The 111,876-nt window shown below is 74.9% G+C and carries 115 protein-coding genes, 2 pseudogenes and 1 riboswitch (2 of these 118 cut by a window edge); of the genes and pseudogenes, 54 read left to right on the plus strand and 63 right to left on the minus strand.

Features of this window, described 5'->3' with window-relative positions:
- From I4I82_RS11525 to I4I82_RS11560, 8 genes are all read right to left on the minus strand, one after another.
- Positions 1-492: the 5' portion of a branched-chain amino acid ABC transporter permease gene (locus tag I4I82_RS11525; protein WP_226369996.1), read on the minus strand. The gene continues 714 nt to the left of window position 1, outside the view; the window shows 492 of its 1,206 coding nt (coding positions 1-492); its start codon is at positions 490-492; its stop codon lies beyond the left edge, outside the window.
- Entirely contained in the window at positions 485-1,363 is an 879-nt protein-coding gene (locus tag I4I82_RS11530; RefSeq protein WP_218595693.1) for a branched-chain amino acid ABC transporter permease, read from the minus strand. The genes I4I82_RS11525 and I4I82_RS11530 overlap by 8 nt, the downstream gene beginning before the upstream one ends.
- Positions 1,363-2,151, minus strand: a complete 789-nt coding sequence (locus I4I82_RS11535) for an ABC transporter ATP-binding protein (protein WP_218592495.1) — start codon at positions 2,149-2,151, stop codon at positions 1,363-1,365. The genes I4I82_RS11530 and I4I82_RS11535 overlap by 1 nt, the downstream gene beginning before the upstream one ends.
- Complete coding sequence (locus tag I4I82_RS11540; protein ID WP_218592496.1) at positions 2,148-2,957, minus strand: ABC transporter ATP-binding protein; 810 nt, start codon at positions 2,955-2,957, stop codon at positions 2,148-2,150. The genes I4I82_RS11535 and I4I82_RS11540 overlap by 4 nt, the downstream gene beginning before the upstream one ends.
- A 181-nt stretch (positions 2,958-3,138) precedes the next feature.
- Complete coding sequence (locus I4I82_RS11545; RefSeq protein WP_218592497.1) at positions 3,139-3,762, minus strand: response regulator; 624 nt, start codon at positions 3,760-3,762, stop codon at positions 3,139-3,141.
- Positions 3,763-3,832: 70 nt separating this feature from the next.
- Positions 3,833-5,005 carry a GAF domain-containing sensor histidine kinase gene (locus I4I82_RS11550; RefSeq protein ID WP_218592498.1) on the minus strand — a complete coding sequence of 391 codons (1,173 nt, stop codon included), beginning with the start codon at positions 5,003-5,005 and terminating at the stop codon, positions 3,833-3,835.
- A gap of 72 nt (positions 5,006-5,077) precedes the next feature.
- The gene (locus I4I82_RS11555; protein ID WP_218592499.1) at positions 5,078-5,305 is read right to left on the minus strand and encodes a hypothetical protein; all 228 of its coding nucleotides are present in this window, start codon (positions 5,303-5,305) and stop codon (positions 5,078-5,080) included.
- 145 nt (positions 5,306-5,450) lie between these two features.
- On the minus strand, positions 5,451-7,112 hold the full coding sequence (locus tag I4I82_RS11560) for a DNA repair helicase XPB (RefSeq protein WP_218592500.1): 1,662 nt from the start codon (positions 7,110-7,112) through the stop codon (positions 5,451-5,453).
- Between the two features lie 434 nt (positions 7,113-7,546).
- Between I4I82_RS11560 and I4I82_RS11565 the strand changes: the two genes are divergently transcribed.
- The 4 genes from I4I82_RS11565 to I4I82_RS11580 are packed head-to-tail and all read left to right on the plus strand — an operon-like array spanning position 7,547 to position 13,241.
- Entirely contained in the window at positions 7,547-11,584 is a 4,038-nt protein-coding gene (locus I4I82_RS11565) for a nitrate- and nitrite sensing domain-containing protein (protein ID WP_218592501.1), read from the plus strand.
- Positions 11,581-12,003: a roadblock/LC7 domain-containing protein gene (locus I4I82_RS11570; protein ID WP_172157164.1), complete on the plus strand. Its 423-nt coding sequence runs from the start codon at positions 11,581-11,583 to the stop codon at positions 12,001-12,003. Before I4I82_RS11565 ends, I4I82_RS11570 begins: the two co-directional genes overlap by 4 nt.
- A 55-nt stretch (positions 12,004-12,058) precedes the next feature.
- On the plus strand, positions 12,059-12,664 hold the full coding sequence (locus I4I82_RS11575; RefSeq protein WP_218595694.1) for a DUF742 domain-containing protein: 606 nt from the start codon (positions 12,059-12,061) through the stop codon (positions 12,662-12,664).
- A complete protein-coding gene (locus I4I82_RS11580; protein WP_218594250.1) occupies positions 12,645-13,241 on the plus strand; it encodes a GTP-binding protein in 597 nt (198 codons plus the stop codon). Before I4I82_RS11575 ends, I4I82_RS11580 begins: the two co-directional genes overlap by 20 nt.
- Before the next feature lie 7 nt (positions 13,242-13,248).
- Here the strand turns inward: I4I82_RS11580 and I4I82_RS11585 are convergent, their stop codons facing one another.
- The gene (locus I4I82_RS11585; RefSeq protein WP_218594251.1) at positions 13,249-15,462 is read right to left on the minus strand and encodes a helicase-associated domain-containing protein; all 2,214 of its coding nucleotides are present in this window, start codon (positions 15,460-15,462) and stop codon (positions 13,249-13,251) included.
- Between the two features lie 63 nt (positions 15,463-15,525).
- Between I4I82_RS11585 and I4I82_RS11590 the strand changes: the two genes are divergently transcribed.
- Together I4I82_RS11590 and I4I82_RS11595 are read left to right on the plus strand one after the other, a co-directional pair.
- A complete protein-coding gene (locus I4I82_RS11590) occupies positions 15,526-15,705 on the plus strand; it encodes a hypothetical protein (RefSeq protein ID WP_172157156.1) in 180 nt (59 codons plus the stop codon).
- Entirely contained in the window at positions 15,702-16,301 is a 600-nt protein-coding gene (locus tag I4I82_RS11595; RefSeq protein WP_226378528.1) for a nucleotidyltransferase family protein, read from the plus strand. Before I4I82_RS11590 ends, I4I82_RS11595 begins: the two co-directional genes overlap by 4 nt.
- Positions 16,302-16,310: 9 nt before the next feature.
- On the opposite strand, the gene I4I82_RS11600 is transcribed toward I4I82_RS11595, so the two are convergent.
- A complete protein-coding gene (locus I4I82_RS11600) occupies positions 16,311-16,916 on the minus strand; it encodes a LysM peptidoglycan-binding domain-containing protein (RefSeq protein ID WP_218594253.1) in 606 nt (201 codons plus the stop codon).
- 390 nt (positions 16,917-17,306) lie between these two features.
- Between I4I82_RS11600 and moaC the strand changes: the two genes are divergently transcribed.
- Both moaC and I4I82_RS34615 read left to right on the plus strand, forming a co-directional pair.
- Positions 17,307-17,786, plus strand: a complete 480-nt coding sequence (gene moaC / locus I4I82_RS11605; protein ID WP_226369997.1) for a cyclic pyranopterin monophosphate synthase MoaC — start codon at positions 17,307-17,309, stop codon at positions 17,784-17,786.
- A pseudogene (locus tag I4I82_RS34615) lies at positions 17,783-18,684 on the plus strand (molybdenum cofactor biosynthesis protein MoaE). Before moaC ends, I4I82_RS34615 begins: the two are co-directional and overlap by 4 nt.
- A 15-nt stretch (positions 18,685-18,699) precedes the next feature.
- On the opposite strand, the gene I4I82_RS11620 reads toward I4I82_RS34615, so the two are convergent.
- Positions 18,700-19,197, minus strand: coding sequence for a LysM peptidoglycan-binding domain-containing protein (locus I4I82_RS11620; protein ID WP_308112779.1), 498 nt, complete (start codon positions 19,195-19,197; stop codon positions 18,700-18,702).
- A 568-nt stretch (positions 19,198-19,765) separates the two neighbouring features.
- Here I4I82_RS11620 and I4I82_RS11625 point away from each other — a divergent pair.
- From I4I82_RS11625 to I4I82_RS11655, 7 genes are all read left to right on the plus strand, one after another.
- A complete protein-coding gene (locus I4I82_RS11625) occupies positions 19,766-20,662 on the plus strand; it encodes an AAA family ATPase (protein ID WP_218593651.1) in 897 nt (298 codons plus the stop codon).
- Positions 20,662-21,819, plus strand: a complete 1,158-nt coding sequence (locus I4I82_RS11630; RefSeq protein ID WP_226369999.1) for a vWA domain-containing protein — start codon at positions 20,662-20,664, stop codon at positions 21,817-21,819. The genes I4I82_RS11625 and I4I82_RS11630 overlap by 1 nt, the downstream gene beginning before the upstream one ends.
- The gene (locus I4I82_RS11635) at positions 21,812-22,927 is read left to right on the plus strand and encodes an XdhC family protein (RefSeq protein WP_218593650.1); all 1,116 of its coding nucleotides are present in this window, start codon (positions 21,812-21,814) and stop codon (positions 22,925-22,927) included. The genes I4I82_RS11630 and I4I82_RS11635 overlap by 8 nt, the downstream gene beginning before the upstream one ends.
- A 193-nt stretch (positions 22,928-23,120) precedes the next feature.
- Positions 23,121-24,356, plus strand: a complete 1,236-nt coding sequence (locus tag I4I82_RS11640) for an iron-containing alcohol dehydrogenase (protein ID WP_218595695.1) — start codon at positions 23,121-23,123, stop codon at positions 24,354-24,356.
- A 3-nt stretch (positions 24,357-24,359) separates the two neighbouring features.
- Positions 24,360-25,718, plus strand: a complete 1,359-nt coding sequence (locus I4I82_RS11645) for a MadS family sensor histidine kinase (protein ID WP_226370000.1) — start codon at positions 24,360-24,362, stop codon at positions 25,716-25,718.
- Positions 25,715-26,395: a MadR family response regulator transcription factor gene (locus tag I4I82_RS11650; protein WP_372451511.1), complete on the plus strand. Its 681-nt coding sequence runs from the start codon at positions 25,715-25,717 to the stop codon at positions 26,393-26,395. Before I4I82_RS11645 ends, I4I82_RS11650 begins: the two co-directional genes overlap by 4 nt.
- Before the next feature lie 19 nt (positions 26,396-26,414).
- A complete protein-coding gene (locus I4I82_RS11655; RefSeq protein WP_218593740.1) occupies positions 26,415-27,044 on the plus strand; it encodes a hypothetical protein in 630 nt (209 codons plus the stop codon).
- On the opposite strand, the gene I4I82_RS11660 is transcribed toward I4I82_RS11655, so the two are convergent.
- A complete protein-coding gene (locus I4I82_RS11660) occupies positions 27,037-27,882 on the minus strand; it encodes a GerMN domain-containing protein (RefSeq protein ID WP_218593741.1) in 846 nt (281 codons plus the stop codon). The genes I4I82_RS11655 and I4I82_RS11660 overlap by 8 nt on opposite strands.
- 117 nt (positions 27,883-27,999) lie before the next feature.
- On the opposite strand from I4I82_RS11660, the gene I4I82_RS11665 reads away from it, so the two are divergent.
- Genes I4I82_RS11665 through I4I82_RS11680 form a run of 4 tightly spaced genes read left to right on the plus strand, consistent with a single transcriptional unit; the run spans position 28,000 to position 31,359 of the window.
- Positions 28,000-28,533 (plus strand): gamma carbonic anhydrase family protein, encoded by a 534-nt coding sequence (locus tag I4I82_RS11665; RefSeq protein WP_218593742.1) that lies wholly within the window; start codon positions 28,000-28,002, stop codon positions 28,531-28,533.
- A complete protein-coding gene (locus tag I4I82_RS11670) occupies positions 28,533-29,024 on the plus strand; it encodes a MarR family winged helix-turn-helix transcriptional regulator (RefSeq protein ID WP_218593743.1) in 492 nt (163 codons plus the stop codon). The genes I4I82_RS11665 and I4I82_RS11670 overlap by 1 nt, the downstream gene beginning before the upstream one ends.
- 36 nt (positions 29,025-29,060) lie before the next feature.
- Complete coding sequence (locus I4I82_RS11675; protein ID WP_218593744.1) at positions 29,061-29,540, plus strand: MarR family winged helix-turn-helix transcriptional regulator; 480 nt, start codon at positions 29,061-29,063, stop codon at positions 29,538-29,540.
- Positions 29,541-29,562: 22 nt separating this feature from the next.
- Entirely contained in the window at positions 29,563-31,359 is a 1,797-nt protein-coding gene (locus I4I82_RS11680; RefSeq protein ID WP_218593745.1) for an MFS transporter, read from the plus strand.
- 216 nt (positions 31,360-31,575) lie between these two features.
- Here I4I82_RS11680 and I4I82_RS11685 read toward each other — a convergent pair whose 3' ends face one another.
- From I4I82_RS11685 to thiO, 3 genes are all read right to left on the minus strand, one after another.
- Positions 31,576-32,337 carry a thiazole synthase gene (locus I4I82_RS11685; RefSeq protein WP_275948774.1) on the minus strand — a complete coding sequence of 254 codons (762 nt, stop codon included), beginning with the start codon at positions 32,335-32,337 and terminating at the stop codon, positions 31,576-31,578.
- A gap of 2 nt (positions 32,338-32,339) precedes the next feature.
- Positions 32,340-32,540 carry a sulfur carrier protein ThiS gene (gene thiS, locus I4I82_RS11690; RefSeq protein WP_172157118.1) on the minus strand — a complete coding sequence of 67 codons (201 nt, stop codon included), beginning with the start codon at positions 32,538-32,540 and terminating at the stop codon, positions 32,340-32,342.
- Entirely contained in the window at positions 32,537-33,640 is a 1,104-nt protein-coding gene (gene thiO / locus I4I82_RS11695) for a glycine oxidase ThiO (RefSeq protein WP_218594404.1), read from the minus strand. The genes thiS and thiO overlap by 4 nt, the downstream gene beginning before the upstream one ends.
- Positions 33,633-33,738: riboswitch (TPP riboswitch) on the minus strand. It overlaps the preceding gene by 8 nt.
- A 22-nt stretch (positions 33,739-33,760) precedes the next feature.
- Here thiO and thiE point away from each other — a divergent pair.
- Positions 33,761-34,405: a thiamine phosphate synthase gene (thiE, locus tag I4I82_RS11700; RefSeq protein WP_218594403.1), complete on the plus strand. Its 645-nt coding sequence runs from the start codon at positions 33,761-33,763 to the stop codon at positions 34,403-34,405.
- A gap of 22 nt (positions 34,406-34,427) precedes the next feature.
- Here thiE and I4I82_RS11705 read toward each other — a convergent pair whose 3' ends face one another.
- On the minus strand, positions 34,428-35,153 hold the full coding sequence (locus tag I4I82_RS11705; RefSeq protein ID WP_218594402.1) for a hypothetical protein: 726 nt from the start codon (positions 35,151-35,153) through the stop codon (positions 34,428-34,430).
- A 96-nt stretch (positions 35,154-35,249) separates the two neighbouring features.
- Positions 35,250-35,900, minus strand: coding sequence for a DUF3159 domain-containing protein (locus tag I4I82_RS11710; RefSeq protein ID WP_218595697.1), 651 nt, complete (start codon positions 35,898-35,900; stop codon positions 35,250-35,252).
- Between the two features lie 126 nt (positions 35,901-36,026).
- Here I4I82_RS11710 and I4I82_RS11715 point away from each other — a divergent pair, with 126 nt between their 5' ends.
- Positions 36,027-36,800 (plus strand): SGNH/GDSL hydrolase family protein, encoded by a 774-nt coding sequence (locus I4I82_RS11715; RefSeq protein WP_218595698.1) that lies wholly within the window; start codon positions 36,027-36,029, stop codon positions 36,798-36,800.
- Between the two features lie 9 nt (positions 36,801-36,809).
- Here I4I82_RS11715 and thpD read toward each other — a convergent pair whose 3' ends face one another.
- The 6 genes from thpD to I4I82_RS11745 form a co-directional block, all read right to left on the minus strand.
- Positions 36,810-37,727 (minus strand): ectoine hydroxylase, encoded by a 918-nt coding sequence (gene thpD / locus I4I82_RS11720; protein WP_218595699.1) that lies wholly within the window; start codon positions 37,725-37,727, stop codon positions 36,810-36,812.
- A 2-nt stretch (positions 37,728-37,729) separates the two neighbouring features.
- Positions 37,730-38,137, minus strand: a complete 408-nt coding sequence (locus tag I4I82_RS11725) for an ectoine synthase (protein WP_172157104.1) — start codon at positions 38,135-38,137, stop codon at positions 37,730-37,732.
- On the minus strand, positions 38,134-39,399 hold the full coding sequence (gene ectB / locus I4I82_RS11730) for a diaminobutyrate--2-oxoglutarate transaminase (RefSeq protein ID WP_218595700.1): 1,266 nt from the start codon (positions 39,397-39,399) through the stop codon (positions 38,134-38,136). Before ectB ends, I4I82_RS11725 begins: the two co-directional genes overlap by 4 nt.
- Positions 39,400-39,407: 8 nt before the next feature.
- Complete coding sequence (gene ectA / locus I4I82_RS11735; RefSeq protein WP_218591843.1) at positions 39,408-39,944, minus strand: diaminobutyrate acetyltransferase; 537 nt, start codon at positions 39,942-39,944, stop codon at positions 39,408-39,410.
- A 229-nt stretch (positions 39,945-40,173) separates the two neighbouring features.
- Entirely contained in the window at positions 40,174-41,349 is a 1,176-nt protein-coding gene (locus I4I82_RS11740; protein ID WP_226370001.1) for an MFS transporter, read from the minus strand.
- 18 nt (positions 41,350-41,367) lie between these two features.
- Positions 41,368-42,183: an SDR family NAD(P)-dependent oxidoreductase gene (locus tag I4I82_RS11745; protein ID WP_218591844.1), complete on the minus strand. Its 816-nt coding sequence runs from the start codon at positions 42,181-42,183 to the stop codon at positions 41,368-41,370.
- Positions 42,184-42,276: 93 nt separating this feature from the next.
- Between I4I82_RS11745 and I4I82_RS11750 the strand changes: the two genes are divergently transcribed.
- The 4 genes from I4I82_RS11750 (at position 42,277) to I4I82_RS11765 (ending at position 46,299) form a co-directional block, all read left to right on the plus strand.
- Entirely contained in the window at positions 42,277-44,313 is a 2,037-nt protein-coding gene (locus tag I4I82_RS11750) for an NAD(+) synthase (protein WP_218591845.1), read from the plus strand.
- A 171-nt stretch (positions 44,314-44,484) separates the two neighbouring features.
- On the plus strand, positions 44,485-44,730 hold the full coding sequence (locus I4I82_RS11755; protein WP_218591846.1) for a hypothetical protein: 246 nt from the start codon (positions 44,485-44,487) through the stop codon (positions 44,728-44,730).
- 124 nt (positions 44,731-44,854) lie between these two features.
- Positions 44,855-45,970: a WD40/YVTN/BNR-like repeat-containing protein gene (locus I4I82_RS11760; RefSeq protein ID WP_218591847.1), complete on the plus strand. Its 1,116-nt coding sequence runs from the start codon at positions 44,855-44,857 to the stop codon at positions 45,968-45,970.
- 11 nt (positions 45,971-45,981) lie between these two features.
- Positions 45,982-46,299 carry a MoaD/ThiS family protein gene (locus tag I4I82_RS11765; protein ID WP_218591848.1) on the plus strand — a complete coding sequence of 106 codons (318 nt, stop codon included), beginning with the start codon at positions 45,982-45,984 and terminating at the stop codon, positions 46,297-46,299.
- Between the two features lie 96 nt (positions 46,300-46,395).
- On the opposite strand, the gene I4I82_RS11770 is transcribed toward I4I82_RS11765, so the two are convergent.
- The 5 genes from I4I82_RS11770 to I4I82_RS11790 form a co-directional block, all read right to left on the minus strand.
- Positions 46,396-48,192 (minus strand): flavin-containing monooxygenase, encoded by a 1,797-nt coding sequence (locus I4I82_RS11770; RefSeq protein ID WP_218591849.1) that lies wholly within the window; start codon positions 48,190-48,192, stop codon positions 46,396-46,398.
- A gap of 54 nt (positions 48,193-48,246) precedes the next feature.
- Positions 48,247-49,542: a GAF domain-containing protein gene (locus I4I82_RS11775; RefSeq protein WP_226370002.1), complete on the minus strand. Its 1,296-nt coding sequence runs from the start codon at positions 49,540-49,542 to the stop codon at positions 48,247-48,249.
- 80 nt (positions 49,543-49,622) lie between these two features.
- A complete protein-coding gene (locus I4I82_RS11780) occupies positions 49,623-50,414 on the minus strand; it encodes a class I SAM-dependent methyltransferase (RefSeq protein ID WP_218591850.1) in 792 nt (263 codons plus the stop codon).
- Entirely contained in the window at positions 50,404-52,149 is a 1,746-nt protein-coding gene (locus tag I4I82_RS11785; protein WP_218591851.1) for a choline/carnitine O-acyltransferase, read from the minus strand. Before I4I82_RS11785 ends, I4I82_RS11780 begins: the two co-directional genes overlap by 11 nt.
- A 21-nt stretch (positions 52,150-52,170) precedes the next feature.
- Entirely contained in the window at positions 52,171-52,977 is an 807-nt protein-coding gene (locus tag I4I82_RS11790; RefSeq protein WP_218591852.1) for a HalD/BesD family halogenase, read from the minus strand.
- 191 nt (positions 52,978-53,168) lie between these two features.
- Here I4I82_RS11790 and I4I82_RS34415 point away from each other — a divergent pair, with 191 nt between their 5' ends.
- The gene (locus I4I82_RS34415; RefSeq protein WP_267460652.1) at positions 53,169-53,297 is read left to right on the plus strand and encodes a hypothetical protein; all 129 of its coding nucleotides are present in this window, start codon (positions 53,169-53,171) and stop codon (positions 53,295-53,297) included.
- Between the two features lie 21 nt (positions 53,298-53,318).
- On the opposite strand, the gene I4I82_RS11795 is transcribed toward I4I82_RS34415, so the two are convergent.
- Together I4I82_RS11795 and I4I82_RS34915 are read right to left on the minus strand one after the other, a co-directional pair.
- Positions 53,319-53,777 (minus strand): GAF domain-containing protein, encoded by a 459-nt coding sequence (locus I4I82_RS11795; RefSeq protein WP_218595701.1) that lies wholly within the window; start codon positions 53,775-53,777, stop codon positions 53,319-53,321.
- A gap of 73 nt (positions 53,778-53,850) precedes the next feature.
- Positions 53,851-54,006: pseudogene (locus I4I82_RS34915) on the minus strand (helix-turn-helix domain-containing protein); the annotation flags it as partial.
- Between the two features lie 145 nt (positions 54,007-54,151).
- Here I4I82_RS34915 and I4I82_RS11805 point away from each other — a divergent pair.
- Genes I4I82_RS11805 through I4I82_RS11815 form a run of 3 tightly spaced genes read left to right on the plus strand, consistent with a single transcriptional unit; the run spans position 54,152 to position 56,675 of the window.
- Positions 54,152-54,967: an SDR family oxidoreductase gene (locus tag I4I82_RS11805; RefSeq protein WP_218591160.1), complete on the plus strand. Its 816-nt coding sequence runs from the start codon at positions 54,152-54,154 to the stop codon at positions 54,965-54,967.
- Between the two features lie 47 nt (positions 54,968-55,014).
- The gene (locus I4I82_RS11810; protein WP_218591161.1) at positions 55,015-55,851 is read left to right on the plus strand and encodes a mycofactocin-coupled SDR family oxidoreductase; all 837 of its coding nucleotides are present in this window, start codon (positions 55,015-55,017) and stop codon (positions 55,849-55,851) included.
- A gap of 11 nt (positions 55,852-55,862) precedes the next feature.
- Entirely contained in the window at positions 55,863-56,675 is an 813-nt protein-coding gene (locus I4I82_RS11815) for a mycofactocin-coupled SDR family oxidoreductase (RefSeq protein WP_275948775.1), read from the plus strand.
- 18 nt (positions 56,676-56,693) lie between these two features.
- On the opposite strand, the gene I4I82_RS11820 is transcribed toward I4I82_RS11815, so the two are convergent.
- Both I4I82_RS11820 and I4I82_RS11825 read right to left on the minus strand, forming a co-directional pair.
- A complete protein-coding gene (locus tag I4I82_RS11820) occupies positions 56,694-56,924 on the minus strand; it encodes a hypothetical protein (protein WP_218591162.1) in 231 nt (76 codons plus the stop codon).
- A 4-nt stretch (positions 56,925-56,928) separates the two neighbouring features.
- Positions 56,929-57,738, minus strand: a complete 810-nt coding sequence (locus I4I82_RS11825; protein ID WP_218591163.1) for an alpha/beta hydrolase — start codon at positions 57,736-57,738, stop codon at positions 56,929-56,931.
- Positions 57,739-57,878: 140 nt separating this feature from the next.
- Between I4I82_RS11825 and I4I82_RS11830 the strand changes: the two genes are divergently transcribed.
- From I4I82_RS11830 to I4I82_RS11855, 6 genes are all read left to right on the plus strand, one after another.
- Positions 57,879-59,087: a PucR family transcriptional regulator gene (locus I4I82_RS11830; protein WP_218591164.1), complete on the plus strand. Its 1,209-nt coding sequence runs from the start codon at positions 57,879-57,881 to the stop codon at positions 59,085-59,087.
- A gap of 55 nt (positions 59,088-59,142) precedes the next feature.
- Positions 59,143-60,075 carry a Rieske (2Fe-2S) protein gene (locus tag I4I82_RS11835; RefSeq protein ID WP_225920577.1) on the plus strand — a complete coding sequence of 311 codons (933 nt, stop codon included), beginning with the start codon at positions 59,143-59,145 and terminating at the stop codon, positions 60,073-60,075.
- An 8-nt stretch (positions 60,076-60,083) separates the two neighbouring features.
- Positions 60,084-60,440: a Rieske (2Fe-2S) protein gene (locus I4I82_RS11840; protein WP_172157074.1), complete on the plus strand. Its 357-nt coding sequence runs from the start codon at positions 60,084-60,086 to the stop codon at positions 60,438-60,440.
- A 13-nt stretch (positions 60,441-60,453) separates the two neighbouring features.
- On the plus strand, positions 60,454-61,236 hold the full coding sequence (locus tag I4I82_RS11845; protein WP_218591165.1) for a class I SAM-dependent methyltransferase: 783 nt from the start codon (positions 60,454-60,456) through the stop codon (positions 61,234-61,236).
- A 19-nt stretch (positions 61,237-61,255) separates the two neighbouring features.
- Positions 61,256-61,723 carry an NUDIX domain-containing protein gene (locus I4I82_RS11850; RefSeq protein ID WP_218591166.1) on the plus strand — a complete coding sequence of 156 codons (468 nt, stop codon included), beginning with the start codon at positions 61,256-61,258 and terminating at the stop codon, positions 61,721-61,723.
- A gap of 65 nt (positions 61,724-61,788) precedes the next feature.
- Positions 61,789-61,932 carry a hypothetical protein gene (locus I4I82_RS11855; protein ID WP_218591167.1) on the plus strand — a complete coding sequence of 48 codons (144 nt, stop codon included), beginning with the start codon at positions 61,789-61,791 and terminating at the stop codon, positions 61,930-61,932.
- 7 nt (positions 61,933-61,939) lie between these two features.
- On the opposite strand, the gene I4I82_RS11860 is transcribed toward I4I82_RS11855, so the two are convergent.
- Entirely contained in the window at positions 61,940-62,155 is a 216-nt protein-coding gene (locus I4I82_RS11860; protein WP_218591168.1) for a hypothetical protein, read from the minus strand.
- Between the two features lie 136 nt (positions 62,156-62,291).
- Between I4I82_RS11860 and I4I82_RS11865 the strand changes: the two genes are divergently transcribed.
- Positions 62,292-63,275, plus strand: a complete 984-nt coding sequence (locus tag I4I82_RS11865; protein WP_218591169.1) for an AIR synthase related protein — start codon at positions 62,292-62,294, stop codon at positions 63,273-63,275.
- A 275-nt stretch (positions 63,276-63,550) separates the two neighbouring features.
- Here the strand turns inward: I4I82_RS11865 and I4I82_RS11870 are convergent, their stop codons facing one another.
- Entirely contained in the window at positions 63,551-64,744 is a 1,194-nt protein-coding gene (locus I4I82_RS11870; protein WP_218591170.1) for an MSMEG_0568 family radical SAM protein, read from the minus strand.
- 54 nt (positions 64,745-64,798) lie between these two features.
- Between I4I82_RS11870 and I4I82_RS11875 the strand changes: the two genes are divergently transcribed.
- The 4 genes from I4I82_RS11875 to I4I82_RS11890 are packed head-to-tail and all read left to right on the plus strand — an operon-like array spanning position 64,799 to position 67,913.
- Entirely contained in the window at positions 64,799-66,205 is a 1,407-nt protein-coding gene (locus I4I82_RS11875) for a YlbE family protein (protein WP_218591171.1), read from the plus strand.
- 48 nt (positions 66,206-66,253) lie between these two features.
- Positions 66,254-66,922, plus strand: coding sequence for a nitrile hydratase subunit beta (nthB, locus tag I4I82_RS11880; RefSeq protein WP_218591172.1), 669 nt, complete (start codon positions 66,254-66,256; stop codon positions 66,920-66,922).
- Positions 66,919-67,521, plus strand: coding sequence for a nitrile hydratase subunit alpha (gene nthA, locus I4I82_RS11885; protein ID WP_218591173.1), 603 nt, complete (start codon positions 66,919-66,921; stop codon positions 67,519-67,521). The genes nthB and nthA overlap by 4 nt, the downstream gene beginning before the upstream one ends.
- Positions 67,518-67,913, plus strand: a complete 396-nt coding sequence (locus tag I4I82_RS11890) for a nitrile hydratase accessory protein (RefSeq protein ID WP_218591174.1) — start codon at positions 67,518-67,520, stop codon at positions 67,911-67,913. Before nthA ends, I4I82_RS11890 begins: the two co-directional genes overlap by 4 nt.
- A gap of 7 nt (positions 67,914-67,920) precedes the next feature.
- On the opposite strand, the gene I4I82_RS11895 is transcribed toward I4I82_RS11890, so the two are convergent.
- Genes I4I82_RS11895 through I4I82_RS11905 form a run of 3 tightly spaced genes read right to left on the minus strand, consistent with a single transcriptional unit; the run spans position 67,921 to position 71,614 of the window.
- Entirely contained in the window at positions 67,921-69,060 is a 1,140-nt protein-coding gene (locus tag I4I82_RS11895) for an MSMEG_0565 family glycosyltransferase (protein ID WP_218591175.1), read from the minus strand.
- 20 nt (positions 69,061-69,080) lie between these two features.
- Positions 69,081-70,619 (minus strand): AllF/FdrA family protein, encoded by a 1,539-nt coding sequence (locus I4I82_RS11900; protein WP_225920579.1) that lies wholly within the window; start codon positions 70,617-70,619, stop codon positions 69,081-69,083.
- Positions 70,616-71,614, minus strand: a complete 999-nt coding sequence (locus tag I4I82_RS11905; protein ID WP_218591176.1) for a carbamate kinase — start codon at positions 71,612-71,614, stop codon at positions 70,616-70,618. The genes I4I82_RS11900 and I4I82_RS11905 overlap by 4 nt, the downstream gene beginning before the upstream one ends.
- 117 nt (positions 71,615-71,731) lie before the next feature.
- Between I4I82_RS11905 and I4I82_RS11910 the strand changes: the two genes are divergently transcribed.
- Complete coding sequence (locus I4I82_RS11910) at positions 71,732-74,902, plus strand: ATP-binding protein (protein ID WP_218595702.1); 3,171 nt, start codon at positions 71,732-71,734, stop codon at positions 74,900-74,902.
- Positions 74,903-74,908: 6 nt separating this feature from the next.
- Here the strand turns inward: I4I82_RS11910 and I4I82_RS11915 are convergent, their stop codons facing one another.
- From I4I82_RS11915 to I4I82_RS11935, 5 genes are all read right to left on the minus strand, one after another.
- On the minus strand, positions 74,909-75,394 hold the full coding sequence (locus tag I4I82_RS11915) for an MSMEG_0567/Sll0786 family nitrogen starvation N-acetyltransferase (protein WP_218590631.1): 486 nt from the start codon (positions 75,392-75,394) through the stop codon (positions 74,909-74,911).
- Entirely contained in the window at positions 75,391-76,008 is a 618-nt protein-coding gene (locus tag I4I82_RS11920) for a hypothetical protein (protein WP_218590632.1), read from the minus strand. The genes I4I82_RS11915 and I4I82_RS11920 overlap by 4 nt, the downstream gene beginning before the upstream one ends.
- 88 nt (positions 76,009-76,096) lie before the next feature.
- Positions 76,097-76,582: an MSMEG_0572/Sll0783 family nitrogen starvation response protein gene (locus tag I4I82_RS11925; protein ID WP_218590633.1), complete on the minus strand. Its 486-nt coding sequence runs from the start codon at positions 76,580-76,582 to the stop codon at positions 76,097-76,099.
- Positions 76,583-76,625: 43 nt separating this feature from the next.
- Complete coding sequence (locus I4I82_RS11930) at positions 76,626-76,886, minus strand: hypothetical protein (RefSeq protein WP_218590634.1); 261 nt, start codon at positions 76,884-76,886, stop codon at positions 76,626-76,628.
- 2 nt (positions 76,887-76,888) lie between these two features.
- The gene (locus I4I82_RS11935) at positions 76,889-78,244 is read right to left on the minus strand and encodes an FAD-dependent oxidoreductase (RefSeq protein WP_218590635.1); all 1,356 of its coding nucleotides are present in this window, start codon (positions 78,242-78,244) and stop codon (positions 76,889-76,891) included.
- Positions 78,245-78,362: 118 nt separating this feature from the next.
- Here I4I82_RS11935 and I4I82_RS11940 point away from each other — a divergent pair, with 118 nt between their 5' ends.
- Positions 78,363-78,941, plus strand: a complete 579-nt coding sequence (locus tag I4I82_RS11940) for a helix-turn-helix domain-containing protein (protein WP_218590636.1) — start codon at positions 78,363-78,365, stop codon at positions 78,939-78,941.
- Positions 78,942-78,961: 20 nt separating this feature from the next.
- Here I4I82_RS11940 and argH read toward each other — a convergent pair whose 3' ends face one another.
- The 6 genes from argH to I4I82_RS11970 are packed head-to-tail and all read right to left on the minus strand — an operon-like array spanning position 78,962 to position 84,866.
- On the minus strand, positions 78,962-80,482 hold the full coding sequence (argH, locus tag I4I82_RS11945) for an argininosuccinate lyase (RefSeq protein ID WP_218590637.1): 1,521 nt from the start codon (positions 80,480-80,482) through the stop codon (positions 78,962-78,964).
- Positions 80,479-81,441: a 1-aminocyclopropane-1-carboxylate deaminase/D-cysteine desulfhydrase gene (locus tag I4I82_RS11950; RefSeq protein WP_218590638.1), complete on the minus strand. Its 963-nt coding sequence runs from the start codon at positions 81,439-81,441 to the stop codon at positions 80,479-80,481. The genes argH and I4I82_RS11950 overlap by 4 nt, the downstream gene beginning before the upstream one ends.
- Entirely contained in the window at positions 81,438-82,775 is a 1,338-nt protein-coding gene (locus I4I82_RS11955) for a class-II fumarase/aspartase family protein (protein ID WP_218590639.1), read from the minus strand. The genes I4I82_RS11950 and I4I82_RS11955 overlap by 4 nt, the downstream gene beginning before the upstream one ends.
- Entirely contained in the window at positions 82,760-83,686 is a 927-nt protein-coding gene (locus tag I4I82_RS11960; protein ID WP_218590640.1) for an XcbA family protein, read from the minus strand. The genes I4I82_RS11955 and I4I82_RS11960 overlap by 16 nt, the downstream gene beginning before the upstream one ends.
- Complete coding sequence (locus tag I4I82_RS11965; protein ID WP_218590641.1) at positions 83,683-84,468, minus strand: phosphosulfolactate synthase; 786 nt, start codon at positions 84,466-84,468, stop codon at positions 83,683-83,685. The genes I4I82_RS11960 and I4I82_RS11965 overlap by 4 nt, the downstream gene beginning before the upstream one ends.
- Positions 84,469-84,521: 53 nt before the next feature.
- Positions 84,522-84,866, minus strand: coding sequence for a hypothetical protein (locus tag I4I82_RS11970; RefSeq protein ID WP_218590642.1), 345 nt, complete (start codon positions 84,864-84,866; stop codon positions 84,522-84,524).
- A 77-nt stretch (positions 84,867-84,943) separates the two neighbouring features.
- On the opposite strand from I4I82_RS11970, the gene I4I82_RS11975 reads away from it, so the two are divergent.
- On the plus strand, positions 84,944-85,342 hold the full coding sequence (locus I4I82_RS11975) for an OsmC family protein (protein ID WP_218590643.1): 399 nt from the start codon (positions 84,944-84,946) through the stop codon (positions 85,340-85,342).
- On the opposite strand, the gene larC is transcribed toward I4I82_RS11975, so the two are convergent.
- The 3 genes from larC to larE are packed head-to-tail and all read right to left on the minus strand — an operon-like array spanning position 85,335 to position 88,023.
- On the minus strand, positions 85,335-86,486 hold the full coding sequence (larC, locus tag I4I82_RS11980) for a nickel pincer cofactor biosynthesis protein LarC (protein WP_226370003.1): 1,152 nt from the start codon (positions 86,484-86,486) through the stop codon (positions 85,335-85,337). The two genes, I4I82_RS11975 and larC, sit on opposite strands and share 8 nt — an antisense overlap.
- Positions 86,483-87,181: a nickel pincer cofactor biosynthesis protein LarB gene (larB, locus tag I4I82_RS11985; protein WP_218590644.1), complete on the minus strand. Its 699-nt coding sequence runs from the start codon at positions 87,179-87,181 to the stop codon at positions 86,483-86,485. Before larB ends, larC begins: the two co-directional genes overlap by 4 nt.
- Positions 87,178-88,023: an ATP-dependent sacrificial sulfur transferase LarE gene (gene larE / locus I4I82_RS11990; protein WP_218590645.1), complete on the minus strand. Its 846-nt coding sequence runs from the start codon at positions 88,021-88,023 to the stop codon at positions 87,178-87,180. The genes larB and larE overlap by 4 nt, the downstream gene beginning before the upstream one ends.
- A 240-nt stretch (positions 88,024-88,263) precedes the next feature.
- Here larE and I4I82_RS11995 point away from each other — a divergent pair, with 240 nt between their 5' ends.
- Positions 88,264-88,428, plus strand: a complete 165-nt coding sequence (locus I4I82_RS11995) for a hypothetical protein (RefSeq protein WP_218590646.1) — start codon at positions 88,264-88,266, stop codon at positions 88,426-88,428.
- 86 nt (positions 88,429-88,514) lie between these two features.
- Positions 88,515-90,359 carry a GAF domain-containing SpoIIE family protein phosphatase gene (locus tag I4I82_RS12000; RefSeq protein ID WP_218590647.1) on the plus strand — a complete coding sequence of 615 codons (1,845 nt, stop codon included), beginning with the start codon at positions 88,515-88,517 and terminating at the stop codon, positions 90,357-90,359.
- Positions 90,360-90,455: 96 nt separating this feature from the next.
- On the opposite strand, the gene I4I82_RS12005 is transcribed toward I4I82_RS12000, so the two are convergent.
- A complete protein-coding gene (locus I4I82_RS12005; RefSeq protein ID WP_218590648.1) occupies positions 90,456-91,346 on the minus strand; it encodes an SMP-30/gluconolactonase/LRE family protein in 891 nt (296 codons plus the stop codon).
- A 105-nt stretch (positions 91,347-91,451) separates the two neighbouring features.
- Between I4I82_RS12005 and I4I82_RS12010 the strand changes: the two genes are divergently transcribed.
- Positions 91,452-91,883, plus strand: coding sequence for a DUF6194 family protein (locus I4I82_RS12010; RefSeq protein WP_218590649.1), 432 nt, complete (start codon positions 91,452-91,454; stop codon positions 91,881-91,883).
- A 94-nt stretch (positions 91,884-91,977) separates the two neighbouring features.
- Here the strand turns inward: I4I82_RS12010 and I4I82_RS12015 are convergent, their stop codons facing one another.
- Complete coding sequence (locus I4I82_RS12015; RefSeq protein WP_218590650.1) at positions 91,978-92,340, minus strand: hypothetical protein; 363 nt, start codon at positions 92,338-92,340, stop codon at positions 91,978-91,980.
- 151 nt (positions 92,341-92,491) lie between these two features.
- Positions 92,492-93,394, minus strand: coding sequence for an alpha/beta hydrolase (locus I4I82_RS12025; RefSeq protein WP_218590651.1), 903 nt, complete (start codon positions 93,392-93,394; stop codon positions 92,492-92,494).
- Positions 93,395-93,476: 82 nt separating this feature from the next.
- On the opposite strand from I4I82_RS12025, the gene I4I82_RS12030 reads away from it, so the two are divergent.
- The 3 genes from I4I82_RS12030 to I4I82_RS12040 all read left to right on the plus strand — a co-directional run bounded on the left by I4I82_RS12030 (position 93,477) and on the right by I4I82_RS12040 (position 97,991).
- A complete protein-coding gene (locus I4I82_RS12030) occupies positions 93,477-94,433 on the plus strand; it encodes an AraC-like ligand-binding domain-containing protein (protein WP_218590652.1) in 957 nt (318 codons plus the stop codon).
- A gap of 58 nt (positions 94,434-94,491) precedes the next feature.
- Positions 94,492-95,727, plus strand: coding sequence for an acyl-CoA dehydrogenase family protein (locus I4I82_RS12035; protein WP_218595703.1), 1,236 nt, complete (start codon positions 94,492-94,494; stop codon positions 95,725-95,727).
- Between the two features lie 599 nt (positions 95,728-96,326).
- Positions 96,327-97,991, plus strand: a complete 1,665-nt coding sequence (locus I4I82_RS12040) for a CocE/NonD family hydrolase (protein WP_218592048.1) — start codon at positions 96,327-96,329, stop codon at positions 97,989-97,991.
- A 4-nt stretch (positions 97,992-97,995) separates the two neighbouring features.
- Here I4I82_RS12040 and I4I82_RS12045 read toward each other — a convergent pair whose 3' ends face one another.
- From I4I82_RS12045 to I4I82_RS12055, 3 genes are all read right to left on the minus strand, one after another.
- Complete coding sequence (locus I4I82_RS12045) at positions 97,996-99,609, minus strand: AMP-binding protein (RefSeq protein ID WP_218592047.1); 1,614 nt, start codon at positions 99,607-99,609, stop codon at positions 97,996-97,998.
- Between the two features lie 62 nt (positions 99,610-99,671).
- Entirely contained in the window at positions 99,672-100,325 is a 654-nt protein-coding gene (locus I4I82_RS12050) for a YbhB/YbcL family Raf kinase inhibitor-like protein (RefSeq protein WP_218592046.1), read from the minus strand.
- A 70-nt stretch (positions 100,326-100,395) separates the two neighbouring features.
- Positions 100,396-100,989: a TetR/AcrR family transcriptional regulator gene (locus I4I82_RS12055; RefSeq protein ID WP_218592045.1), complete on the minus strand. Its 594-nt coding sequence runs from the start codon at positions 100,987-100,989 to the stop codon at positions 100,396-100,398.
- 82 nt (positions 100,990-101,071) lie between these two features.
- Here I4I82_RS12055 and I4I82_RS12060 point away from each other — a divergent pair, with 82 nt between their 5' ends.
- Positions 101,072-102,775 carry a flavin-containing monooxygenase gene (locus tag I4I82_RS12060; RefSeq protein WP_218592044.1) on the plus strand — a complete coding sequence of 568 codons (1,704 nt, stop codon included), beginning with the start codon at positions 101,072-101,074 and terminating at the stop codon, positions 102,773-102,775.
- Positions 102,776-102,790: 15 nt separating this feature from the next.
- Here I4I82_RS12060 and I4I82_RS12065 read toward each other — a convergent pair whose 3' ends face one another.
- Positions 102,791-103,606: an alpha/beta fold hydrolase gene (locus I4I82_RS12065; RefSeq protein WP_218592042.1), complete on the minus strand. Its 816-nt coding sequence runs from the start codon at positions 103,604-103,606 to the stop codon at positions 102,791-102,793.
- Between the two features lie 28 nt (positions 103,607-103,634).
- Complete coding sequence (locus I4I82_RS12070; protein WP_218592041.1) at positions 103,635-105,137, minus strand: flavin-containing monooxygenase; 1,503 nt, start codon at positions 105,135-105,137, stop codon at positions 103,635-103,637.
- A gap of 145 nt (positions 105,138-105,282) precedes the next feature.
- Between I4I82_RS12070 and I4I82_RS34620 the strand changes: the two genes are divergently transcribed.
- Positions 105,283-107,031 (plus strand): sigma-54-dependent Fis family transcriptional regulator, encoded by a 1,749-nt coding sequence (locus I4I82_RS34620; RefSeq protein ID WP_218592040.1) that lies wholly within the window; start codon positions 105,283-105,285, stop codon positions 107,029-107,031.
- 18 nt (positions 107,032-107,049) lie between these two features.
- Here I4I82_RS34620 and I4I82_RS12090 read toward each other — a convergent pair whose 3' ends face one another.
- From I4I82_RS12090 to I4I82_RS12105, 4 genes are read right to left on the minus strand one after another with little or no spacing between them, the layout of a single operon-like run.
- Entirely contained in the window at positions 107,050-107,865 is an 816-nt protein-coding gene (locus tag I4I82_RS12090) for an isocitrate lyase/PEP mutase family protein (RefSeq protein WP_226370004.1), read from the minus strand.
- Entirely contained in the window at positions 107,862-108,317 is a 456-nt protein-coding gene (locus I4I82_RS12095; protein ID WP_218595704.1) for a GreA/GreB family elongation factor, read from the minus strand. The genes I4I82_RS12090 and I4I82_RS12095 overlap by 4 nt, the downstream gene beginning before the upstream one ends.
- 13 nt (positions 108,318-108,330) lie before the next feature.
- The gene (locus I4I82_RS12100) at positions 108,331-108,648 is read right to left on the minus strand and encodes a DUF3040 domain-containing protein (protein WP_218595705.1); all 318 of its coding nucleotides are present in this window, start codon (positions 108,646-108,648) and stop codon (positions 108,331-108,333) included.
- Positions 108,629-108,922, minus strand: a complete 294-nt coding sequence (locus I4I82_RS12105) for a cation:proton antiporter regulatory subunit (RefSeq protein ID WP_218589701.1) — start codon at positions 108,920-108,922, stop codon at positions 108,629-108,631. Before I4I82_RS12105 ends, I4I82_RS12100 begins: the two co-directional genes overlap by 20 nt.
- Positions 108,923-109,157: 235 nt before the next feature.
- Between I4I82_RS12105 and I4I82_RS12110 the strand changes: the two genes are divergently transcribed.
- The 3 genes from I4I82_RS12110 to I4I82_RS12120 all read left to right on the plus strand — a co-directional run.
- A complete protein-coding gene (locus I4I82_RS12110) occupies positions 109,158-110,378 on the plus strand; it encodes a PucR family transcriptional regulator (RefSeq protein WP_218589702.1) in 1,221 nt (406 codons plus the stop codon).
- A gap of 201 nt (positions 110,379-110,579) precedes the next feature.
- Positions 110,580-110,981, plus strand: coding sequence for a MarR family winged helix-turn-helix transcriptional regulator (locus I4I82_RS12115; RefSeq protein WP_218589728.1), 402 nt, complete (start codon positions 110,580-110,582; stop codon positions 110,979-110,981).
- Between the two features lie 91 nt (positions 110,982-111,072).
- On the plus strand, positions 111,073-111,876 hold the 5' portion of the coding sequence (locus I4I82_RS12120) for an FAD-dependent monooxygenase (RefSeq protein WP_218589703.1). The gene runs 465 nt beyond the window's last position; the window shows 804 of its 1,269 coding nt (coding positions 1-804); its start codon is at positions 111,073-111,075; its stop codon lies beyond the right edge, outside the window.

Consider the following 111,876-nt stretch of genomic DNA (forward strand, 5'->3'; position numbering starts at 1 on the left):
GTCGAGCGACTGGCCGAGCCACAGCCCGAGGAACACCAGCGACAGCGACGCGACGCCGAGGTAGATGCCGCGCAGCCGCCCGGCCACCGGCGCGAACGCCAGGCCGAACAGCCCGCACAGCAGCACGGCCCCGATGACGCCGAGCAGCGGCGGCAGCCCGAGCCCGACGAGGTCCTCGGACTCCTCCGGGTCGCCCGACAGCACCGCGTAGCCGACGGCGCCGACCAGCAGGAAGAACGGGTGCGCCAGCGAGAGCTGCCCCGCCTGCCCGACGAGCAGCGTCAGCCCGATGCCGCCGACGACGCCGATGAGGATGTACTGCGCGAGCTTGAGGTAGGCCACCCCGGAGTTGCCGACGATCACCGGCAGCAGCAGGAGCGCGACGATCAGGACGGCCGTGGCCGCGATCTTGAGCCAGTTGCGGCCGGGGCGGGCCGCCGGGGCGGGCGGCGCCTGCGCCGGGGCGGCGGGCGGGGTCATCGTCTCAGACACGACTGAGCTCCTTCGTGCCGAAGAGTCCGGACGGTCTCAGCACCAGCACGACCAGCATCACGAGGAACACCGCGCTCTTGGAGAACTCGAACGAGATGTACTGCGCCGACAGCGCCTCGGTGAGCCCGACGACCAGCCCTCCGACGACGGCGCCCTCGGTGGAGTCGAGGCCGCCGAGGATCGCGGCGGGGAAGGCGATGAGCGCGATCGCGTGCGTGCCGCGCCCGAGCCCGGCCCCGGAGAAGTCCTGGGTGGCCATGAACAGCACCGCGACGCCGGCGAGCGCGCCCGCGACCAGCCACGCGGTGGCCGTGACGCGGGAGCTGTTGATGCCCATCAGCGCCGCGGCCTCGCGGTTCTCGGCCTGGGCGCGCATCGCGACGCCCCAGTTCGAGTAGCGGAAGGCGAGCAGGAACGCCGTGATCAGCACCGCGCCGACGACCAGCGCGATCGCCTGCGTGCGGAACACCGTGAGGCCGGCGATCTGCAGCGGCTGCGAGTCATAGGGGTCGCCGATGAACGGGATGTCGGCCCCGACCCGGCGGACGACCTCCTCGGTGATGATCACGTCGATGCCGATGGTCAGCAGCGCCAGGCTGTTGTGGTCGGCGCTGCGGGCGTTGCGCAGCAGCACCCGCTCGATCACCAGCGCCGACAGCGCGGCCGCCGCGATGCCGATGACGGCCGCCAGCGTCCAGCCGAGCGCGTCCTTGAGCTCGTAGACGAGGTAGCCACCGATCAGCACGAGCGAGCCGTGCGCGAAGTTCACCACCTCGGTGGCCTTGTAGATGATCACGAAGCCGAGCGCGAGGAGCGCGTAGACCGCACCCTTGCCCAGCCCGTTGACCAGCAGTTGCAGGAAGGTGCTCATCACTCGGCCTCCGTGCCCAGGTATGCGCCGATGACGTCGGGGTCGGCCTGCACCTCGGCGGGGAGCCCGTCGGCGATCCGCTTCCCGAAGTCCAGGACCGTGACGCGGTCGGCGATGCCCATGACCAGCCCCATGTCGTGCTCGACGAGCAGGACGGAGATGCCCAGCGCGTCGCGCAGGTCGCGGATGGTGACCGCCATCTCGGCGGTCTCGCTGGCGTTCAGGCCCGCCGCGGGCTCGTCGAGCAGCAGCAGGGTGGGTTCGACGGCGAGCGCGCGGGCGATGTCGGCCCGCTTGGCCACGCCGTAGGGCAGCGACGCGACGGGGGTGTCGAGCCGGTCGGCCACCCCGAGGAAGTCGCAGATCTCCTCGGCACGCGCGGTGTGGCGGCGCTCGGAGCGCCGGGCCAGCCCGAGCCCGCCGGAGAAGAAGCCGCCGCTGGTGAGGACGTGCCGCCCGAGCATCACGTTGTCGCGGACCGTGGAGCCCGGCGAGAGCGCGATGTTCTGGAACGAGCGGCCGACGCCCAGCGCGGCGAGCTTGTGCGGCGCGAGCGAGGTGAGCACGTCGTCGCCCAGGCGGACCCGGCCCTCGGTGGGCTTGTAGAGCCCGCTGATGACGTTGAAGCAGCTCGACTTGCCGGCGCCGTTCGGCCCGATCAGGGCGTGCACGGTGCCGGGCTCGACGGTGAAGCTGACGTGGTCGAGCGCCGTGATGCCGCCGAACCGCAGCGTCACGTCCTCGATGGCCAGCGGGCGGACGTCGGTGCGCAGCTCGGTACTGGTCATCCCGTCCACCTCGACAGCGTCCGCGAGCGACGGTGGGCCAGCGCCTCGGCCGCCTCGGTCTCGGCCTGCTCCTGCGACTCCGCGTGCCCGCCCAGGTAGAGGCGCTGCACGTCGTCGCTCGCGGCGAGCTCCGCGGCCGGGCCGGACAGGGCCACGCGGCCCACCTCCAGCACGACGGCGTGGTCGGCGACCTTGAGCGCCATCGTCGCGTTCTGCTCGACGAGCACGACGGCGGTGCCCTGGTCGTGGATCTCGCGGACGACCTTGGCGATCCGGCCGACCATCTGGGGCGCGAGCCCCAGCGACGGCTCGTCGAGCAGCAGCAGCTTCGGGTCCGACATCAGGGCCCGCCCGATGGCGAGCATCTGCTGCTCGCCGCCCGACAGGAGCCCGGCGCGCTGCCCGGCCCGCTCGCCGAGCACCGGGAACAGGCGCTGGATGCGCTCCCGCGCCGACGTCCTGGCCTGCGCCGAGCGCGCACCGAGGCCGCCCGCGCGCAGGTTCTCCTCCACGGTCATGCGGGCGAAGACCTGGCGGCCCTCGGGCACCGCGACGACGCCGGCGCGCACGATCAGCGCCGGGTCGAGCTTGTCGATGCGCTTGCCGTCGAACACGATCTCGCCCGCGGACACCGACCCGCGGTGCAGCGGCAGCGTGCCGGACACCGCGCGCAGCAGCGTCGACTTGCCCGCACCGTTGCCGCCGAGCACCGCGAGCACGCCGTCGGCCTGCACCTCCAGATCGACGTCGGACAGTGCCTGCACCGAGCGCCCGTAGCGGACGGACAGTCCGCGCGCGCTCAGCACGGTGGTTCTCGAAGCACGTTGTGGCCCCCTCGTTCGCCGTCCCCGGTCGGAGCGGCGGGCACATCGTGTGGGTCGTCACACCGGTCAGGCACCCCCACGTGGAGAGGGGCCTCGACAAAGATGACCGTCCGTTATCTCCGGAGAGTCACATTCCGCTGACGGGGGGACGCGTCGGCGCCGGTCAGAGGAGCCCGGCCTCGCTCGCCTTACCGATCGCCTCGACGCGGTTGCGCGCGCCGAGCTTGTGCAGGGCCGACTGCAGGTAGGTCTTGACGGTGTTGCGCGCCAGTCCGGTGGTCTCGGCGATCTCGGGGTTCGTGCGGCCCTGCGCGGCCAGGCGCAGCACCTCGTACTCGCGGCGGGTCAGGCCGCTGCGGGCCAGCGCGGCGCCGCGGCCCTCGGTCCCCGGCGACATGCGGGGGTCCGAGACGCGCTCCCCGCGCAGCACCCGGCGCAGCGCCGCGACGAGGTCGGTGGCGGCGGCGTCCTTGAGCAGCGCGCCGTGCGCGCCCGCGTCGAGGGCGGCCTGTACCCCGTGGTGGTCGCCGTGCGCGGTGAACACGACGACCTTGGCCAGCGGGCACGCCGCGCGCAGGCCGGCGACGACCTCGGGGGCGAGCATGTCGGGCAGCCGCAGGTCGAGCAGGACCAGGTCGGGACGCAGCCCCGGTGCCCGCTCCAGCGCCGTGCGCCCGCTCTCCGCCGCCCCGACCACCACCAGCGACGGCTCTGCCCGCAGCAGCAGGGCGACGCCGTCGCGGACCACCGGGTGGTCGTCGACCACCATCACGCGCGAGGGACTCATCGCACGGCCTCGCCGCGCTCGGCCGAGGCTTCGCCCCGGCGCGGTGCCGGTGGTTCGCTCGCACACTCGCTCACCGGTGCACCGGCAGCAGCACCCGCAGCGTCGTGCCGCCGTCCTCGTCGTGCACGAGGCTGACGCGCCCGCCCAGGCGCGCGGCGCGCTCGGCCAGCATCCGCAGACCCAGTCCGGCCCCGTCGCCGGGCTCGGCCGCGCCGCTCTCGGGCGCCCCGTCGTCGGCGACGGCCACCTGCACCCCGCCGTCGACCATCCCGAGGCTGACGACGACGGTCGCCGCCCCGGAGTGCTTCTCGGTGTTGAGCAGGCCCTCGCGCACCGCGCCGATCAGCAGCGCCGTGCGCTCCTCGTCGAGCGGGGCGACCTCGCCGAGCTGCACGAGCCGCGCGGGCACGCCGGTGCGGGCCTCGAAACTGCGGCAGTGCTCGGCGAGCTCGATCGGCAGCGCGCGCTCGGGGCTCGACTCCGACAGCGCCAGCAGCGACTCCCGCAGCGCCAGCGACGCCGCCGACACGTCCGACTCCAGCCGCCCCAGCCGCGTGCTGAGCAGCGGGTTGTCGGGCAGGGTCGTGCGCAGGTCGCGGACCTGGGCGCCGATGGAGAACAGCATCGCGCCGACGGAGTCGTGCAGCGACGCCTGCATCCGCTGGCGCTCGGCGGCGACGGCGGTGGTGCGCCCCGCCTCGGCGCGGTCGGCGAGGCGCAGCGCGCGGGCGGCATCGCGGGCGACGGCCTGCACGGCGCCGACGGCGTCGTCGCCGAACTCGCCGGCCCCGCGCAGCGCGGCGTAGGCGACGGCGACCGTGTCGACCCGGCCGTCGCGCTCGGTCAGCACCGGCACCGCGAGCATGGCCGACATCGCCTCGCGCCGGACCATGCCGTCGAACTGGTGGGTGATGCTCGACGCCGTCACGTAGTCGCTGACCCGCACCGGCTCCCCGAACGCGAGCACCCGCCCGCCGATGCCCTGCCCGATCGGCACGGCGAGGTCCTGCAGCGAGTCGGTGCGGTTGCCGGCGATCCAGCGGATCACCGCGCGGCTGGGGCCGTCGAGGTCGGCGACGAAGCCGGCGTCGGCACCCGCGGCGTCACGGATCAGGCGGGCCGTGCCCTGCAGGGCGAGCACGCGGTCGAGCACGGAGAGGAGGCCGTCGCGCTCGGCGAGGAGCGCGTTGAGCGCGTGCTCCTGCTCGCGGGCCCGCTCCGCGTCACGGTCGCTGGAGGGCATGGGCGGACGATCGCACACCGGACGGCACCGGCGACACACCCGGATGCCGACCTGCCGCGGGGCCGGGGACCATCACCAGCTGCCCCGCACCTCGCGGTCGCCGCCCGCGGGCCGCGGGTCCGCCAGCGGGCCGGGCTCGGACTCCGGCGCGCGGCGCGGCGACGGGATCGTCGCGACCGGTCGCTGCGGGGGACGGGGTACCTGGCGGTCCCGGAAGCGGATGACGCGGCAGATGGTGACCGCCGCGCCCACGGCCGCGGCGCACCACACCCCGAGCACCAGCGCGATCCATGTGATCACCGGAACGTTCACCCCTCGCCACATCCTGTGCACAGAGTGTGGCTCGCGGGACGGCCGTGCGCACGCCCGGGCACCCGGACGTGCGAACCCGTTCGTGCAGCCGCCACACCTCACAGCGACCGGAGGGCGGTACCGCCAGTGTGCGCTAGCCCACGTCCGGCAGCGCCGGGCCCAGCAGGTCGTCGGCGTCGACGATCCGGTAGGCGTAACCCTGCTCGGCGAGGAACCGTTGGCGGTGCGCGGCGTAGTCGGTGTCGAGGGTGTCGCGGGAGACCACCGAGTAGAAGTGGGCCTGACGCCCGTCGGCCTTGGGCCGGAGCAGCCGGCCCAGGCGCTGGGCCTCCTCCTGCCGGGAACCGAACGTGCCCGACACCTGGATCGCGACGCTGGCCTCGGGCAGGTCGATGGAGAAGTTCGCGACCTTGCTGACGACCAGCACCGGCAGCGAGCCCTCGCGGAACTGCTGGAAGAGCGACTCGCGCTCCTTGTTCCTCGTGGAGCCCTGGATGACCGGCGCGTCGAGGGCCTCCCCCAGCTCGTCGAGCTGATCGAGGTACGCGCCGATGACCAGCGTCGGCTCACCGGGGTGCTGAGCGATGATCGACTTCACCACCGCCAGCTTGGTGTGGGCCGTGGACGCCATCCGGTAGCGCTCCTCGGCCTCCGCGACGGCGTAGGACATGCGCTCGGCGTCGGTGAGCGTCACGCGGACCTCGACGCAGTCGGCCGGGGCGATCCAGCCCTGCTGCTCGATGTCGCGCCACGGCGCGTCGTAGCGCTTGGGCCCGATCAGGGAGAACACGTCGCCCTCGCGGCCGTCCTCGCGGACGAGCGTGGCGGTGAGGCCGAGCCGGCGGCGGGACTGCAGGTCGGCCGTCATCCGGAAGACCGGCGCGGGCAGCAGGTGCACCTCGTCGTAGATGACCAGGCCCCAGTCGCGGGAGTCGAACAGCTCGAGGTGGCGGTACTCGCCCTTCGTCTTGCGCGTGACGACCTGGTAGGTCGCGATCGTGACGGGCCGGATCTCCTTGCGCTCCCCGGAGTACTCGCCGATCTCCTCCTCGGTGAGCGAGGTGCGCGCGATCAGCTCGCGCTTCCACTGCCGCCCGGCGACGGTGTTGGTGACCAGGATCAGCGTCGTGGCCTGCGCCTGCGCCATCGCCGCCGCACCGACGAGCGTCTTGCCCGCCCCGCACGGCAGCACGACGACGCCGGACCCGCCCGCCCAGAAGCCCTCGACGGCCTGGCGCTGGTAGTCGCGCAGCGTCCAGCCGTCCTCGGCCAGGGAGATGGGGTGCGCCTCGCCGTCGACGTAGCCCGCGAGGTCCTCCGCGGGCCAGCCGATCTTGAGCAAGGCCTGCTTGAGGTGCCCGCGCTCGGACGGGTGGACGATGACCGTGTCGTCGTCGACGCGCGTCCCGAGCAGCGGGGTGATCTTCTTCTGCCGGAGGACCTCCTCCAGCACCGCCCGGTCGAGCGCGACGAGCACCAGCCCGTGGGCGGGGTGGTTGGTCAGCTGCAGGCGCCCGTAGCGGCCCATCGTGTCGACGACGTCGACGAGCAGCGGCTGCGGCACCGCGTAGCGGGAGTAGCGGACGAGCGCGTCGACGACCTGTTCCGCGTCGTGCCCGGCCGCGCGGGCGTTCCACAGCGCGAGCGGGGTGACCCGGTAGGTGTGCACGTGCTCGGGCGCACGCTCCAGCTCGGCGAACGGCGCGATCGCGACGCGAGCGGCCGCGGCGTCGGCGTGGTCGATCTCGAGCAGGAGCGTCTTGTCGGACTGGACGATGAGTGGTCCATCGGTCACGGTGGGTGCGCCTCCGGGCGAACGGGGATGTGATCGGCGTCTCGGTGAACGGCGCCCGCTGGTCGTCCGGCGGCCCCCGCGACGAGGGGGGCTGCGCCGGCCTTGGGCTATGCTCGATGCGCACCATCTGCGAGAACGCACGAGTCCCACGACGATCATACCCGGCCCGAGCGGCTGGCGCCCTTCCCCAGCGGGGCGTGTCGCCGCGACATCGGTCGCACGGAACGACGCGGACGCCGACCGAGCCGTCGGCCCCGCCCACGACAGAAGGCGCGCATGCCCGACCCGAAGCCAGAACCGCTGCTCCCCGGACCCGACAGGCGGCCACCCACCGCCGCTGGAGAGCGTTTCGGCTCCCTCGGTCTCGCGGCCGGGCACCCCGGCGTGTCAAGGTTCGTCGGATCGTCGCCGGCAATCCTCAGGGGGACGTTGACGTGACCACCACCGAGCTCGGGGCCTCGTGGTCCGAGCGGCTCAACCCGCGCAACTGGTCGCTGGCGTGGAAGCTCATCGCCATCGGCCTGGTGCCGGCGCTGCTCGCGCTCGCGCTGGGTGTCCTGCGCATCGCCGACCAGGCCGGGGACGCCGCCGCACTGGGCACGAGCAACCGCCTGCTCGACGTCCGCGGGCAGGTGGCCGAGGCCTCGGACGCGCTGCGCCAGGAGCGCGACGAGGCCACCCTCTTCGTCGCCGCCGGCCGCACCGAGGACCGCGGGGTCCTCGACATCGGCATCGGCCAGACCGACGCCGACGTGCAGGAGGCCGTCGACGCCGTCGCGGGCACCGAGGGCTTCGACAACACCACGAGCACCGCCTTCGGCGAGACGCAGAACGCGCTGGGGCAGCTCTCCGCGCTGCGCGGGGACGTCGCCACCGGCACGACCCCCGCCGCCGCGGTGCAGCAGTCCTACACCGACGTCATCTCCCGCGTCGACGGCCTCGAGCGCGCCCTGCTGCGCCAGCTCCGCACCCCCGACGTCGCCGGTCTCGCCGACGCGCTGACGGCCACCACCAGCGCGAGCGAGCAGCTCGCCGTGCAGCACACCGCGCTCGGCGCGGCGATCCGCGCGGGCCAGCTCCTGCCGGAGGACGCGGCCACCGCCGCCGCCGCCGACAGCCGCCTCACCTCGGCCTACACCTCCTACGCGGTGGCGCTCACCCCCGAGCAGCTCGCCCGCTTCGGCACGCTCGACAGCGGCACCGCCGAGCTGCAGGCGGTCAAGGGCGAGATCCTGGCGACCGAGGAGAACCGGCCCGTCGTGGTCGACCCGGCCCGCTGGGACGCCGCCTACGCCACCGCGCTCACCGCGGTGCAGACCCCGGCCACCGTGATCCGCGACGACATGGTCGCGCAGAGCACCGCGGCCGAGGAGCGCGCCAGCAACCTGGCCGGCATCAACTCCGTGATCCTCATGCTCGGCCTGCTGCTGGGCATCACGATCGCGATCCTCGTCGCGCGGGCGCTGGTGCGGTCGCTGCGGGTGCTGCGCACGGCGGCGCTCGACGTCGCCGAGCGGCGGCTGCCGCAGGCCGTCGAGAGCATGCGCGCGGGCGACGCGCCCGACGTCACGGTCGATCCGGTCCCGCTCGACACCCGCGACGAGGTGGGCCAGGTGGCCCGCGCGTTCGACGCGGTGCACGGGCAGGCGATCCGCCTCGCGGCCGACCAGGCCGCGCTGCAGACCAACGTCAGCTCGATGTTCGTCAACCTCTCCCGCCGCAGCCAGGCCCTCGTCGAGCGCCAGCTGCAGCTCATCGAGCAGCTGGAGAGCAACGAGCAGGACCCCGACCAGCTGTCGAACCTGTTCCAGCTCGACCACCTCGCCACTCGCATGCGGCGCAACTCCGAGAACCTGCTGGTCCTCGCGGGCACCGACCTCGCCAAGCGCAACATCGCGCCGGTGCCGATGGTCGACGTCCTGCGGGCCGCGGTGTCGGAGATCGAGCAGTACCAGCGCATCGTCGTGCAGGCCCCGCCCACCACGTCGATCGTCGGCCGCGCGGCGAGCGACCTCGTCCACCTGCTGGCCGAGCTGCTCGACAACGCCACCAACTTCTCCCCGCCCGACTCGCAGGTGGTCATGAGCACCACCCGCACCGCCGAGGGCGACATCCTCGTCGAGATCGCCGACCGAGGCGTCGGCATGATCGACTACGAGCTGGCCGACGCCAACCAGCGCCTCGGCGGCCCGTCGTCGGTCGACGTCTCGGCCTCGCGCCGCATGGGCCTGTTCGTGGTCGGCCGCCTGGGCGCCCGCCACGGCGTCCAGGTACAGCTGTCCACGTCGTCCGCGGGCGGAGCCGGTACCGGCCTCACCGCCTCGGTCACCGTGCCCGCGCACCTCGTCCCGACCGCGGAGCGCGAGCTCGCCCGCCCCGTGCCCGCCATCGCGCAGGGCGGCGGGGGCAGCACCGCGTTCGACGTGCCGCCGCAGCGCGCCGCCAACGGCAGCGGGCGCACCGGCTCGCTGTCCGCGCTCGTCACGGGCTCCGACGGCCCGGCCACACCGGCCACCGCCTTCGATCCCGGCCCCGGTGGGTACCCGCAGGTGAACGGCGCCAGCGCGCCGCCGGTCCTGCCCACCCGCCGTCCCGGCTCGTCGCTGGGCCCCGAGGGCCCGCCCTCGCCCGGTGAGCAGGCCCGCCAGGACCAGCTCGCCGCGGCCGAGCGGAGCGCCGCCGAGCGCGTGTCGCTCGACAAGGACGGCGGCGCGGGTCCCCCGCCCACCGGTCCCGACTCCGACGACCGCGGTCCCGTCGACGGTGATGCCGCCGACCTCGACCGCACCGACGCGGAAGCGGCCGACGGCGACCACGACGACACCGAGACCACGGCCTACCCGGTCGTCCCGCCGCGGAGCGAGCAGCCCGCCGCGCCCGAGCGCGCCCGCCACGCCTTCGCCGGTGACACCGACGACGAGCCCGAGGACGACGCCGCCCCCGAGGACGCCGCCCCCGCGCACGCGCTGATCGAGCCGGCCGACGAGGACCGCGCCGAGACCGCCGCGGACGAGACCGCCGGGGACGCCTCGGCGGACGACGCCGCGGACGACGACGACAGCGACCACTCCACCCGTGGCCCCGGCCTCGGTGCCGCGGCGCTCGGCGCCGCCGCTCTCGGAGCGGCCGCCCTCGGTGCCGCGGCCGCCACCCGTGGCAGCGACGACGGGCAGACCCCGGCGAGCGGCTCCATGCCGCGCAACCCGTGGCCCCAGGGCGACCCGCCGCACCTCCCGGCGCCCTCCACCAACGGCAACGGCGTCGCGCCCACCGGCAACGGTGCCGCCCCCGCGGCCCCGCCCGCGCTGCCGCAGCGGCGTCCGTCGCCCGTACGGCCCGCCGCCGCGGCGCCGCCGCCGGCCGGCTCGGAGACCGACACCTCCGTGTTCGCCACCCGCGGCGACGAACAGGCCGGGGCCACCGCACCCGAGCAGGGCGTGTTCGGGCAGAGCGCGTCCGAGCAGGGCGTGTTCGGGCAGAGCGCGTCCGAGCAGGGCGCTCCCGAGCAGGTCGCGCCGAGCACGGCGCCGATCCCGGCGGTCGCGCAGGCGCCCGCCGAGGCCGCCGCGCCCGCCACCGGCCCGGACGAGCTGTTCGCGCCGAGCGTCCCGGCCGATCGCGCCGACGCGCCGCCGGCCCCGGCCGTCGAGCCGCCGGCGCCCGCGCCCGCCGCCCCCGCGGCGTCGGGGCGGCCCGAGGGCAGCGGGTTCGAGCTCGGCGAGACGACCCCGATCTTCGAGGAGATCGCGTCCGCCTGGTTCCGCTCGAACCGGCCGCTGCCGGTCGACTGGGAGGCGGAGGCCCGTTCCGCGGGTTCCGCGGCCGACAGCCGTCCGCGTCCGGCGTCGGCCCTGCCGCCCGCCGCGCCGCAGCGGCCCCACCCGCTCGCCCGGCCCGCCGGCGGGCCGCTGGCGGGCCCGCCGTCGCTCCCGCCGGCCGCGCCGCAGCAGGCACCCCGGCAGCCGATGACGCAGCAGCCGATGACGCAGCAGCCGATGACGGCCGCACCGCAGGCTCCGGTGCCCCAGGCCCCGCAGCCGCAGGTCGCCGCGTCGCCGACGGTCCCGCCGGCGACGCCGCCGCGGCCCGCACCTGTGGCGCCGCCCGCCCCGGTCGAGCCGGCTCCGCCGACGGCGTCGGCGGCCGAGTCGAGCGGCTTCTCCAGCGCCGCCGACGAGGGCTGGCGCGCGGCGAACAACGTGGCCCCGGCCACCGATCGACCGGACGAGGTCACCGCGGCGGGGCTGCCCAAGCGGCGCCCCCGTGCGCGGCTCGTGCCGGGCAGTGCAGGATCCGCGGTGCTGGCCCCGCCCGTCTCGCCCGCGCGCAGCGCGGAGAGCGTGCGCGGCCGGCTCGCCAGCTACCAGCAGGGTGTCCGTCAGGGGCGCGAGAGCAGGTTCCGCGCAGACGGGGACAACGGTGCGACCGAGTCCGCCAACGCGGGCGGCAACCACGACGAGGAGAGACCGTGACAGCGTCACAGACCCAGCCCAGCCGGTTCGGATGGCTGGTCACCAACTTCGCGGAGCGGGTCCCCGGGGTCGCGCACGCCATCGTCGTGTCCGCCGACGGTCTCCTGCTGACCAGCTCCGACCGGCTCCCCCGCGATCGCGCCGACCAGCTCGCCGCCGTGGCGTCCGGGCTGATCAGCCTGACGCAGGGCGCCGCCCGCTGCTTCGACGCCGGTGGCGTCGTGCAGACGGTGGTCGAGATGGACCGCGGCATCGTCCTGCTGATGTCGATCAGCGACGGGTCGTGCCTGGCCGTGCTGGCGTCACCGAGCTGTGACATCGGCCTGATCGGATACGAGATGACCCTGCTGGTCGACCGCGTCGGCCAGCTCCTGACCCCCGAGCTGCGCGCCGAGCTGCAGGGCTCCTTCCCGGGCTGAGCCCGCAGCACCGCAACGTCCCCACGATCGGTAGGAGAAGGCAGGTGGTGATCCGATGACCTCCGGTCCCGACGACGAGCGCCGGCAACCCTCGGAGCCGACTTTCGCCGACGTGATGAACGGTTTCAGCTTCGACAGCGCGCGTCCGTCGCGCCGTCGGCGCTGGGGTCGCAAGCGCGACGACGAGGCCGAGCAGGCCCCCGCCGCCGCCCCTGCCCCCGTCATCCCCGCGCGACCGGCGACACCGCCGGTCGCGCCCGGCCCGTTGACCGGGCCGATCGACATGCGGGTCCCCGAGGTCGAGCAGTTCGGCACCGGGAGCACGGCGTCGGCCGTCCGGCCCTACGCCTGGACCCGCGGACGCACGAAGTCCGGCTTCGACCTGGCCATCGAGACGCTCGTCTCGACCAGCCAGCGCGGCCGCGACCAGATGGGCCTGCTGCAGGTCGAACACCGCGCCGTCGCCGAGCTCTGCGAGGCCACGCGCTCGGTCGCCGAGGTGGCCGCGCTCCTCTCCCTGCCCCTGGGCGTCGCCCGGGTGCTGCTGGGGGACATGGCGGGCCTCGGCGTCGTCACCGTGCACCAGACCGCGAGCAGCGCCGGCAACGCGCCGGACCTCGCCCTGATGGAAAGGGTTCTGAGTGGACTCCGTCGGCTCTAGGCCACAGGCGATCGCCACCTCGGCGACGATCTCGGCCAAGATCGTGGTGGCCGGGGGGTTCGGCGTCGGGAAGACCACGTTCGTCGGCTCGGTCTCCGAGATCGTCCCGCTGACCACCGAGGCGGTGATGACCGAGGCGAGTGCCGGTCACGACGACCTCACCGCCACCCCGAACAAGACCACCACCACGGTGGCGATGGACTTCGGGCGCGTCTCGCTGGACTCGGAGCTGATCCTCTACCTGTTCGGCACGCCCGGGCAGCACCGCTTCTGGTTCATGTGGGACGACCTGGTGCGCGGCGCGATCGGCGCGGTCGTCCTCGTCGACACCCGCCGTCTCGCCGACTCGTTCGCCGCCATCGACTTCTTCGAGGACCGCGGGCTGCCCTACGTCGTCGGCCTGAACTGCTTCGACGGGCTGCAGCAGCACCGCGTCGAGGACGTCCGGGAGGCGATGTCGATCGACCCCGCGATCCCGATCGTCACGTGCGACGCGCGCAACCGCGAGTCCACGAAGGGCGCCCTGATCGCGCTGGTCGAGCACGCCATGGCGGCGCGGATGGCCGCGCGCCGCTGACGTCCGCTCACTCCTCCACGAGCGCGATGGAGGTGATGCGGTGCAGCGGCACGCGGTGCAGTCCGCCGTCGGCGCGGTCGCGGCCCTCGACGACCCCGCCGCCCACCGACAGCGGCTCCAGCACGCGCTCCCCTGCCACGCCGTGCCCGTCGACGAAGCCGAGCCAGACCGTCAGCCGCTCGTCGGCCGCGCGGCGCAGCGTGTCGAGCGTGCTGCCGCGGCCGTTGGCGGTGCCGCGCCGCACACCGGTGAGGGCGTCGCCGGCGCGCATCCGCGCCACCAGCCTCGCCAGCTGCTCCGGGTCGGGCTGGGGCGGCATGCGGCGCTCGGCCGAGCGGCGGGCCGGGGGGATCCGGCGGCCGCGTTCGGCCAGGTCGAGCACGACTCCCCCGGTGTCCTCGGCGGCGGGGCTGAAGCCCGCCGAGCGCAGCGCGTCGAGCAGCTCCACGAGCGGTAGCGGGCTGACGGCGACGGTCGGCGCGATCCGGCGCAGCTCCAGCACCACCGCGTCGGGGTGGGCCATCACCTCGGAGATCAGCACCTCGTCGTCGGAGCGCAGGAACGAGGCCGCCGCGCCGCCGCGCAGCCGGCCGTGGCGGCGCGCGACGTCGTCGACGAGGTAGGTCAGGCCCTGCGGCACCGGCGTGGCCGAGCGGCGCTGCAGGAGCTCGTGCAGGTCGGTGGCGCTGCGGCCCGCGTCCAGCGCCCGGCGCACGGTGGCCTCGGTGAAGCGGTAGACGGTGGCGCCGCCCGCCGACTCGACCTCGGCCATCAGGTCGAGCTCGCGGGCGAGCTCGGGCACGAGCGGGCCGGGGGCGACAGCGGTGAGGTCGGCCTGCAGCAGCACGTGGTCGATCGGCTCGGGCAGCGCCGTGCGCAGGGCGTCGACGATGCCGTCGGGGTCGGTCAGCAGGGCGCGGCCCGGGCGGGACAGCGCGTCGAGCGCGACGACGCCGAGGACGGTGCCCTCGGTGACCGTCCAGCCGACGACCTCGTCGCGCAGCCGCCCGCCGCGGCGCGGGGCGCGCCAGGCCAGCAGGTCGGCCAGCGCGGCGGGTGAGCCGGGCGCGGTGCCCGGGGGCAGCTCGGCGAGGCCGGCCAGTACGCGGCGGCGGTCGCGCGGGGCGAGCGGGCGGCGGGCGCCGTCGGACAGGGCGTTGATCGGGCGGCCGGCGTCGTCCTTGCGCCCGACGAGCCCGGGCAGGCGGGGCAGCGCGAGCCAGGTGCGGGCCAGCAGCGACCACCGCACCTCCGGGCCCCCGGCCAGCCACACGTCGGTGCCGGTGGTCGGCGTCCACTCGGGCGACGCCCCGTCGCTCGCGGCCGCGAGGTCGGCGGCCACCACGACCTCCACGAGCAGCGCGGCCGTGGCCTCGTCGACGTCCATCTCCTTGGCCGCGCGGCGCAGGTCCCGCACGCCGAGGCCCCCCGAGCGCAGGACGGGCGGCGGGGTCCGGCCCCAGAGGGCGAGCAGGGCCTCGACCTGGCGCAGCACGCCCAGCGCCGCACCGGCGGCGGTGCCGTCGACGACGTCGGCGCCGCGGTCGCGCGGGGCGATGTCGGGCGGCTCGACGGCGACGGTGCCGAGCGGGTGGTCGCCGCGCAGGGCGAGCCCGACCTGGCGGGGCAGCTCGACGGTCTCGGGGTCGATGCGCAGCAGGAGCCCGCGCGCGAGCAGCCGTCCGACCGGGGAGTCGCCCGCGCCGCGGCTGCGGCCCACCGGCGGTCCGGCGGCGAGGGTCTCCAGCACCCGGCGCTCCTCCTCGTCGACGCCCGCGAGCAGCTCCGGCAGCGCCGACGACCCGGCCGGCCCCGACGACCGCCGCCCCAGCCCGCCGGGGTGGCGGGGCACGACGTCGCGGACGGCGGCGACGACCGAGATCTCGGCGTCGGGCCCCCAGGCGACCGCGCGGGCGCGCAGGGCCTCGAGCGCGCCGGTCAGTGCCTCGGCGGGGACGTCCGGGCCCAGGAGGCGGGCGATCCCGTCGCGGGACACCGGGGCGGTGTCGGCGTCGGCCACGGCGAGGGCCTCGAGGACGGCGAGGGCCACGGTGTCGAGCTCGTCGCACGTGCGGTGGACCGAGGCCCGGACGGCGGCGCGGGTGGCGAGGACGGTGGTGTCCGCGGGCGGCGGCACGCCGAGGTCCGGGCGCAGCGCCACGAGCCGGGCGAGCGTGTCGTCGTCCTGGGTGCGCAACCAGTCGACCAGCGGCGTGGGCACCGGTCCACGGTAGTCGGTGTCATGGGCGATACTGGTGGTCGGACACCGACACCGGGAGGAACCGTGGCGAAGGCCGCCCCTGCAGGACGCATCGACCCCTCCTGGCCGGACCTGCCCGAAGGGGAGCACCCGGTCAGCGAGCTCGCGAGCCCCGTGCAGGGCTCCCTCTCGCCCTTCGGCGACGTCGAGTTCCCGCTCGACGAGGTCAACTACGTGCACCCCGTCACGGAGATCAACCGCTGACCGAGAGGGAGGTCACCGGCCTGCTGCTCGCGGGCGGCGCCGGACGCCGGATGGGCCGGCCGAAGGCGCTCGTGGAGATCGACGGCGAGCCGCTCGTCCGCCGTGCGCTGCGCGTGCTGGCCGACGGCGGTTGCGCACCGCTCGTCGTCGTCCTGGGCGCAGCGGCCGACGACGTGCGCTCCGTGCTGCCCGCCGGCGTGCGCGCCGTCGAGGCGCCCGACTGGGAGTCGGGCATGGGGGCGTCCCTGCGCGCCGGCCTCTCCGCGCTCGGCGACGCCGGCCCCGACGCCGCTCTCGTGCACCTGGTCGACCTGCCGGGCGTCACGGCCGAGGCGGTGGCGCGCCTGGTGGCGGGCGACCCCGGCCCGGCCGCGCTGCGGCGGGCGGCCTACGACGGCCGCCTCGCCCACCCGGTCCTGCTCGGTCGCAGCCACTGGCCCGCGGTGGTCGACTCGGCCACCGGCGACGCCGGCGCCCGCGCCTACCTGCGCGACAACCCCGACGTCGAGCCGGTGGAGTGCGGCGACGTCGCCGTACCCGACGACGTCGACACCCCCGAGGCCCTCGCCCGCTTCACCGCCCGGTCGGGCGCGTAGCCGACACGGTCAGAGGGTGAGGCGCTGCCCCACGCCGATCAGGTCCGGGTTCGCCGACAGCGCCGGGTTCTTGGCCACGAGGGCCTGCCAGCCGCCGGAGACGCCCTGGGCGCGGGCGATGCTGCCGAGGGTGTCGCCGCGTCGCACGACGTAGGAGCCGTCGGTGGCGGCGGGGGCGCTGAGGCGCACCCGCTCCTGCGTCGCCGGGGCCGAGCGCTGCGTCGACGACTCGCCGCGCACGCCGGTCTGGCGCGAGCAGCTGGGCCAGGCGTTCCAGCCCTGCGACGCGAGCACCCGCTCCGCGACGACGATCTGCTCCTCGCGGCTGGCCTGGTGGGCGACCGGGGCGAACTCGGCGCCGCCGAAGCCGCGCCAGGTGGTCGGGGAGAACTGCAGGCCGCCGTGGTAGCCGTTGCCGGTGTTGATGTCCCACCGGCCGCCGCTCTCGCACTGCGCCAGCCGGTCCCACGCGGTGTCCGACGCGGCGCTCGCGGCGGGGGCCGCGAGGACGAGCGGGACGCCGGCGACGGCGCCGGCGAGCGCGGTGCGGGCGATCGCCCGCCCGGCACCGTCGAACCTCGCGGGGGCACGGTGACGGCCGCGGTATCGAGCCATGGGGTCTCTCCTGCGCGGCACCCGGACGCGGCCTACGGGGAGCGGGCCGGTCCGTCCTGTCCCACGCGGGGTCTCGTGAGGCGGTGGGGTCTCCGGGTCGCCGGACAGGGGAGCGCTGCGACACCGGGGGCGTTTCCGGATCGGGGGTCCGGGGCGGCCGTCGGGCACGCTACGTGCGGCTGGGGCGGACTCCAAGACGGCGTGTCCGCGGGGCTCGCCGTGAGCCGGCGGCCGTTCGGCCCAATGGAGTGACGTCGGCGCAGGTCACCTCGACCGTGAGTCACGACGTCCGTCACCCAAAAGGGTTGCGTCGACGTGATGCACGTCACTCCGGCGCGGCCTCCGGCGGCGCCGACACGTACGGAGGGCCCGCGCCGTAGGGTCTACGGCGTGGAACTGACGCACGTGGACGCAGCAGGCGCGGCCCGGATGGTCGACGTCACCGACAAGCAGCCGAGCGCCCGCACCGCGGTCGCGACCGGGGTGCTGCGGACGACCGCCGAGGTGGTCGACCTCCTCCGCCGCGACGGGCTGCCCAAGGGCGACGCGCTGGCCACCGCGCGCATCGCGGGGATCATGGGCGCCAAGCGCACGCCGGACCTCGTGCCGCTGTGCCACCCGATCGCCCTGAGCGGCGTGGTCGTCGACCTCGCCCCCGACGGGGCCGAGATCGGCATCCGCGCGACGGTCCGCACCACCGACCGCACGGGCGTCGAGATGGAGGCGCTCACCGCCGTCGCGGTGGCCGGGCTCGCGCTCCACGACATGATCAAGGCCGTCGACCCCGCCGCCGTGCTCGACCACGTGCGGGTCGAGCGCAAGGACGGCGGCAAGACCGGCACCTGGGAGCGCCCCGAGGACCGGTCGTGAGCACCCGCACCGCCCGGGTCGTCACCGCGTCCAACCGCGCCGCCGCCGGCGTGTACGCCGACCGCGGCGGGCCGCTCATCGTCGAGTGGCTGCGCGGACGCGGCTACGAGACGCCCGACCCGGCCGTGGTGCCCGACGGCGCCCCCGTCGGCGACGCGCTGCGCGCCGCCGTGGCCGAGGGTGCCGATGTCGTGATCACGACCGGCGGCACCGGCATCTCCCCCACCGACGCGACCCCGGAGGTGACGCGCGCGGTGCTCGACTTCGAGGTGCCGGGGCTCGCCGACGCGATCCGCTCGGCGGGTGCACCCACCGTGCCGACCGCGGTGCTCTCGCGCGGGCTCGCGGGTGTCGCGGGCCGCACGCTCGTCGTCAACCTCCCCGGATCGACAGGGGGGGTCCGCGACGGACTGGGCGTGCTCGAGAACGTGCTCGACCACGCCGTCGACCAGTTGAGAGGAGGCGACCACGCATGACGGTCGTCCTACGTGCCGCCGTGGGCGAAGAGCCCCTCGACGTGGCGGAGCACGCCGCACTCGTGGACCACGCCGCCGCGGGCGCCGTGGTGACCTTCGCCGGGGTCGTGCGCGACCACGACGGCGGCCGTGCGGTGAGCGGGCTGGAGTACAGCGCCCACCCCACGGCCGCGTCGGTGGTCGAGCAGGTGGCCGCCGACGTGGCGGCCCGGTCCACCGGCGTCCGCGCCATCGCGGTGAGCCACCGGGTGGGCCGCCTGGAGATCGGCGAGGTCGCGCTCGCGTGCGCGGTCGCCGCCGATCACCGGAGGGAGGCCTTCGAGACCTGTGCCGAGCTCGTCGAGGAGGTGAAGCGCCTGCTGCCGGTCTGGAAGCACCAGGCGTTCACCGACGGCTCCGACGAGTGGGTCAACTCGACCTGAGCGGCCGAGCGGACCTCAGACGTCCAGCGACTGCCCGACGCGGAGCACGTTCGGGTTGCTGAGGACGTCGCTGTTGGCGCTGTACAGCGCCTGCCACGAGGTGCCGTGCGCCGAGGCGATCTTCGACAGCGTGTCGCCGGCGCGGACGGTGTAGTTCCCGCCCCCGCCCGAGGACGACGGAGCGGCCGCGGCGGCGGGCGCGGAGGCGCGCACGCGGTTGGGCTCGGCCGAGCCGTTGAGTCCGAGCTTGCGCGAGCAGGCGGGCCAGGCGCCCCAGCCCTGCGTGGCGAGCGTGCGCTCCGCGACGGCGATCTGCTCCGAGCGGCTCGCGTTGTGCGGCATGCCCGAGCCACCGAAGGCGCGCCAGGTGGTGGGGTTGAACTGCAGGCCACCGTAGTAGCCGTTGCCCGTGTTGATGCTCCAGTTGCCGCCGCTCTCGCACTGCGCGAGGCGGTCCCAGTCGGAGTCGGGGGCGGCGTTGGCGGTTCCGGCGAGGGCGACGGGGGTGCCCACGACAACTGCGCCGGCAACTGCCAGCCGCAGGAGACTTCGGCCCTTGCTGAATGCAGGTCGGGAAGTCATTTTCAATGCTCTCCAATTCGCGCCGTATCGGAGGACGTGATCGCCGTGCGGTAGGGAGTGACCCGCCGGCGCGTCCTTGCCGGGTCGCGACCACCGTCGTGCAGTGGCCGGGTCCGGCGTCCTCATCCCTGTCCCGTGTTCATCTCGACGGACCGGAGCCGCGGGACAGGGTGTGGCGCGACGGTTCCGGATGCATTTCCGATCGACCTTGCGGACGACCGAGCAGCGACGCTACGAGCCGGAACGGCGAAAAGGGCAATCAGGGCGTCAGTGACGCTCGTCACGGTAACGTCTGCATTACGAGAGCGATACGTGGATATCACCAGGTCATGGGCATGACATCACGGCTCGATCACGGCCGAACCATTACCTCCAAACCGGAAGTATTACCGAATCCGTCACACCGGTTCGTCGACCGTCCGTGAGGGCTCGTGCACGGGCTGCGAACGGCACCCCGCCCCTAGTGGCCTGCGCTTCCGCGGTCCGTCATGCTGGTGCCGTGACCGACCGCCCCGCCGACCCCGCGGACTCCCCCGCCGCGCTGGCCGCCGCTCTGCGTTCCACCGGCTACCTCGCCGACGACGGACTGGCCACCGCCACGTTCCTCGCGATGCGGATGAATCGTCCGCTGTTCTGCGAGGGCGAACCCGGTACGGGAAAGACCGCACTCGCCCAGGCCCTCGCCCAGGTGCTGGGCGCGAAACTGATCCGGCTCCAGTGCCACGACGGGATCGACGCGTCCCAGGCGCTCTACGACTGGGACTTCCCGCGCCAGCTCCTGCACCTGCGCGCGCTCGAGGCCACCGCGGGAAGCGGGACCCTCGACACCGACGCCGTCGAGGCCTCCCTCTACGACCCGCGCTTCCTGCTCGCCCGCCCGATCCTCGAGGCGCTGCAGACCGCGCCGAGCGTCCTGCTCATCGACGAGATCGACCGCGCAGACGACGAGTTCGAGGCGTTCCTGCTCGAGGTGCTCACCGAGCACGCCGTGACGATCCCGGAGATCGGCGAGATCCGGGCCACCACGCCGCCGCTGGTCGTGCTCACCTCCAACCGCACCCGGGAGGTGCACGACGCGCTCAAGCGCCGCTGCCTCTACCTCTGGCTCGACCATCCCGACCTGCAGCGCGAGATCGAGATCCTGCACTCGCGGCTGCCCGGGATCCCCGAGCGGCTCGCCGCCCAGGTGGCCGGGGCCGTGCGCGCGCTGCGCCAGGCCGACCTGCTCAAGCCGCCCGGCGTCGCGGAGACCATCGACTGGGCGCGCGCGCTGCAGCTCGTCGGCGCGAGCCACCTCGACGTCGACAGCGCGGCGGCCACGCTCGGCGCCGTCCTCAAGTACCGGGAGGACGCCGACCGCGTCCGCAAGCAGCTCGACAGCCTGCTCGCGTCCTAGTGACGACGTCGCTCATCGGCCCGTCCGGGCCGGACCCCGCCGACGCCGACCCGATCGAGGGACTGGTCGGGTTCACCGTCGTGCTGCGCAGCGCGGGGCTCGCCGTCACCACCGACCGGGTCGCCGCGTTCCTCACCGCACTCGACGCGCTCGACGTCACCAGCCGCACCCAGACCTACTGGGCCGGCCGGCTGACGCTGTGCTCCGACCCCGACGACCTCCCGCGCTACGACCGCGCGTTCGAGGACTGGTTCACCCCGCCGCGCGGCGGCGGCCGCACCCGCATCGTCGACGAGCGCCAGCCGCCCCCGCCCAAGCTCGCCGCGCTCACCCCGTCCACCCAGGAGGGCGGGGACGACGAGGAGGGCGACCAGCCCACCCAGGTCTTCGCACGGGCGAGCGGCAACGAGGTGCTGCGCAACCGCGACCTCGGCGAGCTGACGCCGGCCGAGCGCGAGCACCTGCGCCGGCTGCTCGCGCTGCTGCGCCCCGACATGCCGACCCGGCGCTCGCGCCGGATGCGCCCCTCGCGCCACGGCCCGACCGACCCGGGCCGGACGCTGCGCGCCGCGCTGCGCGACCAGGGCGAGATGCGCGACCTGCGCCGCCGCGACCACTCCCGCCGCCCGCGCCGGGTGGTGCTGCTCGTCGACGTGTCCGGCTCGATGGAGCCCTACGCCGACGCGCTGCTGCGCTTCGCCCACGTCGTCGTGCGCCGCTCGCCGGGCACCGTCGAGGCCTTCACGCTCGGCACGCGCCTCACCCGGGTCACGCGCGAGCTCCGCATGCGCGACGCCGACCGCGCGCTCGCCGCCGCGGGCCGCGCCATCCCCGACTGGTCCGGCGGCACCCGCCTGGGCGAGGTCATGCGCGCGTTCGTCGACCGCTGGGGGCAGCGCGGTGCGGCCCGCCGGGCCGTCGTCGTCGTGTTCTCCGACGGCTGGGAACGGGGGGAGACCGACGTGCTCGGCGTCCAGATGTCGCGGCTGCACCGGCTCGCCCACAAGCTCGTCTGGGTCAACCCGCACGCCGGCAAGGACGGCTACGCCCCCGTGCAGGGTGGAATAGTCGCGGCCCTGCCCTACTTGGACGAACTGCTGGCCGGGCACAGCCTGGCCACTCTGGAAGAGCTTCTCGAGGTGGTGCGCGATGCGTGACGTGCTGTCCAAGCTGGACGAGTGGTGGGCGAAGGGCGAGACGGCCGCACTGGCGACCGTCGTCGGCACCTACAGCTCCGCACCCCGGCAACCGGGTGCCTCGATGCTGATCGGGCCCGGCGGGGAGGCCGTGGGCAGCGTGTCCGGCGGCTGCGTCGAGGGCGCGGTGTACGAGCTGGGCCAGGAGGTCCTCGCCGAGGGCCGCCCGCTGTTCCAGCGCTACGGCGTGTCCGACGAGGACGCCTTCACCGTGGGCCTGACCTGCGGCGGCATCATCGACATCTTCGTCGAGAAGGTGAACCCGGAGACCTACGCCGAGCTCGGCCGGATCGCCGAGGCGATCCGCGACGAGTCCCCCGTGGCCGTCGCCACCGTCATCTCCGGACCCGCCGAACGGCTGGGCAGGCGGCTCATCGTGTGGCCCGACCACACCGAGGGCGGCACCGGCTCCAGCCGGCTCGACGACGCCATCCGTGACGACGCCCGCGGCCTGCTCGACGCCGGGCGCAACGGCCAGGTCACCTACGGCGTCGACGGGCAGCGCCGCGGCGAGGGCCTCACGGTGTTCGTCGAGTCCTTCGCCCCGCCGCCCCGCATGATCGTGTTCGGCGCCATCGACTTCGCTGCGGCCGTCGCCCGGATCGGCGGCTTCCTCGGCTTCCGCGTCACCGTCTGCGACGCGCGGCCGGTGTTCGCCACGGCGTCCCGGTTCCCCGGGGCCAACGAGGTCGTCGTGGAGTGGCCGCACCGCTACCTCAAGGCCGAGGCCGACGCCGGGCGCATCGACAAGCGCACCGTGCTCTGCGTGCTCACCCACGACCCCAAGTTCGACGTGCCGCTCCTCGAGGTCGCGCTGCGGCTGCCCGAGGTGGCCTACATCGGCGCGATGGGCTCGCGGCGCACGCACGAGGACCGCCTGGAGCGGCTGCGCGAGCGCGGCATCACCGAGGACGAGATCGCGCGGATGTCGTCGCCGATCGGGCTCGACCTCGGGGCCCGCACGCCCGAGGAGACGGCCGTGTCGATCGCGGCCGAGATGATCGCCCAGCACTGGGGCGGCGCCGGCGTGCGCCTGGCCGAGCGCGACGGCCCCATCCACGTCAGCTGACCGCACCGGCCCCTGACCCTCCCCGGAGGGTCGGGGGCCGTTCCGGTGCAGCGGCGCCCCGACCACGGTCTCGGCCGCCGCTCGCCGTCACCCACCGTTCGGGCCCGCCCACGGGGGGCGCACCTCTTGTAGCCTCGACGTGCTGCGCCGCCCGTCACCGGTGGCGCGCACCGAGGAACGGCAAGGGGGCAGGGTGGTCCTCGTCGGAGAAGCGCGCCGGGTCGGCGACTCGGTGCTGCTCGCGCGGCGCAGCCCGGAGCGCGGTCCGTCGAACGGACCGCTGCGGCTGTCGAAGTTCCACGCGCCGGAGATCGTGTTCGGCGAGGGGTCGCTGCCCGAGGCCGCGCACGCCGCGGCGCGGCTCGGCGCGCTGCGCCCGTTCGTCGTCACCGACCCGGGGGTGCTCGAGGCCGGCTGGCCCGCCGAGCTGCTCGCACAGCTGCGCGACGCGGGGCTGGCCCCGCTGGTGTGGCACGACCTCACACCCAACCCCAAGGACCACGAGATCGAGGACGGCTACCGCCGCTACGTCGAGGGCGGCTGCGACGTGGTGCTCGGCATCGGCGGCGGCTCGGTCATCGACGCCGCGAAGGGCGTGGCCCTGCTCGCCGCGAACGGCGGCCGGATCCTCGACTACGAGGGCATCGACCGCATCGCCCACCCGATCCCGCCGCTGATCATGATGCCGACGACGTCGGGCACCGGTGCCGACGTCTCGCAGTTCTGCATCGTCACCGACACCGAGCGGCACACCAAGATCACGATCATGGGCCGCGCGCTCGTCCCGGACGTGTCGGTCGTCGACCCGCGGCTGCTGGTCACCATGCCCGAGTGGCTCAACGCCGCCACCGGCCTCGACGCGCTCACCCACGGCATCGAGGCGTTCGTGTCGCTGGCGCACGGCCCGCTCACCGACCACCACGCGCTGCAGGCGATCGCGCTGGTCAACGGCAACCTGCCCGAGACCATGCTGCGCCCCGACGACCCCGAGGCGCGCTCGCTGATGGCACAGGCCGCCCTGGAGGCCGGGCTGGCGTTCACCAACGCGATCCTCGGCGCCACGCACGCGATGAGCCACCAGGTCGGCGGGATGCTCGACCTGCCGCACGGCGTCGTCAACGGGGTGCTGCTGCCGCACGTCATCCGCTTCAACGGCGCCGCCGAGCCCGAGCGCTTCGTGCCGATCGCGCAGGCCATGGGGCTGGAGGTGCGCGGGGCGCCTGCGGCGGAGGCCGTGCACATGGTCGCGGAGGCCGTGCGCGCGCTGGGCGACGAGGTCGGCGTGCCGAAGGGCCTGGCCGCGATCGGCGTGCTCGACACCGACATCCCCCGCCTGGCCCAGCTCACGCTCGGCGACGCCTGCCTCACCACGAACCCGCGCGGGGCGTCGGTCGAGGACATCGAGGCGCTGTTCCGGGCGGCGATGTAGCCCGTGACCAACGCGCAGTGGCCACCCCGGCGGACGACCACCCGGCCCGCCCGCCCGGACCTCGAGGCGCTCACCGGCCTGCGCTCGGGCAAGCCGCACTACTACCCCGAGTACCGGGTGGCCGCCGAGCGCATGCGCCGCGTCATCCACGCGCTGGAGCGGATCTCGGCCGCGCTGGTGCGCACGATGGAGGGCTCCGAGGCGCTCGTGCGGGCCGTCGTCGAGGCGGCGGCCAACCACCTGTCCGCGGAGTGGGTCGCGTTCGCCCTCGTCGACGGCGAGCTGCCCGACGCCCGCCCCCGCCACCTCGTGCGCGGCCCGGACGGCGCCGAGTGGCCCGACCTCGACACCGTGCCCGACCGCGTCCGCGAGCACGTCCACCACGTCCACCGCGCGCAGGCCGACTCCGGCGAGCACTCGCCGGAGGTCACGCGCCGGCACCTGCACGTGCCGGTGCGCCTGGACGGGCGGGTCGTCGGCGGGTTCGTCGCGTGGACGCCGGTGGAGCGCGAGATCGACGGCACCGACCAGTCGGTGCTGCGCATCCTGGCCGGTCAGACGGCCGCGGCACTGCAGAACTGCGCACTGCTCGACCACTCCGCCCGGCTCTACGACCACGCCACCCGCCAGGCCGACGACCTCAAGGTCCGCAACGACCAGCTCGTCGCCACCCAGGCGGAGCTGGGCGCGGCCCGCCAGCGCGAGGTGCTCGACGTCGAACGCCACCGCATCGCCCGCGAGCTGCACGACAGCGTCACGCAGTACGCGCTGTCGGCCGGCATGCACATCGAGCTCGTGCGCTCGGAGATCGAGGACGACCGGCTGCGCGCCCAGCTCGACACGGCGAAGGACCTCACCCGCCGGGCCGTCGAGCAGCTGCGCTCGGCGATCTACGCGCTCAACGAGCGCGACGGCTGCGCCGACGAGGACCTGCCCTCGATGCTGCGGCGGCTGTCCGGGGTGCACATGCCCGACGAGCTGCGCGTCGAGGTGCGGATCGGCGGCAAGCCGGTGGCACTGCCCGCCGACTGCGAGCAGTCGCTGTTCCGGATCGCCGGCGAGGCCCTGTTCAACACCGCCGTGCACGCCGACGCGAGCCGTGCGGTCGTCCGCCTCGCCTACACCTGCTCCCACATCCGCCTCACCGTGTCCGACGACGGCACGGGCAGCCCCGACTGCGTGCGGCGCAGCCTGCGCGCCAGCGTCGCCACGCCGTCCGGGGAGCACCGCGGCCTGGTCAACATGCAGACCCGTGCCAAGGAGCTGGGCGGCTCGCTGACGTTCCGGCGCGCCCGGCTGGGTGGCCTGCAGGTCCAGGTCGACGTCCCGGTGCCCTGCGCACCCGAGAGGAACGACCCGTGAACGCCGCCACCCGCACCCAGCACCCCACGCAGGCGCGCCCGATGCCGACGCGGATCGTGCTCGTCGACGACCACTCGATCATGCGCCAGGGCCTGCGGGCCGTGCTGGAGCGCGAGGACGACCTGCGCGTCGTCGGCGAGGCGGGCACCCCGAACGACGCCATCGCCGCCGTCGCCGCCTCGCGCCCGCACGTCGTGCTGCTCGACCTCAAGCTCACCGCGGGCCCGCAGACCGACGGCCTCGACGTCTGCCGCCGGCTCTGCGCCGCGCACCCCGGCCTCGGCGTCCTGGTGCTCACGACGTTCTCCGAGGACCGGCTCGTCGTGGAGTCGGTGCAGGCGGGGGCGCGCGGCTACGTCGTCAAGGACGTCGACACCACCGAGCTCGTGCGCGCGATCCGCGCCGTCTCGCGCGGGGAGAGCGCCTTCGACGCCCGCAGCGCGTCGGCGATGGTCCGGTCGCTGTCGGGCGGGGTGCCCGACCGGGAGCGGCTCACCGAGCGCGAGCTCGACGTCCTGCGCCTGCTCGCCCGGGGCCTGTCCAACCGCGCGATCGGCGCACAGCTGTTCATCTCCGAGACCACGGTGAAGTTCCACGTCGGCAACCTCATGCGCAAGCTGATGGTGTCGCGGCGCGCCGAGGCGGTCTACGCGGCCACCAAGCTCGGACTCCTCTAGCTCGATACCCTGCGCCGTCATGCGCCCCTACGCCGAACGACCCGCCCGCGCGCTGGGGCAGGTCCTCGCCGACCTGCTGGTGATCGGCTGGGTGGTGCTGGTGGTGGTCGTGGCCCGCACGGCGAAGGCGCTGGTCGACGGCCTGCAGGGCCCCGCACAGACCCTCGCCGAGGCCGGCGACTCGATCCGCGGCGCGTTCGCGGCGGCCGCCGACACCGCGGGCCGCGTGCCCTTCGTCGGCGAGGACCTGGCCCGCGCGCTGGGCACGGGCACCGGCGCCGGGCAGACGCTGGGCGACGCCGGCCGCGAGCAGGTGCAGGCGGTGGCCACCGCGTCCACCGGCATCGCCGTGGGGATCGTCGTCCTCGCGGCCGTGCCGGTCGTGCTGCTCTGGCTGGTGCTCCGGGTGCGCTGGATGCTCGCCGCGCGCTCGGCGCTGGCGGTGCGCGACGTCGACGTCGACCTGCTCGCCCTGCGGGCGCTCACCCGGCTGCCGGTGCGGCGGCTGCTGGCCGTGTCGCCGGACCCGGCCGCGGCGTGGCGGCGCGAGGACCCGGCGGTCGTGCGCGACCTCGCCGCGCTGGAGCTCGCCGCGCTCGGCCTGCATCCGGCGGAGCGGGCGCCGGCCGGGAGATCGTCGTTCAGGTGACCGTGACGGCCTTGTCGTCGCGGAGCGGCGGGCGGCCCTCGCCGCCGGACGGGTCGTCCTCGGTGATCCGCACGACGTAGTCCCCGGGCGGCAGGTCGACGGAGAACGAGAACGCGGCGAACACCTGGCCCTCCGCGGTGCCGGTGACCCCCGACGCGACCACGGCGCCGTCGCGCAGCACCTCCCACGGCAGCGTCGCCTCGAACACCGCGGCCTCGCCGGTGACCACCAGCGGGCCCGCGACCGTCGCACCGTGGCCGGGGGCGTCGATCTGCACCAGCGAGCGGGTGGCGTAGAGGTCGGCGCGGGGCACCGGACCGGCCGTGTCCACGGCACCGAACAGCTCCTCGACGGGCTCGCCGTCGAGGAGGATCCGCACCGGGTCGGTCGTCTGCAGCGCCGCCTGCACGGTGTAGACGAGCTGCTGCACGGTCAGCTCCGCACCCGCGGTGCCCACCTGGGCGCCGGGCGTCACGCCGGTGAGGTCGACGGTGATCACGCCGCCCGCGACGTCCACGGGCGAGCGCAATCCGGTACCGGCGGGCCAGAACGTGCGGTAGTCGGGATCGTCCGCCCCGGCGAACATCTCGCGGACCGCGTCGCTCGCCGGGTCGTCGGTGGCGACGCGGTGGAACTCGCGGTGCAGGCGCGGGCCGGAGTCGGTCTCGGCCACGAAGTAGACGGGCAGGGCCCGCTCGGCCGGCGCCGCCGTCGACGTCGGAGCTGTCGTCGTCGGAGCCGTCGTCGCCGGAACCGGCGCGTCGGACGGCGCCACCACCGCCGGACCGGCGCACCCGGCGACCAGCAAGACTCCCAGCACCACTGCGATCCGGCGCACGCGCCACCTCCCCGTCGAGGTCCGATGGAGGAAGACGCACCGGACGCACCCCAGGTTGCCCGCTGCGGCCGGGATCCCCCATCCGGACCACCCGACCGGGTACGGCACGCTGCGGCCATGCCGCTGTTCTCGTTCGAGGGCCTCGCCCCCACCGTGCACCCCGAGGCGTTCGTCGCGCCGACCGCCACGCTCGTCGGAGACGTGCGCGTCGAGGCCGGGGCCTCGATCTGGTACGGCGCGGTGCTGCGCGCCGACTTCGGGCCGATCATCATCCGGGCGGGCGCGAACGTGCAGGACGGCAGCGTGCTGCACGGCGGCGACGACCCGATCACCGAGGTCGGCGCGGGCGCGACGATCGGGCACCTGTGCGTCGTCCACGGCTGCGTGATCGGCGAGGAGGCCCTGATCGGCAACGGCGCCACCATCCAGGACGGCGCCCATATCGGGGCGCGCTGCCTGGTCGGCGCGGGCGCGACCGTGCCGCCCAACACCGTCGTGCCGGACGGGCGGCTCGTGCTCGGCCAGGTCGCGCGGGAGAAGGGCGAGCTCACGGAGTCGGCCCGCTGGTGGGTCGAGGGCAACCCGCAGATCTACCGGGACCTGGCGCAGCGCCACCGCGCCGGGGTCCGGCCGGTGGACGAGGGGGCGTAGTGGCCGGGGCCGGGACCGGCGGCGCCTCTCCCGATGACGCCGCGCACGACGAGGCCGTCCAGCGGCTCGAGCGGGAGATCAGCCTGCTGCTGCGCCGCTCCCGCAGCGTCCTGCGCACGCTGGCGACGCGGCTGCACCCCGACGTCGACGCCGCGAGCTACGCGGTGCTGCTGGCGATCGCGCGGTCGTCGCCGCTGCGGCTCGTCGACCTCGCCGAGGAGTTCGGCCTCGACAAGTCGACGATGAGCCGCCAGATCTCCTCGCTCCTCGCGCTCGGCCTCCTGCGGCGCCGGCCCGATCCCGAGGACGGGCGCGCGTTCCTGCTGGAGCTGAGCGACGGGGGGCGGGAGCGTCTGGAGGAGGTCTCGCGGGCGCGGCACGAGGAGTTCCGCTCGCGGCTGGCCTCCTGGTCGGCGGACGACGTCGGCACGCTCGCCGACGGGCTCACGCGCCTGGCGACGAGCCTCGCTCCCCCGGAGGCCCGGCTTTAGGTTGCATGCCGCAACCATCTTCCCTATAGTTGTCGTATGCACACGATCTCGTCCGCACCCGTCACCGGCGACGACGCCGTGGACGAGCTGGCCGACGCCGTCACGCACCTCGTGCGCAAGTGGCGCACGGCGGGCCGCCGCGTCCCGAACGCGGCGCACTCCACGCTGGCCCTGCTCCAGCTCGCCGGGCTCCTCGACGAGGGCGAGCACCGCATCGGCGAGATCGCCGAGCTCCGCGGCGTCGACCAGTCGGTGGTGAGCCGCCAGGTCGGCGAGCTCCAGGCGCGCGGGCTGGCCTGCCGCCGCCCCGACCCGTCCGACCGCCGCGCCGGGCTCGTCTCGCTCACCCCCGACGGGCACGCGCTCGTCGGGCGCACGCGCACGCTCAGGCGCGACCTGGTCCGCAGCGCGCTGGAGCGCAGCGACGCAGGCGACGTGCACACCGTGGCCCGGCTCGTCGCCGCGCTCGCCGAGGAGATCGAGGCGCGCGCGGACCAGCTCACCGGCCTCAGCTGACCCGAACGAAGAAGGAACCGTCATGACCACGACCGCCCCCGCCCGGGCTGTCCCGGCAGCGCCGCCCGAACCCGTGCGCAGCCGGCGCGAGGTGCTCACCGCACTGAGCGGACTGCTGCTCGCGATGTTCGTCGCGATCCTGTCCAGCACGATCGTGTCCAACGCGCTGCCGACGATCGTCGCCGACCTGCACGGCGACCAGACCGGCTACACGTGGATCGTCACCGCCACCCTGCTGACGACCACCGCGTCCACCCCGATCTGGGGCAAGCTCGCCGACCTGTTCAGCAAGAAGCTGCTGGTCCAGGTCGCGATCGTGGTGTTCGTCCTCGCCTCGATCGGCGCCGGGTTCGCCGGCTCGATGGGCGAGCTGATCGCCTGGCGCGCCGCGCAGGGCATCGGTGCGGGCGGGCTGCAGGCGCTGGCGCAGGTCGTCATCGCCGCGCTGATCCCGCCGCGCGAGCGCGGCCGCTACTCCGGCTACCTCGGCGCCGTGCTGGCCGCCGCGACCGTCTCCGGCCCGCTGGTCGGCGGCCTGCTCGTGAGCACCCCGGCCCTGGGCTGGCGCTGGACCTTCTTCATCGGCGTCCCGATCGGCCTCGCCGCGCTCGTCGTGCTGCAGCGCACGCTGCACGTGCCGACGATCAAGCGCGAGGTGCGCCTGGACTACCTCGGTGCCGCGCTCATCTCCGGTGGCGTCTCGGTGCTGCTGATCTGGATGTCGCTGGCCGGCTCGCAGTTCGCGTGGAGCTCGCCGACGTCCCTGGGGCTCGCCGCGCTGGGCGCGGGCGCCCTCGTCGCCGCCGTGTTCGTGGAGTTCCGGGCGCCGGAGCCGGTCGTGCCGATGTCGCTGTTCCGCGAGCGGACCGTCGTGCTGTCGGTGGTCGCGAGCCTCGTCGTCGGCGTGGTGATGTTCGGCAGCACGGTCTACCTCGGCCAGTACTTCCAGATCGCCCGCTCCTACGATCCGACCACCGCGGGCCTGCTGACGCTGCCGCTGGTCGGCGGGCTGCTCGTGGCCTCCACCGGCTCGGGCCAGCTGATCAGCCGCTTCGGCCGCTGGAAGCGCTACCTGGTGCTCGGCGCCGTGCTGATGACCACCGGCCTGGGCCTGCTCTCCACGATCGACCACACCACCCCCGTCGTCCGGATCGGCGTGTTCCTCGCCGTCCTGGGCCTGGGGATCGGCATGAGCATGCAGAACCTGGTGCTGGCCGTGCAGAACACCGTCGACGTCCACGACGTCGGCGCGGCGAGCTCGCTCGTCGCGTTCCTACGGTCGCTGGGCGGTACGGTCGGCGTCACGGTCCTCGGGGTCGTCCTCGACGCCCGGGTCACCGCGCTCAGCGGCTCGTCGTCGGGGCTCGGGGGGCTGGGCACCGACAGCGCGGCCGAGGCCGAGGCGGTGCGCGCCGCCTACGGCGACGGGCTGGCGCTGGTGTTCGGGATCGCCGCGGTCGCCTCGCTGGTGACGCTGGTGGCCGTCCTGCTGATCCGGGAGGTGCCGCTGCGGACGACCGTCGCGAAGGCGCCGGCGGCCGAGCCCGCGCCCGCTGCCGCGCCCACTGCCGCGCCCGCCGTCGAGACCGCTGGGGCGCCCGCCCCGGCCGGCCGGCACGCCGCCGACCCGGCCGACGCGGCCCGCGACCGCCTCCTCGCGGTGCTGGTGCCCGAGCCGCAGGAGGCGCTGCGGGCGCTGCACGACGTGGAGCGGGCGAGCCGCGACCTGGCGGTCACCCGGGAGCGCCTGGACGCCTCCCTGGCGAAGCTGCGGGAGATCGGGCTGGACGAGCGCCAGCTGGCGAGGGTGCGGCGGTAGGGCCCGCGCCTGCCGACCCGCTCCGGAGTTGCAGGAAAGCCACTTTCCCGCCATCAGATTGCAGGAAAGTGGCTTTCCTGCAAGCCGCCCCCGCCCCCGCGCCCCGCGCCCCGTGACAGTGGAGTGGCTTTACTGGCGCCCAGTGGCAGTGAAGTGGCTTTACTGGCACTGGCACTGGCGGGACGGGGCGGGGGCGGGCGCGCGGGGGCGGGGGGGTCAGGCGTCGGGGTCGGGGCTGGAGGCCTGCGCCCAGTACCGCCGCGGGATCCGGCCCGCACCGTGCGCGGCCCGGCCCGCCTCCACCCCGAGCCGCATGGCCAGGGCCATGCGCTCCGGGTCGGCGGCCCGGGTGACGGCGGTGGCCAGCAGGACGGCGTCGCAGCCCAGCTCCATCGCCTGCGCCGCCTCCGACGCCGTGCCGATCCCGGCGTCGAGGACGACCGGCACCCCCGCGGCCTCGACGATCATCGCGATGTTGTGCGGGTTGCGGATGCCCAGGCCGGTGCCGATCGGCGAGCCCAGCGGCATCACCGCGGCGCACCCGGCCTGCTCGAGCTTGCGGGCGAGCACCGGGTCGTCGTTGGTGTAGGGCAGCACGGTGAACCCGTCGTCGACGAGCTGCTCGGCGGCGTCGAGCAGCTCGATCGGGTCGGGCAGCAGGGTCCGGTCGTCGGCCACGACCTCGAGCTTCACCAGGTCGGTCTCCATCGCCTCCCGCGCGAGCTGCGCGGTGAGCACGGCCTCGGCGGCGGTGCGGCAGCCCGCGGTGTTGGGCAGGACCTCGATGCCCAGGCGGCGCAGGAGGTCGAGCACCCCGGTGCCGGTGGCGGCGTCGACGCGGCGCATCGCCACGGTCGTCAGCGCGGTGCCGGACGCGACGAGCGCCCGCTCCAGCACCTCGAGGTTGGCCGCGCCCCCGGTGCCCATGATGAGGCGCGAGGAGATCTTGCGACCCCCGATGACCAGCGTGTCGTCCATCGTCATCCTCCTTGCACGGCGGTGAGCACCTCGACGCGGGCGCCGTCGGTGAGCGGGGTCGCGGCCCAGTCTGCGCGGCGCACGACGGACCCGTCGACGGCCACGGCCACGCCGGTGCGCGGCAGCCCGAGGGCCTCCAGTGCGTCGAGCACCGTCGCACCGGACGCCAGCTCCGCGTCCTCCCCGTTGAGCACGACCGTCATCGGGACACCTCCTGGAAGCGTCGGGGGTCGGCGTCGGCCGGGCCCGGCTCCCCGCGGAGCAGGCCGAGCACGGCGTCGGCGGTGAGCGGGGCGAGCAGCATGCCGTTGCGGCCGTGGCCGGTGGCGGCGAGCAGCCCCTCGGGCCCGAGCGCGCCGATCAGCGGGCGGTTGTCGGGGGTGCCGGGGCGCAGCCCGGCCGCGGTCTCCACCAGCGCGTACTCGGCGACGCCGGGCAGCACGCGCTCGGCGTCGCGCAGCAGGTCGCGGACGCCGCCCGCGGTGACGGCGGTGTCGAAGCCGGTCTCGGTCTGGGTCGCACCGATGACGAGGCCGCCGCCGTCGCGCGGCACGGCGTAGACCGGACGCCCGTCGACCAGCGCGCGGACGGTGCGCCGCGGCGGCGGGAACGCGCCCGGGCGGTGCGCGAGCCGCAGGATCTCGCCCTTCACCGGGCGCACGAGGCCCTCCAGCGCCGGGTGCAGGGTGCCGGAGTGCGCACCCGCCGCCACGACGACGACGGGCGCGGCGAGCACCGTGCCGTCGGCCAGGCGCACCCCGGTGACGCGCTCCCCGTCGTCGGCCACAGCCGCGGCGGCCGCCTCCACCGTCCGCACCCCGGCCCACGCGGCCGCCGAGCGCAACGCGGCGAGCAGCGCGCGGTTGTCGACGGCGAGGTCCTCCGGCACGGACAGCCCGCCCCGCACGTCGGGCCCGATCGCGGGCTCGAGCCGACGCAGCTCGCGCCCGGAGAGGCGCTCGACGTCGCGGCCCAGACCGCCCAGGTGCGCGGCGAGGGCGTCGAGCTCGGCGCGGTCGCCCGCGCCCGTGGCGGCCACGACGGTGCCCTCCGTGCGCAGCCCGCACGGCCCCAGGTCGGCGGCGAAGGCCGGCCAGCGCGCCAGCGACGCGACGCCGAGGTCGAGCAGCCGCTCCTCGCCGGGCCACGCCTCGGTGACGGGGGCGAGCATCCCGCCCGCCACCCACGACGCCCCGGACCCGGGCGCCGGGTCCACGAGGGTCACCGGCCACCCCGCGGCCGCCGCCCGCCAGGCGCAGGACAGGCCGATCACGCCCGCGCCGATCACGATCACTTCCTGCATGCTCCCCGCTCCCTGCGCCGGCATGACCCGGATCAGGTTCGACGGTCGGGACTCCGTGGTCCCCTCTCAGCCCCACCGGGGCTCCCGTGCGTCACCTGCCCCCAGCCTACGCTCACGTCCGTGCCCGGACTCGATGGTGACGCCCTGCGCGCGCGGCTCGACGACGCCCGCCTCTACCTCTGCACGCCCGTCCGCCCCGACCTCGCGGAGTTCGCCGACGAGGCGCTGGCCGGCGGCGTCGACGTCGTGCAGCTGCGCGACAAGGGGATGGAGGCGCGCGACGAGCTGGCCGCGCTGGAGGTGCTCGCGGAGGTCTGCGCGCGGCACGGCGCGCTGCTCGCGGTGAACGACCGCGCCGACGTCGCCCTGGCCGCGGGCGCCGACGTCCTGCACCTCGGCCAGGACGACCTGCCGGTGGCCTGGGCGCGGCGGATCGTCGGCGACGACGTCGTGGTCGGGCGCTCCTCGCACAGCGCCGACGAGACGCTGGCGGCCGCCGACGAGCCCGGCGTCGACTACTTCTGCGTCGGCCCCTGCTGGCCGACGCCGACCAAGCCCGGCCGTCCGGCGCCGGGCCTGGGCCTGGTGCGCACCGTGGCCGACCGGGCGCCGGCCCGCCCGTGGTTCGCCATCGGCGGCATCGACCAGGAGCGCCTCACCGAGGTGCTCGACACGGGTGCGCGGCGCATCGTGGTGGTGCGCGCGATCACCGAGGCCGAGGACCCGCGGGCCGCGGCGGCGGCGCTGGCCGCCCGGCTGCGCTAGCCGACGGCCGACGGCCCGACACCTAGCGGCCCGACGGCCGCGCCGATCCCGTGGGCGCCGGCGTGGTCGTGGGGGCGGCCGTCGTGGGCTCGGAGTCGCCGCCGTCGCCCGAGTCGTCGACGACCGGCGGGGCGCCGTCGGAACGGTCCTCGTCGCCCTGCTCGTCGGTCGCGTCCGGGGTCGGGGCGGGCTCGTCGGTGCTGTCCTCGGCCGGCTCCTCGGTCGTCGTCGCGTCGCCGGTGGTGTCCGTCGCGTCCTGCGCCGGCTGCGGCGCGATCACGCGACCGACCGAGGTGCCCGACTCGTTCGACGTCAGCGAGGAGCCGTTGACCCACTCCAGGCCCGTGACCGCGGCCAGGCCCAGGACGAACACCACGATCGCGGCGACGACGGCCCGGCGCCACGGGGGGCGCCGCGCGGGCGTCGGCGACACCGGGGCGATGATCACCGTCTCGGCGTCGGGCGCGCCGCGCTGCGCGGGGATGCGCCCGGGCTTGATCCGGGCCACGACCGTGTCGCGGGTGCGGTCGAGCGAGCGCTGGTAGAGCACCGACGCGATCGTGCTCGCGACCGATCCGAGCGCCGCGCCCAGCACGGTGCCCGCCGCCCCGAGGTAGGAGCCGAGCACCGCGGCGGTGGCCGCGGCCCCCGCTCCGGCGAGGACCTTGTTGACCGTCAGGTCGGGCGCCTTCTTCTCGGCCGTGATCTCGACGGTGGACGTGTCGGGCGGGCTGGCGGGACGGGACATGGCTCGGCGGGCGCTCCTGGTCTGCGTGGGGTGTCACCCGTTCCAGCGAACGGCGGCGCTGGATCGTTTCCGACGATCACGGTCGAGTGGTGACGCTCACGCGGACCCGGCGGGGTGCCGGATCCCGCCGTGCCCCTCGGGCAGCGCCGAGCGCACCAGGGGCCACGACAGCGCGATGCAGACGGCCACGAGCGGCCAGGTCAGCACGGTCTGCGCGATGCCCAGCGCCACGACGGCGTCGGCGTGGTAGAGCGGCAGGAACACCGCCAGCCGCACGACGTACTGGGCCACCCACACCCAGCTCGCGCGCTGGTAGCCGCGCAGCAGGTCGGGGTCGCGGCGCCAGCGGGTGCGCTGCCCCAGCGCCGTGCCGACGACGAGCCCGAGCAGCGGCCATCGCACGACGATCGACACCGCCCACGCCAGTGCGCTCACCGCGTTGCTGAGGATCCGGACCAGGAAGAAGTCGGCAGCGCGGCCCGTGGACAGCGCCACCACCGCCGCCAGCGCGACGCCGAGCAGCCCGAACAGCACCGCCCGCGGCGGGGTCCCCGCGCGCAGCCGCCCCGCCGCGAGCACCGCGGCCGCGAGCACCGCGGTGCCCCCGCCCCACGCCACCGGCCCGGCCCAGCCGAGCGCACCGGCGAGCCCCCAGCCGGCCACGAACGCGGCGACGGGCACGGTCGCGTCGACGGCGCCGCCGCGACCGCCGAGGACGTCGGTGAGCGACGGTTCGGGAGGGGTCACGTACTAAGGGTGCCCTATCGACACGAAGTGATCACCGGTACTGGCGCGACGGCGCGCCGATGGGTGATCCTGGGATGACCTCCACCCGTCGGCGGGGTGGAGCGGACGTGAACGGAGGCGGTCGTCGTGCAGCACACCTGGAACAGCTTCGTGGCGATCGGCGACAGCTTCACCGAGGGCCTCGACGACTGGCGCCCCGACGGCTCCCCGCGGGGCTGGGCCGACCGCGTCGCCGAGCAGATCGCCGCCGGGCGCCCCGGCTTCCGCTACGCCAACCTCGCGGTGCGCGGCAAGCTCCTCGACCAGATCGTCGAGGACCAGATCCCGGTGGCCGAGCGGCTGCGCCCGGAGCTCGTGTCGTTCTGCGCCGGTGGCAACGACCTCATCCGCTTCGGCTGCGACGTCGACGACCTCGCCCGCCGCTTCGACGAGGCGCTCGGCCGCATCGCCGCCACGGGGGCCGAGGTCTTCATCTTCACCGGCTTCGACCTGGGCCGGATGCACCCGCTCATCCGCCGGCTGCGCGGCCGCGTGGCCACGTTCAACGAGTCGATGCGCGCCGCGGCGGAGCGCCACGGCAGTCACGTCGTCGACCTCTGGGGCATGGCCCCGCTCGCCGACCCCCGCGCCTGGGGCCCCGACCGGCTGCACCTGCGCCCCGACGCCCACCGCCGTGTGGCGCTGCGGGTGCTGGAGACGCTCGGCGAGCCGGTCAGCGAGGACTGGCGCGCCCCGGTGCCCGACGGCGACCCGATGCCGTGGCGCGCCCGGCAGGCCGACGACCTGCGCTGGATGCGCGAGTTCGTCATGCCGTTCGTGCGCAAGCGGGTGCAGGGCCGGCGCACCGGCGACGGATTCCTGCCGAAGCGGCCGGACCTGCTCCCGTTCGACCGGGTCTAGCCGACCCGGTCACGCGTCTCGGCGCACCGGCACGATCTGCCGCGCGGCGACGTGCGCCGGCCGCGGGCCCGGCGCGGAGAAGGGCTCCTCGAGCCCGTTGTCCACGCTGTTGAACACCACGAAGATGTTCGAGCGCGGGTAGGGCGTGATGTTGCTGCCCGAGCCGTGCATGCAGTTGGAGTCGAACAGCGTGGCCGAGCCCGCGGCGCCGGTGAGCATCGCGATGCCGTGACGGTCGGCGAGCGCGGTGAGGCTCTCCGGGTCGGGGGTGCCGATCTCCTGCTCGCGCAGCGACTCCTTGTAGTGGTCGGCCGGGGTCTCCCCCACGCACGCCACGAACTCCTTGTGCGAGCCCGGCATGATCATCAGGCAGCCGTTGTGCGCGTAGTTCTCGGTGAGCGCGATCGAGATGCTCACCGCGCGCGGCGAGGGCATCCCGTCCTCGGCGTGCCAGGTCTCGAAGTCGGAGTGCCAGTAGAAGCCGGCACCGCCGAACCCGGGCTTGTAGTTGATCCGGCTCTGGTGCACGTAGACCTCGGAGCCGAGGATCTGGCGGGCCCGCCCGGCCACGCGCTCGTCGGCGATCAGCGCCGCGACCGGTTCGCTCAGCGCGTGCACCTCGAACACCGACCGCACCTGCTGCGAGGTCTTCTCGACGATCGTGCGCTCGTCGGCCCGCACCGCCGGGTCGGTGGCGAGCCGGTCCAGCTCGGCCGCGTACTCCCCCACCTCGTCGGGGGTCAGGAGCTGCGGCACCGTGACGAAGCCGTCGCGCTCGTGCGCCGCGAGCTCGTCCGCGGTGAGCATCCCCGGGTCCGTGCTCCACACCGCGGGCTCCGCCCGGTCGATGATGACCGGGCGGTCCGCCACCCGGGTGGGGTAGCGGTCGCCGATGCGCGCCGTCCGTCGTCGGGTCGTCACTGCCATGCCTACGAAGCCTCCTTCTCCTCCTCCGCCGTGATCAGCGGGTACACGCCGTTCTCGTCGTGGACCTCACGGCCCGTGACCGGCGGGTTGAACACGCACACCGTGCGCATCTGCGTGCGGGGACGCAGCTGGTGGCGCTCGTTGCCGTTCAGGACGTAGATCGACCCGGGCGCGAGCGCGTAGGTGGTGTCGTTGTCCTTGTCGTACAGCTCGCCCTCACCCTCGGTGATGAAGACGGCCTCGATGTGGTTCGCGTACCAGAAGTCGTTGACGGTGCCGGCCTGCAGCACCGTCTCGTGCACCGAGAACCCGACACCGTCGCCACCCAGGACGATGCGCTTGCTGCGCCAGTTCTCGGTCTTGACGTCGCGCTCGGTGTCGGTGATCTCGTCGAGCGTGCGGACGATCATCGTGCGGACACTCCTTCGGTGACGGCGGCGACGGACTCCCCGACGATCGCCAGGCCCTCCTCGAGCTCGTCATCGGTGATCGTCAGGGCCGGCAGGATCTTCATCACCTCGTCCGACGGACCCGAGGTCTCCATCAGCAGACCCCGCTCGAACGCCGCAGCACACGCCTTCGCCGCCAGCTCGGGCTGGGAGAACTGCAGACCCCGCGCCAGACCGCGCCCCTTGGGCGTGAGCTCCACGGCCTGCGACCGCGACGCGATCTCGGTGAACACCTCCTCCACCCGCTCCCCCTTGGCCAGCGTCGAACGCTCCAGAGCGTCATCGCTCCAGAACTCGTGGATCGCCGCCGTCGCCGTCACGAACGCAGGGTTGTTGCCGCGGAACGTCCCGTTGTGCTCACCCGGACCCCACACATCGTGCTCGGGCTTGATCAGCGTCAGCGCCATGGGCAACCCGTACCCGCTGATCGACTTGGAGATGCACACGATGTCGGGCTCGATCCCCGCGATCTCGAAGGAGAAGAACGGCCCCGTACGCCCCACCCCCATCTGCACGTCGTCCACGATCAGCAGGATCCCGTTGCGCTTGCACAACGCAGCCAACCCCTGCAACCACTCGACCCGCGCCGGGTTGATCCCACCCTCACCCTGCACCGTCTCCACGATCACCGCAGCCGGCTCGTTGAGCCCCGACCCGGAATCCTGCAGCAGCTTCTCCATCCACAGGAAATCAGGCTGCGTGCCGTCGAAGTAGTTGTCATAGGGCATCGGGGTCGCGTGCACCAGCGGGATCCCCGCACCGCCGCGCTTCATCGAGTTACCGGTGACCGACAACGCACCCAACGTCATCCCGTGGAACGCGTTCGTGAAATTGATCATCGCCTCGCGGCCGCTGATCTTGCGAGCCAGCTTGAGCGCCGACTCCACCGTGTTCGCACCCGTCGGCCCGGGGAACTGCACCTTGTAGTCCAACCCCCGCGGACGCAGGATCTTGTCCTCGAACGTCCGCAGGAACTCACCCTTGGCCGTGGTGTACATGTCCAGGCCGTGCGTGATGCCGTCACGGGAGAGGTACTCCAACAGCGGCCCCTTCAACGCCGGCGGGTTGTGCCCGTAGTTCAACGCACCCGCGCCGGCGAAGAAGTCGAGGTAGGCCCGGCCGTCCACATCGGTCAGCCGCGACCCGCGGGCGGTGTCGAACACCACCGGCCAACTGCGGCAGTAGCTCCGGACCTCGGACTCCAGATCCTCGAACACGGTCATCGTCGTCATCATCCTCGCGTGGGTGTCGGCGTCAGCTGCATCGGCCCGATCCGGTACAGGAACTCGGGGTCGTGCTCCGCACCGAGTTCGGCCTCGCCGAACAGCTCGGTGCGTTCCATGTCTGCGCCCGTGCGCTCGGCGAGCCCGGAGAACATGGCCAGCGAGGCGGCGTTGTCGTCGGTCACCGTCGTCTCCAGGAAGGGCGCGCCGACGCGCGCGACGAGGTCGTCGAGCATCGTCGCCGCGACCCGCCTGCCCCGGGCGACCTCGTGCACCGCGACCTGCCAGACGAAGAGCGTGTCGGGGCGCTCGGGCCGGACGTAGCCGGTGACGAACCCGACGACGCGCTCCCCGATGCGCGCGACGATCGAGGTGGCGGCGAAGTCGCGGCACCACAGGACATAGGCGTAGCGGGAGTTCACGTCGAGCACCCGCGACGCCGCCGCGATCTCCCACAGGACCACGCCGTCGGCGGTGGTGGGCGGCGAGGTCGTCGTCGGTGCGTCGCTCCCGGTCTCCGGTGCGGTCGTGCCGAGTGCGGACATGGCCGTCGAAGTTACAGGCGGAGAGACCGTGATGCACTGTTCCCGAATCGATCAGGGGCGCATTTCGCGCGTCTCCTGTGAGCGTGGTCACCATCGCGTTTGGAGTTCACCGGGAACGGTCACCCGGGCGTTCCCGCTGCTCCGCAGCGCCGTACCGGCTCCGCCGACGGGGTGCAGGCGCGTCCGCGTCCGGGCCCCGATCGTGGTCCGCGAGGTCCATCACAACCCGTCAGACGCGCCGCAGCAAGCCGGCGAACGCCGCGAGCGCGAGGAGCGCGACCAGCCCGGCGAACACGATGGCGGTGGGGACCAGCCCGAACACCTGGGCGCCCGCGCCGACGCCGATGACGGGGATCGAGATCGCGACGTAGAGCAGCAGGAAGAAGCTCGACGAGACCTCGCTGCGCCGATCGGCCGGCGCCGTCCCGGTGACCGACTGCAGCCCGGCGCGGAAGCTCGCACCCTGACCGAGCCCGGCCACCACCGCCCCCGCGACGAGGACGGCGAGCGAGGAGGTGGCCAGCCCGGCGCCGACGACGGCGATCCCGGCGGCCAGCGCCAGGCAGCCCCCGAGCAGCGACGTGCGCAGCGGCAGCCGCGCCGAGAGCAGCTGCCCCGCGGTGGAGCTGCCGAGCAGGGAGAACACGACGAGCCCGGAGAGCAGGTGGCTCGGCTCGCGCAGCACGCCCGAGACGAACAGCGGCGAGACCGCGGTGAAGAAGCCGAGCACGGCGAACCCGGCGAATCCCGCGATGCCGGCGCGCACGAACACCGGGCGGACGTCGGCGGGCACCGACAGCCGCTGCACCTCCAGCCGCACGGGGCCCGGCTGCCGGGTGACCGGCTCCGGCACCAGCAGCACCGCGACCACACCGACGGCCACCAGGCCCAGGTGGACGAGGTAGGGCAGCACCAGCGGGAGCGGCGCGAGGTCGGCGAGCGCACCGGCGACCACGGGGCCGAGCCCGAGCCCGAGCATGTTGACGGCCGCGGCCAGCAGCCCGGCGCGCGCCCGGCCCTCGGGCGGGGCGAGGTCGACGATCGTGGCCGTCGCGACGCCGGTGAACACCCCGGCCGACAGCCCCGAGAGCACCCGGCCCGCGAACAGCGCGGGCAGGCTGTCGGGAATGAGGAACACCAGCGAGCTGGCGGCCGCGAGCGCGAGCCCGGGCAGCAGCACGGGGCGGCGCCCGATGCGGTCGGACAGCCGCCCGAACAGCAGCAGCGCCGCCAGCACCCCGACGGCGTAGGTCGCGAACACGACCGTGACCATCAGGCCACCGAAGCCCAGTTCCTGCTGGTAGATCGGGTAGAGCGGCGTCGGCAGGGTGGTGCCGAGCATCGTGGCGAGGAAGGCGAGGGCGACGAGCAGCCCTGGCGCGGTCCTCGTGCGCACCTGATCCACTCGCCGACCCTATGCCCGCTACCGCAGCGTGCGCCCCGCCACCGCCGCGAACGGGCGCTGGTAGGCCGAGCCGAGCAGGCGCACCACGGCGTCGAGCACCTTGGCGTCGTTGCCCACGAGCACACGGGCCCGGTTGCGCCGCACGCCCGCGAGGATGATCGACGCCGCCTTCTCCGGGCTCATCCGCAGCATCTGGCGGTCGAAGCGCTCCATCGCGGCGCCGTCCTCGAAGCCCTTGCCGCGCGCGGCGTTGCGGGCGATCCCGGTCTTGATCCCGCCGGGGTGCACGCAGGTGACCTGCACCGGGTAGCGCGCGACGAGCATCTCCTGGCGCAGCGACTCGGTGAACCCGCGCACCGCGAACTTCGCCGCGTTGTAGGCGCTCTGGCTCGGCACCGAGAGCAGGCCGAACAGGCTGGAGACGTTGACGACGTGCCCGTCGCCGGAGTTGATCAGGTGCGGCAGGAACGCCTTCGTGCCGTTGACGACACCCCAGAAGTCGATGTCGACGACACGCTCGATCTCCTCGAACTCCGAGGTGAGGATGTTGCCGGCGAAGGCGATGCCGGCGTTGTTGTAGACCTGGTTGACCCGCCCGAACTGCGCCACGACCTCGTCGGCGTAGGCCAGCACGGCGGCGCGGTCGGTCACGTCGAGGGCGTCGCTGCGGACCTCCGCGCCGGTGATCGACGCGACGGTCTCCGCCAGGCCGTCCTTGTCCACGTCGGACAGCGCCAGCCGCGTTCCGCGGCCCGCGAGGTCCTGGGCCAGCGCCCGTCCGATACCCGATCCCGCCCCGGTCACCACGGCGACCCGTCCCCCGAACTCGCTCATGGACGCAGATGGTGCCCTACCCACGGGTAACAAGCCAGCCCCGGTCCGGCCGCCGACCCGGACAGCCGGCGGCCCGTGCGGCAGACTGGGTCCGTGTCGGACTTCCGCTCCGCGTACCGCCACGGCTTCGCGCGCGTGGCCGCCTGCACCCTGCGCACCACCCTCGCCGACCCGGCCGCCAACGCGCGGGCCGTGCTGGAGACGGCGCACGAGTGCCACGACCAGGGCGTCGCCGTCGCCGTGTTCCCCGAGCTCACGCTCTCGGGCTACTCGCTCGAGGACGTCGTCATGCAGGACGTCCTGCTCGACGACGTGCGCCGCGCGCTCCTCGACCTCGCCGCGGCGTCGGCGGACCTGCGGCCGGTGCTCGTCGTCGGCGCACCCCTGCGGGTGCTGCACCGCATCCTCAACTGCGCCGTGGTGGTCCACCGGGGCGCGGTGCTCGGGGTGGCGCCGAAGTCGTACCTGCCGACCTACCGCGAGTTCTACGAGCGCCGCCAGTACGGCCCCGGTGACGACGTGCGCGGCACCGTCCGCCTCGGCGACGCCGATGTGCCGATCGGCCCCGACCTGCTGTTCGCCGCCGACGACGTGCCCGGGCTCGTCCTGCACGCCGAGGTGTGCGAGGACATGTGGGTGCCGGTGCCGCCGAGCGCGGAGGCGACGCTCGCGGGCGCGACCGTCGTCGTCAACCTGTCCGGCAGCCCGATCACCGTGGGGCGGGCCGACGACCGCAAGCTGCTCGCGCAGTCGGCGTCGTCGCGCTGCCTGGCCGCCTACGCCTACGCGGCGGCGGGCGAGGGCGAGTCGACCACCGACCTGGCGTGGGACGGCCAGACGATGGTCTACGAGAACGGCGTGCTGCTCGCCGAGACCGAGCGGTTCCCGAAGGGGCCGCGCCGCTCGGTCGCCGACGTCGACCTCGACCTGCTGCGCGCCGAGCGCCTGCGCATGGGCACCTTCGACGACAACCGGCGCCAGCACGCGGCGCGCACCGGCGCGTTCCGCACGGTCGCCTTCCACCTCGACCCGCCGCAGGGCGACATCGGGCTGCTGCGCGAGGTCGAGCGCTTCCCGTTCGTGCCCTCGGACCCGGCGCGCCTGGAGCAGGACTGCTTCGAGTCCTACAACATCCAGGTCTCCGGGCTGGAGCAGCGGCTGCGGGCGATCGGGCAGCCGAAGGTCGTCATCGGCGTGTCCGGCGGGCTCGACTCCACCCACGCGCTCATCGTCGCCGCCCGCGCCATGGACCGCGAGCAGCGCCCGCGCAGCGACATCCTGGCGTTCACGCTGCCCGGCTTCGCCACCGGCGACCGTACGAAGACCAACGCGACCCGGTTGTGCGACGCGCTCGGCGTCACCTTCGAGGAGATCGACATCCGGCCGACGGCGGAGCTGATGCTGCGCAACCTCGGCCACCCCAACGGCTTTGGCGAGCCCGTCTACGACGTGACCTTCGAGAACGTGCAGGCCGGCCTGCGCACCGATTACCTGTTCCGCGCCGCCAACCAGCGCGGCGGCATCGTGCTGGGCACCGGCGACCTGTCCGAGCTGGCGCTGGGGTGGTCGACCTACGGCGTCGGGGACCAGATGTCGCACTACAACGTCAACGGCGGCGTGCCCAAGACCCAGATCCAGCACCTCATCCGCTGGGTCGCGGCCACCGACCTGTTCGACGACGAGGTGTCGGCGATCCTGCTCGACGTCCTCGACACCGAGATCACGCCCGAGCTCGTCCCCGGCGACGACGTGCAGAGCAGCGAGGCGAAGGTCGGCCCGTACGCGCTGCAGGACTTCTCGCTCTGGCACGTGCTGCGCTTCGGCTTCCGCCCGTCGAAGATCGCGTTCCTGGCCTGGCACGCCTGGCACGACGCGTCGGTCGGCGACTGGCCGCCGGGCCTGCCCGAGGACCGGCGCGTCGAGTACGGCCTGGGCGACATCCGGCACTGGCTGGAGGTCTTCGCCCAGCGCTACTTCTCGTTCAGCCAGTTCAAGCGCTCGGCGCTGCCGAACGGGCCGAAGGTCTCGGCGGGCGGCTCGCTGTCGCCGCGCGGCGACTGGCGCGCCCCCTCGGACATGTCCGCCCGCATCTGGCTCGACGAGATCCGCCGCGAGATCCCCGAGGCCTGACGGTGCCCGCCGGGCACGACCGCACCGACGCCTTCCGCGGGGCGCGGTTCACCCGGTCTGGCCACACATACCGGTGTGCCCTACCTGGCGGCGGGACGCACCGGGACCCCGCCGCGTGAACCTCGTCCTCGACGCGGGGCCCTCGTCGCGATCGACCGCGACGACCGCCGGGTGGCCGGGCTGGTCGAGCTCGGGCGACGGGCCGGCGCCTCCCTGGTGACGGTGGCGCCGGTCGTGGCTCAGGCCTGGCGCAGATCGGCTCGGCAGGCTCGGCTCGCCCGGCACATCCGCATGATCGACGTGCGGTCGACGGGCCTGGTCGAGGCGCGCGCGGCCGGGAAGCTGGTCGCCCGCGCGGGCACGAGCGACGTCGTCGACGCCCTGCTCGCCCTCGCCGCCCGGGGGACCAGGTGCTGACCAGCGACCCCGACGACCTGGCACACCTGTTCGGGCACCAACATCCCGGTCACGGTGGTCGCCGTCTGACCGATGAGTCCCGGCCCCCGCGGCCGTCCTACCTCCTACCAACCGAGGAGGTCGCATGAGCGGAGTACGGGTTCTCGTCGGCACGCGCAAGGGCGCGTTCGTCCTCAGCGCCGACGGCGCGCGCCGGGACTGGACGGTGGACGGACCGTTCTTCCCGGGCTGGGAGATCTACCACGTGGCGGGGTCGCCGGCGGATCCCGACCGGATCTGGGCGTCGCAGTCGGGCGGGTGGTTCGGCCAGCAGATCCAGCGCTCCGACGACGGCGGGCGCACCTGGGACGCGGTCGGCAACGACTTCACCTACGCCGGTGTCCCGGGCACCCACCAGTGGTACGACGGCACGGCGCACCCGTGGGAGTTCGCGCGGGTCTGGCACCTCTCGCCGTCCGCCACCGACCCCGACGTCGTGCTCGCGGGCGTCGAGGACGCGGCGCTGTTCCGGTCGGTCGACGGTGGCCGCACCTGGGACGAGCTGCCCGGCCTGCGCGAGCACGGCTCCGGGCCACACTGGCAACCGGGCGCGGGCGGCATGTGCCTGCACACGATCCTGCCCGACCCGCGCGACGCGGAGCGGATGCTCGTCGCCATCTCCGCGGCGGGCGTGTTCCGCACCGAGGACGGCGCGAAGACCTGGCAGGCGGCCAACCGCGGCCTGGTGAGCGAGGGCATCCCCGACCCCGACGCCGAGGTGGGGCACTGCGTGCACAAGCTCGCGCTGCACCCCGACCGGCCCGACACGGTGTTCATGCAGAAGCACTGGGACGTCATGCGCAGCGACGACTTCGGCCGTAGCTGGCACGACATCGGCGGCGACCTGCCCACCGACTTCGGGTTCGTCGTCGACGTGCACGCCCACGAGCCCGACACCGTCTTCGTCGTGCCGATCACCAGCGACGCCGAGCACTTCCCGTACGAGGGGAAGCTGCGGGTCTACCGCAGCCGGACCGGCGGGCACGAGTGGGAGCCGCTGACCCGCGGCCTGCCGCAGGAGCACTGCTACGTCGACGTGCTCCGCGACGCCATGGCCGTCGACTCGCTGGACGCGTGCGGGGTCTACGTCGGGACCACCGGCGGGCAGGTCTACGCCTCGCCCGACGCCGGGGAGAACTGGGCGCCGATCGTGCGGGACCTGCCGGCGGTGCTGTCGGTGACGGTGCAGACGCTGCCGTGACGGACGCCGACATGACGGACGCTGCCGTGACCACCGTCCGCGTCAAGCTGCCCACCCACCTGCGACGCCTGGCGCAGGTCGACGGCGAGGTCCGGGTCGAGGTGGAGGCGCCGGCCACCCTCGACGGCGTGCTCGACGCCCTGGAGTCCCGCTACCCCGTGCTGTGCGGGGCGGTGCGCGACCGGGCCACCGGACGCCGCCGCGCGTTCGTGCGGTTCTTCGCGTGCGAGGAGGACCTGTCGCACGCCCCGACCGACGACCCGCTGCCCGACGCCGTCGTGCGCGGGACCGAGCCGCTGCTCGTGGTGGGGGCGATGGCGGGGGGCTGAGGCCGCCGGATCCCGAGGCCTGGGACCCTCGCGCGAACGGCCCGCTCGCCCGACGTCGGCGGGCGAGCGGGCCGTTCGGCCGAGCAGCAGATGTGGCTAGGACGTGTGGTGCACCTCCTGCAGCCGGTAGACCGGCGTCGGGATGCCCTCGACCCGGGCCTTCAGCTGCAGCGCGAGGTAGAGCGAGTAGTAGCGGCTCTGGTGCAGGTTGCCGCCGTGCACCCACAGGTTCTCCACGTTGGTGGGCTTCCACATGTTGCGCTGCTCGCCCTCCCACGGGCCCGGGTCCTTGGTCGTGTCCGACCCGAGGCCCCACACCTTGCCGAGCCGGTCGGCCGTCTCCTGCCCGAAGATCGCGGCCGCCGTGCCGTTCATGGAGCCGTAGCCGGTGGCCCAGACGACGAGGTCGGCCTCCAACCGGGTGCCGTCGGCGAGCACGACCTCGTTCTCCGTCAGCTCCGTGACCTGCCCGTGCGCCAGCTTGATGCTGCCGTTCGCCACGAGTTCCGAGGCGCCGACGTCGATGTAGTAGCCCGAGCCGCGGCGCAGGTACTTCATGAACAGGCCGGAGTCGTCATCGCCGAAGTCGAGGCGGAACCCGGCCTTCTCCAGCGCCGCGTAGTACTCGGCGTCGCGCTCGCGGATCGCGTCGTAGGTCGGCTTCTGGAACTGGTTCATGATCCGGTAGGGCAGCGACGCGAAGATCGTGTCGGCCTTGAACGTGGTGACGCCGGCCGCCAGCGCCCGCTCGGAGTACAGGTCGCCCAGGCCCAGGTCCATCAGCGAGTCCGACCGCACGATGTGGGTCGAGGAGCGCTGCACCATCGTGACGTCGGTGCCGGCCTCCCACAGCGCCCCGCAGATGTCGTGCGCGGAGTTGTTGGAGCCGACGACCACGGCCTTCTTGCCCTTGTAGGCGTCGGGGCCGGGGTGCTGCGAGCTGTGGTGCTGGTCGCCCGTGAAGACGTCCTGGCCGGGCACCTCGGGGACGTTCGGCTTGCCCGACACGCCCAGCGCGATGACGACGTGCTTCGGCCTGAGCACGACCTCCTCGCCCGCGCGGTCGACGACGACCTCCCAGGTGTCGCCGCTGCGGGTCGCCGACTTCGCCGTGGTGGAGCCCCAGTAGTTGAGCTCCATGACCTTGGCGTACATCTCGAGCCAGTCGCCGACCTTGTCCTTGGGCGAGAACACCGGCCAGTTCGGCGGGAAGTCGATGTAGGGCAGGTGGTCGTACCAGACCGGGTCGTGCAGGGCGAGGGACTTGTAGCGCTTGCGCCACGAGTCGCCGGGCCGCTCGTTGCGCTCGACGATGATCGTGGCGACGCCGAGCTGGCGCAGCCGCGCGCCGAGCGCGATACCGCCCTGGCCGCCGCCGATGATGACGACGTCGGGCTGGGTCGTGTAGCCCAGCTCCGCCGCCTCCTTCTCCCGGCTCTCCAGCCACGTGACGCGATCGGGGTTGGCGCCGTGCTCCGCTCCCATCGGGCGGCGGTCGCGCGAGGGCTCCTCGTGGCCCTTCAGCTCGTCGAGCGTGGTGAGGAACGTGAACGCCTTGCCGTCGGCGGTCAGTCGCAGCAGCCCGCTGCCCCGCCCGACGGCGGTCTCGAACGCGATCCACGCGGTGGTGACGCCGTCGGCCTCCGCGGGCTCCTCGGTCGTCCGGAAGTCGGTGGCCCCGGCGTCGGTGTTCCGGAGCATGTCGGCGACGCCGTCGGGGCCCTCGACGGTCGTGATGTTCCAGCTGAACGCGACGAGGTCGCGCCAGAAGCTCTCGGCCCCGAACAGGGCGGCCGCCGCGTCGGCGTCACCCGAGGCCAGAGCGGCCGAGAACGCGCCTAGCCATTCGTCGACGCGGACGGCGGCGTCGGTGCGGTCGATCGTGGACGTCATGCTGCTCCTTCTCCTGCGGTCATGCTTCTGCCTCCGTCGGCGGTGTGACCCACCTCATCCCGTCGGGCGCACGGGGGCAACCGTTGCAGCCGGGTTGCACGCCGCGATCCGCCGGATCCCCGGTGCCGTCGACGCGCCGAGCACGCCGAGGTCGGGCTCCACGACGACGTCGACCTCGGGCGCGATCCGGTAGGGCCGCCCCAGCAGCAGCCCGCCCAGCGTGCGGCGCAGCCGCGACATCTCCGCGCGGACGGTGACGAGGTGTTCGCGGTCGCCGTAGAGCGCGGCCGACAGCGCGCCGGCGTCCATCCCCGCCGCCCCCGCGTGGGCGAGCAGCACCAGGACCTCGGCGTGCCGCGTGGACAGCGGGTGCACCCAGCGGTTGGCGCCGTCGACGATCGCGCGCGGCGGGCGCCGGGTGAGGTCGAGCTCCAACCGGATCGGGGCGCGGCCCGACCCGTCCGCCCGGTCGACGCGCAGCAGCCAGCCGCCCGGCACGGGCTCCGGCACGCAGACGCCGACGCCGTGGATCGCGACGGGGTGCCCGGAGCGGGGCACGGCGATCCGGTCGACGGCGGGCATCCCGGCGACGGCGGCCACCCAGCCGTGCTCGTCGGCCACGAGCCCGGGGCCGCGCAGGTCGACCAGCAGCGGCGCGGCGACGTTGCGCAGCATCTCCAGCCGGCTCTCGTGCGCCCGCCACAGGCTCGCCTCCGCGAGCTTCACCGCGGTACCGACGAGCGCGACGGTGGTCGGGTGCACCGTCTCCGCCGGCCCGCTGACGTCGACGACGCCGAGCAGCTCGCCGGTGCGGGGGTCGTGCACCGGGCACGCGGTGCAGGTCCAGGCGTGGTGGCTGCGGACGAAGTGCTCCGCGGCGAACATCTGCACGGGCGTGGCCTCGGCGATCGCGGTGCCGATCCCGTTGCTCCCGACCACGCCCTCCGACCAGGTCGCGCCCTCGGTGAAGCCCAGCCGGTCGGCGCGGTGGCGCACGGCCGTGGAGCCCTCGCGCCAGAGCAGCACCCCGTCGGCGTCGGTGATGACCATGATGTGGCGGGCGTCCTCGGCCACCGACGTGAGCGCGGCGCGGAGCTCGGGCAGCACCCGCTGCAGGGGGCTCGCGGCGCGGCGCGCCTCCACCTGGTCGGCGCCCATCAGGTCGGGCGGGTCGCCCAGGTCCGGGTTGACGCCCTGCGCCCGCACGCGCCGCCACGAGCGCGCGACCATGCCCCGGGGGTCGGCGGGCAGCCGGTCGCCGGAGAGCAGCGCGTCGTGCACGCGCGCGAGCATGCGGGCGTGCCGGGCCACGTCGACGCCCGATCCGACCGCGCAGACGCCTTCGTCCACGGCCACCTCCCGGCTCCCGCTCCTGCCGAGGACCCTAGCCGCCGAGGGGCGTCCGCGGTGGCGTCCGCGGACGCACCGGGTCAGGCCGGGCGGCTGAGGAAGGCCTCCGCGTGGAACCAGCCGTCGGCCTCGCGGCCCGTCGGGTCCAGCCCCAGCAGCCGCAGGTCGTGCAGCGCGGCCGCGGCCTCCGCGTCGTCGGCGAAGCGGCGCTGGCGGTGGGTCCCGGGCAGCTTCTCGGTGACCAGGCCGTGCCCCGCGAGCACGCGGGCCACGTCGTCGTAGGGGAAGACGCGCAGGACGAACGCGAGCACCCAGGCGCCGGGGGCGTGGGTGAGGATCCGGTCGAACGTCGACGGGCCGATGTAACCCACGCCGCCCGTGCACAGGACGAGCGAGACCTCCCCCAGCGCCGCGGCCAGCGACGGCGACGGGTCGGCCGCCTCCAGGTCCTCCGCCCACCCGGCGGCCAGCACGCCGGTGGCGAGGGCGTAGTCGATCGCGGGCCGCGAGGCGTCGAGCCCGAGGACCCGCCGCTCCGGCGCGCGCCGCCGGGCGGCGAGGAACTCCCGGTCCTGCGCGACCACCTCCTCGGGCGTGAGCCCGGCCCGCGCGGGGTCGGCGGCGTGCGCGCCGAGCGCGTCGTGGTCGACGTCGTGACGCAGGAGGGTGGCGTTGATGCCGTAGGAGCAGCAGACGTCGAGCACCGTGCCCGGGTGCCGGTCCAGCACCGACTCGACGACGGGCAGCGCGTGTGCGGGCACCTGGTACTCCAGCGGGACCAGCGCCGTGAAGTACGCGCGCGGGTCGGGCCGGTCGTAGATCGAGGAGAAGTCGGCCTTGCGCTCCCCGGTGAGCGCACCGTCATCGACCATCGGTCAGCAGCTCCTCCAGCTCCCGGACGACGGCGGGCAGCTCGTTCGCGAACACCTCCATCTGCTCGGCGACGCTGGCCGGCGTGCTCAGGTAGAGGTCGAAGCGGTCGGGCATCATCGCGTAGCCGACGCCGATGCACTTCTCGCTGGTCGAGCCGAAGCCGAAGTACTGGATCAGCGGCGACGGGACGGCACTGGTGCTGAGGTAGTCGTCGCGGACGATCCGCCAGCCCGGGGAGTCGAACAGGGCCATCGGCTCACCCCCTCCGTGGCGCTTCTGCCGTAGCTGCAGCTCCCAGAGGTGCTGCTCGGGGGCGAGGCCGGCCTGGCACTCCCTCGCCCGGGCGACGTGCGCCTCGGCGGCGGCGCGGAAGGCGTCGCGGCGGGCGTCGAGGTCGGGCTGGTCCATCGCCGCGACGAACGCCACCACCTCGGGGGTGACGACCCGCATCGCCTCGGTGCGCCCGTGGCGGAAGGCGCGGGTGGCGATCGACTCGTAGGTGGCGCCGACGTGGCCCTTCGCCCGCCGGTGCGCGAGCTGGAAGGCCATCTGCGCGAACGCGTCGGGCGAGCACTTCAGCGCCTTGGCGCGCTCGGCGTCGAAGTCGAGCGAGAGCGTCCGGGTGGCCGTGGCGGCGGAGTACTCGGCGAACGCGGTGCGGGCGTCGGCGACGTCGGCGCGCAGGGCGTCGTCGAGCACGAAGTCGAGCCGGCGCACGGCCGGCACGGCGTCGCCACCCGTCGTGGGCGCGACCGTGAGGATCTCGTCGAGGAAGGCGACGATCGTGGTGCCGTCGAGGTTGCAGTGCTCGCCGTTGATCCCGGCGCGCCCGTCGGCGAACACGACGAGCGAGACGGCCTTGTCGAACCACCGGTTCGCGGCGTCGCCGTGCAGCAGCCGGTCGGACGCGGCGAGCGCGCCGTCGGGGGCGTCGTCCTCGAGCAGGACGCAGAACAGCGCCCGCTCGATCTCGTCGAGGACGTCGGCGTTGCCGGCCTCGACCAGCGCGGCCCGGCTCGCGGCCCACTCCGCGCGGGCCTTCGACGTCAGCGCGCCGACGCCGTCACCGGGCCTCTCCTGCGCCACCGCGCGCAGCCCGGCCGCGATCTCCTCGGCGGTGTACGGGCGGCCGTCGGGGTCGATGACGTCCAGGCGCACCGCCGCGCCGCGGTGCAGGACCACGATGTGGCGCTCGCGCGACGGGCCGGGCCAGTCGTCGCTGTAGGGGTTGCGGGAGGTGTCGCGGGGGTCGCCGGGAATGCGGGTGGCGGAGAACAGGAAGCGGAACTGGTGCATCGACAGCGGGCGCCCGCGCTGCTCCGCGACCGGCAGCGACTCGTCGTCGATGCGGGCCTTGAACGCCACCGCCGACGCCGTGAGCTGCGCGGCGCGCTCGATCTGCCCGAGCCGCTCGCCCCTCGGGCCCGCGTCCTGGAACAGGAAGAAGAAGTTGGCGTTGAGCGCGATCCGGTCGCGGCGGCCCAGGTAGCGGTCACGCCAGAAGTCGTCGAGCCAGCTGGCGACGTCGGGACGTGCGTCGTAGGCGACGAGGTCGGCGTGCAGGGCGTGCGCGGGCGAGTCCGGGGCCAGCAGGGCGGCCACGGCGGCCTCGGTGTCGGCGCGCTCCTGCTCGCCCAGCAGCGGGGCGCTCCAGGCGAGGAACCGCTCGGCGGTCTCCTCCAGCGGCGGCAGCGGGACCCGGGGCAGCTGGTCCTCGTGGGCGAAGGTCGGCACGTCGTCGTCCTCGGTCTTTCGTCAGTCCATCAGCTGGTCGACCCGCAGGCGGGCCTCCGCCGCGCGGTGCACGGGCGTGACCCGGCCGAACAGCTGGCGGGTCCGGGCGACCGTACCGACCACGTCCGGCCACTCGCTGTAGGCGAAGATCGCGGAATGGCGCGCCGTGGCGCCCGTCACGGTCGTGACGCGGTGCAGCGAGTAGCGCCCGGCGAACAGCTGCAGGTCGCCCGGGCGCAGGGTGAGGCGCCGCGACGGGAACCGGCCTTCCAGGGCAGCGCGCACGTCGTCGACGTTCTCGGCGCCCGCCGAGCGGATGTTCGGGCAGTACTCGAACACGCCGCCGCCCTCGGGCTCCTGGGTCAGCATGCTGACGGTGAACTCGTTCGTGTCGAAGTGCCACGGGTGGCCGCGCCCGGGCGTCACGACGTTGAGGACGAGGCCCGAGAGCGGGTCGGCGAGCGGGTGCACGCGCTCCAGGCCGAAGCAGTCGGCGACGAACCGCACGAACCGCGGGTCGGTGTAGAGCCGCTCCAGCGCCGACCCGGCGGGCAGGACGTCGCGGGCGACGAAGGCGTTGCCGCGCTCGGTCGTGCGGTGGGCGGGGTGATCGGGCGGGAGCGAGGGGTCGGGCGCGGTGTTGTAGACGTTGACGGTCTCCACGTCGTAGTAGGCGTGCGGCGCCGCCGCCACCCCCTCGGCGCGCAGCGCGTCGCGGGAGTCCGGGGCCAGGAAGTCGGGGACGACCGAGCACCCGTCCGTGGCGAGGTCGCGGCGCACCCGCGCGACCAGGGCGGCGGTGTCGACCACGTCGTCGAGCAGCAGCATGCGGCCATCCAAACCCGGCGACGGCGGCCCGGTCGAGAGGGTAGGAAGCGCGGGTGCGCGAGATCGCCTGCGGCTGCGTCGCCGAGCTGCGGCGGCGCACCCGGTCGCCCTCCGAGGAGTACAAGGCCGACCACCTGCTGCGCGGCAAGCACCGGGGCACCCTGCTGTGACTGTTCGGGCCGTCGGGGCCGGTGCTCGGGCACGCCCACGTGCACCTGGTCGACAAGACAGCCCTGGCGCGGTCGGGGGCCGATCCCGACCCTGAGCTCGCCGCCGTGCTGCTCCCCCACGTCAGCGCGACGTCGGACGCGCAGCTCTGACCGCGGCCGGCGGACGGGCGGTCAGCCCCCCGCCGCCACCGCGGCGATCCGGGCGAGCCGCAGCTCCAGGTCGGTGACGCGGCGCTGCGCGCCCACCAGCGAGGCGACGAGCCGGCCGAAGGCCTCGACGATCCGCAGCTCGGCCGGCGGCAGGCCGCGCTCGGAGCGGGTGACGACGAACAGGGCGCCGACCGACCGCTCGTCATCGGCGCACAGCGGCACCGCCACGGCGTGACCGGTGGAGCGGGGCTCGGGGAACGCGGCGTCCGCGGGGTCGAACAGGCGGTACCGGCGGTGGGCGTGGGCCCGCGCCAGCACCCCGGGCGCGGGTGCGTCGGCCAACCGCTCCGCCAGCCACCGCGGCACGCCGAACGCGCCACCGAACCGCAGCCGGCCCCCGTCGCCCGCCAGGTACACGCCCGCGGCGTCGGCCTCCAGCGCCTGGACCAGCGGCCGCATCGCGGCCCGGACGCCGTGCACCTGGGACGGCGTCCGGCGTCGCCGCCGCAGCGGGCGGGGGCGGGGCAGGGGTGTGCGCGCGCCCCAGGAAGCGGTCGAGGTCGGCGGGGTCGTAGCGGCGGTGCCCGCCCGGTGTGCGGGCCGGCACGAGCTGCCCGGACTCCTCCGCGGCGAGCAGCGTCGTGCGGCACATCCCCAGCGCGCGGGCGGCCTCCCCCACCGTCAGCAGGCGGGGCCGGGGCACCGTCATCAGCCGCCTCGATTCGCACGCGGATCCGTTCGGCAACGACTTGGGGTCGCCACCCCATGGTGTTACACCTCACCCGGGAAACGGACAAGGGACGAGGAAGAACCGCAGCGGCGAAACGATTCCGGACGGATCGGTGGTGATCGTGATGGGGACGGGACCGGTCGACCTCTCGGGCCAAGTCGCCCTGGTCACCGGCGCGGGCCGCGGGCAAGGGCGCTCGCACGCCGTCGCGCTGGCCGAGGCCGGGGCCGACGTCGCCGTCCTCGACGTCTGCCGCGACCTCGACGTGCCCGCCTACGCGCTCTCCTCCCGCGCCGACCTCGACGCGGTGGCCGCCGAGGTGCGCGCCCGCGGACGGCGGGCGGTCCCGCTGGAGGCCGACGTCCGCGACCCCGCCGCCGTCGAGGCGGCCGTCGCCGAGGTGGAGGGCGCCCTCGGGCGGCTCGACGTGCTGGTCAACAATGCCGCCGTCGTCACCAGCGCGCCGTTCTGGGAGCTGTCGGAGCAGCAGTGGGGCGCGGTCGTCGACACCAACCTGTCCGGCGTCTGGCGCACCACCAAGGCCGCGTCGGCCCTGCTGCGCCGCTCCCCCCGCGGCCGCGTCGTGCACATCGGCTCCACCGGCGGGGTGCGCGCCGTCCCCGAGTTCGCGCACTACGTGGCGGCCAAGCACGGCGTCGTCGGGCTGACGCGCGCGATGGCGATCGAGCTGGCCCCCGACGGGGTCACCGTCAACGCGATCCTGCCCGGCGCCGTCGACTCACCGATGCTCGCCGGCCTCGCCGACGAGCTCGGCCTCACCCCCGACGACGTGCACAAGCGCTGGCTGCACGACCAGCTGCTGGTGCAGGTCATCACGCCCGACGAGGTCACCGGTGCGCTGATGTGGTTGCTCAGCGACTCGGCCCGGCACGTCACGGGCCACTGCCTCGCCGTGGACGGGGGCGCGCTCGCCCGCTGACGGCACCACCGACGTTCGAGTCAGACACCGACGTTCGAGGAGGAGCGATGGGGAAGTTCGACGGCAAGGTCGTCCTGATCACCGGAGGGGCCCGCGGTCAGGGCCGCTCGCACGCCGTGGCGTTCGCGCGGGAGGGCGCCGACATCGCCTTCTGCGACATCGCGGCGCAGCTGGACTCGGTGCCCTACCCGATGTCGCGGCCCGAGGACCTCGACGAGACCGTGCGGCAGGTCGAGGACCTGGACCGGCGCTGCGTCGCCGTCACCGCCGACGTCCGCGACGCCGCCCAGGTGCAGGACTTCGTCGACCGGGCCCGGACGGACCTGGGCCGCGTCGACGTCCTGCTGGCCAACGCCGGCGTCTTCACGTTCTCGACGATCGCGGAGATGAGCGACGACGTCTGGAAGGAGATGATCGACGTCAACCTCACCGGCGTCTTCCACGCGATGCGCGCGGTGCTGCCGGCGATGGTCGAGCAGGGCTCGGGCCGCATCATCGCGACGTCCTCGACGGCCGGGAAGATGGGCTTCCCGAACATCGGCCACTACGTCGCGTCGAAGTGGGGCGTGATCGGGCTCGTGAAGTCGCTCGCGCAGGAGGTCGGCGGCAACGGCATCACCGTCAACGCGATCTGCCCGACCGGCGTCGACACCACCATGATCCAGAACGAGGCGGCGTACCGGCTCTTCCTGCCCGACCTGGAGAACCCGACCCGTGACGACGCCGCCCCGGCCTTCCAGACGCTCAACGCGATCCCGGTGCCGTGGATCGAACCGGTCGACATCTCCAACGCGATGCTGTTCCTGGCCTCCGACGAGGCCCGGTACATCACCGGCGAGACCCTCGCGGTGGCGGCCGGCGCCACCGCGACCAACGCGGGCTGAGGGGGCGGATCGTGACCGGACGGCTGGAGGGCAAGGTCGCGCTGGTGTCGGGGGCGGCGCGGGGGCAGGGGCGGTCGCACGCGGTGCGGCTGGCGCAGGAGGGTGCGGACGTCATCGCCTTCGACGTCTGCCGCCAGCTGGGGTCGGTGCACTACCCGCTGGCGACCCCGGAGGACCTCGCGGAGACCGTGCGCCAGGTCGAGGAGCTCGACCGGCGGATCGTCGCCCGCGAGGCCGACGTGCGGGACACCGGGGCGGTGCAGGGCGTGGTCGACGAGGGGGTCAGCGAGTTCGGCCGCCTCGACATCGTCTGCGGCAACGCCGGTATCGCCGGGTTCAGCACGAACGCGTGGTCGCTCACCGACGACGAGTGGGAGGAGATGATCGGGGTCAACCTGACCGGGGTGTTCAAGACCGTCCGGGCGGCGGTCCCCGCGATGATCGAGGCGGGCAACGGGGGCTCGATCGTGCTCACCAGCTCCACGGCCGGGATCAAGGGCATGGCGCGCACTGCGCACTACGTGGCCGCCAAGCACGGCGTCGTCGGGCTCATGCGGGCGCTGGGCAACGAGCTGGCCCCGCACTCGGTCCGCGTCAACACCGTGCACCCGACGGGGGTGAACACGCCGATGATCGCCAACGACTACATCGGCGGGATGATCGCCGACGACCCGGAGTTCGGCGCGAACCTCCAGAACGCTCTGCCGGTGGAGATGGTCGAGCCCGTGGACATCTCGAACGCGATCGTCTGGCTGTGCTCGGACGAGGCGCGCTACGTCACCGGCGTGTCGCTGCCCGTCGACGCGGGGTTCCTGCAGAGGTGACCGGCGGGACGGCGCCGCTCAGTCGGCGTCGTCCCGCAGCCGCAGGACCATCCGCAGCACGTACTCCACGGCGGACTCGTAGCTCCCGCCGCGGAGCTCGCCGCGCTGGGCCAGGTTGCGGGAGGCGAAGTCCAGCTGCCGCTCCGGCCCGGCCCGCCGCACGACGACGGCGGCGATCTCGTCGAGGTCGAGGCCGGGGTGGTCGAGCCGCGCCAGCGCGAACTCGACCACCAGCTCCTCGTCCGTCACTCCGTCATCGTCGCGCGTTCCGCACCGCCCACGCCAGGACGTAGTCGGCGATCTCCTCCCATCCGGGCGCGGCCGGCATCAGGTGCGGCTTCCCGCCGAACTCGACGTACTCCGTCAGCGAGGTCTCCTGCGTGTAGTGCTTCGCGTTCGAGCGCTGCACGGCGGGCGGCATGATGTGGTCCTCGCTCGCCCCGACGAGCAGGAGCGGCGCGCGGCCCTCGTTGGCGTAGTCGACGTAGGTGCCGCCGTGGCCGGGGGTGAGGTTGGCCAGGGCGCTCTCGAACAGGATCCGCCCCGACACCGGCACGGCGTAGCGCTCGTAGAGCGCCCGCGCCCGGTCCTCGGGGAAGGTGTTGGTGAAGGCGTAGTTCCAGTGCTCGAAGTCGTAGGCGATCGCCTTGTGCCGGTTGGCCGGGTTCTTCAGCACGGGGAACGTCGACCGGATCTGGCTGATCGGCACGACCGGCACGCCCTCGGTGGGCGCCGAGTTCAGCGCCACGCCGGCAGCGCCGAGCCCGTGGTCGAGCAGGATCTGCGTGAACGCGCCGCCCGCCGAGTGGCCCATGATGATCGGCGGCGTGTCGAGCTCCTTGATCACCGACTCCAGGTGCTCGACGATCGCGGGGACGGTGACGGCCTCGACGGGCGCGGGATCGGCGTTGAGCGCCTCGACCTCCACCTCGAAGCCGGGGTAGGCGGGGGCGAGGACGCGGTAGCCCTTGCTCTCGTAGTGCGCGATCCAGTCCTCCCAGCTGCGGGGGGTGACCCAGAAGCCGTGGACGAGGACGATCGTGTCGGGTGCGGGGCTGCTCATGGCGGACCTTCCGGAACGGGCGGTGGGGGACCCGCTCAGCGTGGCGGCGGCCCACCCCCGGTGGCGACGTTCGGGCGGACACCGCCGGGGCATCCGGGTTGTCCGCACGGACAGCGGCCCGCGGGACCTAGGCTCACGGCGTGTCCGACGCCCCGCGCGCGCTGGTCCTGGTCGCGCCCGCCCTGCTCGACCGCTTCGACGAGGTCGTCGACCGCATCGTGGAGCGCGTGCGCGCCGCGCTCCCCCTCTACCGCGACGAGACCTACGTCAGCGGCGAGGCCCTGCGGACCGCGGCCGTCGAGAACGTCCGGTACCTGCTGCGCACCGACGACCTCCCCGACGGCGCCGACCTCGCCGCCGCCCACCGGACGGGCGAGCTCCGCGGCCGCGCGGGGGCGCCGCTGCCCGAGCTGCTCACCGGGTTCCGGGTCGGCTTCTCCGAGTTCTGGGAGGTCCTCGCCGACGCCGCCATCGCCACCGGCCGGGTCGACGCCCGCGAGCTCGCCGCGCTCGCCACACACGTGTTCCGCAAGGCCGACGAGTACTCCACCGCCCTCACCACCTCCTACCGCGACGCCGCCGCGCACGCGCTGCGCCGCCACGAGCAGGAGCGATCGGCGCTGGTGGAGGCGCTGACCACGGGCGCCGTCGGCTCGGTGTGGGAGATCGCCAGCGGGCTCGGCCTGCCCTCGACCGGCGCGTTCGTGACCGTCGCGGCCGAGGTGGCGTCGGTGGGCGTCGTCGCGCTGCCGGAGATCACCTCGAAGCTGCGCGCGGTCAACGTCTCGTCGGCGTGGCGGCTGCTGCCCGACGTCGAGGTCGGGGTGGTGTCGCTGCCGGGGGCGGACGCCTCGGCCGCCGTGCGGGTCGTCGCGGGGGCCGCGCCGGGGCGCGTCGGCGTCAGCCCGGTCTACCCCGCCCTCGACGAGACGCCGCGCGCGCTCTACCTCGCCCGCATCGCGCTGCAGAGCGCGCCGGTCGGGCGGCCCTCGGTCCGGCACTTCGACGACACGCCGCTCGCCACGCTCGTCGCCGCCGCCCCGGAGGCCGCCACGCAGATCGCCCGGCGCGTGCTCGGGGAGATCCTCACGCTGCGGCGCGACGAGCAGGACCTGCTGCTCGACACCCTCGAGACCTGGCTCGCCGTGGGCGGTTCGGCCGCGGCCGCGGGCAAGCGGATGTTCGTGCACCCCAACACCGTCCGGCACCGCCTGCGCCGCGTCGCCGAGCACACCGGGCGCGACCTGGAGCACCCGACCGCGCTCGCGGAGCTGTCGACGGCGCTGCACGCGCTGCGCCTGCTCCCCGGAGTGCGTCCCCCGTCGCACGATGAGACGGTCGTCACCTGATCCGGATGGGATCGTCCCCTGACTGCGCGCCACCGCAGGAGGAACGGGAGAGTCCATGTCGGACACGCAAGGACCCCTGGGGGTCACCACGTGGCACCGGCACCTGTTCGCCCGGGTGGAGCGGTGGCCGTGGCTGAAGTCGCTGGAGGAGTCGGTGTCGGCGGTCTCGCAGCCGCTCTACGACCGCCACCGCGACAACCTCCTCGTCGAGCTCATGCACGGCGGCCGCTGGGCCGGGCACTCCCTGCACGCCGCCCTGAGCGACCTGCCGATCGGCTTCTGGGCGGGCACGGTGGTGCTCGATGCCCTGGGCAAGGACTCCGCCGACGACCGCGGCGGCCTCGACGCCGCCGGCACGCTGAGCGCGGCCGGGCTCCTCGCCGCGGCCGGCACCGTCGCCACCGGCTTCACCGACTGGACCGTGAGCGACGGCGACGACCGCCGCACCGGCCTGTTCCACGGACTGCTCAACCTCGCCGGCACCGCGCTGCAGGGGGCCTCGCTCGTCGCCCGCGTCCACGGGCACCGCCGCCCGGCGCAGGTGCTCGGCCTCGCGAGCATGGCCGTCACGGGAGCGGCGGGGTACGTCGGCGGGCACCTCGTGCAGGGCAAGGCGGTGATGGTCAACCGCGTCGCGACGACGACCGGGCCGACCCGCTGGGTGCAGGCGGTCCAGGAGGCCGACCTCCCCGACGGCGCCAGCGCCGGCGTCACCGTCGACGGGCGCCAGGTGATGCTGCACCGCTCCGGCGACGACGTGCACGCCATCGACGACCTGTGCAGCCACGCGGGCGCGCTGCTCTCGCGCGGTCCGGTCGTCGACTGCGTGGTGACCTGCCCGCTGCACGAGTCCCGCTTCGACCTGCGCGACGGCCGCATCGTCCGCGGTCCGGCGCACCACCCCCAACCGGTCCTGCCCACGCGAATCCGCAACGGCTGGGTCGAGGTCCGCGGCTCCCTGCCCGCGGCCCGGCGCAAGAAATCCTAGGAGGAACCATGGCGTGGGAAGCGGTCGCGGACCTGGACCAGCTCGAGGAGGGCGACATGATGCTCGTCCAGCTCGCGGGCGAGCCGGTGTGCCTCGTGCGGCTCTACGAGGACGAGGTCGCCGCGGTGCACAACACGTGCACCCACCAGCAGCAGCCCCTCAACGAGGGCTACCTCCAGGAGGACGACACCCTCATCTGCCCGGCCCACAACTCGTGCTTCGACCTGCGCACGGGCGAGCCGAAGGGCGTGCCCGCCGTCGCCCCGATCCCGGTGTACGCGTGCAAGATCGAGGACGACGCCATCTGGGTCGACATGGACCAGCAGCTCAACGACGCCGCCATCCCGCACAAGCCCTACCACTGAGGCCGGTCCGGCCGTGGAGCAGTGGCGGACCGTCGACGAGGGCTGGGGCCGGCGGGCCGCCGACTTCGCCACCCTGATGGAGCCCGCGGCCGTCCGGGAGTACCTGCACGTCCACGGCCTGCTCGGGATCGGCCCGGGCAGCGCCGTGCTCGACATGGCGTGCGGCTCCGGGCTGGCGATGGAGCTCGCGCGGCTGCGGGGGGCCGAGGTGGCGGGCGTCGACGCCTCGGCCCGGCTCGCCGCGGTCGCCGCGCTGCGCAACCCCGACAGCCGCGTCGTCGTCGGCGACATGGCCGCGCCGCACTTCCCCCCGGCCTCGTTCGACGCCGTCACCAGCTTCCGTGGCATCTGGGCCACCACCCCGGACGCGATCACCCAGGCCGCCCGGGTGCTCAAGCCGGGCGGGAAGGTGGCGATCACGTTCTGGGGCGAGATGGCGCAGTCCGAGGGCGGCCCGCTGTTCGCCCCGTTCCGGCTGGCCACGCCGCCGCAGGTCGACCGCCAGTCCGACATGGTCGCCCTCAAGCGACCCGGGGTGGCCGCCGCGTTCCTGTCCTCGGCCGGCCTCGCACCGGGCGAGCTGTTCGACGTGCCGTTCGTGCTGGAGTTCGCCGACGCCGAGCACTACGCCCGCGGCCTGGCCTCGACCGGCCCCGGTTACGAGGCGGTCGCGGCGGCGGGCGCGGAGGAGTTCCGCGAGGCCTGCCTGCGCGCGGTGGAGCCGTTCGTCAGGACGGGGCTACCGATCCGGGCCACACTCCAACTCCGCGGGATCATCGGCACCGCACCCGCCTGACCGCTCGGGAGGACGCACCATGGACAGGCTCGACCGGGTCGACGCCATCGCGCGGCCGGCCGCCGCGGCCGGGGCCCTCTTCGTCGACGACGACGGGCGCGTGCTCATCGTCGAGCCCATCTACAAGCGGCACTGGGAGATCCCCGGCGGCGAGGTCGAGAAGGGCGAGAGGCCGAGCGAGGCCTGCGCGCGGGAGCTGAAGGAGGAACTCGGCCTCGACCTGCCGGTCGGGCGCCTGCTCGTCGTGGACTGGGCGCCGCTCGTGCGCGAGGAGCGGGTCCGCTTCGTCTTCGACGGCGGCGTGCTCACCGACGAGCAGCTCGACGCCGTCGAGCTGGCCCCCGACGAGCTGTCCTCCTGGGCGTTCCTGCCGGCCGACGAGCTGTTCGTGATGATGGAGCCCCGGCTCGTCCGCCGGGTCACCGCGGCGCTCGACGCCCGGGCGTCGGGCGTCACCCGCTACCTGGAGGACGGCCGCGCCGTCTGACGCACGGCGTCCGCGGACGCACGGCTCCGTCCGACGCCCAGCCCGGCGCGACCTCGACGTCCGCCGTGACCCCCGTCCCCACGACGGTGCTGCCCGCGCTCGTGGTGTGGTTCGTGCTGCTGTCGCCGGCCCACCGGTTCCGGGTGCTCGACCACCTTCTCGGGATCGACGCCCTCCCACGCGCCCGCCCGGGGGCGCCGCGCGGCTGAAGCGGGATCAGCAGGCGAACGACGCCCCGCCGCAGGTGCCGCGGCGGTGCGCCGAGGAACCGGCGTCCATCGCGGTGAGGACCATCATGAGGCGCTGCTTGGCGCGCTCGCGGCTGTCGGGGTCCGGGTCGAACGCCGAGCGCAGCCGCACCAGGGCGGAGGCGATGTCGTGCTCGCGCGGGGTCGTGTCCGTGGGTCCGACGCCGGTGACGTGGATGCTCATCGGGCTTCCTTCCGCTCGGTCTCGACTACTCATCGCAGTTACCCGCAGCGGTGTTTCCGTAACCCTGAGCTGTCACCCGATCCAGTGGTGCCTGGTCACGCAGGGACAGGAGTTCCTTCTCTTATAGTGTACGGACATGGGTGCTCCTCCGGCCGTGACCGAGCCGCTGTCCGACATCGTCGCCTCCGTACTGGCCAACCCCGGCCTGCACGCCAAGGCCGCCATCGGGAGCCTGCTCGCCGAGGGCGGCGGGTTCAGCACCGACTGGGTCGGTGGGCCGGGCGACGACGGGGCCGTGCTCGACGCCGGCGGCAGCAGCGTGGTCGCGTGCGGGGAGGCGGTCTTCCCGCCGTTCGTGGCCGCCGACCCGCACGGCGCCGGGATCGCGGCCGTGCTCACCAACGTCAACGACCTCGCCGCGATGGGGGCCCTGCCGCTCGGGATCGTCGACACCGTCACGGGGTCCGAGGACGTCGTCCGGGGCGTGCTCGCCGGGATGCGCGAGGCGTGCGCGCTCTACCGCGTCCCGCTGGTGGGCGGGCACCTGACCGTGCACGACGGGCCGCCCTCGGTGTCCGCGTTCGGCATCGGGCACGCGCCGGTGCCGCTGTCGGTGACCCGGGCCGAGCCCGGCCACTCGCTCGTCGTCGCCGCGGCGCTGGACGGGCGGGCGCGCACCGACTTCCCCTTCTTCCCCGCCTTCCGCGAGCGGGGCGAGCGGTGCGCCGGCGACGTGCGCCTGCTAGCCGAACTCGCCGCCGACGGCACGTGCGTGGCGTCGAAGGACATCAGCATGGCCGGGCTCGTGGGGTCGCTGGCGATGCTGCTGGAGTGCGCCGGGCTCGGCGTCACCGTCGACCTGGACGCCGTCCCCGCTCCGGCCGGGGTGCCCCTGACCTGGTGGCTGAACTGCTTCCCCAGCTTCGGCTTCCTGCTCAGCGTGCCGCCGGGGCGCGAGGCCCGCTGCATCGAGGCCTTCGCCGCCCGCGGCATCCCCGCCGCCGTCGCCGGCACCTTCGACGACTCGGGCCTGCTGGCCCTGCGGGCGGGCGGCGAGACTCTGCCGGTCCTGCACCTGGACGAGGTCCGGATCACCGGCATCCCCCGCCCGTCCGCCTGACCCGCCGCCCCGTGATCGTCAGGAGTGCGCGACCACGGTCGCGGCGAGGACCGCCAGGTCACACTCCCGACGACCACCCGGCGGAGATCACCGGAACCGCGCCCACACGGACCTCCCCACGACCCTGACGTCCCTTCTCGGCGATCTCGACCGGTGGCCACGCAGCGGGATGGGCGGGACGGTGCCGCCGGCGGCGATCTCGACCGCCGGGCGGGGCGGACGGGACATCGCCGCCGCGGGCAGGACCGGCACGGGCCGCGCGCCGGGAGCCGGATTCAGGGACGGCTGCCGATCTGCAGCAGCGTGGGCCCACCACCGGCCCCACCCCCGGTCGGGCCGCAGGGCGGGGCGGAGCCCGCCTGCTGCACCAGGTTCAGCGAGGAGCAGGCCTGGCAGCGGGCGCAGCCTGCGACGGCCGTGTCGGCGCCGAGCCCGCGCTCGGCCAGGAACGCCGCGACCTTGCGGTAGATCGGCTCCGTGTACTCCCGCGACGGGGCGGGGACGTCCTGCATCAGCGACCCGGCGACCGGCCGGAAGGGCACCACGAACGGGTAGACGCCGATGTCGACGGCCCGCTTGCACATGGCCACGGTGAGGTCGGGGTCCTCGCCCATACCGAGGATGACGTAGGTCGACACGCGGCCCTCGCCGAACAGCTCGACGGCCCGCTCCCAGGTGCGGAAGTAGCTGTCGATGCCGGTGCGGAACTTGCCGGGGGCGATCCGGGCGAGCACGGCGGGGTCGAACGACTCGACGTGCACGCCGACGGAGTCGATGCCCATGTCGTGCACGCGGTCGAGCACCGACAGGTCGCGCGGGGGCTCGAACTGCACCTCCACCGGCAGCCCGGCCGCCTCCTTCACCGCCTGCCCGCAGCGGGCGACGTACAGCGCGCCGCGGTCGGGCGCGACCGACGAGCCGGTGGTCAGCGTGGCGTCGACGGCGCCGTCGAGCTCCTTCGCGGCCACGGCGACCTCGGCCAGCATCTCCGGCGTCTTCTTCGCGATGGTGCGGCCCGCGGCCAGGGACAGCCCGATGCCGCAGAAGCCGCACTGGTCGGCGTTGCCCCAGTAGTTGCAGGCCTGCACGACGGTGGAGGCCAGCGAGTCCAGGTGCAGCAGCGCGATCTGGTGGTACGGGACGCCGTCGGCGGTCTGCAGGTCGTAGAACCGGGGCCGGTCGGTTCCGGAGACCGAGGCGACCTTGCGGCCGTCGCGGTAGATGCTCTGCCCCTCGTCGTCGGCGAGGAGCCGGTACGGCGACGTGGGGCTCGGCGGGACCGTGACCGGCACGCCCTCGATCCACATCATCCCCGAGTCCGACGGCCCTGCGCCCCCGGTGCGGGAGGTGGCCAGTTCGGTGTCGATCCGCAGCCCCACCGCCTGCAGATCCATGATGAGAGCGGCGACGGCCGCCGGATCGGCAGCCCCGTCGCCGCGGGGAGGAGCACCGTTGAGGACGTCGGTCATGCGTCTACTATAGTAGAAATGCCTCGCTGCACCCACCCCGACGAGAGGCCTGCGATGCCGGTCACGACACTGCCCGATCCGATCGCCGTGGTGAACATCGGCCTGCCCATGTTCGCCGACGCCGTGCGGGCGCAGGACCGGCCGGTGCAGCAGGTCGACTGGCGCATCCCCGCCGACGGCGATCCCGCCGCCGTCCGCGCGCTCACCTCCCTCTACGGCCGGCACGCGGCCACCGTCGACGCCGCCAACGCCGAGGTGGTCCGCCGGCTCGACGAGGGCGTGCCGCAGCTGGTCGGCACCGCGACCGTCGCGGACGTCCCCGGCTTCGACGGCCGGACGCTGCTGCACTGCGGCCCGCCGATCGAGTACGGGCAGGCGTGCGACCCGCTGCAGCGCTCGATGCGCGCCGCGACCGTCGCCGAGGGCTGGGCCGACGACGTCGCGGGCGCCGACGACCTGCTCCGCCGGGGCGCGGTCGCGCTGTCCCCGGCCAACCACCACGACACCGTCGTGCCGATGGCCAGCGCAGTGGGACCGTCGCAGCCGGTGTTCGTCGTCACCAACGCCGAGGGCGGCACGCGCGCCTTCTCACCGCTCAACCAGGGGCCCGGCGAGGTGGCCTGGTTCGGGCGCGACACCGACGCCGCGATCGAGCGGCTGCGCTTCCTGGCGACGACGGCCGGACCGGCCGTGGCCGCGATCCTGGAGGCGGCGGGCCCGCTCGACGTGCTGGCGATCGCGAGCCAGGGCATCACCATGGGCGACGACCTGCACATGCGCACGCAGGCCGCCACCAACCTGCTGACGCGCACCTGGCTGCCGCACATCGCGGCGCTGCCCGATGCGGTGCGCGCCCCGTTCGGCGCCTACCTCGGTGCCAACCACCTGTTCTTCCTCAACCTCGCGATGGCCGCTGCGAAGTCGTTGCAGCTGCACGCCGGGCAGGTCGAGGGCTCCAGCATCGTCACCACCATGTCGCGCAACGGCACCACGTTCGGCATCAAGCTCTCCGGCACCGACGAGTGGCGGATCTGCCCCGCCCCGCCCGTCGGCGAGGCGCTCTACTACTCGGGCAACGGCCCGGAGACGAGCGCGCGCGACATCGGCGACAGCGCCGTGCTGGAGCTGACCGGGATGGGCGGGCCCGCCGCGGGCGGGTCGGCCGCCGTCGCGGCGTTCCTGGGCGGCTCGATGGCCGACGCCGCAGCGGCCACCGCGGGCTTCCGCACGATCTGCGCGGGCACCAGCAGCCGGTTCACCCTGCCGCCGCTGGAGTTCGCCGGCACCCCGCTGGGCGTCGACGTCCGGCGCGTCGTCGAGACGGGCACGACCCCGAAGATCACGACCGGCATCCTGCACGTCAGCGCCGGCACCGGCCAGGTGGGCGCGGGGGTGGCGACGGCGCCGCTCACGTGCTTCTCCGACGCCCTGCTCGACCTCGCGGCCCGGCTGGACCGCTGACATCCTGCTGGACCCCGCACCGACCGAGAAGCGAAGGAAGGACGAGCCATGGACGGGATCGCCGACATGGGCGGCACCGACGGATGGGGCACCGCCACCGCCCCGCGCCGGGACGAACCGCCGTTCGCCGAGCCGTGGGAGGGGCGGGCGTTCGCGCTGACGCTGCTGTCCATGGGACGGATCTCCGGCCGCAACCTCGACGCGTTCCGGCACGCGCTGGAGCGCCTGCCCCGCGAGGCCTACCTCGACGACGGGTACTACGGCCGCTGGCTTAACGCCGCCGAGCTGATGCTCACCGAGAGCGCGATCCTCGCGCCCGGCGCCGTCGACGCGCGGGCGCGCAACCTGCAGGGCGGGCAGGTCGAGGAGCCGCCGGCGCCCGACGAGCCGACCAAGCCCGACTACGCCGCCACCGGACCCGGCTCGCTGCGCGAGGTGCCCGAGGCGCCGCGGTTCGCCCCCGGTGACCGGGTGCGCGCCAAGGACGTGAGCCCCGTCGGCCACACCAAGCTCCCCCGCTACGTGCGCGGGCACGTGGGCACGGTCGAGGCCGTGCAGCCCGGGCACCTGCTCCCCGACACCCACGCCCACTTCGAGGGCGAGAACCCGCAGCACGTCTTCACCGTCGCCTTCGACTCCCACGACCTGTGGGGGCCGGACGCGGAGTCCTTCTCCCTGACCATCGAACTCTTCGACAGCTACCTGGAGCCGGCATGACCACGTCCGCGGACCCCGGAACCGAGCGCCTGTCCCCGGCGCTCCGCACGGAGGCCCTCGAGCAGCTGCTCACCGAGCGCGGCCTCGTCGACCCGAAGGTGATGGACGGGTTCATCGCCAACTACGAGACGAAGGTCGGCCCGCTCAACGGGGCGAAGGTCGTCGCGAAGGCGTGGACCGACCCCGAGTACCGCGCGCGTCTCCTCGCCGACGGCACGGCGGCCATCAAGGAGCTCGGCTTCAGCGGGCCGCAGGGCGAGCACATCGTCGTCGTCGAGAACACCGCGCAGCGGCACAACGTCACCGTCTGCACGCTGTGCTCCTGCTACCCGTGGCCGGTCCTGGGCCTGCCCCCGTCGTGGTACAAGGACCCGGCCTACCGCGCGCGGGTCGTCCGCGAGCCGCGGAAGGTGCTCGCCGAGATGGGCCTGGAGCTGGCCGACGACGTCGAGATCGTCGTGCGCGACTCCAGCTCCGAGGTGCGCTGGCTGGTGCTGCCCGAGCGGCCCGCGGGCACCGAGGGGCTCTCCGAGGAGGAGCTGGTGCCGCTGATCTCCCGCGACGCGCTGGTGGGGGTCGCGAAGGTCGCGGCGCCGTGAGCGCGGGCACCGTCCAGCGCGAGGCCCCGCTCCCCTACGACGGCGTGGCCGCCCCGCCGCGCTCCAACGGCGAGCTGGTCTTCACCGAGCCGTGGGAGTCGCGGGCGTTCGGCATGGCGGTGAGCCTGCACGACGCGGGCGCGTTCGCGTGGCCGGTGTTCCAGCAGGCGCTGATCGCGCGCGTCGCCGAGTGGGAGGCGGCGCACCCCGAGGGGGGCGACTACCGCTACTACGAGCAGTGGCTCTCGGCGCTCGAGGACGTCCTCGACGGCGGCGGCACCGTCCCGCTCGCCGAGGCCCGGACCCGCGCGGGCGAGCTCGCCGGCCGGCCCGCCGGGTACGACCACGAGCACGCCCCCGGCGAGGGCCACGGCCACGGGCACGGCCACTGACCGACGCTCAGCCCGGCACCGGCGCGGTCAGCTCCGCGTAGACCTCCCGGTGCCGGGCGGCGCTCGCCTCCCAGGTGTAGCGCGGCAGCACCGCCCGCCCGCCCGCGACGAGACGCTCCCGCAGGGCGGCGTCGTCGAGGAGGCGGCCCAGCGCGGCCGCCAGTGCCGCGGGGTCACCGACGGGCGGCAGCAGCGCGTCGCGGCCGTCGGCCAGGTACTCGGCGAAGACCGGCAGGTCGGAGGCGACGACGGGCAGCCCGGCGGCCAGCGCCTCCAGCACGACCAGCCCCCAGCCCTCCTTCACCGACGGGAAGCAGAGCACGTCGGCGGCGTGGTACCAGCCCGCGAGGTCGGCGTCGGACACCGTGCCCAGCAGCACGACGTCCTCCCCGAGCACCAGCCCCAGGTCGGGCAGCGCCGCGAGGGCGGCGTCGCGGTAGGCGGTGTAGTCCTGGAAGGAGTGCCCGCCGACGATCGCGAGCGTCGCCACCGGGCCCCGCTCCCGCTTGAGCCGCCCCAGCGCCTCGAACGCGTGCCGGGTGCCCTTGCGGGGCTCGATCCCGCCGACGCCCAGCAGCAGGGCGCGCCCCGCCGGGATCCGCGACCGCAGCTCGGCGACCCGCTCCGGGCCGGGTGAGGCGAACCGGGCGGTGTCCACGCCGTTGGGCACGACCGTCGCCTCGCGGCCGTACTCGTCGCGCAGGATGGCCCGCCACTGCTCGCTGACCACCAGTACCCGGTCGGGCTCGGCGATGGCCGCGCGCTGGCAGTCGACCAGCGCGCGCGTCGTGAAGTCGTCGACGTGGTGCACGGTGCGCACGACCGTGACCGCCGCGCCGGCGTCGCGCACGCGGACCGCGGCGCGGGCGGCGATGCAGTCCTGGGTGTGCAGCACGTCGAACGCGCCCGCGAGCCCGGTCAGGCCGGTCTCCAGGGTGTCGATCGCGGCGAACACGCGTTCGTCGAGCGTGGTGCCGGAGTGCGAGGGCCCGGCGAGGACGGTGTGCGGCACCGGCGTCGCGCGCGGCAGCCCGGCGGCGGGGTCGCCGAGCGCCACGAGGTGCACGTCGACCCCGTCGGCGTGCAGCGCCTCCGCGATGCCGAGGGTGTGGACGAACCCGCCACGCGGCTTCGTCGAGTGCGTCACCAGCGCCACCCGCGGCCCCATCAGAGCGCCCTCGCGGCGATCTCGGGCTCGCGGCGCGCGAGCGCGGCGGCGGCCAGCGAGGCACGGGCACCGGTGGCCGTGACCAGGCATCCGGCGTCGACGAACGCGGCGCGCTGGCGCTCGCGGTTCTGCGGGTCCTGGTCGGTGCCCAGCACGTGGATCACGATGGCCGGGCCGCCGTCGGCGACGATCCGCGCGCACTCGGGGGCCAGCTCTGCGGCCGGGTCGTCGTGCGCGCCGTACCCGAGCACGACGTCGAGCACGATCGCCGCGACGTCCGGGTCGGCGCCCGTCGCGCGCAGCAGCTCCAGGCGCGCCTGCGGGTCGATCATCGGGTGCGGGCGGCCCTTCGTGAACTCCTCCTCGCCCAGGTCGAGGCACGTGTGGGCGCCCGCGGGGGCGGGCAGTCCCAGGCCCTCGCGCAGCGGGGTGTTGGAGTGGACGTCGCCCAGGGCGTCGGCGAGCACGACGAGCGACTCGTAGCAGAGCGTGCCGCCGGAGAACAGGCCGCGCACCAGCGTGCGCCGCTCGGGCAGCCGCGCGGCCGTCGTCCGCACCTCCTCGACGAGCCCGGAGGTGACGTCGGGCTCGGACGCGCCCGCGATCCGCGCCATCGCGACGGCGCCGGCCTCCAACGTCCGCGTCACCGTGACGCCGGGCGGGGCCTCGAAGTCCTCCGGCACGCCGATCAGCGCGGCGACGAGCGGGGTGTCGCCCGCGGCGGCGAGGACCTCGCGGGCCACGTCCACGTCCGGCGGCTTGGACACCAGCAGGATCGCGTCGGTGCCCTCGTCGGCGGCGAGCCCGCCCACCGCGGCGATCGCCATGCGGCCGGCGACCCGGGCGCCGAGGTCGCGCCCGCCCAGGCCCACGACCTGGGAGATCCCGACGCCCCACCGGTCGAGCAGCGTCGCCACCTCCTGCGCGCCCGTGCCCGCCGCGGCGACGACCGCGACCCGCCCGGGCGCCACGACGTTGGCGAAGCCCAGGCAGGTGCCGCCGAGCATCGCCGTGCCCGCGCCCGGCCCCATGACCAGCAGCCCGAGCTCGACGGCCCGGTCCTTGAGCGCGATCTCGTCCTCGACGGGCACGTTGTCGCTGAACAGCAGCACGTGCAGGCCCGCCGAGAGCGCCTTGTGCGCCTCCAGCGCGGCGTAGTCGCCGGGTACCGACACCACGGCGACCGTGCTGTCGGGCTGGCGGCGCAGGGCCTCGTCGAGCGTGGTGGCCGGGGGCAGCGACGCCTCCGCCGAGCCGCCGCCGCGCGCGGCGAACAGCGCCTGCTCGCCCGCCTCCAGCGCCGCGTCGACGGCGTCCTGCACCTCGGCCCGGACGGCGAGGACGAGGTCGTTCGCGCCGGCGCCGCTGAGGTCGCCGGGGTCGAACCCCTCCTCCTCCAGCGTCGCGACGTTGGTCGGGGTCGCCATGGCCGCGCTGGCCCAGTCGACGCCCTCGACCGCGCGCAGCGCCCGTGTGCCGGACAGCTGCATGATCGAGTCGACGTAGGTCTCGGGGTGGACGGTCAGGTAGTGGATCATGATGCCGCTCCGACGCTCGACGGGGGGACGATGCGGGTGGTGACGCTGCCACCGGGGACGATGCGGGTGCCCACCGCACCGGGCGGGCCGCCCTCGAGCGAGGAGCAGGCGTGCTCGACGTCGGTGACCACGGCGGTGCCGCCGGTGGCCTGGACGAAGCGGGTGGCGGCGCGCATCTTGGGCCCCATGCTGCCCTCCGGGAACTGCCCGGCCGCGGCGTGCCCCAGCGCCTCGTCGGTGGTCATCTCCCCGACCTCGCGGGCCTGCGGGGTGCCGTAGTCGAGCATCACCCGCGGCACGCCCGTCACCAGCATCAGCACATCGGCGCCGAGCGTGCTGGCGAGCTTCTCGGCCGCGAGGTCCTTGTCCACGACCGCGTCGACGCCCGTCAGGACGTGCCCGTCCTGCACCACCGGGATGCCGCCGCCGCCCGCCGCGACGACGACCGACCCGCGGTCGACGAGCGCCCGGATGTCGTCGATCTCGACGATCCGCCCGGGCTCGGGGGACGCCACGAGCCTGCGGTAGCCCCGTCCCGCGTCCTCGCCGACGGTCCAGCCGCGCTCGCTCGCCTGCCGCTGCGCGGTCTCCTCGTCGAGGAAGGGCCCGATCGGCTTCGTCGGCCGCGCGAAGGCCGGGTCGGCGGGGTCGACCACCATGTGCGTGACGACGGCGACGACGCCCGGCAGGCGACCGCCGCCCGCCTCGTGCAGGGCGAGGGTGATCAGGCACCCGAGCTGGCCCTCGGTCATCGCGCCCAGCCAGAACAGCGGCATCTCCGGCACCCGGTGCGCCGCCTCCTCCTGCTGGATGGCGAGGTTGCCGACCTGCGGGCCGTTGCCGTGCACGATGACGACGTTCCACCCGGCCTCACGCATCCGGCAGACGGCCCGGGCCATCGCGCGGGCGTTGGCCGTCTGCTCGGCGTGGGTGCCGGTCTCGCCGCTGCGGGTGATCGCGTTCCCCCCGAGAGCGACGACGACGGTTCTGGGCATGATGGGTGGGGCCCTTCGTGGAGTGGATTCACCATGAGAGAGGGATTTCCATCATAGTAGACGACCGGCCGACAGCCTGGTCCGAACGCGGGCGTCAGCACGGGTAGAGTCGGCCATGTGGGTCAGCCCCTGCGGCTCTGCCTGCTCGGCTCCTTCACCGTCGAGGGTGAGCTCTCCGGACACGTGCCCGTCGGGAAGGCCCGTCGGGTGCTCGCCGTGCTCGCCGCACGGAGGGGTGAGTTCGTCCCGATCGAGCACCTGGTCGACGCGCTCTGGGAGGACCACCCGCCCGACCGCGCCGACCGCAACGTCGCCGCGCTGATCAGCCGCCTGCGCCGAGCGCTGGGCCGGCCGCTCATCGAGGGGTCCGCCGCCGGGTACCGGATGGCCGCCGACCTCGTCGCGGTCGATCTGCTGGAGGCCGCCGACCTCGTCGCCACCGCCGAGCTGGAGCTCGGCCAGGGCCGCTTCGCGCTCGCCTCGACGAGCGGCGAGCAGGCCGCCAAGCTGCTCGACGCCGACGTCGCGCTGGCCGGGGAGCACGAGGACCGGTGGGTGCGCGACCTGCGCCGCTCGGTCCGCGCCCTGCTGCACCGCGCCCGCACCGCGTGGGCGGCCGCCGCGCTCGAGCTCGGCGCGCTCGACACGGCCGTGCAGGTCGCGACGGCCGTCCTGCGCCTCGACCCGTTCGACGAGGGCGCCTGCCGCACGGTCATGCTCGCCCACCAGCGCGCGGGCCGTCCGGGCAACGCGCTGCTCGCCTACCGGTCGCTGCGGGAGTCCCTCGCCGAGCACCTCGGCATCGACCCCTCCCCCGCGACGCAGGCGCTGCACCTCGCCGTGCTGCGCGCGGAGAGCGACCCGCCCGCCCCGGCCGCCCCCGCCCCCGCGGCCGACCCGGGTCTCGTCGGGCGCGACGCCGAGCTCGGCCGGCTCCGCGACCTGTGGGCGGACGCCGCGGCGGGCAGGCCCGGCGCGGCCGTCCTCACCGGGGAGGCGGGGATCGGCAAGACCGCGCTGGCCTCGGCGCTCGCGGCGGAGGTCCGGCGCGCCGGAGCGCTCGTCGTCGAGGCCACCTGCTTCGAGGCCGAGCGGTCGCTGTACCTGCAGCCGCTCGTCGACCTCGTGCGGGCGATCGTCCACCGCACCACCCCGGCCGAGGTGCGCGAGCTGGCCGGCGCACGTCTGGGCACGCTGGTGGAGCTCGTCCCCGAGCTGACCGACCTGGTCGGGCCGGTGCCCTACGAGCGGGCGGCGCCCGAGGTCGAGCACCGCCGCAGCGTCGACGCCGTGGGCGGCTTCCTCACCCGGCTCGGCGCCCGGGTGCCCGTGCTGCTCGTCGTCGAGGACCTGCAGCACGCGGGGCAGTCCACCGTGGAGGCGCTGCACGTCCTCGCCGCCCACTGGCAGGGCGCACGCGTGCTGCTGCTGCTCACCGAGCGGACCGACGAGTCGCCCGACGTCACCGCACCGCTGCGCGACCTGGCGACCTGGATCCCGCTCGGGCCGCTCACGCGGGCCGACGTCGCCGTGCTCGTCGCGCGCAGCGGCCGCGGCCACGACCCCGGCCGGGTGTGGTCCTGGACGGGCGGGTCGCCGCTGTTCCTCTCCGAGCTGCTGCGCCTGCCCGTCGGGGACGGCGAGGACCCGCCCGCCGTGCCCCCGACGCTGCACGACGCCGTCGCCGCTCGACTCGACCACGCCGGCGACGCCGTCGCGCACCTGCTCGCCCAGTGCGCCACGCTCGGCACCACCGTCGTCCTCGACGACGTGGCCGCCCTGTCCGGCCTCGACGTCGAGGACTGCGCGGCGCGGGCCGACCGGGCGATGCGCGCGGGGCTGCTCACCGTGCAGGGCGACAGCTTCCGGTTCGCCAACGACATCGTCCGGCGCGTCGCCTACGAGTCGGTGCCCGAGCCCGTCCGCGTCAACCGCCACCGCCGCGCGGCCCGCCTGCTGGCCGACCGGCCCGAGGCTGCGGCGCAGCACCTGGCGGCGGCGGGCGACCCGCGGGGCGCGGCCGCGGCCTGGCTCGCGGCCGCCGACGCCGCCGACGTGTCCTTCGCCCACACCGACGCCGAGCGCCTGCTCGGCTGCGCCGTCGACGCCGCCCTCGCCGGCGGCGACACCGCACAGCTGGTGGCGGTCCACCTGCGGCGCGGGCACGTCCGGCGCGACCTGGGCCGCCCCGCCGACGCCCGCGAGGACCACGAGCGGGCGCTGGCGCTCGCCCGCGAGCTGGGCGACCTCGAGCTGGAGGCCCGGGCGCTGGAGCAGCTGGGCTGGACCGCCCTCTACGCCCGTGACGCCGCCGTCGCGGTCGACTTCGCCGAGCAGGCCACCCACCTCGCCGAGTCGGCCGCCGCCGCCCCGCGGGCCCTGCCGTCGGCCACCCTGCTGCTGGGGCGGGTCCGGCACTGGGACGGCGACTACGCCGGTGCCGCCGCGGCCTACGACGACGTCCTCTCGGCGTCGGGCGAGGACGCCACCACCGCGATCGCGCTCGCCTACCGCGGCGCCCTGCTCCAGCACCAGGACCGCTTCGACGAGGCCCGCACCGTCCTGGCCAGGGCGGCGGTGCTGTGCCGGCGCACCGGGGAGTTCCGGCCGCTGCTGCAGACCCTGTTCTTCACCGCGCTCGCCCGCGGCGACTCCGGCGACTTCGGCGGGGCGCTGCGCTCCCTGGACAACGCCCGCCGCCTCATCGACGCCGAGAACCTCGGCTTCTACCGCGCGGGCATCGAGACGACGACCTCGTGGATGTGGCAGGAGCTGGGCCAGGTCGAGCGCGCCCGCGAGCACGCCGTGCGCGCCGTGGAGCTCGCCCACCGCGGCGGCGGCGCGCTGGAGCTGGAGCAGGAGCTGCACGCGCTGCTCGCGGTGGCCGACTGCGACCTCATGCTGGGTCGCCCCGACGACGCCGCGGCCGCCGTCGAGCAGGCCGGACCGATGCTGGAGCGCTCGCTGCCGTTCCGCTCGCGGGCCACCATGCGCCTGGTCGAGATGCGGGCCCGGTGGGACCGCTCGGAGGCCGAGCGGCTGCTCGACGTCGCCCGCCGCTACTCCTCGCCCAAGTACGTCGCGCTCGCCCTGCACCACATGGGGCGGCCCGCCGAGGCCGCCGAGATCGCCACCGGCACCGGCTCCGACCTGCTGGCGGCGCAGCTCGGCGCGCCCGCGGAGCGCGCGGCGGCGCTCACCCGGATCGCGGCGGCGCTGCCCGCGGCGGCGCGCGAGTCGTTCACCGCCGGGGGCAGGTTGGTGCTCCCGGCGCCGCGCACCCGCTGAGCGCGCTCAGCGCAGACCGATGGCCATCCGCACGTGGGGGATGCCGACGTAGAGCTCCGGCTCGGCCAGGCGCTCCCAGCCCAGCCGGCGGAAGAACACCTCGTTGGGCTGCTGCACGAGCGCGACCATCCGGTCGCCGCCGCGCGCGCCGGCCGTGGCCACGGCGAAGCGGACCAGCGCGATCCCGAGCCGCCCGGCGCGGCGCCCGGGCAGCACGGCGAGGCGGTCGCCCTTCCACTGCCCGGGCCCGACGGGGTAGAGCCGCACGCTGCCCGACGGGCGGCCGTCGGCCAGGCCCAGGACGTGCAGCGTCGACGGGTCGTCGTCGAGGGCGTCGCGGTCGGAGCCGGCGAAGACGCCCTGCTCCTCGACGAACACGGTCCGCCGCACGGTGTGGTGGGCGGCCAGCTCGTGGTCGTCGGCGACGAGCCGGCAGACCTCACGGGGGGCGTCGACCTCGGCGACCGGGTCGAGCGGCCGGGCGGTCGTCACGCCCCGTCGCCGATCTCGGCGCGGTAGCGGTGGAACTCCGCGATCCACGGCTCGCGCCGGGTGAACGACGCGCCGCGGGGCGGGACCACCCCGGCCTCGATCACGTCGACGCGGTAGGGCTCCGGCGACCAGGCGTCGACCGTGGCGCGGATCTCGACGCCCGACGCGACGTGCAGGTGGGTGCAGCAGGCGACGCCGCCGGGGCCGCCGGTGACGTCCTCGATCGCCTCGGGGCCGGCGAGCACCGCCCACGCGGAACCGGTCGCCCTGGCCCCCTCGATGGCGGCGTGGTGCTCGCGGCGGACCTCCTCGGCGATGAGGTCTCGCTCACGCATCCCGCAGGCGACGCCCACGAGCAGACCGGCCGGGACGGCGCCGGGCCGCAGGCCGCACTCGGCGAGGAACGCGTCCGGCGCGGCCATGACCGCGACCAGCGCCGGCAGGTCGGCGTCGCGCCTGCCCAGCTCGGTCGCGAGCGCGCCGATCGTCTCCACCGCCCCGGCGTAGGACGGCGGGTCGTTCATCAGGGTGGGGAACAGGGACTCGCCCGCCGCCCTCCACCGGCTGCGCCACGCGGCCACGTCGGCGGAACCGGGAGCGGAGAGGGGGTCCATGGATGCGGACGATGTCACGGTGGTACCTCCGGACGCCGGGCCGGGACCGGGAGGGGACGGTCCTGGCCCGGCGGTCACCGAGCGGGTGTCAGAGGGTCCAGGTCTGCATGACCAGCGCGCCCTCGCGGCGGGCCGTGAGGTTGCAGTCGAGCACGTCGAGCGGGTGCATCGGGATGACGCCCTCGATCAGGTCGGTCTCGCGCATGCCGTAGAGCGCGGCCATCGCGAAGCGGCAGGCGTAGACCTTGCCGCCCTCCTTGATGAACGTGCCGAGCTGGTTGTTGAAGTTCATGTGGCCGGGGAACGCCTCGGCACCGACGGTCGGGAAGCCGCGGGTCGCCGACGCCATCAGCACGCCGGGGCCGTAGAGCACGATGCTGGTGTCGAAGCCCTTCCGGTTGATCCGGGTGGCGGTCAGCATGTTCACGAAGCCGACCGAGCCCTCGAAGGGCACGGTGTGCATGAAGATGTAGGCCTTCTCGCCCTCGTTGGCCTGGACGTCGTCGAACAGCTTCTCGTCGTAGTCGACGATGACGTCGCCGGTGTTCGGGCGCTCGCCGATGATCTGAGCCACGGTGGTTCTCCTTCTGTGCGGGTGGGTGGTGGAGCTGTCGCGGTCAGACCGCTGGTCCTCGTGACCGGGGCGGGGGCGCCCAGGTCTGCCGGTGGCTCCCGGGCATCGCGCGCATGATCCGGCTGCGGAGCGACCACGGGAGCAGTGCGTAGACGGGAGCGAAGATCCGCAGCCAGAAGATCTCCCGGAGCCCCTTCGGCGCCCGCGGCGGCGGCGAGCCCAGGGTGCGGGCGAGCTTCGCGTGGGCGGCGACGAGGAGGTAGTGCTCGGAGTTGCTGCGCAGCCAGCCGAAGAAGGACGCCACCGCTACTTCCCCTTCGCGGCGGCGACGCCGTTGGTCGCGGCCACCACGATCGGCTCGTTGAGCGCGCCGATGGCGGGCGAGTAGACGTTCTCCATGGTCGACAGGTCGTGCAGCGTCATGCCGAACCGGATCGCCTGGGCGAGGAAGTCGGCGCGCTCCTTGATGCCCTCGCCGCCGCCGATCATCTGCGCGCCGATCAGCCGCAGCGTGCCCGGCTCGGCGAGCAGCTTGACCTTCACCGGCTGCACGCCCGGGTAGTAGCGGGCGCGCGAGATGCCCTGCGCCTCGCCCTTGACGTAGGGGATGCCGAGCGCGGTGGCCGTGGCCTCGCCGAACGAGGCGCCGCCGATGACCCACTTGCCGGCCGGCGTGCCCCACGGGACGTAGACGGCCCGGTAGGAGCGGTCGCCGCCGCCCGCGTTGGTGCCCGCCGTCTTGCCCTGCGCGTAGGCGTGCGACCCGGTGAGCCCCTGCAGCGGGGTGCGGGTCAGCCCGTGCGGGATCTCGACGACGTCGCCCGCCGCCCACACGTCCGGGGCGGAGGTCTTCATCCTCTCGTCGACGATGATCGCGCCGGTGGAGCCGAGCTTGAGCCCCGCGGCCTCGGCCAGCGCGGTCTCGGGCGTCTTGTGCGTGGAGATGACGACCAGGTCGGCCGTGATCTCGCCGCCCGAGGTCTTCACCGCGCGGACCTTGCCCTCGGCGTCGCCGAGGAACTCCTCGAGCGTGGTGTTGAAGTGCAGGTGCACGCCGAGCTCGCGCCAGGACTCCTCGACGGGGGCCATGATGTCGGGGTCGGCCATCATCGACAGGGCGTAGGGGTTGGGGTCGATCAGGTGGGTCTCGACGCCGCGGTGGGCGAGTGCCGTGACCATCTCCAGCCCGAGCGGGCCGGCCTCCACGACCACGGCCGCCTTGGTCTCGGAGATGACCTTGTCCCACTCCATGGCCTTGCGGATGTTCTTGACGTAGTAGAGGCCCTGCAGGTCACCGCCGGGGACACCGGGGTCGGCGTAGTTCCAGCCGGTGGCGATGACCAGGCTGTCGTAGCGGACCGCACCCTCGCCCGCGACCGTGACGGTGTGGGCCGCCGTGTCGATGGCGGTCACCGCCGTCTCGTAGTGCACGTCGATGCCGGCGTCGACGTAGGCCTGCTTGCCCGCGAGGAACAGCCGCTCGAAGTCGGGGATCTCGCCGCCGTGGACGTAGGGGATCCCGCAGGGGCTGTAGGCGACGTCCTCGAACTCGGTGTAGACGACGACGTCGGCGCCGGGATCGGCGGCCTTGACCCCCCCGGCGGCACCCAGTCCCGCGGCGCCTCCCCCGATCACGACAGTGCGCCGCGGTGCTGCTGACACGTGGAGACCCTTTCGCTGGAGCGTCCTACTCTGGGCAGGATCACATCCGGAGTTTTCCTATCAGGAACGGATTTCCACGATACTATAACTGGTGGCCCTGTCAACCAGTGGAGGACCGATGCCCAGCAACCCGCTGCCCGCCCTGCCGGACGCTCCGTCGGGGTGGGAGGACGTCGTGGGGTCGATCGGGCCCAAGGTGCGCGTGCTGCGCCTGGAGCGCGGCATGACGCTGCAGCAGCTGGCCCGCGCCGCGGAGGTCTCCACGGCGTCGGTGCACAAGGTCGAGCGCGGGGACATGGTCCCCACGATCACGACGCTGCTCAAGATCGCCGGGGCCCTGGGCGCGCCGATCCGGCACTTCGTCGAGGACGACGACACCGCCCCGACCGCCGTGCTCACGCGGTTCGCCGACGGGATCGCCGTCGGCCCCGTCACGATCACCGGGTCGCCCGACCGCTTCCGCGCGCGCGGCACCGTGGCCCGGCTGGAGCCCGGCGAGCAGCGGCCCGGCCTGCGCCGCGCGGGCGAGACGCTGCTGATCGTGCTGGAGGGCCGGCTCGACGTGGAGGTGGCCGCCGACCGCTACGAGGTCGCCGCGGGCGAGGCCCTGCACTTCCCCTCCGGCCTGGAGCACCGCTGCGGCAACTCCTCCGGTGCGCCGGTCGAGGTCGTCGCCGTCGACGTGCCGGAGAGCTGACGCCACCTCTGCACTCCCGCTCAGCCGGCCGCACCCGCACCGGCCCGGGCGCGCGCCACCAGCTCCTCCTCGGCGGCCGCGAACCCGGCGGTCCGCTCCACCGCCGCGGCGCCGATCCCCTCGAGGGTCCCGCGCAGGTCGGCGACCATGGACGCCACCGCGTCGGGCGCCGCCCCGCCCTCCGCGCGCCGCGACGCCACGATGGAGCGCGGGTCGAGCACGTCGGACAGGTCGGCGTCGGCGAGGCCCCAGTCGCGTCCGGTGTGGGCCAGTGCGGCGTCGTCGAGCATCCGGCCGGTGATCGCCGACCCCGGGACGCCCGCCTGCGCCGCCGCGCGCACCGTGTTGCCGACCACGACGTACGCGGTCCGGTAGTCGACGCCGACCAGCCCGACGAGGTGCTCGGCGAGGTCGGTGGCCTGGGTGTAGCCGCGGTCGAGCTCCTCGCGCATCCGGTCGGGGTTGACCCGCAGCGTGCGCACGACCCCGCCCATCAGCCGGGTGATCCGCAGGCCCAGTTCGAGCGCCCGCGGCACCTCCCCGTAGGCGAAGATCAGGTTGTCGCTGCGCGCGGACGGGCTCTTGGTCACCGCGAGGAAGCCGGTGAGCCGGCCGATCATCACCCCGGACGCGCCGCGCACGATTGCCAGCGCGTAGGGGTTGCGCTTCTGCGGCATGAGGATGCTGGAGCGGCTGTAGGCGTCGGCCAGGTCGACGAAGTCGAACTCGCTGGAGGAGAAGATCTCCAGGTCCTCGGCGAGCTTGGAGAAGTTCGACAGCAGGCTCGCCGTGGTGGCGAGGATGTGGACCAGCCCGTCGACCTGCCACATGGCGTCGCGGGTGTGCGGGATGACCGACCGGAAGCCCAGCGCGGCCGCGATCGGCGCGCGGTCCTCGAGCAGCCGGGTGCCGTTGACGCAGCCCGCGCCACCCGGGCTGGTGTCGATGCCGTCGAGCTCGTCGAGCAGCCTGCGGGCGTCGCGGACGGTGGGGTAGACGAACGAGAGCAGGTAGTGCCCGAACGTCGAGGGCTGCGCCTGCTGCAGGTAGGTCTGGTCGGGCAGCAGGGTCGCGGCGTGCTCCTCGGCGCGGTCGACGAGGTCGAGCGACGCGCGGACGGCCTCCTCGACGAGCTCGGCGAGCGCGGCGCGCAGGTGCAGCCGCAGCGCGACGCGGGCCGCCTCCCGCCGCGGGCGCCCGGCGTGCAGCCAGCCGGCGACGTCGCCGATGCGGGAGACGAAGTACCGCTCGCGGGAGTTGTAGGGCTCGCCGAAGGAGGGGTCGTAGGGGAAGTCCTCGGGCGCGATGTCGCAGACGTCGAGCAGCAGCGCCAGCAGCGTGCGCTCGGCGTCGGGCGGCACGATCCCGCGCCGCGCCAGGTCCAGGACGTGCGCGAGGTCGGCGAGGTTGAGGCCGTGGTGCAGGAACGCGGCGTCGGCGTTCTCGATCTCGAAGCCGGACTCGATCAGCTCCGGCGCCGGACCGGAGCGGGGGAAGCCCTCCGGCCGGGACCGGCGGGCCCGGGCCTGCGGGGTCGTCATGGGGTCGTTCCTCTCTCGTCGTCCTGCAGGTGCGCCACGGCGGGCACGGTGCCGCCGGTGTGCCACCACAGGACCGGGTCCGGCGGGTGGGCGAGCAGCAGGTCGACCGCGGCGGAGAACGCCTCGGCGCCGTAGGTGGTGTCCAGCAGCCAGCCCTCGGTGTGCAGCGCGAGCCGGGCGCGCTCGTCCTCGAGCGGGGTGGTGCGCCCGAAGCCGGGCCCGCGGGCGTCGACCAGGCGCAGCTGGGCGGGATCGGGCGGCGCGGTGCCCCGCAGCGCCGCGCACTCGCGGGCCAGGGCCAGCACCGACGCCCGCACCGCGTCCGGCGGGCGGCTCACCGAGACCCCGACGACCGGGACGTCGAGCCCGCAGGCGGCGAGCCCGGCCAGGAGCCCGGAGACGCTGCCGCCGGAGCCGACCGGAAGCACGACCGCCGACGGCCGCCGGCCCGCGAGCTGTGTGGCGAGCTCGGTCGCGGCGTCGGCGAAGCCCAGGGCGCCCACCGCGGTCGACCCGCCGCGCGGCACCGCGACCGCGGGCGTGCCGGACGCCGTCAGCGCGGCGGCGCGCTCGGCGGCGAGCACGTCGACCTCCTCGCGGTCGAACCGGCCGGTGGGCCGCACGCACGCCCCCGCCGCCCGCGCGAGCGCGACGTTCGGGGCCCCGTCGGGGTCGCCCCACAGCACGATCTCGCAGCGCATCCCGGCGACGCGGGCGGCGAGCGCGGCGGCGGCGCAGAAGTTCGACCCGGGGCCGCCGCCGGTGACGAGGACCTCCGCACCGGCCAGGCGGGCCGCGCCGACGAGGTGCTCCAACGGACGCGCCTTGTTGCCCGCGACACCGAACCCGATGAGGTCGTCGCGCTTGACCAGCAGCGGGCCGCACCCGAGCTCCTCGCTGAGCCGCGGCGCCTCCACCAGCGGGGTCGGCAGGACGGCCAGGGGGAACCGCGGCGTCATGCCCGCCCCCGCGCGAGCGCCGCCCGCGCGAGCACGACGTCGACCATCGCGCCGCAGGCGTCGACGGCGCCGGCCGAGCCCCACTCGCGCACCTCCTCGGCCGTGGCGACCCCGCGGGCCGCCAGCGCGGCGGCCGGGTCGGCCGCTTCGTCGCGCAGGACCTCGTGCAGCACCTGCTGCGCGCGGTGCTTGCCCAGCCGCACCGACAGCCCGGCGAGGATCCGCTCGCTGTCGAGCCCGCCGAAGCGCTCGACGGTGGCCGCCATCGCCTCCGGGTGCACCTCCAGGCCGCCGAGCAGGCCGCGCGCGAGCCGCAGCGCGGCCGCGGTCAGCTGGCAGACCTCGGGGAGCGCGACCCACTCCGCCTTCCACGACCGGCCGTCGCGCTCGTGCCCGCCGACCATCCCCTCCAGCAGCACCGCCGACGACGAGCGGGCCAGCCGCGCGAGCGTGTCGAGGTGCTCGCCGGTCTCGGGGTTGCGCTTGTGCGGCATCGTGATGCTGCTGACGGCGCCGGGCGCGGCCGGCTCGGCCAGCTCGCCGATCTCCGGGCGCGCCAGCTCGTAGACCTCCACGCCGATCCGGGCGAGCGTGCCGCAGACCATCGCCAGCACCGCGCCGAACTCGGCGACGCGGTCGCGCGCGGTCAGCCACGACATCCCCGGGTCGGCCAGCCCGACCTCCGCGCAGAAGCGGCCGCGCAGCGCCGGGCCGTCGGCCCCGAAGAAGGCCAGCGCGCCGACCGCGCCCGCGAGCTGCCCGACGCACCACCGGGGGCGCCCCTCGTCGAGGCGGTCGAGGTGCCGGCGGACCTCGTCGGCCCACGAGGCCACCTTGAACCCGAACGTGATCGGGGCGCCGGGCTGGCCGTGGGTCCGCCCGGCCATGACGGTGTCGCGGTGCTCGGCGGCCAGGGCGAGCAGCAGGCCCTCGCAGGCCAGCAGGTCGCGCCGGACGAGGTCGCCGACGTCGCGCAGCACCGTGCCGAACCAGGTGTCGGTGAGGTCCTGCACCGTCGCGCCGACGTAGACGTGCTCGCGCAGGTCCTCGGGCAGCACCCGGGACAGCCCGCGGATCAGGCCGAGCGTCGAGTGGGAGGTGGCGCGGGTCTGCTCGGCGACGAAGTCCAGGTCGAGCGCCTCGACCCGTGCGGCCGCAGCCAGCCGGTCGGCCGTGCCGGGCGGCACGACACCGGAGGGCTCCTGGGCGCGGGCCAGCGCGACGAGGATGTCGAGCCAGCGCTGCAGCATCGGGACCTCGTCGAACAGGGCGTCGGTCTCCGGCGAGCCCCACAGGTGCGCGTAGAGGCGCGAGGTCGTCAGCCGGGTCGCCACGTCGGCGCCTCCCGCTCGACGAGGCCCTGCAGCGCCGTCCGCACCATCTCCAGCGACGCCCCCCACGGCACCGACGTCCAGCCGTCGCCGGACTCCACGTGCTCCTCCTGCAGGCAGCACTTGGTCAGCACCGGCTCGGGCGGGCGCGTGCCGGGCAGCCCGGCCTTCGGGCAGAAGTCGACGGTCGGCGGGTCCTCGCCGTAGAAGTGCCGGTGGATCTGGCGCGAGCGCGCGCAGCCCAGCAACGTCCAGTCGGCGTGCTCGGGGTGCTCGTCGAGGTAGGACACCTGCGCCCCGGGCACCTCGCCGCCCGAGCCGCGGCACGGGAGCAGGTAGTGCGGGGCCGGGGCGGAGGCGGCCAGGTCGGCGAGCCGGACCGACCGCGCGACGAGCTCCACCGGGGCCAGGTCCTCCAGCACCGCGACGACGCGCGCGGCCTGGTCGGCGAGCTTGCCCGGCTCGGGCGGCACGACGTCGCGCACGACGACCCGCAGCGGGGCGGGCTCGAGGATGAAGTTGACGTGGGCGTAGCGGCCCTCCACCACCACGACGCGCGCACCGGGCGCGTGCTCGCGGGCCGCGGCGGCCAGCGCGGTGGGGATGCCGGTGTCGACATCCGGGTCGACGACGTAGGCGCACTCGTCGGGCCCGGCGACCATCCGCACGTCCACGACCGGCGAGAACAGCGGCTCCGGCGACGCCCGCTCGACCTGCAGCACGGCGGTCGGGCCGGGCTCGGCCGGGTCGTGGCGGGCGACGACGAACCGCGTGCGGCGGTAGGCGTCGCGGCCCAGGAAGTGCGCGCGCAGGGACTCCGCGTCCAGCCCGACCTCCCGCGGCACCGTCGACACGGCGACCCCGCGGTAGCGCAGCGGGACGAAGTTGGGGCCCGCCGGCGCGTCCGCGGTCACGCGGGTTCCGCGCCCGCCGCGCTCCGCACCGTCGGCGAGGCGGTGTCGGACCGGAGCCCGAGCCGCAGCGTCTCGACCGACAGGACGTCGCCCGGGGTGATGTTGCCCAGGTTCACCTCGGCGCCGAACCGGCGGATGAACCACGCCTGCTGGCTCGCCCGCGGCGCCTCGAACACCACCCGCTCGACGCCCACCGCGGCCGCGACGGCCTCGACGACGTCGGGGCGCACCCGCCCCTGGTCGTCGAAGGTGCCGACGGTGCCGCTCTGCCGGCCCTCGGTGACGACCAGCGAGGCGCCGGCGTCGAGGTCGGCGAGGCACTCGGCAGGCCAGGTCCGCGCGGCGTGCATCTCCCCCGGGGCCTTCGACCCGACCTCGGCGAGCACCGAGAAGTCCCGCGCCGCCCGCGCGATCAGCTCGGCCTTCTCCGGCAGCGACATGGACACCGTGCCGCGGGAGACCTCGACGCGGGCGAAGCCGTGGTCGCGCGCCCAGGCCAGGCACTCGACCGCGCGGCCCTGGGCCCAGGCGATCTCGAGGAGCGTGCCGCCCAGGCACAGGTCGACGCCCGCGGCGGTCAGGGCTGCGACCTTGCGGTCCAGCGCCGCGTCGACGTACGCGGTGCCCCAGCCGACCTTCCAGATGTCGATCAGCCCGCCGGCGCCGGCGAGGACGTCGTCCACCGCGGACGGTCCGACGCCGCCGTCGAGCACGTGTGTGAGACCTGCGGTGCGGGGCTTGCCGGACCGCGCCGCCAGGTCGAGGAAGTCGGTGTCGGACACGAACCCACCCTAGATCCGATAAGTGAACTACTTCTACTATCCGATACGTGACCCTAGCCCGTGATCAGGTCCAGCATCGTCGTCCGGCCCGCCCGGGCGCGCAGCGCCGGAGCGTGGCGGTCGACGATGTCCGCCGCCAGCACGAAGGCCCGCTCGGCGCGGTCGGGGTCGGCCCAGTGGTGCCGCTCGGCGAAGGTCGCCCACTCCTGCGGCCCCACGAGGCGCTCCCGGGGGTGCTCGAGCTCGTGCCAGGTCACCGCGAGCTCGATGAGCTCCAACAGCGCGTCGGTGTCGGTGTCGACCGTGAGCAGGCGGTCGTGGTGGGCCCGGCGCGCGCCGCCCGGACAGGCGTCGCGGCAGGGCACCAGCCGGAGCGGGGCGTGGACTGCAGCGGTCATCGACGTCTCCTGTCTGCTGTGATGCCGCGCACTCTCGCGCGAACCGGTTGCACCGGTGTTGCACGAGGGGACCGGGCGTGAGCGCGACGGAGCGGAGCGTGTCGGCCCGCTGGACGGGCGGGCTGCGGGCCGAGGTCGACGCGGGCGGCTTCGAGGTCCTCTCCGACGAGCCGGAGTCGGTCGGGGGCACCGGTTCCGGACCCCAGCCGACCGAGCTGCTGCTGGCCTCCATCGCCTCCTGCTTCACGATCGCGCTGGCCTGGACGGCGGCGAAGCGCGAGGTGGAGCTCGCGGGCCTGGCCGTCGACGTCACCGGCACCTACGACGGGCCGCGGTTCCGCGCGTTCCGCGTCGACGTGCGCGCCGACTCCCCCACCGGTGCCGACATGCAGAAGCTCGTGGAGGCCGCGAAGCGGGTCTGCTACGTCACGCGCACCCTGGCCGAGCCGCCCGAGATCACGTTCACCGTCACGTGACCGCGCGCGCCGCCCGCGCGGCGACCTCGCGCAGCGGGAGGTCCAGCGCAGCGGCGGCCGCGACCAGGTCGTCGTGCTCGGGCTTGGCCCCCCACGGGCCGTGCTTGACGCGGACGACGTGCCCGCCGACGTCGACGGTGCTCGTCCGGCGGGGCAGCGCGCGCCGGTCGACGGTGCGCCGGCGCACCCCGAGGCTGCCGGTCTCGCGCAGCAGCAGCGTCTCGCAGGCCGCCGCCCGCTCCGGCGTCACGAGCAGGTGGACGGTATGGCCGGGCCGCGACTTCTTCATCGTCACCGGCGTGATCCACGCGTCGGCGGCGCCGGCGGCGAGGGCGCGGTCGAGCACGTGGCCGAGGACCTCGCCGGACACGTCGTCGACGGTGGTCTCCAGCAGCGTCATCGGCGTGACCTCCCCCGGCGTCCCGGGGTCGGGAGCCGTGCCGAGCAGCGCCTGCACGACGTTGGCGCGCCCGGGGTCGTCGCGGCCCCCGGCGCCGTAGCCGACGGCCGACACCGTCATGTCCGGCACCGGACCGAACCGCGTGCCCAGGGCCAGCAGCAGCGCCATCCCGGTCGGCGTGACGGTCTCGCGGTCACCGCCCGCGGTGACGGGCGCGCCAGCGGCGGCGACCAGCGCCGCCGTGGCCGGGGCGGGCAGCGGGATGATCCCGTGCGCCGTCCGCACCGTCCCGGTGCCCATCGGCAGCGGGCCGCAGCGCACGGCGTCGACGTCGAGCAGGGCGAGAGCGGCGGCCACCCCCACGGTGTCGACGACGGTGTCGACGCCCCCGATCTCGTGCAGGTGCACCTGGTCGACCGGCACGCCGTGCAGCCGCGACTCGACCTCCGCGATCGCGGTGATCGCCCGCCGCGCCGTGGCGGCCACCCCGGCGGGCCGGGCGCGCGACACGATCTCCAGCAGGTCCGCCGCGCGCCGCTCGGGCGGCTGCGCCTCGACGCGGACGGTCGCGCGCGTGGCCCGCAGCGCCCCGCGCCGCACGTCGGTGACCTCGAGGTCCCAGCCCGTCAGGCCGGTGGAGGCGACGGCCTGCCGGACGCCGTCGACGGGCGCGCCCAGCCCGATCAGCGCGCCCAGGAGCATGTCGCCGGAGACGCCGCCGACGGGGTTGAGCCAGACGATCACCGGTCGGCCCCGCGGGCGACGGCCCCGGCGAGGCGGCGGGCGGCCATCGCGGCGCCGAACCCGGAGTCGATGTTCACGACCGTCACGCCGGCCGCGCACGAGGTGAGCATGGCCAGCAGCGCCGTCACGCCCTCCAGCGCGGCGCCGTAGCCGACCGACGTCGGCACGGCGATGACCGGGCGGCTCACCAGCCCGGCGACGACGCTGGGCAGCGCCCCCTCCATCCCCGCGATGCAGACGACGGCGTGGGCCGACTCGATGCGCCCGCGCACGGCCAGCAGCCGGTGCAGCCCGGCGACCCCGACGTCGGCGACGGCGTCGACCGTGAGCCCGACGGCCGTCGCGACCGCCCCGGCCTCGGCGGCGACCGGCCCGTCCGACGTGCCGGCGGAGACGACGGCGAGGCGGAACCCGAGCGGGGCGGCGGGCCGCCAGACCAGCAGCCGGGCATCGGGGTCGTGGTGCCCGCCGGGCACGGCGGCCAGCACCTCGCGGGCCGTGCCGGGCTCGACGCGCGTCACGAGGACGGGACCGGTGTTGGCCGCCAGCAGGGTCGCGACCACGGCGGCGACCTGGTCGGGCGACTTGCCCGGCCCGTAGACGACCTCCGGCAGGCCCGAGCGGGCCTCGCGGTCGGTGTCGGGGCGGGCGAAGCCCAGGTCGGCGAACCCCGGATCGGTAGGACCGCCGGTCATCGCGCGCCGACGGTCGGCACCCCGAGCAGGACGTTCATGCCGCCGCTGCGGAACCCGTCGAGGTCCAGCGCGCAGAACGCGAACCCGGCGTCCCGCACCGCGGCGACGACGTCGGCGCGCAGGTCCAGCGCGCGCCCGAGCTCCGCGGCCGGCACCTCCACCCGCCCGACGGTGCCGGAGGCGTGGGCGCGCACGCGGCACTGGCCGAACCCGAGCGCCGCCAGCGCGTCCTCCGCGCTCTCGACGCGCGCGAGCACGTCGGCGGTGACGGGGTCGCCGTAGGCCACGCGCGAGGACAGGCAGGCCGCGGCGGGCTTGTCGGCGGTGTCGAGCCCGAGGCGGCGGCTGATCGCGCGCACCTCCGCCTTCGTCAGCCCGACGTCGACCATCGGCGCGATCGCGCCCCGCTCGGCCGCCGCGCGCTGACCCGGCCGGTGGTCGCCGAGGTCGTCGAGGTTGGTGCCGAGCGCCACCACCGCGCCAGCGAAGGCCGCGAGCGGCGCGACGGCGTCGAAGAGGGCGGACTTGCAGTGGTAGCAGCGGTCGCCCGCGTTGGCGACGTAGCGCGGGTCGGCGAACTCGTGCGTGCGCACCTCGACGTGGGCGAACCCGCGGTCGGCCGCGAACGCCGCGGCCCGGCGCCGCTCCGACTCGGGCAGGCTCGGCGACACCGCCGTGACGGCGAGGGCCCGCGCGCCCAGCACCTCGTGGGCGAGGGCGGCGAGCAGGGCCGAGTCGGCGCCGCCCGAGTAGGCGACGACGACGCCGGACTCCTCGGCGAGCCGGGCGCGCAGGTCCTCGGCCCGGCGGTCCACGTCGGCGGGCGGAGCGGTGCGCGGCATCGGGTTCCCTTCGCGGAGAGCGGAGCCGGACGACCCGAGCATAGGTCGACCCGCCGGCGGGTCACCGGTCGTCGTGCGACGCCACCGGACCGGGCGGGCGTCGTTCCACCGTAGAGTTCCATCATAGGAGACGGGCGTCACCGATAGTGGATCCTCGCCGCAGGAGTCCGACAGATGAGTTCCTGCCCGTCCTCCGGTAGCACCTGACGACTGGCTGATCACGACCCGAGGAGGAGCACCGTGCGCACGCCGGCGGTCACCGAGGACATCACGCTCGACGGCGTCATCGACCTCGTCGCCACCGGCAGCACGCGGCTGGTCCGCGCGCTGGTCGGGGAGGGCCCGGTCGACGAGTTCCGGCTGTTCGTGTGGAGACCCGTCCGTTCCGCTCCGGGGTCGTGCTGATGCGCTTCGCGGTCGACCGACTCGTTGAGAGGTGAACGACCGCGCCCTGTGCCAGACTCGCCGGGGGTGAGACCGGCGGAGGGTGAGTGGACCAGATCGCGCTCGACCCGGCCGTCCACGACGCCCTCTGCGATCCCGCGCGGCTGCGGGCGCTCGAGCAGTCGGGGCTCGACTCCCGGTCGGACCCGGAGATGGAGCGCATCGCCACGCGCGTACAGCGCTGGCTCGACGTGCCGGTCGCGCTGGTCACGCTCGTGCAGCCCGCGCAGCAGGTCTTCCCCGGGTTCGTCGGCCTCCCCGAGCCGTGGGCGTCGCGGCGCGCCACCCCGCTCTCGCACTCGTTCTGCCGGCACGTCGTGGCCACCGCGGAGCCGCTGATCGTCGAGAACGCCCCCGAGCACCCCCTGGTCCGCGACAACCTCGCGATCCCCGACCTCGGCGTCATGGCCTACGCGGGCATGCCCCTGACCGACGCCGAGGGGCACGTGCTCGGGTCGCTCTGCGCGATCGACACGCGCCCGCGGCCGTGGACGCCCGGGCAGACCGAGGCGCTGCGCGACCTCGCGTGGGGATGCTCGGTCGAGCTGCGCCTGCGGCTCGCGCGCTTCGACGCCGAGCAGGAGCGAGCCCGCCGCGACCTGCTGGAGGGCGACCTGCGGAGGTCGTTCGACCGGAGCCAGTCGATGCTGCTGACCTCGCAGGCGTTCACCCGCACCGCCACGGTCACCGACGTCCGCGACCGGATCTCCGAGCTGGCCTCGGCCCGGGACGTGGTGGCGCCGAGCTACGTGGGCATCTCGCTGCTCGGTCCCGACGGCCGGTTGCACCGCTACGACGGCCACGCCGGCCTGTACGCCCCGAGCGGGGCCACCGGCGCTCTCGACGGGACGTCGGCGGTCTACCGGCCCGACGCCCCGGTCCCGTCCGCGGCCTCGGTGCGGCTGGCCCGGATCGTGCACCACGGCGACCGCCCCGACTTCGACTCCGCCTACCCCGCGCCGGTGCGGCGGCTGCTGCGCGACCTCGGCCTGCACTCCGTCGTCGCGGTGCCGCTGACGGGCGACTCGGGCGTCATCGGGTCGATGGTGCTGGGCTGGGACGTGCCCCGCCGCTTCGACCCCGTCGAGCTGCTGCCCCTCACCACGGTCGCCGGGTTCGCCGCGCAGGCCCTGCACCGCGCGGAGCTGCTGCAGCACCGCATCGGCGTCGCCCAGCAGCTGCAGAACGCCATGCTGTCCCCGCTGCCGTCGGTTCCGGGCCTGGTCATGGCGGCGCGCTACCGGTCGGCCGACTCCCGCGAGCACGTGGGCGGCGACTGGTACGACGCCGCCGTGCTGCCGGGCGGCCCGTCGGGCGGGAGTGCCGTCGCCGTCTCCGTCGGGGACGTCCTGGGCCACAACCTGGGCGCGGCCACCGTCATGGGCCAGCTCCGCCCCATGCTGCGCCAGGCCTGCTGGGACCACGCCGGGGAGCCGCCCTCGCACGCGCTGGCCGCGCTGGAGTCGGCCACCACCGGGATGGGGCGCGGCGCGATGGGCACGGCCGTGCTCGCCTACCTGCGCGCCGAGCCGACCGGCGCCTGGGCGGTGAGCTGGACCAACGCCGGGCACCCGCCGCCCGTCGTCCTCGCCCCGGGCGAGCCCCCGCGGCTGCTCGAGGAGCACGACCACCTGTTCGGCGTCGGCGCGCTGGCCTCGTCCCCGCGGCACGACCACGACGTCCGGCTGGAGCCCGGGTCGCTGCTGTTCCTCTACTCCGACGGGCTGGTCGAGCAGCGCGGCCACGAGGTCGACGAGGGGCTCGCCCGGCTCACGGCCCTGCTCGACCGCCACCGCGACGTGTCCTGCCAGCGGCTCGTCGACATCGTGGTGGAGCGGCTCGCCGCCGACGCGCCCGACGACGTGGTCGTGCTCGCGCTCCGGATCCCCTAGGGCCCGGCGCCGGAGGCGGCCGCCTCGTCGACGATCTCCGCCACCACGTCCTGGATGCCCGCCATGCCGGTACGGACCGGCACCGCGCCCGGGAACTCATCGCGCCGGCCAGCCCACCCCCGGTGCCGGGGCCCGGGCGACGCGCACCTGCCCGGTCCGCGGGCCGCCCCAGGGGTCGAGGTGGTTCCAGACCGCCTCCATGACGAACAGCGTGCGGCCGTCGTCGCCGCCGAGCATGAGGGCGAAGGCGCTGCGGTCGAGCGGGATGCGGTCGAGCACCTCCCCGCCCTCGGCGACGCGGACGCAGTCCTTGTCGTCCTCGGCGCGGCCGAAGGAGGCGGCGGAGGTCCAGACGGCGCCGTCGGCGTCGATGCAGATGCCGTCGGGGGTGACGCCGTCGGCCCAGACGCGGCGGTTCCCCAGGCTCCCGTCGTCGGCGATGTCGAAGGCCAGCAGCGTGTCGGCGAAGGAGTCGGCGACGATCAGCGTGCCGCCGTCGGGCGTCACGGCCATCCCGTTGCCGAACCGGATGCCGTCGGCCACCCGCCGCACCGCGCCGCCCGGGGTGACCAGGGCGATCACGCCGGGTACGAACTCGGCGGTGCCGGCGAAGAAGCCGAGGAGGTCGAAGTCGGAGCCGTTGACGTAGACGTTCCCCCTTCCGTCGACGACGAGCTCGTTCCAGCCCGACGCGATCCCGCTCAGGTCGGCGTGAACGACGATCTCGCCATCGTGCTCGCGGCGCAGCAGCAGCCCGGGGCGGCCCTTGGTGACGAGCAGCATCCGGCCGTCGGGCAGCCAGTCGATCGAGTGCGGGCCGAGGTCGTGGTCGGCGAGCACGACCTCGGCGGTGCCGTCGAGGTCGACGGCGACGATCTCGTCGGCGCCCCAGTGGCAGAACCAGAGGCGGCCGTCGTGCCAGCGGGGGGACTCGCCGATCACGAGGTCGGCGAGCAGGACGCGGGTGGTGGTGGCGGTGCCTGTCATGCCTTCCACACGGTCGACCCCTGACCTCCTCGACACCGCTACGGAGTGATCTGCATCACAGGGACGGTCGCAGATCCCCGGGCCACGGCCCTACCGTTCCCCGCCATGGACCCCGCCACGATCCGGCAGCACATCGTCGACACCCACCCCGGCACGTACGTCCTCGAGGCCAACGGCGACCTGTACTTCGTCCACGACCCCGCTCGCGACCTCCCGCCCGAGCGCCAGCTGCCGTGGGCCACGATCGTCACCTCCGACGCCCACGACACGGCGTCCGACCTCGGCCGCCCCGGCGTCTTCCGGCTCAACATCGGCCTGCCCAAGGCGCTGTTCGCCGAGCTGTGGCCGGCCGGCGCCGAGCACGACCGCACTGCCCTCGACGTGCTCGTGCCGCACCCCGTCTACGGCCCGATGCACTGGGTGGCGGTGCTCAACCCGGACACCTCCTGGCCGACGGTCCGCGACCTGCTCGCCCGCGCCCACGCCCTCGCCGAGCGCAAGTACGCCAACGCGTCGCGGCGGCGGGACGGGGCGTGAAGTACCGCGTGAGCGGTACATCACGGCTGTTCCGAGGCCGCCGAACTGCCGTGGTGTACCGCTCACGCGCCGTGCGTCGGGCGCCGTGACCCTCTCATTCTGAGACCCCGGCGCGAGCGGGCTCGTCGAACTCCCGGTGCCGCGACGAACCCGCCATGACCCACCCCGCGCCGACCGCGTCGGTGCCGGCCAGGAGCGGCACGCCCTCCTCGTCGAGGATGCCGGTGAGCCGCAGCTGGAGGTCGTAGAGCGCGTCCGCCTGCCGGCGCACCTCGGCGACCGCGGCGTCGGCGCTCCCGGCGTTCATCGGCGTCAGCAGCGCCCCGGGCAGCGCCGGCACCGCGGGCGAGTTCGCAGGCAGTCCGAGCGTCCCCTCCCGGCGGCGGCGCAGCAGCTCCGCCGGGTCGGCGCGCTGCAGCGGGGCGCGTGGACGTCGACGAACCCCGGGACCACCCACGTCCCCGCCGCGTCGACGACCTCCGCGCCCGCCGGAGCCGCACCCGGCCCGACCGCTGTGATCCGTCCGCCCTCGATCACGACGTCCTGCCCGGGCGCGACGCCCCCGGCCCGCGTGTCGACGACGGCGGCCCCGGCCAGGACCAGCGGCCTCACGACTGCAGCGCCCCGGCCAGGGCCCGCACCTGCGCCTTCCGGAACTCCCGCGAGATCGCCGCCTTCGGCTCCACCCCGTCGAACCCGTGGTACGCGCCGGGGAAGACCTGCACCTCGCACGCCACGCCCGCCTCGCGCAGCCGTGCGGCGTGGGCGAGGTCCTCGTCGTGGAACAGGTCGAGGTCGCCGAGCCCGATCCACGCGGGCGGCAGGCCCGCGAGGTCCTCGTGGCGGGCGGGCGCGGCGAGCCCGGAGACGGTGCCGTGCGCGGCGTCGCCCAGGTAGGCCGCCCACCCGAAGCGGTTGGAGCGCTGGTCCCACACCCGGAAGGCGCTCTCGTCGAGGTCGGTGCGCAGCGTCGTCCGGTCGTCGAGCATCGGGTAGGACAGCAGCTGGAACACCGGCGCCACCTCGCCGCGCTCGCGGGCCAGGAGGGCGAGTCCGGCGGCCAGGCCGCCACCGGCGCTGGCGCCGCCGACCGCGATCCGCGCCCGGTCGACGCCGGGCAGCCCGGCCAGCGCGACGAGCCCGGCGTGGCAGTCCTCCAGCGGCACCGGGAACGGGTGCTCCGGGCTCAGCCGGTACTCCACCGACGCGACGACGACCTGCAGCTCCTCGCTGACGGCCCGGCACAGGCCGTCGTCCTGCGCGGCGGTCCCGATCACGAACCCGCCGCCGTGGACCCACAGCAGCGCGGCGCCGGTGGGCGACGCCGGGCGGAACACGCGCATCGACGCGCCCGCCCCGAGCGCGACGGTCTCCGCCCCCTTCCCGGAGCCGGGCAGCCGTCCGGCCAGGCGGGACAGGAACCGCACCGGCCGCAGCGTGCGCGGGCCGACGACGCGGCGGGGCAGCCGGCGGGCGAGGGTCAGGCTGGGGTGGAACGGCGAGTCCGGCACGCGGCGATCGTCGCACCCATCGGCGTTGACCGGCGGCGACCGCGGGGGGACGATCGGCCGAACCCGCGGAGGAGGTCGCCGGATGGCCGTGTGGGACGTCGCCGCCCGGCCCGACCGGGAGCAGTTCGACTACTGGCACGAGGTCATCTGCCAGGCCTTCGTCCCCCTGACCCCGAGCCGCGCCGAGCAGGGCCCCGGTTTCGCCGCGCGGGTGGAGACGCGGCCGCTGCAGCGGGTCGTCCGCGCGAGCATCGCCTCGCAGCCGCAGCGGACCGCGCACGGCCCCGCCGAGGTCGCACGCACGCACGGCGCCTACTACTTCGTGAACCTGCAGCTGGAGGGCCGGTGCGAGGCGCGGCAGGGGCGCACGGCGTCGGTGGTCGAGCCCGGGCAGTTCACCGTCGTCGACACCACCGAGCCCTACTGGTTCGACTTCGACGGCCCCTGGCGGATGCTGTCCTACCGCCTCCCCCACGAGCTCCTCGACGCCCGGCCCGGGCTGCTGGCCCCGCACCTCGCGGGCAACCGCGACGCCAGCGGTGCGGGCGGGGTGGTGACGGCGCTGCTGGCCGCCCTGTGGGACGTCGACGACTCGACGCCGCCCGGCGCCCGCGCCGACCTCGAGCTCGCGCTCGCCTCGGCCGTGTCCGCCGCGCTGGCCCGGAGCCCCGCGCCGCAGGAGCCGCTGCGCGAGGTGCTGCGCGCCGAGGTCCTGCGGTACGTGCGGGCGCGCCTGGGCGACCGCTCGCTGTCGGTGGCGTCGGTGTGCCGGCGCTTCGCCGTCGCCCCGCGCACTCTGCACGCCGCGTTCGCCGGCAGCGGCACGACGTTCGCCGCGACCGTTCGCACGCTGCGCCTGGAGCGCTGCGCCGCGCTGCTGGCCGATCCGGCCGTGACGGGCACGATCACCGAGGTCGCGGCGTCGGCCGGCTTCGACGACCCGGCGTCGTTCAGCCGCGCGTTCCGCCGGGAGTTCGGCTGCGCGCCCGGCGACGTGCGGCGCGGCGCACGAACTGCACGGCCACCGCACACGCGATGACGAGACCGGCCGCCCCGGCGCGGGCGACCCTGGCTGCTCCGCCGTCCCGAGGAGCCCGATGTCCGTCTCGTTCTCGCTGTCGCCCGAGCAGGTGCAGCTGAAGAAGGCCGCGCGCGCGTTCGCCGAGGCCCACCTGCGCGACCTCGCCGCCGCCGTCCGCGCCGAGCCCGACCCCGCCCGCCGCGCCGCGCTCGCCCGCCCCGCCTTCGAGCGCGCCGTCGAGGCCGGGTTCCTCAAGGGCTTCGTGCCGGTGCCCTTCGGCGGGGCCGCGACCGGGGGGGTCGACGCCGCCGTGCTCATCGAGGAGTGGGCCGCCCACAGCCCGGACTTCGTCATCTCGATGGCCGGGCCGCTCATCGCGCTCGCGCCCGTCTACGAGGTGGGCACGCCCGAGCAGATCCGCCGGTTCGTCGCCCCGTTCCTCGCCGACTCCGGCGCGCCCGTAGCGGCGATGGCGTACTCCGAGCCCGGTGGCAGCGCCAACTTCGATGCCGCCGCCCCCGCGGAGGGCACCCGGACCACCGCCGTGCACGACGGCGACGACTACGTCATCAACGGACGCAAGGCGTGGGCGTCGCACCTGCCCGGCTGGGACGGCGACGGCCCCGACGTCATGACGATCGTCTGCCGCGCCCCGGGCGGGGTGTCGCTGGTGGTCGCCGAGCGCGAGCACCTCGCCGGGCGCATCGAGGTCGAGGAGGTCTACGACCTGCCCGGGCTGCGCGGCTGCCTCACCGCCCGCGTGCGGCTCGTCGACGTCCGCGTGCCCCGGGCCAACCTGCTCGGCGAGGAGGGGCAGGGCGTCGCGCTGACCCGCAACGCCTTCGTCGGCAGCGGGGCCTCCATCGGCACGTTCGCCGTGGCGGCGATGCGCGAGGCGTTCGACGTCGCCCACCGCTTCGCCACCACCGAGAAGCGCGGCGGCGCCGTCCCGATCATCGAGCACCAGTCCGTCGCCGACCTCCTGGCCGACGCCAAGAGCCGCATCGAGGCCGTCCGCCTGCTCTCCTGGCGCGCCCTGGACGCCGCGCTGTCCGGCCATCCCTCGGGCCTGGAGTGGGCGCTGCACGCCAAGGTGCTGGGCTCCGAGACCGGTGTCGAGGTGATCACCAAGCTGATGGGGGTGGTCGGCGTCTCGGCCTACGACGAGCGGTTCCCGTTGGTCCGGTACCTCGACGACGCGCTGGCCTACCCGGTCATCGAGGGCTCCAACACCGGGGTGCGGCGCCGCCAGCTCCAGGAGCTGCTGCGCACCCCGGGTTACGACCCGCTGGCCGCGTCCGGGATGAGCTGACGCCTCAGCCGCGCATCCGGCCCGTGCCGAGCAGCTGCTGGGCGACGTCGGCGATGCGGCGGCGGTCGTGGCGGGCGACGCGGCGCAGCATGTCGAGCGACCACGCCCACCCCGGGCACGTCGCGGTACACGTCGAGCGAGCCGACGACGATCCCGTTCGGCCGCACCGGCACCCCGAGCATCGCGCGCACCCCCAGCTCCTCGACGGATCTCCTCCAGCCGATTGCCCGGGCCGTCGCTCGCCGCCACGTAGCGCAGGGTGTTCTGCTCGTCGGCGACCATCAGCCCGCTTCCGCTGACGCCGAACAGGTCGACGCACGCGGTCACGGTCTCGCGCAGCGCCTGCTCCAGCCTCTGGTCCCGCACCCCGCTCAGGCGGCGCAGGCTCGCACCCAGGGAGTCCTGGTCGATCTCCGGTATGGCGGGCCTCCTCCCGGTCCGGCCGACGGTCACGACGGGTCGACGGGCTCCGCGCGGGAGCGGTCGGCGAGGGCGGCCTGGCGCAGGATCGATCAGACGCCGCGGCGCGACCGCCCGTCGACGCTCGCGCCGCGGCGGCGGGCAGGACATGATCGGGTGGAACCCCTGGAGGAGATCCGATGGTCCGTCTCGCCACCCGTCTCGGCGGCCTCGTCGCCGACGCCGTGCTCGGCCTGCCGCTGCGCACGAGCGCCTACGAGGTGCAGCGCGACCTCGCCGTCCCCGTCGCCGACGGGGTGTCGCTGCTCGGGGACCTGTACCGACCGTCGCGCGGCCCCGGCCCGCAGCCCGTGGTGCTGATCCGGCTGCCCTACGGCCGCACCGGCCTGGCCGCCCACGGCTTCGTGACGCCGTTCGTCCGGCGCGGCCTGCAGGTCTTCGTGCAGTCCACCCGCGGGACGTTCGGCTCGGGCGGCCACTTCCGGCCGTTCACCACCGAGCACGACGACGGCCTCGCCACCGTCGCGTGGCTGCGCGAGCAGACCTGGTGCGACGGCCGCGTCGCCACCACCGGCGGCAGCTACTTCGGGCACACGCAGTGGGCCATCGCCCCCTACGTCGACCCGCCGCTGGTGGCGGCCTCGCCGCACATCACGGCCTCGAAGATCACCCGGGCGTTCTACGAGAACGGCGCCCCGATGCTGCACACGGCGCTGACCTGGGCGGCGCAGATCGGGCGCCAGGAGGTGGGCGGACCGCTCGCGCCGCTGCCCCACCCCCGCCTCGAGGCCCGGCTCCGCCGGGCCATGCGCGCGCTCCCCCTGCAGGCCGCCGACACGACCGCGGTCGGCGCCCCGGTCGCGTTCTGGCGCGACTTCGTCACCCACGCCGAGCCCGGCGACCCGTTCTGGTCGGTCGCCGACCACGACGGGGCCGACTTCTCCCGCATGCCACCGGTCAACATGGTCACCGGTTGGTGGGACCTGTTCGCGGCGGGTCAGCTCGACGACTACCGCCGCCTGCGCGAGGCGGGCGTCCCCGCCCGGATCGTGGTCGGCCCGTGGCTGCACGGCGAGCCGGGCGAGATCAAGGAGCTCCTGCGCAGCGACGTCACGTGGCTGACCCACCACCTGCTCGGCGGCCCGCCCCCCGCGGGCGCGCCCGTGCGCCTGTACCTGCAGCAGGCCGACCGCTGGCTCGACCTCGACGCGTGGCCGCCGCCCGCGGCCCGGGCCGTCCGCCACCACCTGCAGGCCGGCGGCGGGCTCGCCGAGGAGGCCGGGACCGACGCCGAACCCAGCCGCTTCGTCCACGACCCGGCCGACCCGACCCCGACCGTCGGCGGGCCCACGCTCAAGCCCCCGGGCAAGCAGGCCGACAACCGCGCCGTCGAGGCCCGCCCGGACGTCCTGGTGTTCACCGGGCCCGTCCTCTCCGCCGACGTCGACGTCGTCGGCCCGGTGCGCGCGCGGGTGCACGTGCGCCCCTCGCTGGAGCACGCCGACGTGTTCGTCCGCGTCTGCGACGTCGACGCCGAGGGCGTGTCGCGCAACGTCGTCGACGGCATCCGGCGCCTCGACCCGCGCACGGTGCCGGGCCCGGACGTCACCGTCGGCGAGGACGGGGTGCTCGCCGTCGACGTCGAGCTGTTCCCGACGGCGTACCGGGTGCGGGCCGGGCACCGCCTGCGGGTGCAGGTCAGCGGCGGGGCGTTCCCGCGGTTCGCCCGCAACACCGGGACCGGCGAGCCGCTGGGCACCGCGACGGCGGGGCGGGCCTGCCGGTTCGAGGTGCACCACGACGCGGCGCACCCGTCGTACGTGGAGCTGCCGGTGCTCACCTGAGGGGCTAGCGGGCGCGCTCCCCGCGCAGCAGGTAGCGCTGCACCTTGCCGCTCGGGGTCTTGGGCAGGGCGTCGACGAAGTGCACGCGGCGCGGGTAGGCGTGCGCGGCGTAGCGGGTGCGGACGAGCTGCTGCAGCTCGGTGGCGAGCTCGTCGTCGCCGGTGCGGCCGTGGAGCACGACGAACGCCTCGGCGACCTCGCCGCGCACCTCGTCCGGCACGCCGACCACGGCGCTCTCGGCCACGTCGGGGTGCAGGGCGAGCACGGACTCGATGTCGAACGGCCCGATGCGGTAGCCGGCCATGAGGATCACGTCGTCGTCGCGGCCGGTGAAGTAGAGGTGGCCGTCGGCGTCCATCGAGCCGCTGTCGCCGGTCAGGTAGAAGGCGCGGTCGGCGGTGAACCGCTCGGCCGACTTCTCCGGGGCGCCGTCGTAGCCGGTGAACCACATCAGGCGGCTGGCCGGCACGTCGACGACGACGCGCCCGACCTCGCCCGCCGGGGCCGGTCCGTCGCCGTCCTGCTCCAGCACGGCGAGCACGAACCCGGGCATCGCCCGCCCCATCGACGACGGCCGGACCTCGGCGCGGACGTCGGGGTGGTGCCCGTTGATCGCCACCATGCCCAGCTCGGTCTGGCCGTAGTGGTCGAGCACGGCGACGCCCAGCGCGCCCTCCGCCCAGCGGACGACGTCCGGGGTGAGCGGTTCCCCCGCGCTCGACGCCGCCCGCAGCACCAGGCCCTCGGGCGTCGGCAGGCCGGCGGTGCGCAGGGCGCGGAACACCGTCGGCGCGGCGGCGACGTTCGTGACGCGCTGCTCGTCGAGCACCCGCCAGAACACGGCGGGGGTGAAGTTCGACTCCAGCAGGACCGTCCGGCGCCCGGCGGCCAGCGGAGCGCAGAGCGCGTAGTAGAGGCCGTAGGCCCAGCCCGGGTCGGCGGCGTTCCAGTAGACGTCGTCGGCGCGGACGTCGAGGCCGAACTCCAGGTACGCCACGAACGACGCCAGCGCCCGCGCCGGAACGACGACGCCCTTGGGCTTGCCCGTCGTGCCCGAGGTGTAGAGCTGCAGGAACGGGCCGTCCGGGCCCTGGACCGCGGGCCGACCGCCGGTCGGCCGGGCCGCGGCGAGGTCGTCGAAGGGCAGGTCGCCCTCGCGCGCGCCCTCCCCCACGGTGACGATCCGCCAGGGCGCGTCGGCCGGGACGTCCGGACCGGGGTCGAGCTTGGCGCGCTGCGAGCCGTGGCAGACGAGCACGGTGGCGCCGCTGGCCTCCAGCCGCAGGACGATCCCCTGCGCGGCGAACGCGGTGAACAGCGGCACGTACACCGCACCCAGCCGCCACAGCGCGAGCACCACGACCGGGAGCTCGACGCCCTTGGGCAGCAGCGCCGCCACGCGCGTCCCGGGGCCGACGCCGAGCTCCGCGAGCCCGGCCGCGACGGCCTCGGACCGGCGGCGCAGCTCGCCGTAGGTGAGGTCGGCCGACCCGGCGTCGCCGACGACGGTCACCGCGACGGCATCGGGATCGTGCCGGTCGCAGAGCAGGTGCGCGACGGACAGGTCCGCCGCCCCGTACTCCCCGATCAGCGTCTCGACCCGCTCGCTCGCGGTCATGGACCCACCCCGTTCCTCGTCTTCGGCCTGCGCGCGCCGCGACGCTACCGGGGGGCGGGGGTTCAGCGGGCGACGAGCCCCACGAGCGTCCCGTGGCCGACGACGTGGCCCTCCGCCGCCGCGCGGAGCTCCTCGGCGCTCACGCCCTCCTCCAGCCCGAGCCGCTGGTCCAGCGCCAGCAGCCGGAAGATCATCCGGTGCGAGTCGCCCACGGGCGGTTCCGGCGCGCGCCAGCCGACCGCGCCGTCGTCGGCCCGGCCCGCGACCGCGCCGACCGGCAGGTCCGTGGCCGAGGGGATCCCGGACTCGGTCGACGGGATGCCCGCGGCCAGCCAGTGCACGGCGTCGCCGGCGTCGCGGTCCTCGCACAGGACGGCGAACTCGACCACCTCGTCGGGCACCTCCGTCCACTGGAGCGCCGGCCCGTCGCCCACCGACTCGGCGGGCACGAGCCCGTGGTCGACGAACGCGGTGCTGCGCAGGACGATCGAGCGGGGGTCGCCGTCGCCGCCGTCCGTGCCGGCGGGGGCGCCGCCGCGCGGGCCGGCGGCGCGGTCCGGGTCGCCGAGGGTCACCGGGGGGTTGTCGCGCTGGAGCTCGGCGTTCGCCGCGGCGTCCGCCTTGCCGTCGTTGGTGTGCTGCGTCCCGTCCTGGTCGTACTGCGCGCGCAGCCTGGTCCGCTGCACGTCGTAGGCGTGGCTGCCCGGGTTCGGCATCGGTCCTCCTCACGTCGGGAGCCCGGGATACCCGGCCGCAGCGGGCCCACGCGCGCCCGCGGCCGGCTCGTCAGGCCGGCGGCGGCTGCAGCCCGGCCAGCCAGACGTCGGTGAGGCCGTCGAGGACGTTCTCGCGCGTGAAGTCGCCGTGCTCCCCGTCGACGGGCATCTCGAAGGCCAGGACGCCGCGGAACTGGTTGGTCAGCAGCGCGATCCGCGTGCGCGCCTCCCGGCGGCGGGCCTGCGGCCAGCGCTCCAGCCAGCGCGGCATGCGCTCGACGAACGAGTCGACCGAGCGGTAGGACTCCGGCCCGCCGAACGCGTCGGCCGCCGTGAGCACCGCGCGGTTGTCGACCATCCACTGCAGTGCGCGCGCCATCCAGTCGCGCATCGCCGCGCGCGAGCCCGTCGCGAGGACCTCGTCGAGCTCGGCGTAGAACGCCCGGGTCTCCACCAGCAGGCGCTCGCCGAGCTCGGCCACGACGTCGGACTTCGTGCGGAAGTGCAGGTAGAACGTGGCCCGGCTGGCCCCGGCGGCGCCCACGATGTCGTCGACGGTGCTGGCCGGGTAGCCCTTGCGGCCGAAGACCTCGGCACCCGCGCGGAGCAGGCGCTCGCGGGTGTAGGCGCGCTGCTGCACGCGCAGCGAGGTCGGCTGCGTCATCGGCGGATCCTAGCCGCGGCCGCACCCGAACACAGTGTCCATCTTAGCGTCGTGCGTCACACCTCTTCCCCTGGGAGCAGCCGTGAACGACCACCCCACCCCGGTCCCGGCGGACGTCGACGTCGCCGTCGTCGGCGCCGGGTTCGCCGGCCTCTACGCCCTGCACCTCATGCGGCAGCAGGGCATGAGCTGCCACGTGTTCGAGGCGGCGGGCGACGTCGGCGGCACCTGGTACTGGAACCGCTACCCGGGTGCGCGGTGCGACGTGGAGAGCGTCGACTACTGCTACTCGTTCTCCGAGGAGATCCACCGCGAGTGGGCGTGGAGCGAGCGGTTCGCCACGCAGCCCGAGATCCTGCGCTACGCCGAGTTCGTCGCCGACCGGCTCGACCTGCGCCGCGACATCTCCTTCGGCGCGCAGGTCGGCTCCGTCGAGTGGGACGGGAGCTCGTCCACCTGGTCGCTGGCCACCCGCGACGGCCGCGGGACGCGCGCGCGGTTCGTCGTCGCCGCGGTCGGGCTGCTCTCGGCGTCGAACACACCGGCGATCCCCGGCCTCGACCGCTTCGCCGGCCGCGTCCTGCACACCGGGCACTGGCCGCACGAGGGCGTCGACTTCGCCGGGCGGCAGGTGGCCGTGATCGGCACCGGCTCGTCGGGCGTGCAGGCGATCCCGGAGATCGCGGCGGCCGCGGCGCACACCACAGTCTTCCAGCGCACCGCCAACTTCGTCATGCCGGCGCGCAACCGCCCGCTGACCGCGCGGGAGGTCTTCCACGCCCAGGGCGACCGCGAGTTCATCCGGCAGCAGGCCGAGATCTCGGTCGCGGGTTACTACACCGCGGGCACCGGCCGCTCGGCCCTGGACGACACCCCGGAGCAGCGCGCGGCGGAGCTCGGGCGGCGCTGGGAGATCGGCGGCACCGAGTTCGTCGGCACCTACGCCGACGTCGCCACCTCGCGCGAGGCCAACGCGATCGTGTCCGAGTACGTCCGCGAGCGGATCCGGGAGACGGTGCGCGACCCGCAGGTGGCCGCCCGGCTCGAGCCGCACGACCACCCGATCTCGTCGAAGCGGCCCACCGTCGGCACCGACTACTACGAGACGTTCAACCGCGAGACCGTCGAGCTCGTCGACGTGCGCGCCGAGCCGATCGTGGAGGTCACCGAGCACGGCGTCCGCACGGCCGCGGGCGAGTACCCGGCCGACGACCTGGTGATGGCCACCGGCTACGACGCCATGACCGGCCCGTTGACGCGCATGGGCATCCGCGGCCGCGACGGCCTCGCCCTCGCCGACGCCTGGGCCGACGGGCCGCGCAGCTACCTCGGCCTGGCCACGGCCGGGTTCCCCAACCTGTTCACGGTGACCGGCCCGCTCAGCGCGACCGCCCTCACCAACGTCATGCGCTCCATCGAGCACCACGTGGAGTGGATCGCCGCCTGCCTCGACCACCTGCGCCGCGAGGGCGTCACGACGATCGAGGCCGACGCCGCCGCGCAGGAGCAGTGGGACCAGCAGGTGGCCCACGTCGGCAGCTACACCTTCTACCCCGAGGTCGCCTCCTGGTACACCGGCGGCAACATCGAGGGCAAGGCGCGCAAGCTGATGATGTGGGTCGGCGGGCTCAACACCTACAAGCAGATCTGCGCGTCCGTCGCCGACGGCGGCTACACCGGCTTCCGGCTCGACGGCGCCGAGCCGGCGCGGCCCCCCGAGGCCGTCACGGACGAGGTGCCCGAGCCGGCCCCGGAGGACCTCACCGCCGCCGCGGCGACGCCCTGACCCTCCCCCTCCGGGTCAGTGCGCCGGGGCGAGCTCCCCGAGAAACGCGGTGAGGATCCTCGCCAGGTCCGCGGGGCGCTCGATGTGCAGACCGTGGCTCGACCCGGGCCCGGTGACGAGCTCGTAGCGGGCACCCGGGATCGCGTCGGCCACCTTCTTCGCCTGCCACGGCGGGGTGAGCAGGTCCTGCTCCCCCACGACGACGAGCGTCGGGGCCGTGATGGCGCCGAGCCGGTCGATCGTGTCGTGGGCCAGGTCGGCGTCCCACTGCTCGACGGTGACCTGCATCTGCTCCTCGTTCTGCGGGAACGCGGGCAGCATCGGGCCGAGCATCGCGCCGAAGTCCGGGTGGTCGAGCAGCTGCGGCGAGAACGCGATACCGGCCGTGGCCAGCGCCGAGTCCATGTCGCGGTGCACGTAGGGCAGCCGCAGCGCGGTGAGCACCGAGCGCTGGAACCCGTCGGCGCGGCCCCACGTCGCGTACATCAGGGCGGAGGCGACCTGGTCGGGGTGGGCCAGCGCGAGCTCCTGCACCACCGCCGACCCGAGCGACCAGCCGAGCACGTGCGCCCGCGGGATCTCGAGCGCCTCCAGCAGGGCGGAGGCGTCCTCGGCGAGCGAGGCGACGGTGATGTCGCCGGTGCCGCGGTCGCTGCCGCCGAGGCCGCGGTTGTCGAAGGCGATGACCTGGTGGGTCTGGGCGAGGCGGGACGTCAACTCGCCCCAGAGCGCGATGGCGCCGGACGTGCCCATCACCAGCAGCAGCGGTTCGCCGCTGCCGGTGATCTCGTAGTTCAGGGTGACGCCGGTGCGGACGGGGATCTGTGGCACGGGTGCTCCTCGGTGCAGGGGGGCGGGGTCAGCGGTACTGAAGGCCGTCGTCGATGTCGGCCTCGGGGAGCGAGACGCGCTCGTGGTCGTGCTCGTGCATGTGGGTCCACGGGTCGCGGTCGCTCTGCTTGAACATCCGGTCCTGGGAGCGCAGGACGTACCCGGGGTTGAAGTTGTTCGGGTCGCTCCAGGGCAGTAGCGGCATGCCCTCGTCCTCGGGCCGCAGCGTCGGGAGGACGGTGGACGCACCGCGCTTGGCCATGCGCTCGAAGATCCGGCCGACGACGTCGTTGACGAGGTCGACGCGCAGCGTCCAGCTGTGGCGGAAGTAGCCGAAGGCGTACGCCATGTTCGGGACCCCGCTGATCATGATCCCGCGCCAGGTGACGCGCTGGGAGAAGTCGACGGGTTCGCCGTCGAGGCGGAACGGGATGTCGCCGAACACCGAGAGGTCGAACCCGGTCGCGGTGACGACGACGTCGGCCTCGAGCACCTCGCCCGACGAGACCTGCACACCCTTCTCGGTGAATTCGGTGATCGTGTCCGTGACCACCGCGGCCTTGCCCTCGCGCATGGCGGCGAACAGGTCGCCGTCCGGCACGAACGCGATCCGCTGCTGCCACGGCCGGTAGCTCGGCGTGAAGTGCTTCTCGATGTCGGTGCCCTCGGGCAGCAGCGGCCGGATGGACTCGACGAGGAACGCGTGCAGCTGGTCCGGGTCCTCGAGGCCCGTGGTGGCCAGCCAGTCGAGCTGCTGGACGTACTGGCGGCGCAGGATCTCGTGGGTCCAGTCGGCCGGCAGGTCCAGCGGCGCCAGCATCGTCGCGAGCTCGTGCACCGTCGGGGCGGGGAACCAGTACGACGGCGAGCGCTGCAGCATCGTCACGTGCTCGGCGGTCTGGGCCAGGGCCGGCACCACGGTGGCGGCGGTCGACCCGGATCCGATGACCACGACCTTCTTGCCCGCGTGATCGAGGTCGGAGGGCCAGCCCTGCGGGTGCACGATGGTGCCCTCGAACCGCTCGGTGCCCGGCCACTCGGGTGTGTACGGCTCGTCGTGGTTGTAGTAGCCCTGGCACATCCACAGGAACGACGCGGTGAGCTCGAACTCCTCACCGGTGTCGGTGCGCAGGACCCGCGCGGTCCACCGGGCCTCCTCCGACGACCAGTCCAGCGCCGTCACCTTGTGGTGGTAGCGGATCCGGTCGGTGAGGTCGTCCTCCTCGATGACCTCGTCGAGGTACTCGAGGATCGCGTCGCCCGCGGCGATCGACGCCCCGCGCCACGGCTTGTGGCGGTAGCCGTAGGTGAAGAGGTCGCTGTCGGAGCGGGCGCCCGGGAAGCGGTGCGTCCACCAGGTACCGCCGCGGGCGTCCTGGGCCTCGAGCATCACGAAGCTGCGCTCGGGGAACTCCGTGCGCAGCCGGTGCGCGGCCCCGATGCCGGACACGCCGGCGCCGATGATCAGGACGTCGACGTGCTCGGTCCCACTGGTGCTCTGCGCCTGATCGGCCGTTGCGGCACGGGTCATAACAGGGTTCCCCCATGAGTCGACGATGACGGGACGACCCGACGGTAGGACCGGATCGCCCGCCCACCGTGTCCGAACTTCGGACGGTCCAGGCCTTGACCGGTGACGCATGATGTGACAAAGGCGACAGAGAGGTGTGCCACAGATGGGTGACGTCCTCGCTCGGCGCAGGCTCCTCACCTCCGCCCGGGCCCGGCTCCTGGACCACCCCGACGCCGACCTCCCCGGCATCCCCGACCAGGTCGCGGCGTCCTGGCGCCGCAGCGTCGCGAGCGGCGTCGACCCCTCCGTGATCACGAACCTGCACCACCCCGACCTCGACGTCGGCTCCCGGCTGGTGCGCTGCGCCCGCCCGGTGGTCGAGCAGCTGGCCGAGCAGATCGGGGCCGTCCCGGTGTGCGTCGTGCTCACCGACGACCGCGCCCGCCTGCTCGTCCGCATCGACACGACGGCCGCGATCGGGCGCGCCGCCGACGAGAACTCCTTCGCCGAGGGCTTCGGCTACGAGGAGGGCGCGGTCGGCACCAACGGCGTCGGCACCGTCCTGGAGGCCGGGCGGTCGGTGCACGTCGTCGGCGCCGAGCACTTCGTCGAGTCGCTGCACCCCTACGCGTGCGCCGGAGCCCCGGTGCGCGACCCGTTCACCGGGCGCGTCGAGGGCGTGCTCGACGTCAGCTGCCGGGCCGAGCACTCGTCGCCGATCCTGCACTCGCTGGTCGCGACCGCGGCCACCCGCATCCAGGACGCGCTGCTGCAGGACCGCGACCGCGGGCAGCAGGCGCTGTTCGACCTCTACGCCCGCGTCGACGCCCGCGCCCGTCGCGCCGTGCTCGCGGTGGGCCGGCGGACGGTGCTCGCCAACACGCTGCTGCACACCCTGCTCGACCCGGGCGACCTCGCCGCGCTGCAGGAGCACGCGCGGTTCCGGATGGGCCGCGAGCACGACGTCGACGACCGCCTCGACCTGCCGTCGGGGGTCCGGGTGCGGATGCGCGGCACGGTGGTCACGGTGGGGAGCACGGTCGCCGGCCTGGTGGCGGCGGTGTCGGTGCTGCGCGAGGCCGACGGGATCGCGCTGCACCGGCGGATCGAGCGGCCGCTGCCGGAGACGGCGAGCTCCAGTCCAGCCTGGCGCGGGGCGTGGACGTCGGCGGCGGAGGCGCTGCGGTCGGGCGCGCCGCTGCTGGTCGTCGGCGAGCCCGGGAGCGGGCGGCGGCGGTTGCTCACCGACCTCGACCGCGCGCTGCACGGCGCGGGGCACGTCGTCGAGGTCGGTCCCGCCGACGTCACCGCCGAAGCCGCTGCCGCCGACCGCGTCCGGGGAGCCGGGCCGTCACCGCTGGTCGTGCTCGCCGACGTCGACCGCTGGGACGACCTGCCGCCGGGCCTCACCGCCGCGCTGCACGCCCGCCGGGCCCGGCTCGCCGCGACCACCGGGAACGGTGCGCGGCACGCCGCGGCCGTCGCCGAGGTGCTCACCGGGTTCCGGCGCTCGGTGACCGTGCCGCCGCTGCGCAACCGGTCGGGCGACCTGCCCGCTCTGGTCACCGGCCTGCTGGCCGACCTGGCGCCGGGGCGCGACGCCCGGCTCTCGGCCGATGCGCTGCGCGCACTGGCCCGGCACAGCTGGCCGGGCAACGTGCGGGAGCTGCGCGAGGCGCTCGGCGAGGCCCTGCTGCACCGCCCGGTCGGGATGGTGGAGGTCGGCGACCTGCCCGCGTCCTGCCAGAGCGCCCCGCGCTCCACGCTGCGCCCGGTCGACCAGGCCGAGCGCGACGCGATCGTCGTGGCGCTGCGCGAGTCGGCGGGCAACCGGGTGGCGGCGGCCGCGGCGCTGGGCGTCGCCCGTTCGACGCTCTACCGCAAGATCGCGCACTACGGCATCACGGCCTGACGCGCCGTCCCCCTGCCCTCAGGTGCGCCGCGCGAAGCGGACGATGGCCTGCTGCGCGTCGCGGTACGGCGTGGCGCTCATCGGCGTCCCACCCCCGCGGATCGCCGTCGCCACTCCGACCGCGGCGTCGAGGGCGGCGCGGTAGGGCAGCGAGCCGGTGCTGACGCGGCGGATGCCGAGGCCACCCAGCTCGTCGAGCATGCGGCCGGGCACGGCGAGGACGTTGACCGGCACCGGGATCGCCGCCGCCAGCTCGCGCAGCTCGTCGGGGTCGGTGGCGCCGGGGACGAAGATCCCGTCGGCGCCGGCGGCCACGTAGGCCTCGGCCCGCCGGAGCACGGCCCCGACGGTCGCGTCCGCGCCGAGCCAGTAGTTGTCGACCCGCGCGTTGACGAACAGGCCGGGGCACCGCCCCGTGATCGCGGCGATCTTCGCCGCGTGCACTTCGGGGTCGACGAGCCGGCCGTCGGTGCCGTCCTCGACGTTGACCCCCGCGCACCCGAGCCCGGCGACGTAGGCGGCGACCTCGTCGGGGTCGTCGGAGTAGCCGTCCTCGACGTCGGCGGACACGTGCGCGTCCAGCGGCGCGAGCGCCCGCACCAGCGCCGCCGTGGCGTCGCGGCTGGCCCGGCCGCCGTCGGGCCTGCCCGCGGCGGCACCGACCCCGAAGCTCGTCGTGCCCACCGCGGGGAAGCCGGCGTCGACGAACGCCACGGCCGAGGCGACGTCCCAGGCGTTGGGCAGCAGCAACGGGCGCCCGCCCGCGTGCAGGTCGTGGAAGCCGGGTCGCCGGGAGTCGGTGGGCACGGTGGCGCTCCTGTCGTCGGGGGTCACCCCGTGATGGTGCTCCGGTGGGGCACGGCGCTCACCAGCGTCACCCTCATCCGCGTCCCGTCCGGCGCCGCGTACTCGCGCCGCTCGCCGCCGACGGCCCCCGTGAGCGCCCGCCCCAGCGGCGAGCGCGGGGAGCAGAGCTCGAGGTCGCCGGATGCCACGGCCCCCTCCCGGCCCCCGAGCAGGAAGGTCTCGGTGTCGTCGTCGCCGTCGAAGCGGACGGTCAGGACCATGCCCGGCTCGGCCACGCCGTCGTCGGGCGGTTCGTGCACGACGGCGCTGCGGACCACGTCCTGGAGGTGGCGGATGCGCATCTCCCGCTGCTCCTGTGCGCTCACGTCGCCCGTGTCGGCGGTGCCGGCCTCGCGCTCGGCGAGCAGTGCGGCCAGCTCGTCGGCGACCCGCTCGTGGGCGTCGCGGGACAGCCACACCTGTTCGCTGTGGGGGTGCATCTCGGCCGGTCTCCTACCTGGTGCCGTCGTGGGTCGGGGAGGACGGGGTCGGGAGGGCTCCTCGTCGCTCGGCCCACCGGACCGCGCGCACGACCAGCCGCGGCAGCGCGAGGAGCGCGACGAGGAACGCGAGGGCCGTGGCCCAGCCGGGCAGGACCGCCAGGGCGATGAGGCCGAGCCCCAGCGCGAGGGGCAGGACGTGCCGGGCGGAGACGGGCTGGAGCGCTGCGGTCGCGTCCCGGTCGAACACCGCCACGAACTCCGGGTCCTGGGCCCGGAGCTCCTGCTCCAGCGACTCCAGCACCTGCTGCTCAGAGGGCGAGAGGGGCACGACGTCCTCCTGTTCCGGGCTCGTCCGACCCCTGCTCGTCGGCGGGACGGAGGTCGAACCGCGCCCCGGTCAGGAGCGCGGCCACCGCCGCCGCCTGGGCCTCGCCGAGCCGCACCGTGCGGGGCGACTCGTCGGACCCGGGATCGGTGACTGCCAGGTGCCGGAAGCCGCGGTCCTCCACGACGAGGGACAGCGCGGCACCGTGCTCCGCCGGGACCGAGTAGTGCCACCCGACGCCCGGCAGGCGCTGCGCCTGCACGTCCACGTCCGCCATCACGAGATCCTCCTCTTCTGCTCCATGACACCGCAGCTCACGTGCTCGTCCGGAGTTCGGGGCGCGCTCGAACCGCGCGCCGCTCCGTTCGCGGTGTGACTCCAGGGTCCCCCGGCGACGCCGTCCCGGCCCACGTCCGCGGCGCGCCACAAAGGCAGGTCTCAGTTGCCGGAACCCGGCAACACGCCGGCCCGCCGGGACTAGAGTGCCCGCACCGGACGGAGGGGAGGACGACGTGGCTGATCGCGGTCCGCGGCGCCCGACCGGAGGGGGCCCCGACGACTCGTGGCTGGCCGACGTGGCGCGCGACGCCTGCCGCGACGTCGGCGGCGTGCCGGTCGAGCTGCTGGGCGACTACCTCCCGCTGCTCGCCGACGCCGCGGCCTCCGGGCGCCGCCCCGACGCGCACGAGCTCGACAGCGTCGGGCTGCTCGGCCGGCGCGCCGCCGAGCTCGGGGTGTCGGCGGGCAGCGCCGTGCAGCTGTACCTGTCCGCGGCGCGGCGGCTGTGGCAGCAGCTGCCCGCGGTGGTCCGCTCGCGCGACAGCGAGGTCGTCCGGACCGCGGCCGCCGCCGTCCTGCACGTCGTCGACGAGGCCGTCGCGCGCCTGGTCGACGGCTACACCGACGCCCGCCGGCAGATGGTGCGCTGGGAGGAGACGCTGCGCCGCGAGTTCATCGACGACCTGCTGCGCGGCGACGCCGACGTCGCCGGGCTGGCCGAGCGCGCGGTGCCCTTCGGCCTCGACATGGGCCGCCACCACCAGATCGCGCTGGCGGCGCCGTCGGGCCGCTCCGAGGAGGCGGGCGCGGCGATCAGCGCGCTCGAGCGCGCCGTCGTGCAGTGGGCCGGGGACCGCGACGTGCTCGTCGCCACCAAGGACGGCTGGATCGTCGCGATGACGCCCGCCGACACCGACGTCCCCGGGCCGCGCACCGGCCCGGCCACCCTCGGCGACCTGCTGCTCGCCGAGCTCGGCCGCCTGCCCCGCGGGGAGCCGTGGCGCGTCGCCGTCGGCCGCCCCTACCCGGGCTCGTACGGCATCGCCCGCTCCTACGAGGAGGCCCGCGAGGGCCTGACGATGGCGGTGCGCCTGCACCTGGACAGCCCGCTGATCCGGGCCGAGCAGCTGCTCGTCTACCGGGTCCTGCTGCGCGACCAGCCCGCCATCGCCGACCTGGTGCAGTCGGTGCTGGGGCAGCTGGTGCGCGCCCGCGGCGGCGCCGGACCCCTCCTCGCGACCCTCGACGCCTACTTCGCCGCGGGCGCCGTCACCACGGAGACCGCCCGCCGGCTGCACCTGTCCGTCCGCGCCGTCACCTACCGGCTCGACCGCATCACGACGCTCACCGGCTACGACCCCACCGACCCCGCGCACCGCTTCACCGTGCACACCGCGGTGCTCGGGGCGAAGCTCCTGGGCTGGCCGCAGCGCGACCTGCCGGTGGACCGGTGAGCCGACGACCGCCCCGGGCACGTGTCTAAGCTGAGAGTTCGTCCTGGCGCCGCCGCGAGCCGAGCAGGCGGGCCGTGAAGGAGGGGCAGTCAGTTGTCCGAGGCCGCACCGGTCGGCGAAGCGGGACCGAGGCGGGGTCGACGGGTGGCGCTCAGCCCGCCGGTCGACCTGACGTCCGCACCCGGCTACGGCGCCCGCCGCATGTACCAGGCGTACCTCGCGGCGTGGACCCGCCACGTCGATCCCGTCCTGACCGGGCCCCAGTTCGCGGTGCTGTCCGCGATCCGGGCCTACCCCGACACCGACCAGAGCTCGCTCGCCGGCGCCGTCGCCCTCGACACCTCGACCATGGCCGACGTCTGCCGGCGCATGGAGCGGCGCGGCCTGATCCGGCGGTCGGAGTCGTCGCAGGACGCGCGGCGCAAGCTGCTCTCCCTGACCGACGCCGGCGCCGAGGCCCTCGCCACGACGTTCGACCGGACGCGGGCGCTCGACGAGGCGCTGCTCGCGCACCTGCCCGAGGAGGACCGGGCGCGCATCGCCGAGCTGCTCAACGACCTCGGCCGCGCCTGGGAAGCCGTCGCCGACGGCGAGCCGGCGTAGCCCGGCCTTCCGAGATCGTCCCCCGAAAACTCTTGCGTATCCGGATAGTACGTGTTCGGATTAGTTGACGAGGACGGAAGAGGAGGTCGACGTGGCACCGAGCCAGTCGTTCGAGGTGACCGTGGCGGGCGGTGGGCTGGGCGGTCTCACCACCGCGCTGGCGCTGCGCCAGAAGGGCCTCCGGGTCACCGTGCTGGAGGCCGCGCCGCAGCTGGGCGAGGTGGGCGCCGGCATCCAGACCGCCCCCAACGCCAGCCGGATCCTGGTGGGCCTCGGCCTGCGGGGAGCGCTGCAGCGGATCCACACCGAGCCCCAGGACCAGGTCCGGCGGCGGTGGGCCGACGGCAGCGTCATCGCCTCGCTGCCGCTGGCCCGGCGGGTCGTCGACCAGTACGGCGCGCCCTACTGGCACTACCACCGCGCCGACCTGCACGCGGTGCTCCTGGAGGCGTGCCTGGACCCGGCGGGCCCCGGCCCGGTCGTGGCCGTGCACACCGACGCGCAGGTGGTGGAGCTGGACCGCAGCGACGCCGAGCGTCCGGTAGCGGTCACCGCGCGCGGTGACCGGTACGCCGCCGACGTCCTGGTCGGCGCCGACGGCATCCGCTCCGCGGTGCGCGACCTGGCCGGTTTCGACGACACCCTCGTGTTCTCCGGCGAGATGGCCTACCGGGCGCTGATCCCGGGCGACTCGATCGTCGCCGACCCCGCCACCCGCTTCCTGGCCGACCGGTTCCAGTCGACGATCTGGTACGGGCCGGACAAGCACCTGGTCCACTACATGATCCGCGGCGGGGAGCACCTCAACGTCGTGGCGATCGTGCCGTGCACCGAGGAGGTCCGGCGCGACTGGAGCGCACCGGCGTCGGCGGAGGACATGGTCGCCGACTTCGGC

Origin of the sequence: Pseudonocardia oceani (genome assembly GCF_019263585.2) — a bacterium.
In the GTDB taxonomy this organism is placed as follows: Bacteria; Actinomycetota; Actinomycetes; order Mycobacteriales; family Pseudonocardiaceae; genus Pseudonocardia; species Pseudonocardia oceani.

Bases quoted from the DNA above. Each gene is read 5' to 3' on its own strand.
- I4I82_RS11530 (WP_218595693.1), bottom strand. From the start codon at position 1,363: ATGAGCACCTTCCTGCAACTGCTGGTCAACGGGCTGGGCAAGGGTGCG.
- I4I82_RS11535 (WP_218592495.1), bottom strand. From the start codon at position 2,151: ATGACCAGTACCGAGCTGCGCACCGACGTCCGCCCGCTGGCCATCGAG.
- I4I82_RS11545 (WP_218592497.1), bottom strand. From the start codon at position 3,762: ATGAGTCCCTCGCGCGTGATGGTGGTCGACGACCACCCGGTGGTCCGC.
- I4I82_RS11550 (WP_218592498.1), bottom strand. From the start codon at position 5,005: ATGCCCTCCAGCGACCGTGACGCGGAGCGGGCCCGCGAGCAGGAGCAC.
- I4I82_RS11575 (WP_218595694.1), top strand. From the start codon at position 12,059: ATGACCTCCGGTCCCGACGACGAGCGCCGGCAACCCTCGGAGCCGACT.
- I4I82_RS11600 (WP_218594253.1), bottom strand. From the start codon at position 16,916: ATGGCTCGATACCGCGGCCGTCACCGTGCCCCCGCGAGGTTCGACGGT.
- I4I82_RS11635 (WP_218593650.1), top strand. From the start codon at position 21,812: ATGCGTGACGTGCTGTCCAAGCTGGACGAGTGGTGGGCGAAGGGCGAG.
- I4I82_RS11655 (WP_218593740.1), top strand. From the start codon at position 26,415: ATGCGCCCCTACGCCGAACGACCCGCCCGCGCGCTGGGGCAGGTCCTC.
- I4I82_RS11665 (WP_218593742.1), top strand. From the start codon at position 28,000: ATGCCGCTGTTCTCGTTCGAGGGCCTCGCCCCCACCGTGCACCCCGAG.
- I4I82_RS11675 (WP_218593744.1), top strand. From the start codon at position 29,061: ATGCACACGATCTCGTCCGCACCCGTCACCGGCGACGACGCCGTGGAC.
- I4I82_RS11680 (WP_218593745.1), top strand. From the start codon at position 29,563: ATGACCACGACCGCCCCCGCCCGGGCTGTCCCGGCAGCGCCGCCCGAA.
- I4I82_RS11685 (WP_275948774.1), bottom strand. From the start codon at position 32,337: ATGGACGACACGCTGGTCATCGGGGGTCGCAAGATCTCCTCGCGCCTC.
- thiS (WP_172157118.1), bottom strand. From the start codon at position 32,540: ATGACGGTCGTGCTCAACGGGGAGGACGCGGAGCTGGCGTCCGGTGCG.
- thiO (WP_218594404.1), bottom strand. From the start codon at position 33,640: ATGCAGGAAGTGATCGTGATCGGCGCGGGCGTGATCGGCCTGTCCTGC.
- I4I82_RS11705 (WP_218594402.1), bottom strand. From the start codon at position 35,153: ATGTCCCGTCCCGCCAGCCCGCCCGACACGTCCACCGTCGAGATCACG.
- thpD (WP_218595699.1), bottom strand. From the start codon at position 37,727: ATGGCAGTGACGACCCGACGACGGACGGCGCGCATCGGCGACCGCTAC.
- I4I82_RS11725 (WP_172157104.1), bottom strand. From the start codon at position 38,137: ATGATCGTCCGCACGCTCGACGAGATCACCGACACCGAGCGCGACGTC.
- ectB (WP_218595700.1), bottom strand. From the start codon at position 39,399: ATGACCGTGTTCGAGGATCTGGAGTCCGAGGTCCGGAGCTACTGCCGC.
- ectA (WP_218591843.1), bottom strand. From the start codon at position 39,944: ATGTCCGCACTCGGCACGACCGCACCGGAGACCGGGAGCGACGCACCG.
- I4I82_RS11745 (WP_218591844.1), bottom strand. From the start codon at position 42,183: ATGAGCGAGTTCGGGGGACGGGTCGCCGTGGTGACCGGGGCGGGATCG.
- I4I82_RS11760 (WP_218591847.1), top strand. From the start codon at position 44,855: ATGAGCGGAGTACGGGTTCTCGTCGGCACGCGCAAGGGCGCGTTCGTC.
- I4I82_RS11765 (WP_218591848.1), top strand. From the start codon at position 45,982: ATGACGGACGCTGCCGTGACCACCGTCCGCGTCAAGCTGCCCACCCAC.
- I4I82_RS11770 (WP_218591849.1), bottom strand. From the start codon at position 48,192: ATGACGTCCACGATCGACCGCACCGACGCCGCCGTCCGCGTCGACGAA.
- I4I82_RS11780 (WP_218591850.1), bottom strand. From the start codon at position 50,414: ATGGTCGATGACGGTGCGCTCACCGGGGAGCGCAAGGCCGACTTCTCC.
- I4I82_RS11790 (WP_218591852.1), bottom strand. From the start codon at position 52,977: ATGCTGCTGCTCGACGACGTGGTCGACACCGCCGCCCTGGTCGCGCGG.
- I4I82_RS11805 (WP_218591160.1), top strand. From the start codon at position 54,152: ATGGGGACGGGACCGGTCGACCTCTCGGGCCAAGTCGCCCTGGTCACC.
- I4I82_RS11810 (WP_218591161.1), top strand. From the start codon at position 55,015: ATGGGGAAGTTCGACGGCAAGGTCGTCCTGATCACCGGAGGGGCCCGC.
- I4I82_RS11825 (WP_218591163.1), bottom strand. From the start codon at position 57,738: ATGAGCAGCCCCGCACCCGACACGATCGTCCTCGTCCACGGCTTCTGG.
- I4I82_RS11835 (WP_225920577.1), top strand. From the start codon at position 59,143: ATGTCGGACACGCAAGGACCCCTGGGGGTCACCACGTGGCACCGGCAC.
- I4I82_RS11840 (WP_172157074.1), top strand. From the start codon at position 60,084: ATGGCGTGGGAAGCGGTCGCGGACCTGGACCAGCTCGAGGAGGGCGAC.
- I4I82_RS11850 (WP_218591166.1), top strand. From the start codon at position 61,256: ATGGACAGGCTCGACCGGGTCGACGCCATCGCGCGGCCGGCCGCCGCG.
- I4I82_RS11860 (WP_218591168.1), bottom strand. From the start codon at position 62,155: ATGAGCATCCACGTCACCGGCGTCGGACCCACGGACACGACCCCGCGC.
- I4I82_RS11865 (WP_218591169.1), top strand. From the start codon at position 62,292: ATGGGTGCTCCTCCGGCCGTGACCGAGCCGCTGTCCGACATCGTCGCC.
- I4I82_RS11870 (WP_218591170.1), bottom strand. From the start codon at position 64,744: ATGACCGACGTCCTCAACGGTGCTCCTCCCCGCGGCGACGGGGCTGCC.
- I4I82_RS11875 (WP_218591171.1), top strand. From the start codon at position 64,799: ATGCCGGTCACGACACTGCCCGATCCGATCGCCGTGGTGAACATCGGC.
- nthB (WP_218591172.1), top strand. From the start codon at position 66,254: ATGGACGGGATCGCCGACATGGGCGGCACCGACGGATGGGGCACCGCC.
- nthA (WP_218591173.1), top strand. From the start codon at position 66,919: ATGACCACGTCCGCGGACCCCGGAACCGAGCGCCTGTCCCCGGCGCTC.
- I4I82_RS11900 (WP_225920579.1), bottom strand. From the start codon at position 70,619: ATGATCCACTACCTGACCGTCCACCCCGAGACCTACGTCGACTCGATC.
- I4I82_RS11905 (WP_218591176.1), bottom strand. From the start codon at position 71,614: ATGCCCAGAACCGTCGTCGTCGCTCTCGGGGGGAACGCGATCACCCGC.
- I4I82_RS11920 (WP_218590632.1), bottom strand. From the start codon at position 76,008: ATGGACCCCCTCTCCGCTCCCGGTTCCGCCGACGTGGCCGCGTGGCGC.
- I4I82_RS11940 (WP_218590636.1), top strand. From the start codon at position 78,363: ATGCCCAGCAACCCGCTGCCCGCCCTGCCGGACGCTCCGTCGGGGTGG.
- argH (WP_218590637.1), bottom strand. From the start codon at position 80,482: ATGACGACCCCGCAGGCCCGGGCCCGCCGGTCCCGGCCGGAGGGCTTC.
- I4I82_RS11950 (WP_218590638.1), bottom strand. From the start codon at position 81,441: ATGACGCCGCGGTTCCCCCTGGCCGTCCTGCCGACCCCGCTGGTGGAG.
- I4I82_RS11970 (WP_218590642.1), bottom strand. From the start codon at position 84,866: ATGACCGCTGCAGTCCACGCCCCGCTCCGGCTGGTGCCCTGCCGCGAC.
- larB (WP_218590644.1), bottom strand. From the start codon at position 87,181: ATGACCGGCGGTCCTACCGATCCGGGGTTCGCCGACCTGGGCTTCGCC.
- larE (WP_218590645.1), bottom strand. From the start codon at position 88,023: ATGCCGCGCACCGCTCCGCCCGCCGACGTGGACCGCCGGGCCGAGGAC.
- I4I82_RS12005 (WP_218590648.1), bottom strand. From the start codon at position 91,346: ATGACAGGCACCGCCACCACCACCCGCGTCCTGCTCGCCGACCTCGTG.
- I4I82_RS12010 (WP_218590649.1), top strand. From the start codon at position 91,452: ATGGACCCCGCCACGATCCGGCAGCACATCGTCGACACCCACCCCGGC.
- I4I82_RS12030 (WP_218590652.1), top strand. From the start codon at position 93,477: ATGGCCGTGTGGGACGTCGCCGCCCGGCCCGACCGGGAGCAGTTCGAC.
- I4I82_RS12035 (WP_218595703.1), top strand. From the start codon at position 94,492: ATGTCCGTCTCGTTCTCGCTGTCGCCCGAGCAGGTGCAGCTGAAGAAG.
- I4I82_RS12040 (WP_218592048.1), top strand. From the start codon at position 96,327: ATGGTCCGTCTCGCCACCCGTCTCGGCGGCCTCGTCGCCGACGCCGTG.
- I4I82_RS12045 (WP_218592047.1), bottom strand. From the start codon at position 99,609: ATGACCGCGAGCGAGCGGGTCGAGACGCTGATCGGGGAGTACGGGGCG.
- I4I82_RS12050 (WP_218592046.1), bottom strand. From the start codon at position 100,325: ATGCCGAACCCGGGCAGCCACGCCTACGACGTGCAGCGGACCAGGCTG.
- I4I82_RS12055 (WP_218592045.1), bottom strand. From the start codon at position 100,989: ATGACGCAGCCGACCTCGCTGCGCGTGCAGCAGCGCGCCTACACCCGC.
- I4I82_RS12070 (WP_218592041.1), bottom strand. From the start codon at position 105,137: ATGACCCGTGCCGCAACGGCCGATCAGGCGCAGAGCACCAGTGGGACC.
- I4I82_RS34620 (WP_218592040.1), top strand. From the start codon at position 105,283: ATGGGTGACGTCCTCGCTCGGCGCAGGCTCCTCACCTCCGCCCGGGCC.
- I4I82_RS12095 (WP_218595704.1), bottom strand. From the start codon at position 108,317: ATGCACCCCCACAGCGAACAGGTGTGGCTGTCCCGCGACGCCCACGAG.
- I4I82_RS12105 (WP_218589701.1), bottom strand. From the start codon at position 108,922: ATGGCGGACGTGGACGTGCAGGCGCAGCGCCTGCCGGGCGTCGGGTGG.
- I4I82_RS12115 (WP_218589728.1), top strand. From the start codon at position 110,580: ATGTACCAGGCGTACCTCGCGGCGTGGACCCGCCACGTCGATCCCGTC.